Origin of the sequence: uncultured Planococcus sp., from assembly GCF_947501725.1 — a bacterium.
GTDB classification, from domain to species: domain Bacteria; phylum Bacillota; class Bacilli; order Bacillales_A; family Planococcaceae; genus Planococcus; species Planococcus donghaensis_C.
This window is the reverse complement of record NZ_CANMXD010000008.1, coordinates 115,343-216,938: the sequence shown is the minus strand read 5'-3', so window position 1 is coordinate 216,938 and position 101,596 is coordinate 115,343. Positions and strand designations below refer to the sequence as shown.

Below are 101,596 nucleotides of genomic sequence, written 5' to 3'. Positions count from 1 at the left end.
AACATGACCTGTTCACGCCGATCTTTGCGGTTTCCCGCACATCCGGCTGGCTGGCTCACATCCTTGAGCAGTATGCGGACAACCGCCTGATCCGCCCGCGCGCGGAATACATCGGGCCTGGCATGCAGACGTATGTGCCAGTTGAAGAAAGATAAGAAGCGTTTTATCATCATGAAGAAAAAAATATAACTCATAGGGCTTGCACTCTGTGCAGCCCTATGACTTTGACCACAGGAGGAAATTAAACATGACTAACGGCGAAAAAATTTCAGTAGAAAACGGTGTCTTGAACGTTCCCAACAATGCAGTAATCCCATATATTATCGGTGACGGAACAGGACCTGACATCTGGCATGCAGCATCACGCGTTTTAGAAGAAGCGGTAACAAAAGCATTCAACGGTGAAAAATCAATTGTCTGGAAAGAAGTTCTTGCAGGACAAAAAGCATTCGACGAAACTGGTGAATGGCTTCCTGAAGAAACTCTTGACGTGATCCGCGAGTACCTGATCGCCATCAAAGGACCTTTAACGACGCCAATCGGCGGCGGTATCCGTTCATTGAACGTAGCACTTCGCCAGGAACTTGATTTGTACACTTGCCTGCGTCCAGTCCGTTACTTCGAAGGCGTACCTTCACCGGTTAAACGTCCTGAAGATACAGATATGGTTATTTTCCGTGAAAATACTGAAGATATCTATGCTGGTATTGAATATTCCAACGGTTCGGATGAAGTGAAGAAATTGATTTCATTCCTACAAGACGAAATGGGCGTTAAAAACATCCGTTTCCCTGAGTCTTCAGGTATCGGTATCAAACCGATTTCAGAAGAGGGAACAAAACGCTTAGTGCGCGCTGCAATCAACTATGCAATTACTGAAGGCCGTGAGTCATTGACGCTTGTTCATAAAGGGAACATCATGAAGTTCACTGAAGGAGCTTTCAAAAACTGGGGCTATGAAGTGGCGGAGCAGGAATTCGGCGATAAAGTATTCACGTGGAACGAATACGATGCTATCAAAGATGAAAAAGGTACAGACGCTGCGAACAAAGCACAGGAAGAAGCTCTTGCTTCAGGCAAAATCCTTATCAAGGATTCAATCGCTGATATCTTCCTACAACAGATCCTTACACGTCCAAGCGAGTTCGATGTTGTTGCAACAATGAACTTGAACGGCGATTATATTTCTGATGCTTTGGCTGCTCAAGTAGGCGGAATTGGTATCGCTCCTGGAGCGAACATCAACTACGATACTGGACATGCGATTTTCGAAGCAACTCACGGAACAGCGCCTAAATACGCTGGCCTTGATAAAGTAAACCCTTCATCTCTAATCCTTTCAGGCGTCTTGATGCTTGAGCACCTAGGATGGGGAGAAGCTGCTAAAATGATCACAAACTCTATGGAGAAAACAATTGCTTCTAAAGTTGTAACTTATGACTTTGCACGTCTAATGGACGGCGCTACAGAAGTGAAATGCTCTGAGTTTGCTGATGAATTGATCAAAAACCTATAAGAGTTAAAGAAAAGGAGGGGGATTCCCCTCCTTTTTTTGTATCGACTTTCTCTTAGTGCATGATGGTGCTCCTTTGGGAACCTCCACTGTTTTGGTCCATTTCCTTTAGGGTAAAGAAAGTAAACATGCATCTTACTAATCAACTGTTTTTAGCGCCGCTTGCGCAGGAGCAATTGTCTTCGCTTTATTCCGAAGCGGGCTAAGCGACTATAGAAAGTAGATGCTATACTTCAACTCAACTACTGTTAAAGGAGAGATAGTTCATGACATTCAAACGTAAAAAGATTTCAGTGATCGGTTCAGGATTTACAGGGGCAACGACGGCATTCCTGTTGGCTCAAAAAGAATTGGGCGATGTTGTTTTAGTGGATATTCCGCCCATGGAAAATCCGGCAAAAGGCAAAGCGTTGGATATGGCCGAAGCTGGTCCAGTTCAAGGGTTTGATGCCCGTGTATCGGGTACATCGAATTACGAGGATACCAAAGACTCGGACCTGGTCATCATCACTGCAGGAATTGCGCGTAAGCCGGGCATGAGCCGTGATGATCTGGTCCAAACCAATCAGAAAGTAATGAAAGCTGTTACAGCGGATATTGTAAAATATTCTCCGGAGACGACTATCATTGTCCTGACGAATCCGGTTGATGCAATGACCTATACGGTTTTCCAAGCATCGGGTTTCCCGAAAGAACGTGTAATCGGACAATCTGGCGTACTTGACTCTGCCCGTTTCCGGACATTTGTCGCAGAAGAATTGAACGTGTCGGTTAAAGACGTCACAGGATTCGTATTGGGTGGTCACGGGGACGATATGGTGCCGCTCGTCCGTTATTCCTACGCAGGCGGAATTCCATTGGAGACGATGATCGCCAAAGAGCGTTTGGATGAAATTGTGGAACGCACAAGAAAAGGCGGGGCGGAAATCGTCAACCTTCTTGGAAACGGTTCGGCATATTATGCACCGGCAGCTTCATTGGTTGAAATGGCGGAAGCAATCATCAAAGATCAGCGCCGCATCCTGCCATCCATTGCTTATTTGGAAGGCGAGTATGGATTGGATGGCATTTACCTGGGTGTACCGACAATTTTAGGAGCAGCCGGTATTGAGAAAATCATTGAAATCGATTTGAACGAAGAAGAAAAAGCGTTGTTGAACCAATCAGCGGATTCAGTGAAAGCGGTAATGAAAGTATTGGCATAATCCTTAAAGACGGACAGGGAATTTTCCTGTCCGTTTTTTTGATTGCAGGCTTTCTTTTTCCGCTTTTCATTTATGCACATCCTATTCCTGCTACCTTAGGCGCTTGCACTTTCATTGGCTAAATTGATACTATAGGGGTATCAAGAAAATGGAGGGATGTTGTTTGTTGCTTGGGAAAAAGCGAAAACTAGGCCGGCGAGTGGAAGATATCAAAATCGGCGAGAAATTGAAACTCACAGAAAAGATTGAGGACAAAGATCTACTTCTTTATCTGGGATTGACAAATGACAGCAATCCGCTGTATATTCAACACGATTTTGCGGCGCAGACCGCTTTCGAAAAGCCAGTGGTGCCGAATATCATGCTGACGGGCATCCTGACTTCTGCGGTCTCCAAATATATACCGGGTCCCGGTTCTTATATTACCGGCCAGCAGCTGAAGTTTTTGAAACCTGTCCATCATTATGCGACAATCGATTTTCTGTTGGAAGTTGTCGAAGTGGATATCAAACACAATGAGATAATTGTCCAAGTTGAAGGGATCGATGAAAATGGCGATATCGCGATACAAGGACAAATTACTGCCAATCCACCGCAAGTAGTGGAGCAATTGACGACTCCTGCAACAGGCAATATCTAACGCGGTTTGAGATGGGGGTTTCAAACTGAGTGTGGAGGATGTAAAATGCTGAAGAAAATATTGATAATCGAAGATGAACATTCAATTGCGACCTTACTTTCCTATAACCTTGTTCAGGCGGGTTTTGAAACCATTATCGCCAATGACGGAAAACAGGGATATGAACTGGCTCTAAGCGAAAATCCTTCATTGATTGTTCTGGATCTTATGCTGCCGTCGATGGACGGGGTGGAAGTCTGCAAATCGCTGCGCCAGCAAAAAGTCAATATACCGATTATCATGCTGACGGCTAAAGGCGATGAATTTGATAAAGTATTGGGCTTGGAACTGGGAGCGGATGATTATATGACCAAACCTTTCAGCCCAAGGGAAGTAGTGGCACGCATCAAAGCGGTTTTGAGAAGAGCCAATAACGTTCCGACGCCACAACAGGATTCCTCGGCACCGATTTCTCTTGGGAAGTTGGATGTTTATCCTGATCGATTTGAAGTTTTCCTCAATAAAGAACAATTGGAATTTACACCGAAGGAATTTGAGTTGCTGGTGTATTTAATGGAAAACAAAAATCGGGTATTGACGCGTGATCAACTGCTGAGTGCTGTGTGGAAATACGATTTTGCGGGAGATACGCGCATCGTCGATGTCCATATCAGCCATTTGCGCGATAAAATAGAGGAAAACAGCCGAAAACCGACTTTCATTAAGACGATTCGAGGGCTGGGCTATAAGTTCGAGGAGCCGAAAAGTTCATGAAATCCTTTCGGCATCGTCTGCTGGCCACCTTGCTGGTATGGATCGGAATGATGTTGGCCGGGTTGTTCATCGTCATGCTTCAAGTGCTACCTATTTATGAAAGCGCCGAAGACAAGACCGATATTTGGATGATCCTATTTTTGACATTTGCAGTTGCTTTATTTTTTTCAGCTATTGTCGGAAGCCGGATCATCGAAGTGAACATTCAGCCGATTGAAAATGCCACTGAGACCGCCATGGAGTTGGTCAAAGGCAATTACCGGGCGCGGGCCTCGGAGTCCAATGCACTGGGCAGTGTCGAATTGAGCCGAACCATCAATGTGCTGGCCCGGAATCTTCAGGAAATCACAGCAATGCGGGGCATGGAGCAGGAGCGCCTAAAAACACTGATTGAAAATATGGGCAGTGCATTGATTATGATCGACAAGCAAGGAGCCGTTTCTCTTGTCAATAAGCCCTTCCTGGATGAATTTGGTTTATCTACTGAAAATACTTTGGGGAAATTCTACAAAGAAATCCATGTCCCTTCTGAACTGGAGGATTTCATCGAGAATGTCTTCATGATGGAAACTCATTCCCGGGCTCAGATAGAATTTTTGTCAGGGCTTAAATTGAAGAACCTGAATGTCTACGGAGCCCCTGTTATTGGAGAGCACGAGCGCTGGCTGGGGATTGTCATCGTCTTTCATGATATTACGGAATTGAAGAGGCTGGAGCAGATCCGCAAAGACTTCGTGGCAAACGTTTCCCATGAACTTCGGACACCCGTAACATCCATTAAAGGATTTTCCGAAACCCTGCTGGATGGTGCTTATCAGGATACTGAGACTTTGTTGTCGTTTCTGGAGATCGTCCATTCGGAAAGCAATCGTTTGGAGATGCTCATCAATGATCTGCTCGATTTATCCAATGTAGAACAGAGCGGTTTTGAAGTAAATGCGCAGCCAACCGACATGAAGGCTGCGATAAACCGGGCGGTGGAAATGATTCAGCCGAAGCTCGACGAAAAGTCCATTCGGCTGAACCTGGAAGTGAAACCCGTGACTGTTTTAGGGGATGCAAACCGGTTAATCCAAGTGGTTATGAATCTTTTGATCAATGCAGTTACATATTCAAGCAATCATACCGAAATCACCATCCGGCTTTTCATCAAAGACGAGCAAGCCGTCATTCAAGTGGAAGACCAAGGAATCGGAATAGAAAGTTCAGAAATCGGACGTTTATTTGAGCGCTTTTACCGCGTCGATCGAGCCCGCAGCCGAAATTCAGGCGGCACGGGCCTTGGGCTGTCCATTGTCAAACACTTAATCGAGGCACATCATGGAAAAGTGGAAGTCGACAGCCAAGTTGGGGTCGGCACCACATTTACTATCTATTTGCCTTTGGCTAGTTAATTTAGGAGGAAAGTATGGAAACTAAACACCCATTTTTACCGATTATCGTCGGAACAGACATGAACGCTTATAATATGGCCATTTCGTTTCACGAAGCATATGGCATCAAGCCGATTTTGATCGGTAAAGAACATTTATCATTTACCTCATTGAGCACTATTACCGAAACGATTGACCTGCATCCCGGATTGGCAGACGATTCCCAGTTCGCCGATATCCTGATCGATGTTGCGGATAAGTACAGGGCTCCCGGCAAAACCCTTTTGCTGATTGGAACAAACGATCTTTATGTACGCTTAATCATTGAAAATGCAAAAATTCTGCGCGAGCATTATGTCTTTAATTATATTAATGAAGATTTGATGAATCAGCTGCAGGTCAAAGCGAATTTCTATGATCTTTGCAAAGAGCATGGCATTGAGACACCGACAACGTTCTTCTATGACTGCAATTCGAAAGTCCCATTTGAAGAAGAAATGATGTTCCCGGTCATCATCAAGCCGAGCAATGGCATCGAGTACAGCAGAAACAAGTTTGAGGGCCAGCAGAAAGTCTATAAAGTCGAAAGCCCGAAAGAAATGCACGAAGTGATCCAGCAGATCAAAGCAGGCGGGTACCGCGATGAATTGATCATCCAGGATTATATTCCTGGGGATGATACCTACATGTGGGATTCAGTCATCTATGCGAATTCCAAAGGGAAGACGCAGTTGGTGACTTTTGCGCAGGTGGTCTTACAAGAGCATACAGTTACGGCCATCGGGAATTACACAGCGCTGATCACCCGTTTTGACAAAGACATGATGGTCAAGCTACAGAATTTCCTGGAAGCCGTCGGTTACAATGGCTTTGCGAACTTCGATTTGAAATACGATGCACGCGATAACAAATTCAAAGTGTTCGAAGTGAATATTCGCCAAGGGCGCTCAAGCTATTACGTAACAGCGCTCGGACACAATATGGCTGAGTATTTTGTCGACGATTTAATTTATCAGACGGATAAACCCGTAACGTATTTGAATGAAGACTTCTTGTTCACTGTCGTACCGAAAGCGGTTCTGCGCAATTTCGTCGACAACAAAGCAGTTCAGAAAGACATTAAGCGTCTGATCAAAAAAGGCCAATATGGCAATCCGCTCTTCTATAAAAAAGATAAGCATTTGAAGCGTAAAGTCTATCTTCTAGCGCGCCAGGTGAATTATTACAAGAAGTATAAGAACAATCAATGGTAAGTTTACAGAAGCTTAACACCAGCTTCACAGTCGGGTGGTAAGGTTTAATAGAACCCCCTTCAACCGCATGATTTGAAAAAGAGTCCCTTCCCCGGGCTCTTTTTCTTTTTTTATGAAACTATTTCCATATCATTCCGTATTAATGGGTAACAAGAAAAAGGGGGACCCATCATGACGACAAAAAAATTGCTGGCGGTGATTGGTTTGTCTATTGCCGGAATTCTTCTGCTGATCGCAGTTTTCACTTCCTGGTATACAGTAGATGAATCGGAACAGGCGGTCATCATAACGTTTGGTGTAGCCAATGAAACCGTCACCGAAGCAGGATTGCATTTCAAGATGCCTTGGCCGATCCAAAAAGCAGAGATCCTGTCAAAAGAAACCTATAGCCTGCAATTCGGCTATAACCAAAACGAAGAAGGCGAGATCGTCGCTTTCGATAAAGAAACCAAGATGATCACAGGAGACGAAAATATTGTCCTGACGGATTTGGTGGTCCAATGGAAAATCACCGATCCGAAAAAATACCTGTTCAATGCAGAAGCGCCTCAGGACATTCTCCATGACGCAACATCTGCCTCGATCCGCTCCATCATCGGCAGCTCGCTGATCGATGATGCACTGACATCCGGTAAAGCGGAAATCGAAGCGGAAACACGCGATCTGCTTGCTTCATTAATTGAGAAATACGATATCGGCATTACGGTCCTGGCGGTCAAACTTCAAGACGTGGAGCTGCCGAACGAAGAAGTACGCGCAGCGTTCACCAATGTAACGGATGCCCGGGAAACGATGAACACAAAAATCAATGAAGCAAGAAAATACGAAAACCAGAAACGCAATGAAGCACTCGGTGAAAAAGCGGCCATCAATTCACGTGCAGAAGGACAGAAAGTCTCACGGATTCAGCAGGCGACTGGAGACGTAGCGCTTTTCGATAAACTGTTCGTGGAGTATGAAAGCAATCCGGAAGTCACCAAACAACGGATCATCATGGAAACATTGGAGTCGGTCCTGCCGAACGCTAAATTGTACATCATGAACGATGAAGGCGGCACGATGAAATACTTGCCGCTTGATGGACTCCAGACCGCCGTCCCACCAGCGGCTGAGACAGAAGAAGAAGGGGGCGGCAACTGATGGAACCGAACAAACCCTTAACTGAAGTAAAGAAATACAATCCATATGAGAAACCAAAAAAGAAAAAAGAACCGAAAGATCCGATTGACTTCAAGAAATACTGGAAATTGATTGTCGGGCTGGTTGTAGCATTCTCTCTTCTTCTCATCGTCCTGACGAATGTGTACATCGTAAAGGAAAATGAATACCGGGTCGTGCGCCAGTTTGGAGAAGTCGTGAAAATCCAGGAAGAACCGGGCATCAAAATGAAAGTCCCATTTATCCAAAGTGTCACAACCTTGCCGAACTACCAAATGACCTATGACGTTTCGGAAGCGGAAATCAATACGAAAGACAAAAAGCGCATCATCATCGACAATTATGCGGTATGGCATGTGGTGAATCCGCTTGAGTTGATTTCGAATGCCGGAACAATTGTCAATGCTGAAAGCCGGATGGAGGAATTCATTTATTCTGTGGTCCGGACAGAGCTTGGACAATTGAATTACGATGAAATCATCAACGATGAAAATTCTTCCCGCGGCAGTTTGAACGATAATGTTACAGCGAAAGTCAATGAATTGCTGGAAAAAGACCAATACGGTATCCGGGTGATGGATGTTCGCATCAAACGGACGGATTTGCCGGAAGAAAACGAGCAATCGGTTTACACGCGGATGATCTCAGAACGTGATTCCACAGCTCAGGATTACTTATCCCAGGGAGATGCGAAAAAACGTGAAATCGAAGCACAGGCTGACCGTGAAGCGCAGGAAGTGATTGCGACTGCACGCAAGGAAGCCGCGCTGATCCAGTCGGAAGGTGAATCGGAAGCTGCTAAAATCTACAACGCATCCTTTTCGAAAGATCCGGAATTCTATGAACTCTACCGTTCATTGGAATCCTATAAGAAAACAATCGGTGACGATACGGTGATTATTCTGCCGTCGGATTCACCATACGCGGATATCCTATCCGGTAATTTCGAATAAGGCTGCGGCCGTCATTTCTCTTCTATTTGCCCGCGTGGTAAAATAAAGGGAATGACGGCTTTTTTTATGGAAAGGGGTAATTTTGTGGCAAAGAAAATACTTTTATTAGATGGGAACAGTTTGGCATATCGTGCGTTTTTCGCCTTGCCGCTGTTGACCAATGAAAGCGGCATTCACACGAATGCGGTATATGGATTTACGATGATGCTCCAAAGAGTATTGGAGGAAGAAAAGCCGACGCACATGATCGTGGCTTTCGACGCGGGGAAAACGACTTTCCGCCACAAGACCTTCAGTGAATACAAAGGGGGACGGCAAAAAACGCCGCCTGAGCTGTCGGAACAATTTCCTTATTTGAAGAAGTTGATCGACGCTTACCGGATCAAGCGCTACGAATTGGAAAATTACGAGGCGGACGATATCATCGGTACCTTGAGCCTGGAAGCGGAGCGGGAAGGCGACGAGGTGGTGGTCATTTCAGGAGACAAAGATTTGACGCAATTGGCTTCACCTTCCACAACGGTTTACATAACGCGGAAAGGCATCACCGATATCGAGAAGTACACGGTTGAGCATATCAAAGAGAAATACGGCCTTACGCCTAACCAAATTATTGATATGAAGGGCCTGATGGGCGATGCGTCCGACAATATCCCCGGTGTCCCGGGTGTGGGCGAAAAAACAGCGCTGAAACTATTGGCAGCACATGGCTCGGTTGAAGGGGTATACGAAGCCATTGATCAACAAAAAGGCAAGATGAAAGAAAAATTGGTCGCCAATGAAGACCTTGCCTACATCAGTAAACAACTGGCGACAATCGAACGCAATGCACCGATCGACATCAAAATCGAGGAATTGAGCTATGCAGGGCCTGATCAAGACGAATTGGTGAAGGTTTGGAATGAACTGGCGTTTAAATCTTTATTGGAAAAAATGGAATACACGGCAGAAGAGACCGTCAAAGAAGAGCTGGAATTCGAGGTGCTGGCGAGCATCGATCCGGAAATCTTGAAAGATGAGATGGCGGTACATCTGGAGCTGTACGACGAGCATTACCATAGTTGCGACCTGCTTGGGGTTTCGTTGTCCACAGAATCGGAAACCTATGTGATTCCGATGGATGTCGTTGACCAGTCGGAGGAATTCCGTGCCTGGTTCAAAGACCCGTCGAAGAAAAAATTCATGGCGGATTCCAAAGCAGCGACGGCAGCGTTTCTGCGCTGCGGCATTGAATTGAAGGGCGTCGATTTCGACTTGATGTTGGGTGCTTATATTGTTAATCCATCGTTGACCTACACCGATATGGCGAGCATCGTCCAGGAATATGGCTATGCCGATGTCTCGACTAATGAACAGATTTATGGAAAAGGTGCAAAGAAGAAAGTGCCTGAAGCATCGATCCTCAACGAGCACATTGCCAGAAAAGCGCGCACCATCTGGAAAGTGCGTCCGCTGGTCATGGAAAAACTCGAAGACAACGAGCAATTCGATCTATACGATAAATTGGAGCTTCCACTTGCGACGGTTTTGGGCCAAATGGAATCGCTCGGCGTTATGGTCGACCGCAACCAATTATCCGAAATGGGCAAGGAGTTGTCCCATAAGCTGGAGAAAATCGAGTCGGATATCTACAGCTTGGCCGGACAGCAATTCAACATCAATTCCCCGAAACAATTGGGTGTGGTGCTGTTTGAAAACCTGGGATTGCCGCCATTGAAAAAAACCAAGACAGGCTACTCGACAGCAGCCGATGTTCTGGAAAAACTGGAAGGCCAGCATGAAATCATTTCGCATATCCTGCTGTACCGCCAATTAGGCAAACTGCTCTCTACTTATATAGAAGGTTTATTGAAGGAAATCCATAAGGACGGCAAAGTCCATACGCGTTTCCAGCAGGCACTGACGACAACAGGCCGACTCAGTTCGACCAATCCGAACCTGCAGAACATCCCTGTGCGCCTTGAAGAAGGCCGCAAGATCCGTAAAGCTTTTGTACCTTCCGAACCGGGCTGGGTGATGGTTGCGGCCGATTATTCGCAGATCGAATTGCGTGTCCTTGCAGATATGTCGGAAGACGAACGTTTGGTCCAGGCCTTTAAAGATGACCGCGATATCCATACGACAACCGCCAGTGATGTTTTCCATGTCCCTGAAGAAGAAGTGACCGGAGACATGCGGCGCGCAGCAAAAGCCGTCAATTTCGGGATTGTCTATGGCATCAGTGATTATGGCTTGTCCCAAAACCTGAATATCACCCGCAAAGAAGCAGCGGCATTCATCGAACGTTATTTCGCCAGCTTCCCAGGCGTCAAAAGCTATATGACCAATATAGTGTCGGATGCCAAGCGTGACGGGTTTGTCACGACCTTGATGAATCGCCGGCGTTATTTGCCGGACATCACCAGCTCGAATTTCAACTTGCGCAGTTTTGCAGAGCGCACCGCCATGAATACGCCGATACAAGGTAGTGCAGCGGACATCATCAAAAAAGCGATGATCGATATGGATGCCGCGTTGGAGCGCGAAGACATGCAGACGCGCATGCTGCTGCAGGTGCACGATGAATTGATTTTCGAAGCGCCGCCGGAAGAACTGGACAAGTTGATGGAATTGGTTCCTCAAGTGATGGAGAACGCAGTGAAGCTGAGCGTTCCATTGAAAGTGGACATCGCGCATGGCGATACTTGGTACGATACTAAATGACAGGAGGGCAACGATATGCCTGAACTTCCGGAAGTGGAAGGTGTCGTTCGGCAGATCCGCCCTGTTTCCATTGGGAAAAAAATAGAGGCAGTAAGCGTTTCAGAGACCATCCGTGTTTCCAAAACGAATGGCAAAGAAGCGATCATCAAACGGATGGAAGCTGATCGTTTCATCGAAAGCCTGGTCGGGGCGCAAATCATCCGTGTCGAACGACGGAGTAAGTATATTTATTTTACCTTAAGAAATGAAAACGAATTTTTATTGGTCAACCATTTAGGGATGTCCGGAGCCTGGTTCTATGTCGACCAGCTCCAGTCCATCCCAGAGGATAAATTCCGGCGCCATGTCCATGTGGTGCTGACCTTGAGCGATGGAAACCTTCTGGCTTTTTCTGATATCCGCCGTTTCGGGGAAATGAGGGTATTGCAGGAAGAGGGAGATTTCCCGCCTTTGCTGCTGATGGCGCCGGAGCCTTTTGAAGCCGTAGCGCTTGATCATTTCCTGATCATGGCAGAAAGTCCGAAGTATAAGAACAAAGCGATCAAGGAAGTCATCATGGATGGACAGGTCATTTCGGGCTGCGGCAATATTTATGCTACTGAAGCACTTTTCAAGATGAAGATTCATCCGAAGCGTTCAGCCGGCCGCATCAGCAAGAAACGAAAAGTAGCGTTATTTGAAGCGATTGTCGCCATTTTGCTGGAAAGCATTGAAGCAGGGGGCAGTACGATATCAGATTACCGGAATATCAATGGTGAATCGGGCAGTATGCAAAACCGTTTCGCTATGTACGGAAAAAAACAGTGCATGGTTTGCGGTACGATGACGAAGACCTTAAAAATTGGAGGACGGGCGTCAGTCTATTGCCCGGCATGCCAGAAATGAGGATGGATGATGATCATAGGATTGACAGGCAGTATTGCCAGTGGGAAAAGTACCGTATCAGACATGCTGAAAAATGCAGGCTATCCGATCATTGATGCTGATATGGTCGCCCGTCTGGTTGTAGAACCGGGCTCCGAGACCCTGGCGCAGATAGCCCAGGCGTTCGGCCCCGACGTGATACAAGCAGACGGGACAATGGACAGGGCAAAAGTAGGCGAAATCATCTTCAACGATCCGGCCAGCCGGAAAATATTGAATGAACTTATCCATCCGGCAATCCGTCAGGAAATGCACCGGCAGCGCCAAGAATTTCTGGCGCAAGGCTTCAAGACAATCGTTATGGACATTCCTTTACTGTTCGAAAGCCGCCTGCAGCACCTGGTAGACAAAATTCTGGTCGTCAGCGTGACGGAAGAAAACCAGTTCAGCCGACTAATGGAGCGGAATGGCTTTTCAGAAAAAGAGGCACGGGCACGCATCAGTTCCCAGTTGCCCATGTCAGTAAAAGAAGATGGAGCCGATGCCGTCATCTATAACAACGGATCACTGGATGAAACGAAATGGCAATTAAACAGAATTTTGGAGAATTGGCAGGCAAGCCCTGAAAAAGAATAAAAGATCTGTTGTTTTAAGGTTCTCTAAATAGTTAATTGTGTTATACTATATAAGAAATTAAAAACATGAGTATAACTTAATTATAAACGGAGGACTCCTACATGACAGTTTCTATTGCAATTAACGGATTTGGCCGTATTGGCCGTATGGTTTTCAGACAGGCGATAATGATGGATGATGTCACGATTACGGCAGTCAACGCCACTTATCCCGCTGAGACCCTTGCGCATTTAATTAAGTATGACACAAATCACGGCACCTTCGCTGGTGACGTATCTTCAGAGGAAGATGCATTAATTGTTAACGGGAAACGAGTTCAATTGGTAAGTGAACGCGACCCATTGAATCTGCCATGGAAAGAAATGGGCATTGATATCGTCATCGAAGCAACCGGAAAGTTCAACGCTCGTGAAAAAGCTGCGCTTCATTTGGAGGCAGGAGCTAAAAAAGTGATTCTGACGGCTCCCGGGAAAAAAGAGGACATCACGATTGTCATGGGAGTCAATGACGACAAATTGGATATCGATAAGCATGACATCATTTCCAATGCGAGCTGCACGACCAACTGCCTGGCACCGGTCGTAAAAGTGCTCCATGACAAATTTGGTATTGAAAACGGCTTGATGACCACCATCCATTCCTATACGAATGACCAGCAGAACCTGGACAATCCCCACAAAGATCTTCGACGTGCACGTGCATGCGCGCAATCGATCATCCCTACTTCTACGGGTGCTGCGAAAGCGCTGTCACTGGTGATGCCGGAACTGCAGGGCAAACTGCATGGTATGGCGTTGCGGGTACCGACTCCGAATGTCTCCCTGGTTGACCTGGTTGTCGACCTGGAGACAGATGTGACGATCGAGGAAATCAATCAGGCGTTTGAAGAAGCCTCAGAAAATGGGTTGGAAGGAATCTTGAGTTTGACGATGGAGCCATTGGTTTCAGTGGATTTCAACAGCAATCCGAAATCGGCGATTGTTGATGGATTGTCTACGATGGTCATCGGAAGCCGTAAAGTGAAAGTTTTGGCTTGGTATGACAATGAATGGGGATATTCCGCACGTGTCATCGATTTGACGAAAAAAGTCGCAAAGGCTTTGGTGTTGGTTTCTAAATAAGGTTATTCACCCCGGTACTCCGGTTTTATCTGGAGAACCGGGGTTTTTTATGGAAAATTTATTGAAAAAAATTCAGGATTAATAAGATATTATTATTGCATTTACAATAAATCCGTTTTATACTATGAATCGTAGTTGAAAAACGGCTACCACTTCTGAATTTCCATCATGCATCTCGGAATTAGGAGCGTAAGATTTTTTATTCACATGACTGCTTAAAGGGTTAGGACCTCTTTGGACTAACTTTCCCCCGTGGTAGTCAACTTTGAATATTTTGCGCAAAAACCAAAATGATATCAAAGGGGGAAAACGAACCATGGAAACAATGGGACGTCACGTAATTGCAGAACTTTGGCAGTGTGATTTTGACAAATTAAACGATATGGATTTTATCGAACAAACTTTTGTTGATGCAGCACTCAAATCTGGAGCTGAAGTAAGAGAGGTAGCTTTTCACAAATTCGCACCACAAGGTGTCAGCGGAGTTGTGATTATCTCTGAATCTCACTTAACCATCCACAGTTTCCCGGAACACGGCTACGCCAGTGTAGATGTTTACACTTGCGGTGACCTAGATCCTACAATTGCAGCAAAGTATATCGCAGAAGCGCTAGGGTCAACCTCAAGCGAGCTTGTCGAAATTCCGCGCGGTATGGGTCCAGTCAGTGTTGAGAAATCCAAAGTTTCAGTAACTGTATAATCCATTTAGCAAAAAAAAGTAAGCAGGGGATAAATTCCTCTGCTTTTTCTATTTTCCCGAAGAATTTTTGTTATACTAGATACACTAGATAGAGAATTTAGGGAGATGTCAAAATGAAATGTCCAGCTTGCCAACATAACGGCACACGTGTTGTCGATTCACGGCCAATAGATGAAATGAAGTCAATCAGAAGGCGCAGGGAATGTGAATCATGCGGATATCGCTTCACCACTTTTGAGAAAGTGGAAGAGATGCCGCTGATTGTCGTCAAAAAAGACGGCTCGCGTGAAGAGTTCAGCCGTGAAAAAGTCCTGCGTGGGTTAATTCGCGCATGTGAAAAGCGGCCTGTATCTCTGGAAGTATTGGAAGAAGTGGTCTTTACGATTGAGAAAGACCTTCGCCGGGCGGGCAATCCGGAAGTGAAATCCGAAGAGGTCGGGGAGTTGGTCATGAACCGGCTGGCAGCAATTGACGAGGTGGCTTACGTGCGCTTTGCTTCTGTGTATCGCCAATTCAAAGACATCACTGTTTTTATCGACGAACTGAAGGATTTGCTGAATAAAAGTCCGGAAGACAAGAAAATCGACTAGGCGGTGACTTATGACTGCATTTTATAAAGAACTCCAGCCTGCCGATCCGTATCGCATCCGGTTGCCGTATCCGTTTTCGAATTATGACCGGCAGCTGCTGACTTTGCTGTATCAGCCCATGGTCGGGGCAGAAGCTATTGCCTTCTACTTGACGCTTTGGGCTGAAGGGGAAGCGTCCAAGGATGAAACCACCCATTATACATTGATGAACACATTGGGAAATCCCATTTCAAAAATCTTTGAAGCAAGAATTCAGCTGGAAGCGATCGGATTGCTGAAAACCTACCGGAAAGACACTGGCGACCGCTGCTTCATCTATGAATTATGTCCGCCGCTCGATCCGAAAACCTTTTTTATGGATCCTCTCTTATCGATGTTCCTGTTCAGTAAAATTGGCGAAACGTCTTACCGGCGGGTACGGGACCGTTTTGTGGTGCACAATGAAATTCCTTCTGATTTTAAAGAAGTGTCACGGACCTTTACGGATATTTTCCAGCCGGTTCATGCGAAAGCAGGCTATCCGGCTGAAAAGCAGGATCTGCAGAGACGGGAAAAAGGCGGCTACGAAGCCGATTCCGATTTTGATTTCGGACTTCTCCGGCAAGGGTTATCGGAGCAGCTTGTTCCGAAAAGAGTACTGACTGCAACTATCAGAGATTTCATCCCCAAATTGGCTTACTTGTATGGATGGGGACCATTGGAGATGCAGAAGGTCATCTTGTTGGCCATTGAAGACGATTATACGTTGACGGTGGAAGGCCTGAAGAAATCGGCATCCGAATATTATAAGCTGACGGTTTCGACCACTGCACCACAACTTGTACAAGTCCATAAAGAAGCGCCGAAGCTGACAGAAGGAACACCGAAAACAAAACAGGACGAATTGCTTGTTTACTTGGAGACAGCACCGCCAATCCAAGTCCTGCGCGATATTGCTGATGGCAGTGAACCGCTGCCTGCTGATGTCCAGCTTGCCAATCAATTGGTCGTCACCCATGGCATGGAGCCGGCTGTCGTCAATGTCTTGCTTCAATATGTCCTGCTGCGCACCGATATGAAACTGACCAAGGCCTATGTGGAAAAAATCGCTTCTCATTGGCTGCGGAAGAACGTCACCACTGCTAAAGAAGCAATCGAGCTTGCGCGAGTTGAGCATACGCAGTATATGAAATGGAAGTCGGAAGGTTCGCCCACAACAGTGGCCAAACCGTTTACCAGCAATGGCAACCGAAAACCGGTGCGTGAAGAAAAGCTGCCGGAATGGTTCCATAAAAAAGATGAGGCGCCAGCCGCCAAGACAGAGCCTAGAAACGAAAGCCTGGAAGTGGAGAAGCAAAAACTTCTTGCGAAACTTGCGCTTAAGAAAGGAAAAGGTGGTTAAATGGAACCGATTCGCGAAACGTTAAAACGTGTGGTCAATGCGCCTGCTTTCTCTGAGCGTTATAGTGAAATGCGCAAGGAAGTACTGGAACACCCAGGTGTCCAAAAATTCCTGGAAGACCATGCTGAGGAAATTGACACAGCTACCATCGATAAAGGACTGGGGAAGCTATACGAGTATATCGACCAGTCCCATGATTGCAATAAATGCCCAAGCTTGGGCGCTTGCATCAACCATCTAAAAGGCTTCGAACCGAACCTGGTGTTGGAACGGGGAAATATCGGCATCTCCTATACCAAATGCCGCTTGAAAGACGTCAACGACAATAAACGCCATGCTTCTTCTTTGATCCACAGCATGTATATGCCGAAAGAAGTCATGCAGGCGACGCTATCCGGATTTGATTTGGACGATAGCCGCATGGAAGCATTCCGCGCAGTCGGTGATTTCCTGGATCAGGCGACTGGCCCTGACAACCTGCCTGAAAAAGGATTATACCTTTATGGGCAATTCGGTATCGGCAAATCGTATTTACTCAGTGCAGTAGCTAATGAACTGGCGGAGATCAATGTTAAATCCGTACTGGTCTTCGTTCCTGAATTCATGCGTGAAATGAAACAGGCGATCGGTGACCAGACCTTGCAGGAAAAAGTCGACTACGTCAAAAAAGCGGATGTCCTGATGCTTGATGATATCGGAGCGGAAGCGATGTCGAGCTGGACCCGTGATGAAGTTCTGGGGACGATCCTTCATTACCGGATGTCCGAAAAACTGCCGACTTTCATGTCGTCGAATTTCAGCTATTCCGAACTGGAATACCATCTGACCTATTCACAGCGCGGCGAAAAAGAAGATTTGAAAGCTGCGCGCATCATGGAGCGGATCCGTGCGTTGACCACACCGGTTAAGCTCGACGGCCGCAACCGACGAAATTAAGCTCCGGAACTATTGCGTTTTACGGCGTTTCGGTTTATAGTAAAAACAATCGAACCAAGATTTTACATGCCTAGACAAGGACATGAGCGGATTTGTACGACTTTCAGAGAGAGAAGCCCTGGCTGCAAGCTTCTTAAGTACCGGCAATCCCGCTTACCCCCTTCGAGCAGCAGCTGTGAACAGTCTCCTCAGTAACAGCTGACGGAACCGGCCCGTTAGCCGATGCAGAGCTTCATTCCGAACGGATCTGTCCGTTTTGAATAGAAGAAGGGTGGAACCGCGAGCTAAAGCTTCGTCCCTTTTGGGATGGGGCTTTTTTGTGTGGAGAAAAAAGAAAAGCGGAAGCGGCCGTCAAGGTTCGACAGGCGTAAGACAGACCGGCTATGTGGCGTTCTTTGCCACATAGTTGGGTTGGCTTATGACCCGAGAACCTGGCCGCTGCAGCTGGACAATGAAAAGCGGAAATGGCCGCTTTGCTCTGACAGGCATAAGATGGACTTCCGAAGCGGCGCTTTTGCCGCATAGGAAGGACAGCTTATGACCCGAGGAGCAGGCCGCTGAAGCTGGACAAAGAAAAGCGGAAGCGGCTGTTCAGAACCGACAGGCTTAAGGTGAGCTGCCGAAGCGGTTTTGCCGCACAGGCTAAAAAGTGAAAGTGCCTGTCCAGCTCTGACAGGTGTAAGAGGGTCTGGCGAAGTGGCATGTGTTCAGCCGCACAGCCAGAGTGGCTTACATCCCGAAGAGCTAGGCACTGTAACTGGATTCAGATTAACTTAAGACCCCGAGGTTCTAGCCGCTGGAGCTGGACAACGAAAAACGGAAATGCCCGGCCAGACCCTGTGGCAGAGGCATTTCCAACAGATCTAATTAAAAGGAGAGATTGGCATGGCAGACATGATTCAACTGAAATTCCCTGATGGGGCAGTAAAAGAGTTTGAACAAGGCACAACTACTGAAGAAATCGCACAATCCATCAGTCCGGGATTGCGCAAAAAAGCATTGGCCGGAAAAGTTGGCGGCAATTTGGTCGACTTGCGTGCACCATTGAAGGAAGATGGGGAAATCGCCATCATCACACCTGAATCAGATGAGGCGCTGGAAGTTCTGCGCCACAGCACTGCGCATCTATTGGCACAGGCAATCAAGCGGATGTATCCGGATGCGAAGCTGGGTGTCGGTCCAGTTATCGAAAATGGCTTCTATTATGATATCGATACTGAGACAGCGATCACTTCAGAAGATTTGCCGTTGATTGAAAAAGAAATGAAGAAAATCATCAATGAAAATGTCGAAATCATCCGCCATGACGTGACTCGTGCAGAAGCACAAAAACGATTCGCGGCTATTGAGGATCCGTATAAATTGGAACTTCTTGAAGCGATTCCCGAAGATGACCAAGTGTCCATCTATGAACAGGGCGACTTTTTCGACCTTTGCCGAGGCATTCATGTGCCATCAACAGGCAAATTGAAAGAGTTTAAATTATTGAGCGTTGCTGGTGCCTATTGGAGAGGGAACAGCGACAACAAAATGCTTCAGCGCATCTACGGAACTGCCTTTTTCAAAAAAGAAGATTTGAAAGCTCATCTTGAAATGCTGGAGGAAGCGAAAGAGCGCGACCACCGCAAAATCGGGAAAGAACTGAATTTATTCATGAACTCTCAAAAAGTCGGACAAGGTTTGCCGATGTGGCTACCAAAAGGCGCGACAATCCGCCGCATCATCGAACGTTATATTGTCGATAAAGAAGAGCGTTTGGGCTATGACCACGTCTACACTCCAGTAATGGGCAGCGTGGAATTGTATAAAACAAGCGGACATTGGGATCATTACCAGGACGATATGTTCCCAGTCATGAAAATGGATAATGAGGAATTGGTGCTGCGCCCGATGAACTGCCCGCATCACATGATGATTTTCAAACAAGGCATCCATTCATATCGCCAGATGCCGGTCCGTATTGCGGAACTGGGATTGATGCACCGCTATGAAATGTCGGGTGCTTTGTCCGGATTGCAGCGCGTCCGCGGAATGACATTGAATGATGCTCACATCTTTGTCCGTCCAGACCAGATCAAGGAAGAATTCAAACGCGTCGTCAATCTGGTGGTTGACGTCTACAAGGATTTTGACATCAAAGATTATTCATTCCGTTTGTCTTACCGTGATCCAGCGGATAAAGAAAAATACTTTGACGATGATGCAATGTGGAACCGTGCACAAGCCATGCTGAAGGAAGCGATGGATGAGTTGGAAATCGATTATACAGAAGTTGAAGGCGAAGCCGCGTTCTACGGACCGAAAGTGGATGTTCAAGTGAAGACAGCTCTTGGCAAAGAAGAAACGTTGTCGACTGTCCAGCTTGATTTCCTTCTGCCGGAACGTTTTGACCTGTCGTATATCGGCGAGGACGGCAAACAGCATCGTCCGGTCGTTATCCACCGTGGAGTCGTTTCAACAATGGAGCGTTTTGTCGCATTCCTGATCGAAGAATACAAAGGAGCATTCCCGACATGGCTTGCACCGGTTCAGGTGGAGATGATTCCAGTATCGCTCGATGCACACAGTGCTTATACAAAAGAGCTGCAGGAAAAACTGCAGAACCACAAAATTCGCGTGGATATCGACGAGCGTGACGAAAAGCTCGGCTATAAGATCCGTGAAGCACAGATGCAGAAAGTGCCTTATATGCTTGTCATCGGCGATAAAGAACTGGAAGATGGTTCTGTAAATGTCCGTAAATACGGCGAACAGAAATCCGAAAGCATGGCTTTTGATGACTTTGTAAAACTGGTTCAAAGCGAACTTCGCTAGAATGGTTGACAGGTCCTGAGGCACGTGATACTATGAATAAGGTTATAGAATACTTATATGTGCAAGCAGGAGCACCCGCTTCTCACCTGATCGACCGATTGTTGGCAGGTATACACGATTGACTTTTACACGCAGAAAGAAGCGTGTTGTCATATTTGCGGGTGGACCTCTGTGGTCCATCCGCTTTTGTTTTGATCGGAACCCTGTAAACCGGTTCGGCCGGTTCACACATTTAAGCTATTCGCGACACTATCCGGAGGTGGATTACTATTAGCAAAGACATTAATGTAAATGACGGTATTCGTGCACGTGAGTTGCGAGTTATTGATCAAAACGGTGAACAACTTGGCATCAAAACACGTAACGAAGCACTTGAAATTGCAGCTCGTGTCAACTTGGATCTTGTTCTTGTGGCTCCTCAAGCTAAGCCGCCGGTTGCTCGTATCATGGACCATGGTAAATTCAAGTTTGAGCAGCAGAAGAAAGATCGTGAAATCCGTAAAAATCAGAAAGTGATAGTCGTCAAAGAAGTACGCTTAAGCCCTTCAATTGACGATCACGATTTCAACACGAAACTTCGCAACGCGATCAAGTTCCTTGAAAAAGGCGACAAAGTGAAAGCTTCTATTCGTTTTAAAGGCCGTGCGATTACGCACAAAGAAATCGGACAACGTGTACTTGAACGTTTCGCAGAAGCGTGCAAAGAAGTTGCTACGGTTGAACAGCGCCCTAAAATGGATGGTCGCAGCATGTTCTTGATGCTTGCACCAGTCAACGAAAAAGAATAAGAGATCATTGTTTAGGAGGAATTCGAAATGCCGAAAATGAAAAGCCACAGCGGTGCGTCAAAACGTTTCAAAAAAACGGGTACTGGTAAAGTAAGACGCAACAGCTCACATACTAGCCACTTATTTGCAAACAAATCAACTAAGCAAAAGCGTAAACTTCGCAAAGGGAAATTAGTTTCTTCAGGCGACTTGAAGCGCATCAAATCATTAATCTATAACATGAAGTAAAAACGAAAAGCGAAAACGGCCGTTCAGCTCCGGCAGACTTAAGATGAACTTCCGAAGCGGCGTTTTTGCCGCACAGGAAGGGCAGCTTAAGACCGAGGAGTTGGCCCGTTGGAGTCTGGACAAGACCGAACAAAAATCGAATTTTATATATTCAGCAGGAGGTAATGTGATATGCCACGCGTAAAAGGTGGAACAGTGACGCGCCAGCGTCGTAAAAAGGTCATTAAATTAGCAAAAGGTTATTATGGTGCAAAGCACATCCTTTTCAAAGTAGCAAACCAACAGGTAATGAAGTCAGGTAACTATGCTTACCGTGACCGTCGCAACAAAAAACGTGATTTCCGTAAATTATGGATTACACGTATCAACGCAGCAGCTCGCATGAACGACATTTCATACAGCCGTCTTATGCACGGATTGAAAGTTGCGGGCATCGACATCAACCGCAAAATGCTAGCTGAAATCGCTGTATCTGATGCAGCTGCATTCACAGCATTGGTTGACCAAGCGAAGCAAGCAGTAGCTAAGTAATAAAAGCGTAAGCGCCTGTCCAGGCCCGACAGGCTTAAGGCGGACCATCGAAGCGGCGTTTTTTGCCGCATAGATGGGCTGACTTAAGACCCCGAGGGGCTAGGCGCTGAAGCTAAATCGTAATAAAAGCTGAAATGACCGTTATGCTCCGACAGGCATAAGATGAACTTCCGAAGCGGCGCTTTTTGCCGCATAGGAAGGGCAACTTATGACCCGAGGAGCAGGTCATTGAAGCTAGATCGTAATAAAAGCGTAAGCGCATGTCCAGAACAGCCCATAGACCATCACACAACTAGAAAGCTGCAATGCTCAGGCGTTTAGCGAAACAATAAAAAAGACTGACGAATCTTCGTCAGTCTTTTCTTATGGAGGAAAACACGATGTTTTTTATTATCTTCGGCTATTTTGCAATTTTAACGGTGATGGCCTTTGCGATGATGAAGGTCGACAAACACCAGGCCCAACGCCGCGGTCAGCGGATTCCGGAAAAAAATCTATGGGCTGTGGCGATTTTCGGCGGCGGTATCGGCGCCTATTTGGGCATGATGGCGTTTCGGCATAAAACCAAGCACACCAACTTCCGAATCGGCTTTTTAGTATTGGCGATGCTGGATATTGCCATTCTCATCTGGAGCTACCAGAACTTTTATACTGGGTGAGTGCCCGGCTCATTCTTCTTGCTTCATTAAACGTTCAATCGGATTTTTCCAGTTGATGCGGGCTTCCGGATAGTTCATCAAGATTTCCTTTTCGAGAAATTGGAAATCTTCTTTTGTGAAGCCCTGTAATTTATCGGGATTTTCCACCCATACAAAAATGGAAACCACTTCGAATGAATTTTCAGTAGTGCCCAAGTATTTTTCACCTTCGAACAGCACGCCGCGAAGCGCAATGAAAAAGTTTTTCTGCACATTTTTCACGTCATCCAGAAAATAATAGGTTCCTGATTCAAGAGCGGCATCCAATTTCCTTTTAGGATCTACGATATAACGGATCAATCGGTAAAATAAGTAGATGATCAATGCCAGTACAATGAGGCGTATGAGAAAAGCCATTTGAATTACCTCCTAGGTTACATAGTCCTACTAGTTATTATACGAGTGAAAAGTAGTTTGGTTTCAAGATTTATTCTATTAAAAGGAGAGATTTTTATGAAATTGCAGGAATTATTCAACATGCAGGAAGAACTGGATCGCTTTATCCAATCAAACCAGGAAATCAATGAAGATGTTTTTCGCAAAAAGGGCTTGGCTTTATTAGTGGAATTGGCGGAACTGGCGAATGAAACACGTTGCTTCAAGTTTTGGAGCACGAAAGGCCCTTCTGAGCGATCTGTCATTTTGGAGGAATACGTCGATTCAATCCACTTCCTTTTGTCGCTTGGGATCGAAAAAGATTTGAACTCGCTGGAGATTTGGCCGGACCCAGTGGCAGAAAAAGATTTGACGGAGTTGTTCCTGCTGACGCAAAAAGCCATACAGGAATTTCTGGAGAATTATTCGATGACCAATTTTATGGAGATCTGGAGTTGCTACGGGGGATTGGCGTTGGCGCTGGAATTCACTTATGACGAAGTGCTTGAAGCTTATATCCAAAAGAACAAAACCAATTATGACCGCCAGCGTAACGGTTATTGATAGAATGAATGTTTTGATAACTGTTCAGAATTGCACTATAATAGGTAAGCAATGAATTACTTAGGAGGTCGAAATAATGTCTAATTTGGATGAAACACAATTGATGTTAAAAGAATTGACGGATGCGAACGCCATTCCCGGAAATGAGCGCCAATCGCGTGAAGTCATGAAAAAATACATAGCGCCATTTGCCGACTCGATTGAAACAGATGGTTTGGGAAGTTTGATTGCGAAAAAAGAAGGACTGGCTGACGGACCCAAAATTATGGTCGCTGGCCATCTAGATGAAGTCGGATTCATGATTACTCAAATCGATGAAAAAGGCTTTTTGAAATTCCAACCGGTAGGCGGCTGGTGGTCACAGGTGATGCTGGCGCAGCGCGTGACCATCACTACTCGCAAAGGCAAGGAAATCACGGGTGTAATCGGTTCGAAACCGCCGCATATCCTATCGCCGGAAGCGCGTAAGAAACCTGTCGAGATCAAAGATATGTTCATTGACATCGGTGCATCGACACGCGAAGAAGCGAAGGAATGGGGAGTCACTCCAGGAGACATGGTCACACCGTATTTTGAATTCACGGTGATGAACAATGAAAAACTGCTGATGGCGAAAGCCTGGGATAACCGTATCGGCTGTGCGATTGCGATTGATGTCCTAAAAGGATTGAAAGGCGTCGACCATCCGAACGTCGTTTACGGAGTGGGTACGGTCCAGGAAGAAATCGGTTTGCGCGGCGCTAAAACGGCGACCGCTCAAATCCAGCCGGATATCGGATTCGCAGTAGACGTAGGCATTGCCGGCGATACACCGGGAATCACCAGCAAGGAATCCAACAGCAAAATGGGCGATGGTCCGCAATTATTGTTGTTCGACGCCTCAATGGTCTCCCATCGCGGTTTGCGCGAACTGGTTGTGGATACTGCCGAAGAAGCCGGCATCCCGTATCAGTTCGAAACGATTGCGGGCGGCGGAACAGATGCCGGATCGATCCATTTGACGGCAAACGGCGTACCCGCTTTGGCGATCGGCGTAGCGACACGCTATATCCACTCGCACGCAGGCATCCTGCACCGCGACGATTACGAAAACGCAGTGAAGCTGATCATCGAAGTGATCAAAAAGCTTGATAAAGAAACAGTAGCCCGTATTACATTCGAATAAATAAGTGGAACCCCTTCGCGTCGGTGAAGGGGTTTTTTTGTTGGTTGCGGCTATTCTGCAAACAAACTATCGGATTGCGCAAACAATATCCGGTATACCGCAAACAACTCGCAACTTAGCGCAAACAAACGCCTTTATTCCGCAAACAAACAAATATCAGAAGCGTCATACCGCAAAAAATGTACACTATACTTGACTAAATGTTAAGTATAGTGTACATTTTGTACTATATACCGAACATTTCATTGGAAAGGATGAAGCGGATGCTTAAGAACCGCGTAAAAGAACTACGGGCTCGATACGGTTTCACGCAAAGTGATCTTGGCAAACAAGTCGACGTCACCCGTCAGACGATTGCGTTTATTGAGAAAGGGGAATTTTCCCCGTCGATCACACTGTCGTTGAAGCTGGCAAAGGCGCTTCAAACAAACGTCAATGAATTATTTTGGCTGGAGGAGGATAGCAATGAAAAATGATTTTCGTATGCAGTATCCGTTGTGGATGATGGGTTTTATTGTGGTGCTGGGGATGTTCGCCTATGGCGTCAGTTCGCCGGCGACAGAAATAGTCAATACAGAAACGGTGCAGAGCATTTCAATAGAGCTTGGACCCATCGCCGGATTTTTCGCTGTGGGGGCAGCCGCACTTTACATTTTATTGCTGGCAGGTTTCATCTTCCAGCTGACACGCCATAACAGAAAGAATCCGACGCAGAAAGTCTCTGCCTTCTCAATCCGGCCTCCTGAATACCTGGAACAGGACGAGGGAATGACGTATATTACACGAAAAGCGTCTCAGAAAGTCTACACGTTCATGTCCTGGAGCCTGCCGATGCTAGCGGTGTTTGCCATATTTTCTCCATTGCCGAACCTGTTTACCGTTTGGGGAATTCTGCTGATTGCCCTAATCCAATACCTAATCTACTATCTGGAAATCCGTAAGCATTTTAAGGAGGAAACCGAATGATTTATGAATATCTGCTGGTCTTTTTGGGAGCCGCGATTCCCTGGTTCGAAATCGCTCTAGTAATTCCACTTGGCATCATCTGGGGCTTGTCGCCGTTTTGGGTGATGGTAGTGGCGTTTGTGGGCAATATGCTGACGGTGTTGGCATTGATCATCGGTTTCGACCGCTTCCAGATCTGGTACAACAAACGCCAGGAAGCGAAAGGAAAAGCCAGTACGAAAAAAAGTGAACGCGCGAAACAAATTTGGAATCGGTACGGCTTGCCTGGCCTAGCCATGCTCGGACCTATTCTGATCGGTACCCATATCGCAGCATTCATCGGGATGACGCTGGGGGCAACGAAAAAGAACACAACCGTTTGGCTGACCATCAGCATTGCGGTTTGGACATTGGCGTTCGGCATTTTGACTGCTCTCGGCTTTGATTTCTTCACGAGGGAAATCTAAGCTGTGTCCAGACTCCAGCGCCCAGCCCCCAGCCCCTCGAGTCGCTTCAGCCTTTCCAGCAATGGAAAAGGACGCCATTACCGTAAAGGCTTCCAGCGCTTGTCGGGGCTAGATGGGCGCTTCCGCTTTTCTGTATGCTATACTTGAACTACTCTGAAATAAAGGCGTGATCCTGTAATGAAAAGAATCGAATCGAACCAAAACTCACTCGTCAAGCATTGGAAAAAGCTTGGGACGACCCGGAAAGAGCGTGATAAATTTGCGGAATTCCTGGTGGAAGGCTTTCATTTGACGGAAGAGGCATTGAAGAAAAAAGAACTTGTTAAAGCATTGATTGTCCGTGAAGGTGTAGACATTCCAGCGGATTGGGATATTGAAGGCGTTGCACATTACTCCGTGACAGCTGCTGTAGCGAAGGAAATATCGGAAACCGAGCATACGCAAGGAATTTTCGCGCATTGTGCGCAGCCTGAGTTTACGGAAGACGAACAGAAATCCTGGACCAAGCTCCTGATGATCGATGCTGTCCAGGACCCGGGCAACATCGGCACGATGATCCGCACCGCATCGGCGAGCGGCATTGATGCTGTGATTCTTGGAAAAGGCTGTGCAGATCCATTTAATCCGAAGACCGTCCGTTCGGCGCAAGGATCGCATTTCCAGATTCCCGTCGTCAAAGGGGAATTGATCGATTGGACCGCACAGGCCAAAACAAACGGCATCAAAATCTTCGGGACGGCGCTGCAAAATTCAACGCCGGTACATGAAGCGGAAACGCATGAACAGTTCGCGTTGATCGTCGGCAATGAAGGCAGCGGCGTCGATCAAGTATTGCTGCAGCAGACAGACCAGAATTTGATGGTGCCGCTTTACGGCAGCGCAGAATCCCTGAATGTTGCAGTTGCTACAGGCATTCTTTTGTACAGCCTGGTGCCGAAAAACTAAGTTTGATAAAAATCGTGAACTTTCGTATAATGAAAGAGTAAATAGAAGTAAAAGCGAAGAACGGGAAAAGTACGTTGCGCCCTTACATCCCAGAGATTCTGCACCTTGACTGGAAGTGTGGATATGTAAACGCCTCAGAAGTTCACCCCGCGAGCTGCCCGACGGGACCAGTAGAGATGCTGTAAAGATGGGCCGGTGAAGAGCCGTTATGTAAATGAGTGATTGCTGTATGGCGATAACTAGGGTGGTACCGCGAATAATGCCTCGTCCCTTTTCTGGGACGGGGCTTTTTACTGTCTAAGGAGGAGAAAAGAATGGAAGCACAATTGCAGGAATTGAAAACACAGGCACTCGAAAAGATCGCCGAAGCTTCAAACGTTAAAGAATTAAATGACGTCCGTGTGGCGTATCTCGGGAAAAAAGGGCCGATTACAGATTTATTGAAAGGCATGGGGAAACTCCCAGCTGAAGAACGTCCAAAAATGGGCGCATTGGTCAATGTGGTTCGCGAAGAAGTGACAACTCAGCTAGAGGGCCGTATGGTCATTCTGGAAGAGGAAGCGATCAACCAGAAGCTGCAAAGCGAAACGATCGACATCACGTTGCCGGGACGTCCTGTCAAAACAGGTAACTCGCATCCGTTGACGCGTGTTGTGGAAGAAATTGAAGACCTGTTCATCTCCATGGGCTATGAAGTTGCAGAAGGCCCGGAAGTGGAAAAAGACTATTACAATTTTGAAGCTTTGAACTTGCCGAAAGGCCATCCGGCACGTGATATGCAGGATTCCTTCTATATAACAGAAGATATTTTACTGCGTACACACACATCACCGGTACAGGCGCGGACGATGGAAGCAAAAGGCGGCGAGCCGATCAAAATTATCTGTCCGGGTAAAGTCTACCGCCGCGACAGCGATGATGCGACGCATTCGCATCAGTTCACGCAAATCGAAGGATTGGTCATCGGGGAAGATATCCGCATGAGCGACCTGAAAGGGACGCTTTCCGTATTCGCCAAGAAAATGTTCGGAGACGACCGTGAAATCCGTCTTCGCCCGAGCTTCTTCCCGTTCACGGAGCCTTCCGTAGAAATGGATATTTCCTGCTTCAAATGCGGCGGCAGCGGCTGCAACGTTTGCAAGAAAACAGGCTGGATCGAAATTCTGGGCGCTGGAATGGTGCATCCGAATGTTCTTGAAATGGCCGGCTATGACTCGAAACGCCTGACTGGATTCGCTTTCGGCATGGGCCCTGAGCGTATTGCCATGTTGAAATACGGCGTCGAGGATATCCGTCATTTCTATACGAACGATGTCCGCTTTTTATCCCAATTCCAACGTACAGAACTTTAAGGAGGAAATAAACCATGCTCGTATCCATTAACTGGTTAAAAGACTATGTAAATACACAACAATTGCCACCCGCTGAACTGGGTGAAAAAATAACGCGTTCCGGCATCGAAGTGGACGCAGTCATCGACCGTTCGCACGGCATGACAAATATCGTCGTCGGCTATGTGGAGTCGTGCGTCAAACATCCGGAAGCGGATAAACTATCGATCTGCCAAGTCAACGTTGGCGAAGAAACAACTCAAATCATCTGTGGTGCACCGAATATCGCTGCTGGCCAAAAAGTCATCGTTGCACGACCTGGAGCGAAACTTCCTGGCGATATCAAAATCAAAAAAGCGAAGCTTCGCGGAGAAGAATCGCATGGTATGATCTGTTCGCTGCAGGAGCTGGGTATTGAAGGCAAGCTGGTGCCGAAAGCATACGCTGAAGGCATTTACGTATTGCCGGAAGACGCAGAAACCGGTTCTGACGTCATCACCAATTTCGATTTGGATGACACGGTGCTGGAACTAGGCTTGACGCCGAACCGCGCAGACGCGATGAGCATGCTTGGAGTCGCTTATGAAGTGGGTGCAATTCTTTCTGAAGAAGTGCAGCTTCCTGAAATCAGCTACAAAGAAGCATCCGACACAGCAGCGTCCATACTGACATTGAATGTCGATGCACCTGAAGCCAATCCGCTCTACGTAGCGAAAGTGGTCCGCAACATCAAAGTGCAGGAATCGCCGATGTGGCTGCAGCAGCGTTTGATGGCAGCGGGCGTCCGTCCGCATAATAACGTGGTCGACGTCACCAACTATATTTTGATGGAATACGGCCAGCCGCTTCACGCATTCGATTACGATGCATTGGACAGCGGCAATATAACCGTTCGCCACGCCAAAGAAGGCGAAATGATAACGACGTTGGACGATGCTGAACGTAAATTGTCCGGCCATCACTTGGTCATCACCAATGGCGAAAAACCAGTGGCGATTGCCGGCGTCATGGGTGGTGCCAATTCGGAAGTCAGCGAAACGACGACAACTGTTGTCATCGAATCCGCTTATTTCGCATCGGCTTCTGTCCGTCAAACTTCGAAAGACCACGGACTTCGCAGTGATGCAAGCTCGCGCTATGAAAAAGGTGTGGATCCGAACCGCGTCATTCCGGCCGCAGAACGTGCAGCGCAATTGCTGTCCGAACTTGCCGGCGGGGAAGTGCTCGCTGGGTCAGTGGTATTCGACGAGTTGAATAAAGAAGAGAAAATCGTTAAAGTTTCACCGGATTTCATTAACAGCCGTCTGGGTATGAAAATTGCTTTTGAAGACATGCTGGATATTTTGAACCGCCTGAAATTCAACACAGCCGCAGCAAACGGCCAATTGGTCATTTCCGTGCCGACACGCCGCCAGGACATCCAGATTCCTGAAGATGTCGTGGAAGAAATCGCCCGCCTGTATGGCTACGATGAAATTCCTGCAACGTTGCCGGAAGCGGAAACCACGCCGGGCGGATTGACGCCTTACCAGGCCAAACGCCGCATTGTCCGCAATTTGATGGAAGGCGCCGGTTTGCTGCAGGCGACGACGTATTCACTGACTTCCGAGAAGTCGGCGAAGCAATTTGCTTTGGAAGAAACGGAAACGACGCGCCTGTTGATGCCGATGAGCGAAGAGCGCAGCATCCTGCGCCAAAGTTTGCTTCCGCATCTTTTGGAATCCGTCACGTACAACACCGCTAGAAGAATGGATTCTGTGGCTTTGTATGAAACCGGTTCGGTCTTCTTGAAAGGCAGCGACGAATTATTGAACGAGCAGGAGCATCTGGCGGTTGCCATGACCGGTCTTTGGCTCGACAACAGCTGGCAGGGTGAGAAAAAGCCCGTCGACTTTTTCGTCCTGAAAGGGATCGTAGAAAGTCTTGGCAATAAACTCGGTGTCCAATTAACATTCGAACGTGGCCAAATGGATGATCTGCATCCAGGCAGAACGGCATTCATCATGCTGGACGGCCAACGCATCGGCGTTATGGGCCAATTGCATCCATCCGAACAAAAAGCGCGCGACTTGAAAACGACAGTTGTCATGGAATTGAACCTGGCAGCGCTGTTGAATCTTGAAACAGAAGCATTGGTCTACACGCCAGTGCCGCGCTACCCGTCCATGTCACGTGATGTGGCATTGGTCCTTTCCAAAATCGTCGAAGCGGGAACGATTGAAACCGTCATCCGCAACGCAGGAGGCAAGCTATTGAAAGATGTCCGCGTATTCGACCTTTACGAAGGCGATAAAATGGAAGAAGGCAAAAAATCAGTCGCTTTCTCCTTGACCTACTTCGATCCTGAGAAGACGTTGACGGACGAAGAAGTCATCAATGCACATGAAAAAGTAATGGCAGCCTTGACGGAAGTCGGCGCTGAGCTTAGAAACTAAAATGATTCGATAGTAACGAGTTAAAAGGATGGACCCACAAGGTTCATCCTTTTTTCTTTATTTAGTAAGTAAACTGATTCATTTAATTTACTATTTATAGGTCTTTTTAATTTAAAACCGGATAAATTGTGGTAGTATTTAACTATCTTAGTTAATGGAGGTTCTCTTGTGAAGAGGCTGATGCAAAATGAAAAAGGGTTGACGTTAGTTGAAATATTGGCAGCTTTAGTGATTCTGGGAATTGTTCTTGTCAGTGTAATGAGTTTCTTTACCCAGTCGGCGAAGTTTACAGCGCATAATAATGAGAAGTTGACGAATGTACAAGTTGCGGAAGAAGTGATTGCTGAAGTACGAGAAGGTGCATATTTGAGTAGTGAAAGTTTTACGAGAGAAGATGAATACTTTGTTGAAATTATCATACAACCGGGTCCAAGTGATTTAAATCTTGCAACTGTTACAGTAAGGTCGCCATCTGGAGCTGGAATCGATGATCCCGAATTTACTACACAAATGTACTTTGAGGCGTCATTATGAAAAGTGAAAAAGGTATTACTTTAGTCGAACTGCTGGCCGCCTTGGCTATACTGGGCATAATTGTGGTCGCAATTATGTCTGTCTTTTCTACCGGTGCAAATTCTTCTGAACGGACTGCTAGCCGTCAGCAACTTCAGCAAGAGGCAAATTTGATTGTGGAACAAATTCGGACAAGCTATTTAGAAAATGAAAAATCTGAGTTAATTCCAGATAAGTTTAAGGTGAAAATCGTTGGTGATGAATTGAAGATTACAACAATAGATAATGTGATGACGAAAACTTTATCTACTGACTATCAATATAAATTAGCCGAGGCTCCAGGAACAGCAGAGAGAATTTTGGATAGAACTAAAGCAACGCAATTTTATTTAGAAATTTGTTCAAATGATCAATGTCATGAATTACAAACGTCTTTCAGTAAGTTAAATTAGGGGGAAAAAGGATGGACCGGCACCAGAATGAAAAAGGCTATGCTCTATTACTAGTTATGCTGATGGTTGTTCTCTTTACGATCATGGGAATGGGCTTACTGGCGATGAATATGAACGCAGCGAAGCAATTTAATACAAAAGAAGAACAGGTTCAGGCTAGGCATCAGGCAGAGATGGGTGTTTTACATTATAAGGCCGAAATAGAAAAAAACTTTCATCCAGTAATAGAGGATAAATCTATTTTTTGCGATTCGCTTGAAGATTTGAAGCAACAGGTTACAGGAGAACACTACTCAATATCTTCAAGTGAATGCGAAATAGATAATGAGAAGATAACCTTTTCTTTTAATAGCAAAGGAACAACAGGTACTTCTAAAGAAAAAATAGTAGAGGCAAGCATTTTCTTTGAGAAAAAAACTTCAGGACAAGGAAATGAAGTGGGTTCAGGAAATGATAATAGCAGTATACTCCCAACTATGCCAATTAATTCTGTTAGAGAAGAACTGAACGGCTTATATGTTGAAAACGGCACATTTCCTCTTGGAAAAGAAAACCTCTATATTCTAGGAGATCTTACTGTAGAACCCGGTTTTAATAAGGGTGGATCTCAAATTGAGATACCAAATGATTTGTATATTAATGGAGCTATGGATTTACATAATCAAGGCTGTGCAGTGGTAAGAAATGATTTGACTGTATTAGAAAAAATAAATTTTGGTAATAAAATATACCTCTTTGTTTATGGAGATGCAAATTTACCTGGCGATATTCAAAATCATCACAATAGTAAAATATTCATTTCAGGAGATGTCTATATAAATGGAATTAAACAGAATCCAAAACCTACTGAGTATGCTGCCGTTCCACCTGGCAATATATATTATGGACAAGGTAATATAAGTTGCCGGTTACCTGGTCCGAGTATTAGACAAAATCAGGAGCTATGGGATTTAAACGGAAAAATTGAGGCCGTATATAAATAGAAATAAAAAAGTAACTTCATTTTCGAACTGAAGTTACTTTTTTATTATCTGCGCAGTTTCCCAGCCAACACCTTCATCAAGCTCTTCAAAGATTCCACGCCATGCTACAGCAAAATCCACGCCGCAGCTTCATCGACAATTTTCCTAGCGCAGCATTCTGGGAACTGGAAGACGATCCTTTGATTGATTATAAATAAAATCACGAGTTTTAATATTTTTTACCTAAAGAGGTATTTGCATGCACCTTTATATTTTCTTTCTTTATTCGGGGAACATTCTAGGTTGAAGAAATCAATATCCTATAAAAATTATCAACTTTGTCTTGAGTAATAACAGCTATACGAATCTTATGAATCATTGAGTTATCTTTGTGGAGTAGAATCTAATCGATTCTGCTCTTTTTTTGATAGATTCATAAATATAGTATAAAATATTTACTTTTAATAGAAATTATATACATTATTATACAAATCATGTGATAATATTAAAATGAAGTAGCCGATATTATTAAAATCAGTATGAAATATAAGCGGAGGCTTAAACTATGAAAATATATAGTCAAAAAGAAGAAGGATTGACCTTAGTGGAAATTTTGGCGGCTTTGGTGATTTTAGGTATTGTGCTAGTGAGTTTTATGAGTTTTTTTACACAATCAGCGAAGTTCACTACCTTCAATAATGAAAAGTTAACTGCAGTACAAGTTACCGAAGATGTAGTAGCAAGTGTTAGAGAAAATAATCTGGATTATAAAGATCTTTATCCTGAATATAAGGTTGATGTAGTGAGATCTGACGGGCCAACTAAAAAATTAAAGCATGCCAAAATCACGGTGAGAGCAGTTGCTGGAACGAGAACAAATGAGCCAGGATTTACTACGGAAATGTATTATGAGATGGAATAGCCAAGAAGGCATTACATTAGTCGAGCTATTGGCAGTTCTAGCGATTATGGGAATTATTGTAGTTGGAATTATATCCGTCTTATCAACGGGGACGAGTTCTGCAGATCGGACTTCCTCACGTCAGGAACTTCAACAGGAAGGCAATCTGATTGCAGAACGAATTCGTGGTCATTATTTGGAAAATCCTTCTCTCGTATCGACAGTACCTGCCATTAAATGCGGACCCGATCAACAGATTAAAATCACAGTAGCATCTAATAAAGCTCAATTAAAGATGGATGGTGTCATTATTTCAGAAGGCTATGAGTATGAGTTAACTGAAGGAGCGACGTTGTGTCGGGATAAAAGGTCTCCATTAAAATTAACGATTAAAAAAGCCGATCAGAAGTTTGTTCTCCAAACGGCATTCAGTAAGTTGAATTAGGGGTGTAAGATGCAACGGTTAAATAATGAAAAAGGCTATGCTTTATTGTTTGTAATGCTCCTCGTTGTACTTTTTACAATTTTAGGTCTGGGTTTATTGTTGATGAATGCCAATGCTTCAAAACAATTTTCGTTAAAAGAAGATCAGGTACAGGCTCGTCATTATGCAGAAATGGGCTTGCTTCACTATCAGGCATTGGTTGAAGAAACTGTAGAACTTTATAAATTTACGGCCACGCAAACAGGAGCAACTACAGCATTATCCAAAAGTCGTCAAGAGCTGTGCACAAAAATCAAAAATATCGGCAGCATTCAAAAGAGTGGAGATGGAAGTACTTATAAAGTGCCGTTGGCGGGGCTTACTGGATGTTCCACGGGCGATTCCGGAAAGATTACCGTAACCATGAAGAGTACTGGAATAGCAGAAAGTGGCACCACAAAATTAGTGGAGGGAAGTATGGAAGTGACACCTCCTACAATTGTGGTAACTGAGGCGAATCCTGCAACAGGACCCGCTATTCCTGCTAAACCGATTAACACCACTGGTCAGGCACCGATTACTTCATATCCTCCATCTGGAGATGTGAAAGGGTTTGTGGAAATAGATGGTCCTTTTCCAATTCAAAGAACCTCCTATCATTTTGAATCATTCATTATTAATTCTTTGCCATCTAATAATGCTTTACTTGCCGGAGGAGGAAATAGCGGGGATACTCTAAAGATTGAAAAAGACTTATATATAGGAGGCGGTGTCTATTCGAATAACTTTATTTGTATTTATGTTCAAGGTAACCTGACCATTTTAGGGAATGTTAACTTAGGACCTTATAGCCTAATCCTTGTATACGGGGATGCTTATATTAAAGGGTCCATAACAACTAATCCGAACGCTAAAATTCATGTAATCGGCAACACATATATCGGTGCTTCTAAAACATTGACTACGGCCTATAAAAGCTTTCCGGGGTATACCAAAAACTGCGAAAGCATCGTCACTTGGCCAGACCCCGTTGAAGTCGCACAAACCGGTAAAGTATACAATTGGTCACTGAACAACAAGCTCAATACAATTTATCATTAAAATAACCCCTTGGAGAAATTTTCTCCAAGGGGTTATTCGTCTATCCGCGCCGCTTCCCAGCCAACACCTTCGCCTTCCCTGTATTCGCAAAATGCACTTTCGTCAAACTCTTCAAATATTCTTCGCCATGCTTCAGCAAAATCTTCGCTGCTGCTTCGTCGACGATTTTTCCGGCACCTTTTGGCAAGGTGACGCCGGCTTCAGCACTCATGCGATCCATTTCTTCGAGAAAGGCGACACGCGCGATGATGGAAGCACAGGCGACTGAAACGTGGAGACCTTCTGCTTTGGTGGAGAACAGGACGTTCTCGCGGATGATTTCAGGTTCTTCTTTGATGTGTTTGTAGTAAATGCCGCGCTCCGCAAATTGGTCGATCAGGATGGCGTCCGGTTTTTCCGGCGCGATCTTGCTCAGTACGTGTTTGAGAGCCTGGTTATGGAGCAATGCTTTTATTTTTCCTTGTGACCAACCTTGGCCTTGTACTTTATTGTATTTATCGTTTTTCAAGGTCAGCACTTTATGGGCAAAGGCTTCTCTTAGGTCGGGTGCCACTTGGCGCATCCACGCATCGGTGAGCTGTTTGGAATCTTTGACGCCGAGTTCATGGGCGAGCTCTACTTTGTCTGCGGGTACGTAACAGGCGGCCACTGTGATCGGGCCGAAGAAATCGCCGGTGCCGGTTTCGTCGGATCCGAGAACGGATAATTTGGCAAAGCCATCGGGCAGTTTATCGCCTTTAGTGGAAACGGTCTTTTCGGCCGCCGGCACTGCCGCACCCCATTTTGCCGCTTCGCGGTCGGCACCATTTCCCTGGAACATGACTTTTCCGGAAGTGTAGACGGTCACGACCGTATCCGGCAGTTTGGCACTGAACCTGGCGTATGGGTTCTTGGTCTGGATGTTGTTTTTCTGGTAATGCGAAATCACTTGGAGAATACTTTCCTCCGGGAGTTTCAGAACTGTATTTGACATGGACGAGTCACCTTTCTTTGATTCACAATCGGCTTGTTTTCATGGTATGATGGTCTATAGAATTCCAAAGGGGGATATTGCATTGTCAGAGCAACATAAAATTCATACGGTCGTTGACATCTATGGCAACACCTATAAAATGGTCGGTACTGAAACTTCAGGACACATGCGTCTCGTTGCGTCGATCGTCGACAGCAAAATGCGCGAGATCAATGCCCTGAATCCATCACTGGACCAGGCGAAGCTTGCCGTTTTGACTGCATCGAATGCGGTACATGACTATCTTAAACTGAAAGAGCAAGTTGAACAATTAGAAAATGAATTGAAAAAACTGAAGGGTTGACGTGAATGCTTGATATACTCTTAATTATCTTACTGATCGGTGGCATCATCGTGGGCGCCAAAAGAGGATTTGTTGTCCAGCTGATCCATATGGTCGGATTTGTTATTGCCTTGGTCGTGGCTTATAAATATTATAAACCCTTGTCAGAATACTTCGTGCTGTGGATTCCTTACCCAGCAATAAATGAAAATTCCCAGTTTACGCTTGTCGTAGACCAGTTGGACTTGGATCAGACTTTTTATCAATTATTGGCATTCGCTATAATTTTCTTTGTGGTGAAGTTTGCTTTGCAGTTGCTGGCATCCATGTTCGATTTTCTGAAGTTTTTGCCGGTTCTTGGCTTTTTCAGCAAGATTCTGGGTGCGGTTTTAGGATTTGTTGAAGTTTACATACTGCTCTTTATTTTCATCTATGTGTTTGCGCTGCTTCCTGTGGATGTCGTGCAGAACCAGTTGGAGAATTCAGGGATCGCCCAGTCTATGATTGAGCATACGCCTTATTTCTCTGAGAAAGTAAAAGAATGGTGGTATATTTATATGTAGTAGGAACTTCTCTCTTACGAGGGAAGTTTTTTTAATCGAAATGAGGAGGGCTCTTGGTGAATAAGAAGATTATCATCAGAACGCTTGAGAAAATTGCGTTATACATGGAACTCAAAGGGGAAAACCCGTTTAAAGTATCGGCTTTCCGAAAAGCCGCACAAGCGCTCGAACTGGACCAGCGCAGTCTGAACGAAATCGAAGATGTCACCAAGCTGAAAGGCATCGGCAAAGGAACTGGAGACGTTATTCTGGAACTGATCAACGATGGCAAGTCCACCGTGCTGGAAGAACTTCAGGAAGAAGTACCGAAAGGCCTTGTGCCGATGATGAAGCTTCAGGGAATGGGCGGCAAGAAGATTGCCAAGCTTTACAAGGAACTGGGCATCGATTCGATGGAAGCCTTAAAGGCAGCTTGTTTGAATGGAGAAATCCAGAAACTCCCGGGATTTGGCCCGAAATCCGAAGAGAAGATCCTGAAAGAATTGAATGATTTCGAAACCAAGCCGGACCGCCAGCCAATCTGGAAAACAGAAGAAACGGTGGCGTTCATCGAAGATGTTCTGATTACGATTGCAGAAGTCACCGAGTTTTCTGTTGCCGGAAGTTTCCGCCGCACAAAAGAAACCAGTAAAGATCTGGACTTCATCATCGCGACAGCTGAACCCGCACGCGTAAAAGAGCAATTGCTGGCAGCTTTGCCGGTACAGGAAACGATTGCGTCGGGAGACACGAAAGTTTCAGTAACCGTAGATGTGCTGGAGCCGATTGACGTCGATTTCCGTTTGGTGGCACCTGAAGAATTCGTCACCGCGCTGCATCATTTCACAGGGTCGAAGGATCATAACGTGAGAATGCGGCAGCTGGCGAAATCGCAGAACAAGAAAATTTCCGAGTACGGCGTCGAGCAGGAAGACGGTACGGTCACAACATTTACATCCGAACCCGATTTCTTCGCACATTTCGGCCTGCCTTTCATTCCGCCATCGGTGCGTGAAGACGGACGGGAACTTGACCGATTGGAAGAATTGCCTGACCTTGTGACGATTGAAGACATCAAAGGCGATCTGCATATGCATACAACCTGGTCGGATGGAGCCAATTCATTGAAGGAAATGGTTGAAGCTTGCGTAGCGAAATCCTATCAATTTATGGTCATCACCGACCATTCACACTATTTGAAGGTTGCAAACGGCCTGACGCCGGAACGGTTGACCGAGCAGCATGGACTGATCCGTGAAATCAATGGGCAATACCCGGCAATCGAAGTGTTGTCAGGTACTGAAATGGATATCTTGCCGGATGCCACATTGGATTTTGATGATGACATGCTGAAGCAGTTGGACTTTGTCATTGCCAGCATCCATTCAAGTTTCCAGCAGCCGCAGGAACAAATTATGGAACGCATTTTGACGGCCATGAAAAATCCACACGTCCACATGATTGCTCATCCGACCGGCAGAATCGTAGGCCAGCGTGAAGGCTATGATCCGGATGTCGAGCAGATTCTGGATTGGGCAAAGGAATACGGCAAAATTGTCGAATTGAATGCCAGTCCGTACCGCCTCGACCTCGCTGTACCGTATTTGATCATGGCACAGGAAAAAGGTGTACCAGTCGCAATCAATACGGATGCCCATGCCATCGAAGGCCTGGAAGTCATGGAAACCGGTGTCAAACATGCCCAAAAAGCCTGGCTGAAAAAAGACACCATCGTCAATACATGGTCGCTGGAAAAATTCAAAGCATTTTTGAATAAGAAAAAATAAAAATATATAAGTTGGACTAATAATTTAAATAGAATCGTTTCTGTTTTGGATATTCCATAAACCAGCTCCGCTTTCGGGCCCGCAGGATGCGGGTCATGCAGCTGGCGCGACAGGACGTCGCGATGCCAGCTGCCAAGGGCTTGCGCCGAACTAACTCGGGCTAAATGCCCGAGTGGATTTCTTGTATGTCGTTGCACTGCTCCCGCGGGAGTCTCCGCTGGTTTGCTCCATATCCTGTTGATCAGTTAGTGAAGACGATTAGAAGAAAGAGCGCAAGGCGGTGACTCCTGCGGAAAAACGGAGTGATGAGACCCCGCAGGAGCTTGCGACGAGGAGGCTCAGCGCTTCGTCCGCGGAAAGCATCCGCCTGGAGCGATTTCTTCTTTAATTCACTCTTATTAAGTTAAAAAGAAAATTCATAACTTCAACTTATATCGCTTCGTCTAATTGAAGCAGAGTTATCTTTTGCAATATCATCATCAATTCATCTGAAACGTTAGGAGGTTCTTCAATGATCGCAGAGCGCGCATTAAGAACACTTGAATTTTATAAAATCCGCGATGAAGTGGCGCGTTATTGTACTTCATCACTCGGAAAAGCCCATGTGGATAAGCTTTTGCCATCCACAGACATCAATGAAGTCAATCGGCTGCTCGAAGAGATGGACGAAGGCGCCCAAGTATTGCGTGTCAAAAACAATGTGCCGATGGGCGGGATCTTCGATATCCGTCTGCATGCACGAAGAGCACAAATCGGCGGAAGCCTAAGCCCAATGGAATTGATGGAAGTTTCATCGACCATCCGAGCGAGCCGCATCCTGCGCCAGTTTTTCGAAACCATCCAGGAAGAAGCGGTGATTCAGATTCCGCATTTTCTGGAGAAGAAGGAATCGATGCCGATTCTGACAGCTCTTGAACACGCCATCAATGTCTGTATTGATGACAATGGTGGGGTCTTGGACAGCGCCAGTTCAGAACTGCGCTCGATCCGTCAGCAATTGCGGACACAGGAGAGCCGCGTACGGGAACGCCTGGAAAGTCTGGTGCGTGGAAAAAATGCATCGAAAATGTTGTCGGATTCGATTGTTACGATACGCAATGACCGTTTCGTCATCCCGGTTAAACAGGAATACCGCAACCATTACGGCGGTATCGTGCATGACCAATCTTCTTCAGGGCAGACCTTGTTCATCGAACCGGATGCAGTGGTACAGGCAAACAATGAAGTGCGCCGCCTGAAGATGAAGGAAAAAGAAGAGATCGACCGGATCCTGCTCATGCTTTCTGCACAAGTACAGGAAGTGGCCCATGAATTATTCGATTTGGTAGAAGTGCTGGGTGAAATCGATTTGATCCTGGCTAAAGCAAAATACGGTGCAGCCCATAGAGGTACGAAGCCGACGATGAACACTGAAGGCTATATCAACTTGCGGAAAGCCCGCCATCCATTGATTCCGAAAGATGAAGTGGTGCCGAATGACATCGAATTCGGTGGAGATATTACTGCAATCGTCATTACGGGGCCGAATACAGGCGGGAAGACGGTAACTTTGAAGACTGTCGGACTGTCGACATTGATGGCTCAATCCGGACTTCCGGTTCCAGCGCTCGACGGCTCGGAACTGGCGGTATTCGATCAGATTTTCGCGGATATCGGAGATGAACAGTCAATCGAGCAAAGCCTCAGTACTTTTTCTTCCCATATGGTCAACATCGTTGACATCCTGACCAAATTTGATGAGAATTCACTGGTTATCTTCGATGAACTGGGAGCGGGAACGGATCCGCAGGAAGGTGCAGCGCTGGCCATTTCGTTACTGGATGAAGTCCATGGCAGAGGCGCACGCGTCATTGCGACGACGCATTATCCTGAATTGAAGGCATATGGCTTTAACCGGCCGGGCGTGGCAAATGCCAGCGTGGAATTTGATGTGGAGACATTGAGCCCGACCTATCGTCTATTGATCGGCGTTCCTGGCCGAAGCAATGCGTTCGAAATTTCTAAACGCCTCGGTTTGCCGGAGCATATCATCAAACATGCCAAGAGCTTTACGGGAACCGACAGCAAAGCGGTCGATTCGATGATCGCCTCGCTCGAGAAGAGCCGCCGTGAAGCAGAGCAGGACGCCGAGCGGACCAAAGAGGTGCTATCCCAATCGGAACAGCTGAAAAAAGAGCTGGCTCAGCAATCAGAAGAATATGAGCAGCAAAAAGAACGGCTGGAAGAAAAAGCGAAGGAGAAGGCGCGTAAAATTGTCGAAGAAGCCAGAGCAGAAGCAGAAGCCGTCATCTCGGATCTGCGTAAAATGCAGCTCAATCAAAGTTCTTCTGTAAAAGAACATGAGTTGATCGACGCGAAGAAACGCCTTGAAAACGCCATGCCGGAAAACCGCATCCTGAAAAAAGCGGCGAAAGACAATGCGGTGAAGCCCTTGAAAGCAAATGACGAAGTCAAAGTGATTTCATTTGGCCAAAAAGGGACCTTGGTCGAAAAAGTTTCCAAAAATGAGTGGATTGTTCAAATCGGCATTTTGAAGATGAAATTGCCTGAATCCGACTTGTCCTATACTAAACCGGAAAAGCAGAAGGAAACGCGTACCATGGCGACATTGAAAGACCGGGACAGCCATGTGAAGATGGAACTCGATTTGCGCGGTGAACGGTATGAAGATGCACTTGCACGTGTTGAAAAATACCTTGATGATGCGTTATTATCAAACTACCATCAAGTTTCGATCATTCATGGAAAAGGGACGGGTGCACTGCGCCAAGGCGTCCAGCAGTATTTGAAGAAACATCCGCGAGTGAAAAATTATCGGTTTGGTGAAGCAGGTGAAGGCGGCTCGGGTGTGACCGTCGCCGAATTAAAGTAAGTTTCCGCAGAGGAGCATAAGAAATGACAGAGACTGGATTTTGGACACACCCGCTGGTGGAGTCAGCCGGCTATTTCAGTGTGGTGGTATTGTGCTTGATCGTCGCCATGGTGATTTTTGAAATGGTGACAAAATATAATAACTGGGAACAAATCAAAAAAGGGAATCTTGCAGTGGCGATGGCGACAGGCGGAAAGATTTTTGGCGTGACCAACATCTTCCGGTTTTCCATCGAACAGCATAACTCTTTGTTTGAAATGATCGGGTGGGGATTATTCGGTTTTACCTTACTGATTTTCGCTTATATTCTGTTTGAGTTCCTGACACCTAAATTTAAAGTGGATGATGAAATTGAACAGGATAACCGTTCTGTCGGTTTTATCTCAATGACCATCTCTGTCGGTTTGTCGTTTGTCATCGGAGCCAGTATTCAATAGGAGTTGGATGTCGTGGAAAACCTTATTAAGATTCTTTTCGTCTTTTGTGCAATCTTTTTGATTGTGGGAGTCATCTTTCTGTTCATTTTCTAATGGACAGAGCCAGCCTTTGAGCTGGCTTTTTTGTTGGGCTAAATTTATATTCTTATCCACCGCCACAAAATGAAAAGGAAAGTTCTTGAATTTAAGACGCATACAACCCACCTTTAAAGTTTATATTCAACTTATAAAAATAAAGTTTGAAAGCGGTATCATTTAACTCTATAATTAAAAATAGGAATATTCGCACGATTATAAAAAATAGTAGGAGGTCTAAAGAATGACAGAAAAGCCTTGGCTTGCACATTATCCACCGGAAGTTCCGCATACACTCGAATACCCAAGTATGCCTGTACAGGAATATTTAACAAAGGCTTATGAAAAGTTCCCACAAAAAGTGGCGATCCATTTTATGGGGAAGGAACTTTCATATGAAGAACTTTATCAATCTTCCATGAAGTTCGCCAACTACCTTCAAAAACTTGGCATTAAGAAAGGCGATAGGGTTTCGATCATGTTGCCGAACTGTCCTCAGGCAGTTATCAGCTTTTATGGAATCCTTTATGCGGGAGGCGTTGTCGTCATGACAAACCCGTTATATACGGAGCGGGAGATCGCCTACCAGATGAAGGATTCAGGTGCAAAAGCTATTATCGGCTTGGACATTCTATTCCCTCGGATTTCGAAGGTATTGAAGGAAACGGATCTTGAGAATGTCATCGTTACGGGCATCAAGGATTACCTGACATTCCCGAAAAATCTGGTCTATCCATTCATTCAGAAGAAACAGTATGGCATGACCGTAAAAGTCGAGCACAGAGGCATTAATCACCTGTTCACTGAAATCATGAAAACCGCTCAACCGACTGTTCAGGAAACTCCATTTGACTTCGAAGAAGATTTGGCTTTGCTGCAATATACAGGAGGCACCACGGGCTCGCCGAAAGGCGTTATGCTGACGCATAAGAACATCATTTCAAATGCGACGATGTGCGACAGCTGGCTATATAAAACCACAGACGGCGAAGAAACCATCATCGGAATCATCCCGTTATTCCATGTCTACGGTTTAACGACGGTGTTGATCCTATCCGTCATGCAAGGCAATAAGATGGTGCTGTTGCCGAAGTTCGATCCGGAAACGGCCTTGAAGACCATCAACAAACAAAAGCCGACTCTTTTCCCAGGTGCCCCTACTTTGTATATTGGATTGATGAATCATCCCGATATCGCCAAATACGACTTGTCTTCTATTGAAGCGTGCCTAAGCGGTTCAGCACCTCTTCCAGCGGAAGTACAGGAGAAATTCGAGAAGCTGACCGGCGGAAAACTGGTGGAAGGCTATGGATTGACGGAAACGTCTCCCGTCACCCATTCAAATTTGGTATGGGGAGAGCGGACGAAAGGTTCGATCGGCTTACCGTATCCGGATACCGACTGCAAGATTTTCCAGACAGGTACGACCAATCCGGTGCCGAACGGTGAAATCGGTGAAATTGCCATCAAAGGACCTCAAGTGATGAAAGGCTATTGGAATAAACCCGAAGAAACCGCTGCTACAATTGTAGATGGCTGGTTGTTGACTGGTGACCTTGGCTATATGGATGATGAAGGCCATTTCTTTATCGTCGACCGCAAAAAAGACATGATCATCGCAGGTGGTTTCAATATTTATCCGCGCGAAATCGAAGAAGTGTTGTATGAGCACGAAGCCGTGCAGGAATGTGTAGTTGCCGGTATCCCAGATCCGTATCGCGGTGAAACAGTAAAAGCATACATTGTGCTGAAAGAAGGCTATAATGTAACAGAAGAAGAATTCAATACGTATTGCCGGGAGCACTTAGCTTCATTCAAAGTACCGCGTATTTATGAGTTCCGCAAAGAACTGCCGAAAACTGCAGTCGGAAAAATTCTGCGCCGTTCGCTGGTGGATGAAGAGATCGCAAAGCAAGACGAAGCAATTACATCGTAATCGGATAAAAACTTGACACTTTATCGAATAAACTATAATATGAAAATATGAATGAATCGCCATTCATATTTTCATATTTTTTTGGGTGGTGACAACTTGGTAAAAAAAGATAAGCCGAAATATAAGCAAATCATTGATGCGGCAGTTATTGTCATCGCTGAAAATGGCTATCATCAGGCGCAGGTCTCGAAAATAGCCAAACAGGCAGGTGTGGCCGACGGAACGATCTATTTGTATTTCAAAAACAAAGAAGACATCCTGATTTCTGTGTTTCAGGAAAAGATGGGCGTGTTCGTCAGTAAGCTGGAACAAATCATCTCCCGCGACCTGGATGCATCGACCAAGCTTGGCCTTATGATTGAAAGCCACTTTGAGTTATTGGCCAGTGACATCCATCTGGCGATCGTCACACAGCTTGAATTACGGCAGTCAAATTACGAAATTCGTATGAAGATCAATAATGTGCTGCGTGAATATTTGAAGTTGATGGACAAAATTCTGGTCAAAGGCATGGAAGATGGCGAATTCGATGAGGCAATGGATATTCGTTTAGCCAGACAGATGGTTTTTGGTACAATGGATGAGACCATCACTACATGGGTCATGAATGATCATAAATACGATTTAGTCGAACTCGCACCACAAGTTCAGCGTTTGCTGCTGAAAGGCATGCAGGCTTAAGGGAAGGGGCTCATTGGATGGAATTTATCAGTTGGAAAAAAGAAGATGGAGTAGCTGTCGCGACGATTAATCGCCCGCCGGCAAATGCACTGTCGCGTTCACTCATTTTGGAAGTCGATGAATTGTTGAACCAAGTGGAGAATGATGAAGAGGTTCGCGTCATCGTCCTGCACGGAGAAGGAAGGTTCTTTTCTGCAGGGGCTGACATCAAGGAGTTTACGCAAGTATCTTCAGGAGAAGAATTTTCAAAATTATCAGCGAGTGGCCAGGAAGTATTTGAACGTGTCGAAACTTTCCATAAGCCAGTCATTGCAGCGATCCACGGAGCGGCTTTAGGCGGCGGATTGGAATTGGCAATGAGTTGCCACATGCGATTTGTTACTGAAAATGCTAAACTGGGATTACCGGAGCTTCAACTAGGGTTGATTCCCGGTTTTGCTGGAACACAGCGCCTGCCGAGATATGTAGGGGCAGCGAAGGCAGCAGAAATGTTGTTGACGAGCGATCCGATCTCCGGAACGGAAGCTGCGCAATATGGTTTGGCTAACCGTGCTTATGCAGAAGAAGACCTACTTTCGGAAACGCTTTCAATCGCCCGCAAGATTGCGAAGAAAAGTCCAGTTTCTGTGAAGGCGGCTATTCAGATGCTGCAGTACACAAAGCCTGCGTCCTATCATGAAGGCGTAGATGCTGAAGCTGCATCTTTTGGAACTGTTTTTGTTTCGGAAGATGCAAAAGAAGGAATCCAGGCATTTCTGGAAAAACGTGAAGCACAATTTAAAGGGAAATAATACTTGGGAGGTTTACGTTCATGAACATTTATGTATTGGTAAAACGTACGTTTGACACAGAAGAGAAAATCGTCGTTTCAGGTGGACAAATCCAGGAAGACGGCGCGGAATTCATCATCAATCCATACGATGAATACGCAATTGAAGAAGCAATCACAGTCCGTGATGCACACGGCGGCGAAGTGACAGTGGTCACAATCGGCAGCGACGAGGCTGAGAAGCAGCTTCGCACAGCTCTTGCAATGGGCGCTGACAAAGCGGTCTTGATCAACACGGAAGACGATATAGAAGAAATGGACCAGTTTACTTCTGCGTACATACTGGCTGAATATTTAAAAGACAAAGAAGCTGATTTGATTTTAGCGGGTAACGTAGCAATCGACGGCGGATCCGGACAAGTCGGACCACGTGTTGCTGATTTGCTTGGCATCAACTATGTAACAACGATCACCAGCCTGAGCATCGAAGGCGAAACGGTTACCATCGTCCGCGATATCGAAGGGGATGCGGAAGAATTGGAAACATCATTGCCGCTTCTTGTAACTGCTCAGCAGGGCTTGAACGAGCCGCGTTATCCATCACTTCCAGGAATCATGAAAGCGAAGAAAAAACCGCTTGAAGAATTGGAACTGGATGATTTGGATATCGAAGAAGACGATGTAGAAGCGAAAACGGAAACAATCGAAATCTACCTGCCACCGAAAAAAGCGGCTGGCCGTATTCTGGAAGGCGACATCCCGAACCAGGTAACAGAACTGGTCGGCCTGTTGCGCAACGAAGCGAAGGTTATATAAAGAAAAGCGGAAGTGCCTGTTCAGCTCTGACAGGGGTAAGACGATCTGGCGAAGCGGCGCTCTTTGCCGCACAGCTCTGACAGCTTGAGAGTGGGAAACTTCCATTTAACTAACGGCAATTAAACATTCCATCTATTTTCACATCTACTTAGGGGGTAAACGGACTATGGCGAAAAAAGTATTGGTTTTAGGAGAAACGCGCGAAGGCGCTTTGCGTAATGTCTCATTTGAAGCAATTGCAGCTGCTAAGAAAATTTCTGGCGGCGGAGAAGTGGTAAGTGTTCTGATCGGTGATTCGGTTGCAGATTTCGGCGCTGAACTGATTGCATACGGCGCAGACCGCGTCGTAACGGTTGAACATCCACATTTGAAATCGTATACATCGGACGGCTACGGCCAAGCATTCATGGCAGTCGTTGAACAGGAAAATCCGGAAGGTCTTGTCTTTGGCCATACAGCAGTCGGCAAAGATTTGGCTCCGAAAATCGCTTCCAAATTACAGTCCGGATTGATTTCGGATGTAACGGACATTGAAGGCGAAGGCGATGATGCCGTATTCATCCGTCCGATCTTCTCTGGTAAAGCATTTGAAAAAGTGAAGCTGAAGGAAGGCATCGTTTTCATCACCGTGCGTTCGAACAACATTGCACCGCTTGAAAGACAGGAACGTTCAGGCGATGTCAGTTCGTTGTCGGTTGATATTACAAACCTTCGCACAATCATCAAAAACGTAGTGCGCAAATCATCTGAAGGCGTCGATCTTTCGGAAGCGAAAGTCATCGTAGCTGGAGGGCGTGGCGTTAAGAGTGCTGATGGATTTGAGCCGTTGCAGGAATTGGCGAATCTTCTTGGCGGCGCAGTTGGGGCATCACGCGGAGCTTGTGACGCGGATTATTGTGATTACTCGCTTCAAATCGGTCAGACAGGCAAAGTGGTGACACCTGACCTGTATATCGCAGCTGGTATTTCTGGCGCCATCCAACACATGGCTGGTATGTCCAACTCGAAAGTGATCGTGGCGATCAACAAAGATCCCGAAGCGAACATTTTCAAAGTAGCGGATTACGGCATTGTCGGAGACTTGTTCGAAGTCATCCCGATGCTGACAGAAGAATTCAAGAAGGTAATGTAATTTTGAATGGCGGCGGGTCCACTGGGCCAGCCGCCTTTTTCTGTTTAACGCCATCAGATGCGGGGTATTGGAAGAGTAGGCAAAAAAATAGCTAGTGTTTTTAGCACATGCTATACTCTGTATATAGTTTGGTTCAATCATAAGGAGGAATTATTCATGGCAATCGTACACGGAACAGATCAGAACTTTTCACAAGAAGTATCAGAAGGACTCGTTTTAGTAGATTTTTGGGCAACTTGGTGCGGACCATGTAAAATGATCGCTCCAGTGCTGGAAGAATTAGACGCTGAAATGAGCGATAAAGTTAAAATCGTAAAAGTTGATGTGGATCAAAACCAGGAAACAGCTGGAAACTACGGCATCATGTCAATTCCGACTTTGCTGTTGATGAAAGACGGAGAAACAGTTGACAAAGTGGTTGGTTTCAGACCGAAAGAAGCTTTAGCTGAATTGGTTGAAAAACACGCATAATTCTTAACCGGGTCCAGCGATGGTGCCCGGTTTTTTAATAGGGTGAGATAAAAGATGGCTAACGAATTGATTCAGCATAAATTGGCAGTATTGCCTGGCCAACCAGGCTGCTATTTGATGAAGGATCGCCAGAATACCGTCATTTATGTCGGCAAGGCGAAAGTTCTTAAAAACCGCGTGCGCTCGTATTTCACGGGCAGCCACGATGCAAAAACACAGCGTCTGGTCAATGAAATCGAGGATTTCGAATATATCGTCACTTCTTCTGATAAAGAAGCGCTGATTCTCGAATTGAATTTGATCAAAAAATATGACCCTAAATACAATATCATGCTGAAGGATGACAAAAGCTATCCGTACTTGAAAATCACTGGAGAGCGCCATCCGAAGCTGATTACAACCAGACAGGTGAAGAAAGACAAAGGAAAGTACTTTGGCCCTTACCCGAATGCTTATGCGGCAGCGGAAACGAAAAAGCTGTTGGATCGTCTGTATCCATTGCGGAAATGCCATACCATGCCGGATCGGGTTTGTTTGTACTATCATTTAGGGCAATGTTTGGCTCCTTGCGTCAAGCCTGTCGAAAAGGAAACCTATCAGGAAATGATCGACGGCATCACCAGGTTCCTGAACGGCGGATTCCGGGAAGTGAAGCAGCAATTGGTCGAGAAGATGTCCGAAGCTTCGGAGAACCTGGAATTTGAGCGTGCCAAGGAATACCGCGACCAAATTTCCATGATTGAAACCGTGATGGAAAAACAGAAGATGGCGATGAACGATTTCACCAATCGCGACGTCTTTGCCTATGCAGTCGATAAGGGCTGGATGTGCGTACAAGTCTTTTTTGTGCGTCAAGGCAAACTGATTGAACGCGACGTTTCGCTGTTTCCGCTCTATCGGGATCCAGAAGAAGAGTTTTTGACGTTTCTGGGCCAATTTTATGAAAAGGCCAACCACGTCAAGCCGAGTGAAATTCTGTTGCCGGAAGCGGATGATCCTGAGATGTTGAAAGAATGGCTTGGAGTCCGTGTACTGGTTCCCCAGCGCGGCAAGAAAAAAGATTTGGTGGCGCTGGCTAAGAAAAATGCCGAAATTGCCATTAAAGAGAAATTCCAGCTGCTCGAGCGCCAGGAAGAACGGACAATCGGTGCCTGCGTAGATCTGGGAGAAGCAATGAACATCGAAACGCCTTTGCGCATCGAAGCATTCGACAACTCCCACATTCAAGGAGCCGATGCGGTATCTGCGATGATTACATTCATCGACGGCAAGCCTTCCAAAAAGGATTACCGGAAATACAAAACACGCAATGCTTCCAAGCCCGATGATTATGCGGCCATGCGCGAAGTTATCCGCCGCCGCTATTCACGGGTCCTGAAAGACGGTCTGCCTTTGCCGGATCTGATCGTCATCGATGGAGGGAAAGGCCAGATGGAGTCGGCGCGCGAAATCCTGGAGGACGAACTCGGTTTATCGATACCGATTGCGGGACTGGCGAAAGATGCAAAGCACCAAACTTCCCAATTGCTGTATGGGTCGCCTGCTGAAGTTGTGCCGCTCAAGCGGACCAGTGAAGCTTTCTATCTGATGCAGCGGATTCAAGATGAGGTCCACCGTTTTGTCATTACTTTCCACCGTCAGCTGCGCGGCAAGAATTCGATCCAGTCGGCGCTCGACGGTCTTGAAGGAGTCGGACCGAAACGCAAACAGCAGCTGCTGAAGCATTTTGGATCTGTCAAGAAACTCAAAGAAGCCTCTGTGGAAGAAATCAAAGAGGCCGGAATGCCGGAAGCGCTGGCGTTGTCCATCAGTCAGCATTTTGGGGAAGACACATTGCCAAGTGAATCTTAACGTGTTATCGTAATAGAATAATTGAATCACTTGGAAAAGTGATGATAGAGGCGCGAACGTCAATAGTAAGCATTCGGAGATTTGCAGAATCTGAGATGAATGGTGAAAGGGGCGGTCGCCGAAGTTTGCGTGTTACTGCTGTTGCGCATGCTGGTTCTGCATTTAAGAAATGCAGAGCTGTCAGAGTCAATCTCTGGAGGGCTATCTCACATGGACGTTTTTCGTACATGATGAAAGAGGTAGTTTACCGTGGTTGCGGTGAACTGCCTTTTTTTGTGGCCGGCTTTGCTGCCGGTCATAGTGAGGGCCACATACTAAATGTGGGAGTGGATGAAATGGAAACGATCGTCATGAAATTTGGAGGGACGTCTGTCGCAACTCCGGAAAAGATCATCGGAGTGGCTGAACGGGCCATCCGTGAAAAAGAAAAAGGCAAACGGGTTGTCATTGTCGTTTCGGCTATGGGTAAGACGACCGATACGCTGCTGGGGCTGGCCGGGGAAATTTCTTCTGAACCGCCAAAGCGGGAAATGGATATGCTGCTGGCCACTGGTGAGCAGATCACCATTTCGCTCTTGGCAATGGCTTTCAAAAAGCTGGGACATGAAGCCTTATCTTTTACCGGTTGGCAGGCGGGTATCGAAACAGAATCCGTGCCCCGCAATGCACGCATTGAACAAATCCATACAGATCGTCTTGAACGTGTATTGGAAAATGGCTATTTTTGTGTGGTGGCCGGTTTTCAGGGAGTCGATAAAATCGGCAATATCACCACTCTCGGCCGAGGTGGATCTGATACGACGGCTGTTGCACTGGCCGCAGCTTTAAAAGCGGAGAAATGCGAAATTTATACAGATGTCAACGGTGTCTATACATCGGATCCCCGGTTTGTCACAGGTGCACGCAAGCTGGAACAGATTTCCTATGACGAAATGCTGGAACTCGCCAATTTGGGGGCAGGAGTCCTGCATCCGCGCGCAGTCGAGTTCGCAAAAAACAATCATGTACCATTATCCGTCAGAGCAAGTTATTCAAATGAGCCTGGCACAATCATACAAGAGGTGATCACTGTGGAGAAAAACTTAATCGTCAGAGGTGTTGCATTTGAACCGGGAATCGCGCGTGTGACCGTCACTTATAAAAAACCATTCAACGGTTCCCTAGCCAATATATTTACAAAACTTGCTGAAAATCAGATTGATGTGGACATCATCGTCCAAAGCATCAGTGATGAATTTCCGCCATCGGTTTCATTTTCCATCCCTCAGGAAAGCCTGGAAGAAACGCGCCGCGTCCTCACAGACGCAAAAGATGAAATCGGCTTCCTGTCGCTGAACGTCGAGGTCGGTTTGTCGAAAGTGTCGATTGTGGGGTCGGGAATGGTATCCAATCCGGGCGTAGCTGCACGGATGTTCGATATTTTAAGAAGCCAGGAGATTCCAGTGAAAATGGTCAGCACATCCGAAATCAAAATTTCAGTAGTGGTGCCGGAATCAGATATGAGAAAATCGGCGAATGCTTTACATGATGCCTATGGCCTGTCTGAAGTCCAGTCTTCTTAATGCGCAGCTGTTCGAGTAAAATGCCACACCCTCCAAATAATAATAGTAAGTGATAAAATTCACAATTTGTTCAAATTCTCAATAGCAATAGTGCAATAATGCTGTTATCACTACAATACGGTGAATTAGGGTCAAAAAGCGATTCTCAATTAGAGAATCGCTTTTTGTCAGAATTCTATTAAAACGGTTACATTCCAAGCTGTTTTATTGCAGATAGGGCGTAATTCACCAATAAAATACTTAGTAACTATCTGTTCAAAAGAGTTTCGGTGCCTTGACGCTCCCAAAGGGGGAGAGTACAATAAATATGTCATATTAATGTATCATGATGGTGTGCGGCTTCAGGTGCTTTCGTAATATATCGTTAGCGTTGAACGTTGCCAATCAATGTTTTGAGGGGGGTAAAATTTTGGATAACAATCGTGAATTTTTAATGCGCAGGCTGCACTCATTGTTGGGGATCATTCCTATCGGTTTATTCTTAACGCAGCACTTAATCGTCAACCATTTTGCTACACAAGGGGTAGAGGCATTCAATAATGCATCTCACTTCATGGCAAATCTTCCATTCGTTATTTTCCTGGAGATATTTGTCATTTATTTACCGCTCATGTATCACGCATTCTACGGTCTATACATAGCGTTTACTTCGAAGAACAATCCTGGGCACTATAGCTACATGCGCAACATTTTGTTTGTCGCACAACGTTATACAGGGGTCTTCCTGGTAGTCTTCATCGCTTGGCACGTCTTTGAAACAAGATTCCAAGTCGCGATCGGAGCAGCAGCAGAAGCTGATTTCAATATGATGGAAAACATTTTAAGCAATCCATTCATGTTGGCATTCTACATCGTCGGTGTGTTGGCAGCAGTTTTCCATTTCTCGAACGGAATTTGGTCATTCCTTGTTACTTGGGGAATTACACAGTCCGAAGCATCACAGCGAAACGCAACTTATTTCACGCTTCTAGTATTTATTGTATTATCGATCATTGGTATCAGAGCATTGTTTGCATTCGTTTAAGAATGTTTCAATCATTGGTGAACTAAAAGAGGAGTGAATACTAACATGGCGAAGGGCAAAATTTCTATCGTCGGTGGTGGCCTTGCCGGCTTGATGGCAGCAATTAAAGTTGCAGAGGCAGGTTCTCCCGTCGATTTATTTTCAATCGTTCCCGTTAAACGGTCCCACTCAGTATGTGCACAAGGCGGGATCAACGGAGCGGTAAATACAAAAGGTGAAGGGGATTCCCCGGATATTCACTTTGATGATACCGTTTACGGAGGCGACTTCCTTGCGAATCAGCGTCCCGTAAAAGCAATGGCGGATGCAGCACCCGGAATTATCCGCATGTTCGACCGCATGGGCGTAATGTTCAACCGTACACCGGAAGGCCTTTTGGATTTCCGTCGTTTCGGTGGAACAATGTACCATAGAACAGCGTTTGCCGGCGCTACAACTGGCCAGCAATTACTGTATGCATTGGACGAGCAGGTTCGCCGCTATGAAGTGAGCGGACTGATCACAAAATACGAAGGGTGGGAATTCCTGGGTCTTGTTCTTGACGAGCAGGGCGTCGGTAAAGGAATCACGGCTCAAAATATGACGACAATGGAAATCAATTCGTTCCGTGCGGATGCTGTCATCATGGCAACCGGCGGACCGGGAATCATTTTCGGGAAATCGACGAACTCTGTCATCAACACAGGTTCAGCAGCTTCCATCGTCTATCAACAAGGTGCTTACTACGCAAACGGAGAATTTATACAAATTCACCCGACAGCGATTCCAGGAGACGATAAACTGCGCTTAATGTCAGAATCGGCTCGTGGGGAAGGCGGACGTATTTGGACTTACAAAGACGGCAAGCCTTGGTATTTCCTTGAAGAAAAATATCCGGCATACGGAAACCTGGTTCCACGTGATATCGCAACACGTGAAATTTTCGATGTCTGCGTTAACCAGAAGCTCGGCATCAATGGCGAGAACATGGTTTACTTGGATCTTTCACACAAAGATCCAAAAGAACTGGATATCAAATTAGGTGGAATCATCGAAATCTACGAGAAATTCACAGGTGATGACCCTCGTAAAGTTCCGATGAAAATCTTCCCTGCTGTCCATTATTCAATGGGTGGATTGTGGGTCGATGACCACCAAATGACAAGCATCCCTGGCGTTTTGGCAGCGGGTGAATGTGATTACTCTCAGCACGGTGGTAACCGTCTGGGTGCGAACTCATTGCTTTCAGCGATTTACGGCGGTATGGTCGCAGGACCGAACGCACTTGAATACGTTAAAGGCCTTGAAGTATTGGCGGAAGATCTTCCTTCAGCTATTTTCGACAAAGCTGAAGCGGAAGAGCAACGCAAATGGGAAGAAATTCTGGCATTGGACGGCACAGAAAACGCTTACGTTCTCCACAAAGAATTGGGCGAATGGATGACGGACAATGTAACAGTGGTACGCTATAACGATCGTTTGCAGAAGACGGATGAAAAACTCCAGGAACTGCTTGAACGCTTCAACCATATCAGCATCACCGATACTCAACTTTGGAGCAACCAAGGCGCAATGTTCACACGTCAATTGCGGAATATGCTACATTTAGCACGAGTGATCACAATCGGGGCACTTAACCGTAACGAAAGCCGCGGCGCTCATTACAAACCGGATTTCCCGGAACGTAATGATGAAGAGTTCTTGAAAACAACGATGGCGAAATTCAATGGCTTTGATGCACCTATCTTCCATTATGAAGAAGTCGACACATCGTTGATTCCGCCGCGTAAACGTGATTATTCAGCAAAAGCATAATATAGAAGGGAGCTAATTTACCATGGGTGAAGCAGCAAAAACGGTACTATTTGAAATCGAACGCAGAAACTCTACGGATGAAGATTCGTATTGGGAAAAGTTCGAATTGCCATATAAGGCGAATATGAATGTCATTTCGGCATTGATGGAAATTCGCCGTAACCCTGTCAACATGGAAGGGAAGAAAACCACTCCTGTAAACTGGGACATGAACTGTCTGGAAGAGGTTTGTGGCGCATGTTCAATGGTCATCAACGGCAAAGCGCGTCAATCGTGTACTGCTCTCGTCGATCAATTGGAACAGCCGATCCGTCTTCAGCCGATGAAAACATTCCCTGTAGTCCGTGACCTTGTCATTGACCGCAGCCGTATGTTCGACTCGTTGAAGAAAGTTAAAGCATGGGTGCCGATCGATGGTACACATGACCTTGGAGATGGACCACGTATGCCTGAGCGTAAACGCCAATGGGCTTACGAACTATCTAAATGTATGACTTGCGGCGTATGTCTTGAAGCATGCCCGAACGTCAACGATAAATCCGATTTCATCGGAGCTGCACCACTTTCACAGGTTCGTTTGATGAACGCTCATCCGACTGGTTCTATGAACCGCGATGCACGTTTGAACGCGATTATGGGTGAAGGCGGATTAGCTAGCTGCGGTAACTCTCAAAACTGTGTGGAATCTTGTCCTAAGGGAATTCCTTTGACAACTTCAATTGCAGCGTTGAACCGCGACACAACTGTTCAAATGTTCCGTAACTTCTTCGGAAGCGACAGAATGGTTGACTAGTATTTATTGGAAACCCCGCTGCGGCGGGGTTTTTATTTTTGCTCATTGATAGTGAATTGAAGAAGCAGCATTGGAAAGCATACATAATTTCCTGCCCTTTCCTGAAGTTTTTGATATACTAAGAAAATGAAGAGTTTGAATTAGTGGAGGTTTCCTATGAAAGCGAGTTATATTGAGGATTTTGATCAATGGAAGCGGGAATTTACTTTTTCTGCTCCAGTTCAGGTGCGTTTCTCTGAAACGGATATGTTCGGGCATGTCAACAACACGGTACCCATCGCTTATTTTGAGTTTGCTCGGATCGAGTTCATGAAAGAGATGGGCTTGATGCAACGCTGGCTTGAAGAGGGGAACGAATTGTTTCCTGTCGTAGCCGATATGCAGGTGGATTTTGTCCAGCAGGTATTTTTTGATGAAAAACTGGATGTCCATGTCAAAATTGCGCGCGTCGGCACGTCCTCGGTTGATATTCATTACTGGACGGTCAATGAAAAAGGGGAAACCTGCTTTACCGGAAGAGGAGCGATTGTCCAGATCTCAAAACAGACCGGCAAAGGTCATCCGTGGACAGAACAGGACATTGAAATGCTCCGGGCAGAGCAATTGGCTGCTGCAAAAAAGTAAGGGAGCTCTTGCTATATCAATAAAAAACCTTCACTATAGAAAGAAGAAGGTTTTTCAAGGAGTGGTAACTGGAAATGAATGATGACAAGCAAGGCATCAGCCATGAATTAGAACGCATAGCCTTTATGGAAAAGGAACTGCGGTATATTTCTGGAATCATCAAGCAAAAAGGCCGGGAAATTTTGAATTCCTATACGATAACACCGCCTCAATTCATCGCGCTGCAATGGCTGTTCGAACATGGCGACATGACCATCGGTGATCTGTCGAATAAAATGTATCTGGCGTTCAGCACTACAACCGATCTGGTTGACCGCATGGAGAAAAATGAATTGGTTGTGCGGATCCGTGAAGAACAGGACCGCCGCGTCGTCCGGATTAAATTATTAAAAGAAGGCGAACGGGTTATTGAAGAAGTTATCCAAAAACGCCAGGAATACCTGCAGACCGTTTTAGCGGATTTTACGAAAGAAGAAGCGGAACAACTTGCAGCTTTACTTGAAAAATTGCACAAAAACATGAAATAGGATAGAGGCGATGACGTTGAATGCGCCAATTGGAGTAATTGATTCAGGAGTCGGTGGACTTACCGTCGCAAAAGAAATTATGAAACTATTGCCGAATGAGCAGATTTACTATATCGGTGATAATGCTAGATGCCCTTATGGACCGCGCCCGCTTTCGGAAGTGCGGACCTATACATGGCAAATGGCCGATGCATTGATGAAGAAGAATATTAAAATGCTGGTCATCGCCTGCAATACCGCAACAGCCGCAGCACTATACTCCCTGCAGAGAAATCTGCCGATCCCAGTGATCGGGGTTATTTTTCCAGGGGCACGGGCTGCGATCAAATCTTCAGCGACGAAAAAAATCGCCGTATTGGGCACATTGGGAACAGTGGAGAGTGGAGCTTACGAAAAAGCCATCCTGTCATTGGTTTCTTCATCGCACGTCGTGCAGTTGGCATGCCCGCGCTTTGTCCCTTTGGTCGAGAGTGATGAATATGAAGGCGAGTTCGCTCACCGGATCGTTCAGGATACGCTTGCGACGATTGCCCATGAGGATTTCGATACGGCGATTCTGGGCTGTACACATTACCCATTGCTGCAGGGCTTCATCGAAGAAGTTTTAGGCGGCACAGTACATGTGCTGTCATCGGCAGAAGAAACGGCAAAGGATGTAGAGCGTTACTTGAGCTATAAAAAACAATTCGCAGAATGGAAGCAGCCGCCGGTGCATCATTTCTATACATCGGGGTCAACGCAGATTTTCGGCTCCATCATCCACAAATGGCTGGGGATCGATGAACCGATCATCCATTCGATTCGATTTCCAAAAACCTGATGGCTCACAGCCCTCAGGTTTTTGTCGTTATCGCTGAAATATGGTAAGCTATTTGAGCATATACAAGGAGGAAATTTTATGACACGCATAGATAATAGACAAACGAACGAACTGCGTCCCGTATCAGTGGACGTCGATTATTTAATTCACCCGGAAGGCTCGGTATTGATCACGGTAGGACAGACGAAAGTCATCTGTACGGCTACCATTGAAGATAAAGTTCCAGGATTCCTTAGAGGGCAGGGCAAAGGCTGGATCACCGCAGAATATTCCATGTTGCCGCGTGCCACCAACAGCCGGAACCGCCGCGAGGCATCTGCAGGTAAAATCGGAGGACGCACAATGGAGATCCAGCGTTTGATCGGCCGTGCATTGCGTGCTGTGGTTGACCTGGAGAAGCTCGGTGAGCGTACTTTATGGATCGACTGCGACGTTATCCAGGCGGACGGCGGAACACGTACAGCATCGATTACAGGTGCATTCATCGCCATGACGATGGCTATCGGCAAATTAGATCTTCCGGCATTCCCGGTAACGGATTTTCTTGCGGCGACAAGTGTCGGTGTATCTGCTGAGCACGGACCGATCCTGGACTTGAATTATGTCGAAGATTCAAGTGCGGAAGTGGATATGAACCTGGTCATGACCGGGGCAGGCCATTTTGTGGAACTGCAGGGAACAGGGGAAGAGTCGACTTTTACACGCGCTCAGCTTAATGAATTGCTGGACCTTGGGGAAGCAGGGATCAGCCAATTGATCGACATGCAGCGCGATGCTTTAGGCGATATTGCTGCGCGTGTTGGTGAAAAGGTGCCTGCACAACTATGAAAAGAATAGTAATCGCAACTCAAAACAAAGGTAAAGCCAAGGATTTCGAAACCCTGCTTTCACCTCTGGGCTATGAAGTGCTGACTCTTTTGGATGTGGCAGAGGACATGGACGTGGAAGAAACAGGTGTAACGTTTGAAGAAAACGCCATACTGAAAGCGGAAGCGGTCTCCAAAGCACTCGGCATTCCAGTCATCTCGGATGACAGCGGGTTGGAAATCGATGCCTTGAACGGCGAACCGGGTGTCTACTCAGCACGCTATGCAGGCGCCGCTAAGAGTGACGACGCCAATATCGATAAAGCACTTGAGAAATTGAGCGGGGTGCCTGACAGCGAACGTACAGCGCGTTTCCGCTGCGTGCTGGCAGTAGCAGCTCCGGGACAGAAAACCGAAACCTTTTCTGGTTCATGCGAAGGGACGATTCTTCATGAGCGCCGGGGCGACAATGGTTTTGGGTATGATCCGATTTTCTACGTGCCGGCTCTGGGCAAAGCAATGGCCGAACTCCAGCCCCACGAAAAAGCGGCAATCTCACACCGGGGGAATGCATTGCGCCAGTTGAAAGTAAGCATGCCTGACTGGCTGAACGAACAGAAATAAAGCACAAGAAATTAATTTTAATGTTTTTTTAAAATAGCATTGACTTTTCTTTAAATCATTTCTATAATTAAAATTGTCTTTCGTTAGAAAAGCAAAGCCGTCCGCAACAGCAGGCGCCACAGTCTGGACTACAAGAAAGCTTTGGTCTCAGTAGCTCAGCTGGATAGAGCAACGCCCTTCTAAGGCGTCGGTCGGGGGTTCGAATCCCTCCTGGGACATTATAGGAATGTACATAGTACAAAGAGAACCCTCTCCATCGTTCAGTGAACGGCGGGGAGGGTTCTTTTTTCTTTTTACGAATAGAAGTGGATATTCGGGAGCAACTTGCTTCTTCATCCAAATTGGTTGGGAAGAAGTAATTCCGCTTTAAATAAATGCAATTTACAGAAAATAAAGCAGAAAATTATAAATATGATACCATTATATCTATGTGTTTATAAAAGGCAAGGAGTTGCAGAATTACATGGAAACTAAAAGGCGTATCCGACCCGAACTGGAAGGCTTGCGTACAATCGCAGCGATATTAGTGGCAATTTATCATATATGGTTTAATCGGGTATCGGGCGGAGTGGATGTTTTCTTCGTGGTATCAGGCTTTTTAATCACTACATCGTTACTGTCGATGTATCGGAAAAACGGGAAGGTCTTGTACTTTTCCTATATTGTAAAGTTGTTGAAGCGGCTTTTGCCAACGGCTTGGCTGATCGGTATAACGGTTTTAATCGCCAGTCTATACATAATGCCGGCTTTCACAAAACAGCAAAACTTGAATGAGTTTTTAGCTTCTGTATTTTATTTTCAGAACTGGCGGCTTGCGGTCGATTCGGTCGATTATTTGGCACAGAACAATACGGCCTCACCGTATCAGCATTTTTGGGCATTGAGTATTCAATTCCAGTTTTATTTAGTTTGGCTGTTGGTCTTTTTTGTGGCCATCAACTTATTGCGGATTTTCTCAGGTACTCACATAAAACGTATGCTGATCCTGGTGATTTCGGTAATTGCGGTCGTATCCTTCGGCTATTCAGTTTATCTGACCACGGTCAATCAGCCATTCGCTTACTATCATACCTTTACACGGGTATGGGAATTCGGGATTGGCGGTATTTTGGCATTGACGATCCATAGGCTAGTGATTTCCCCACGGCTTGCCTGGATTTTCGGCTGGCTTGGGTTGATTGGACTGATCAGCTGTGCCATTATCCTTCAGGTATCCCAGCTGTTCCCGGGCTACGCGGCGCTATGGCCGGTATTATCCGCTGTCCTGATCATTGTGGCAGGGAATTACTCCACGAACTTCAGCGCTTTCAATTTGCTCAGCTGGAAGCCTTTAGTAAAATTCGGAAGCATCTCCTATGCGTTTTATCTATGGCATTGGCCGCTCCTAATTTTCTATTACGCTTTGTTTGAAGCAGAAACGGTTTCGCTAGCTCACGGCTTGCTGATCATGCTGGTCGCATCGATTTTTGCTTACCTGACAATTTACGGCTTCGAGTTGCCGATTCGAAAGATCCAGTTGTCCGTTTGGAAGACAGCCAGCATCATCGTCGTTTTTTCGGGCCTTATCTGGATTACAGCCACTATGTACGAAGAGCAGGCTTTGGCGCTGCCGGAAATCAATTCAGAGCTGTTGGGTGAAAGTGCTGACACGCATCCAGGGGCAGCCACTTATATGCAGGATGGCCACTTGACACCTCTTTCAGAATTTGATGAGCCGTACCTTCCGAGCTTAGAGGTAGCGGAAATAGACAGATCAGTGATTTATGAAGAACGCTGCATGGTGGGGAAAGTGACCACTAAGGCGAAGGTTTGTGAATACGGCAGCCTGACGGATTATGATTATACGGTGGCACTTGTCGGCGGATCCCATTCTGCCCACTGGCAGCCGATGCTTGATGAACTAGGGAAAACGCATAATTTGAAAATCGTCACTTACCTGAAGAGCAGCTGCCGCTTTACGGAGGAAGTGGATCCGGATTTCCCTGAATGTGAGGAATGGTTCGCAAACATGAAGGCCGAAATAGCGGAAAATAAACCCGATCTATTGTTTACTGTAGGGAATGTCGGAAGCCAACAGGAAGAATTTGATGAAGTATCTGATGGATTCATTGAAGCTTGGAAGTATTTTGAAGACCAGGACATTCCGTTATTTATTGTGCGGGATACGCCCTGGTATAAACAGCACGTTTTGACGTGCCTTAGTGAAAACGAAAACGAACCGGAAAATTGCAAAGCGAAACAAGAAGAGATCATGCGAGAGGTAAACCCGATATCCGAGGTGGACTATATGCCGGAAAACGCCACAACGATGGATGTGACGAAATATTTCTGTGATGGGGAATACTGTCATTATGTAGTCGGTAATGTCGTCACGCATTTTGACGCCAATCATATGACCGCTACATTTTCCCGGAGTTTTGCCCCCGTGTTCGAAAAGCCGATTCTCGAGGCTCTGGAAAAAATAGAATAGCTATTTAAGCTGAGCCGATAACCTGGAAGGGTTATTTGGCTCAGCCTTTTTTAATTAAATGTGAAGCCTATGCCAGAGGCAGTTTCAACAACTATAATTTTCATCTTACATAACCGATCAGATCCTTGTTTCAAAGAACGTTGAAACTAAACTCTGCTCAATACGTACTACACCTAAGGAGGCGTTTCTATGCCAATATGCAAAAGCTGCGGAAGACGGTGGACACATAAACAATCATTCAAGGCCTCGTGGAAAATTAGAGGGTCGATGCGCTGCCCCCATTGTGGAAGCGATCAATACGCTACTGCAAAATCAAGGCAGCGCCTGACTCTCTTGAACTGGATCATTTTATTGCCGTTGCCGTTCGCTGCAATCTTCGACCTTCCCATGGTTTACACAATCGGAATGATTCTTGTGCTGTTTGTTGCGGCAATGGCGCTCATCCCAAAATCCTTGGAGCTGAGCAACGAACATAAACCCATGTGGTGAGCGGAAACATTATTCCAGCAATAAGGTTTTTATTTTAGGTCAAAAGGGAATATGTTATGATTATGAGATACAAAAGAGGTGGTAGGATGCGAAAGAAATACAGGGATTTGAAACGCAAGGGGAATGTGATTGTCTTTCCGACGACGGTGAATCGGTTGCTGGCTGAAGGAATGACTTTTCTGAAAGAAGAAAAGTACGAGGACGCGCGGGATAGCCTGTATCAGGTGCTGTCGTATGAACCTGAGCACGCAGCTGCTTTAGGCGGCTACACTTATTGTCTGTATGAACTTGGGGAATTTGAAGAAGCCCTGGAAGTATGCAGGGAGTTATTGAAGGTCGGTCCGATCCATTACCTGGAGACGATGGAGCTATACATAAGTATTTTAATGCAAGTCCGCGAATTTGAAGAAGCGGAAAAGATGATCGAGGTATTAATAGAAGAAAAAGTATTGCCGGAAGAGCGGCTTGAGCAGTTCCAGCAATTGCGTGACTTGAACGAGCGCATCGCAGCGAATGCATCATCCGAGAAGGTGGATGCATCCCTTTATGCCATTGATACGTTTCTGGCGCTGCACCCGGCTGAACAGGAGCAGTTGATCCTGGATCTGCCAACGACTTCCTATCAAGCTTTAAAGAAGAGGCTTCTGGCGATCATCGAGCATCCGGAAGCCGATTTGTTGACGAAGACATACATATTATTCATGCTGTTTCAGGAAAAGATTGAAGCGGAAGTTAAGGTTCAGAAATTCCATTACACCGGCACGTTCAACATCAGTAAACTGCCGGATCCTGTCAATAACGTCCGCATCCGAAAAATAACGGCTATTATTGAAGATGCATTGGCGAAAGATCCGACGCGCCTGGAACTGGTGAAGGAATTATTCGAACGCCATATTTACTTGCTCTATCCGTTCATTTGGGATGATTACAGTGAAGCGGAAGTGGCACAGGGCTACATGGATTACACGGAAGGCCTGTTCAGTGGATTGACTTCATTTCATGAAGAAGAAAAGCTGCTGGAGTTGATCCAGCAGGCTGAACTATGGTTTGAAATGCGCAATGGGTAGAAATAGTTGAACCTGTGGACATGTGTGCTATAATATTGAAGTTGTCAAAATTCGTATAAAACGTAAAATGACTTTGTAGAAAATGTTTGGAGGGCTTATAATATGTCAGCAAAATGGGAAAAACAAGAAGGTAACACAGGGATTCTTACAATCGAAGTTCCTGCAGAAGAAGTAAACGCCGGTCTTGATAAAGCGTTTAAGAAAGTCGTTAAAGAAATCAACGTACCAGGATTCCGTAAAGGGAAAATGCCTCGTCAAATGTTCGAAAAACGTTTTGGCGTTGAATCACTTTACCAGGACGCTTTAGACTTCATCCTGCCTGACGCTTATGCGAATGCAGTTGAAGAAGCAGGGATCAACCCAGTTGACCGCCCTGAAATCGACATCGAAACAATCGAAAAAAATCAGCCGCTTGTATTTACAGCGAAAGTGATCGTAAAACCTGAAGTTGAGCTTGGCGAATACAAAGGTCTTGAAGCATCAAAACCTGATACTGAGGTATCTGATGAAGATATCGAAAACCAGTTGAAAGAGCAGCAGGAACGTTTGGCTGAGTTGACTGTAAAAGAAGACGAAGCAATCGTTGAAGGCGATACAGCTGTTATCGATTTCGAAGGATTTGTAGATGGAGAAGCATTTGAAGGCGGACAAGGCAGTGACTACTCTCTTGAAATCGGTTCAAACTCATTCATCCCAGGATTCGAAGAACAATTGGTCGGCGTGAAATCTGGAGAAGAAAAAGACGTAGAAGTGACTTTCCCGGAAGAATACCACGCTGCTGAACTTGCAGGTAAAGCTGCAACGTTCAAAGTGAAAGTAAACGAAGTTAAAGGCAAGGAACTTCCAGAGTTGAACGACGAGTTGGCTAAAGAAATCGACCCTGAAGTTGAAAGCCTGGAAGCACTTCGCACGAAGATGAAAGATAGCCTGATTGCTGAGAAGAAATCTGCTGCTGACGCAACACTTCGCGACGAATTAGTACAAAAAGCTGCTGAAAACGCAACAATCGACATTCCTCATGCAATGATCCATTCAGAAATGGACCGTATGATGAGCGATTTCGAACAGCGTTTGACTCAACAAGGGATGAACCTTGAATTGTACTTCCAGTTCTCTGGACAAGACGAAGCTGCACTTCGTGAGCAAATGCACGGTGATGCTGAAACACGCGTACGCGTTTCATTGACACTTGAAGCAATTGCTGAAGCTGAAAACATGCAAGTCACTTCAGAAGACATCGACAAAGAGCTTGAAAAAATGGCTGGTCAATTCAACATGGACATTGAACAGATCAAAACAGCTTTAGGTGGAACTGAAATGCTTGAAAATGATATCCGCATGCAGAACACAGTCGAATTCCTAGTGGAAAACGCTAAAATCTCTGAATAACACATAAGCAATATCATAACAAATAAGAAAACAAGGTGCGGAAACGCACCTTGTTTTCCACTACATAGAACATAGATTTTGGACCTACATTGCCGAAGAATTGACGGTGAATCTAATTAGTTGCTACAATTACGATAATCTTGTAAGATAATGGCTTGAATAGGGGTGAATACATTGTTCAAATTCAATGACGAGAAAGAGCATTTAAAATGTTCGTTTTGTGGCAAACCACAAGAGCAGGTTCGTAAACTGGTCGCAGGACCGGGTGTTTATATTTGTGACGAATGTATTGAGCTTTGTACGGAAATCGTAGAAGAAGAGCTTGGTACGGACGAAGAAGTAGAATTTAAAGAAGTGCCTAAGCCAAAAGAAATTCTGGACATTCTGAACGGTTATGTAATCGGTCAGGAAAAAGCCAAAAAATCATTGGCTGTAGCAGTTTATAACCACTACAAACGCGTCAACTCAAACAGCAAGATCGATGATGTTGAGTTGTCGAAATCCAATATCGTCCTAATCGGACCAACAGGAAGCGGTAAAACGTTACTTGCTCAAACTTTGGCCCGTATTCTGAACGTACCGTTTGCCATTGCAGACGCAACTTCATTGACGGAGGCCGGCTATGTCGGTGAAGACGTGGAGAACATCCTATTGAAGCTGATCCAAGCTGCAGATTATGATGTGGAGCGCGCAGAAAAAGGAATTATCTATATTGATGAAATCGATAAAGTGGCTCGTAAATCCGAGAATCCATCGATTACACGTGATGTTTCCGGTGAAGGCGTACAGCAGGCCCTTCTGAAGATTTTGGAAGGCACTACTGCAAGCGTACCACCTCAGGGCGGACGCAAGCATCCTCATCAGGAATTCATCCAAATCGATACGACGAACGTTTTGTTCATCGTAGGTGGAGCTTTCGATGGAGTGGACCAAATCATTAAGCGCCGTCTCGGCAATAAAATCATCGGTTTTGGTGCAGATCCGAACAAAGAAGAATTGGACGACAAATCATTGCTTAGCCAATTGATTCCGGAAGATCTTCTGAAATTCGGTTTGATTCCAGAGTTCATCGGCCGTTTGCCTGTATTGGCAAGCCTTGAGCAATTGGATGAAAAGGCATTAGTCGAAATTTTGACTGAACCTAAAAATGCATTGATCAAGCAATACCAGAAGATGATGGAGCTTGATGGCGTCAAATTGACTTTCGAACCTGAGGCATTGGTTGAGATTGCAAAACTGGCAATCGAACGCAAAACTGGTGCCCGCGGGCTGCGGTCAATCATCGAGAACACGATGCTAGAAGTCATGTTTGACTTGCCGTCACGTGAAGATATTGTTGAATGTGTCATTACAAAAGAAACCGTTGCGGATAGCGTGCAGCCGAAATTGATCTTAGAAGATGGCTCAGAATACGTTAAAGGCAATAATGAGAAAACATCCGCGTAAATGAGTGGAACTTCACCCAGTGGAAAAAATCTCACTGAGTGGCAGTTGAACCAATCAAAAGGATGATACGGGCTGACTCTGATCGTGCGCATCCGCGCGTTCTGGAGTTGGTCCGTTTTTATTAGAAAAGCGGAAGCGGCCGTTTAGCTCCGACAAGCGCTGGAAGCCTTGCCGGTAATGGCGTTTTTCAGCCATTGCTGGAAAGGCTGAAGCGACTCGAGGAGCTGGCCGCTGCAGCTGGACAAAAAGAAAAGCGGAAGCGGCCGTTTAGCTCCGACAGGTGTAAGACGATCTGGCGAAGCGGCGTGTTTTCAGCCGCATAGCCGGAGTGGCTTACATCCCGAGGAGCTGGCCGCTGCAGCTGGACAAAAAGAAAAGCGAAAGCGCCTGTTTAGAACCGACGGGCTTAAGGCAGTTTGCCGAAGTGGCATGTTTTCAGCCGCACAGGCAAGCGGACTTAAGACCCCGAGGTTCTAGGCGCTGCAGCTGGACAAAGAAAAGCGGAAGCACCTGTCAAGGCTCGACAATTCAAGTGCGGAAGCGAAAAAAGCAGTGCTTAAGGTTATATACATAGCTGGGCGCTGCAGATTCATGTTGAAAATATTCCCGGAGGTGACTTCCATATGGCTAAGAAAAAAGTAACTAAAAATGTACCTTTATTACCGTTGAGAGGGCTTCTTGTATTTCCGACGATGGTGTTGCATATAGATGTCGGCCGTGAACGGTCCATCGCAGCGCTGGAACAGGCGTTGCTGGAAGACAATATTATCTTTTTGGCAACTCAAAAAGACATGAGCACAGAACAGCCGGAAAAAGGAGATCTCCATAAAATCGGTACCTTGGCCTACGTCAAACAGATGCTGAAATTGCCGAACGGCACAATCCGTGTACTGGTTGAAGGTTTGGAACGCGGACAAATGAACAATTATGAGGAAGCCGAAAACTTTACCGTTGTTGAAGTGACTTCATTCCCGGATGAAACAGAAAGAGACGCAGAACAGGATGCCCTGATGCGTCTATTGCTGGAGCATTTTGAGAATTATGGCAAGAGTTCGAAAAAAGTCAGCACGGAAACCTATAATACGGTGGCGGATATTGAAGAACCGGGCCGCTTGGCGGATATGGTCGCTTCCCATCTTTCCATGAAAGTGGCTGCCAAACAGGAAGTATTGGAAACTTTTGATATCAGCAAACGCTTAGAATTGCTGATTACGCGCCTACACAGTGAACAGGAAGTAGTGGATCTGGAAAAACGGATCAACCAGCGTGTCAAAAAAGCAATGGAACAAACTCAAAAAGAATTTTATTTGCGCGAGCAGATGAAGGCGATTCAAACTGAACTTGGCGACAAAGACGGCAAATCAGCTGAAGTAGTCGATCTGAAAAAACGGATTGAAGATGCGAAAATGCCGGAGTCCACCCAAAAAGTGGCGTTCAAGGAATTGGAGCGTTACGAAAAATTGCCTTCGGCAGCTGCGGAAAGCGGCATTATCCGTAACTACATCGAGTGGCTAGTGACGATTCCGTGGTCAGAAGCGACAGAAGACCGCCTTGATATCAAATACGCTGAAGAAGTGTTGGACCGGGACCATGATGGACTGGAAAGCGTCAAAGAACGCGTGTTGGAATATCTGGCTGTTCAGCAGATGACCAACTCCCTGCGTGGACCGATTCTTTGCCTTGTCGGACCTCCTGGTGTGGGTAAAACCTCTCTGGCGAAATCGATTGCTGAATCATTGGACCGCAATTTCGTCCGTGTTTCACTCGGCGGCGTCCGTGATGAATCGGAAATCCGCGGCCATCGCCGGACGTATGTCGGTGCGATGCCGGGCCGGATCATTCAAGGGATGAAAAAAGCGGGTACTGTGAATCCAGTTTTCCTGCTGGATGAAATCGACAAGATGTCGAATGATTTCCGCGGCGATCCATCTTCTGCGATGCTGGAAGTGTTGGACCCGGAACAGAATAATTCGTTCAGTGACCATTACATTGAAGAAACCTACGATCTCTCCAATGTGCTTTTCATCGCGACTGCCAATGATCTTGGGTCCATTCCAGGACCATTGCGCGACCGCATGGAAGTCATTTCGATTGCCGGCTATACCGAAGTCGAAAAACAGATGATCGCAAAAAATCATTTAGCACCGAAACAATTGAAAGAACATGGATTAACGGACGAGCAGCTGCAGTTCAACGACGAAGCTTTGCTTAATATCGTCCGTTACTACACGCGTGAAGCCGGTGTCCGTGGCCTTGAACGCCAAATCGCTTCCATCTGCCGCAAAGTGACCAAGCAGATCATCTCGAAAGAGAAAGAGCAGGTTCATGTCGGTGCAGCGGAAGTGGAAGAATATCTTGGCAAACGCAAATTCCGTTACGGCATGGCTGAAACGGAAAACCAGATCGGCGTCGCAACAGGACTCGCCTATACAACGGTCGGGGGAGATACGCTTCAAATCGAAGTGTCTTTATCAGCTGGTAAAGGCAAACTGCAATTGACCGGTAAATTGGGCGATGTCATGAAGGAATCTGCGCAGACGGCTTTATCGTTTGTCCGCGCCCGTGCCGAATCTCTTGGAATCGATCCGAATTTCCATGAGTCGCACGATATTCACATCCATGTCCCTGAAGGCGCAGTTCCAAAAGACGGCCCTTCAGCGGGGATCACCATTGCTACAGCGCTGGTATCTGCCTTGACGAAACGCCCGATCCGCCGCGAAGTCGGCATGACCGGTGAAATTACGCTGCGCGGACGCGTTCTGCCAATCGGGGGAATTAAAGAAAAAACCTTGAGTGCCCACCGTGCAGGCCTCAAGACCATCATCCTGCCGCTTGATAACGAGCGTGACCTGGAAGATATCCCAGAAACAATCCGCGAAGAGTTGACCTTTAAACTGGTCTCTCAAGCAGATGAGGCATTGGAAATTGCCTTAGAAGGAGAAATTGAATGAAGGTTAACAATGTAGAACTAGTAATCAGTGCCGTCCGTCCGGATCAATATCCGGAAGACGGCCTGCCGGAATTCGCTTTAGCCGGACGCTCGAACGTCGGTAAATCGTCTTTCATCAACAAAATGATCGGCCGTAAAAGCATGGCCCGCATTTCATCCAAACCCGGCAAGACACAGACCTTGAACTTCTATAAAATCGAAGAAAAGCTGTTCTATGTCGATGTTCCAGGATACGGCTATGCCAAAGTATCTAAAAGTGAACGTGAAGCATGGGGCAAGATGATCGAACGCTACATTACAGACCGCGAACCCTTGCGTGCTGTCATCCAAATCGTCGACTTGCGTCACCCGCCAAGCAGAGACGATATCGCCATGTATGATTTCATGAAGCATTTTGAAATCCCGTGCATCATCATCGCCACCAAAGCGGATAAAATTCCTAAAGGCAAGTGGGACAAGCACAAGAGAATTGTCCGTACTGCGCTTGATATGGACAAATCCGATCCATTGATCATCTTCTCATCCGAAACCGGACTGGGCAAAGACGAAGCATGGAAAGAAATCGAAAGCAGAATGTAACGAAACAAAGCGCAGCCTCCGGGCTGCGCTTTTTTGTAAGATATATTAATTTGATATGATATACTCCGCAAACTAACTTTTGAAAACCATATTTGTTCATCAATGCATTAGCTTCGTGAAGTGGCTGTTGGAGATTGCCATGCTGCTTTTGCGGGAGTCTCCGCTGATTTGCTCCAGATGCTTAGCGTACCAACGAGAAAGAGATTGGCTAATGATAGAAAAGCGTCCGCCTGGAGCGAATTTTTACCGCTAAACAAAAGAATTCCCCATCATTAATCCTCTGAGTTAACAGGTAATTCCGACTAAGAGCGTTATACTTGTAGACAACAAAAGCCTTTGCTACTATTAGTTTATAATAATTATAAATAAGATCTATATTCATGCCTTGTTCACAATTTCAAAAGCATAATAAACAAAATAAGTGGTATACTAAATTTATAGGAAATATTGAACGTGAAAGGTGTTTTGTACCCATGCATACATTAGTAGTCGGGGTGAATTATCGCTCTGCACCCGTGGAGATCCGCGAAAAGCTTTCATTCATAGAACATGAGCTGCCACAGGCGATGCAGGCGTTAAAAGAACAAAAAAGCATATTGGAGAACGTGATCGTTTCCACCTGTAACCGGACGGAAATCTATGCGGTCGTGGACCAGCTTCACACAGGAAAGTATTATGTGAAGCAATTTCTTGCTGATTATTTTGGCCTGCCCCAAGAAGCCATTTCTCAGTATTTATTTGTCTATGAACAGGACGAAGCGGTTGAACATTTGTTCCGTGTAACGGCTGGCATCGACTCAATGGTATTGGGCGAAACGCAGATTCTTGGGCAAGTGAAAAGCAGTTTCCTTGCTGGCCAGGAATATGGCACGACAGGAACCGTGTTTAACCAACTGTTCAAACAGGCCGTAACGTTGGCGAAAAAAGCGCATTCTGAGACAGCCATTGGCGAAAATGCAGTTTCTGTATCTTACGCGGCGGTTGAACTCGGCAAGAAGATTTTTGGCACGCTTAAAAACAAACATGTTGTTATTTTAGGCGCCGGAAAAATGGGCGAATTGGCCATCAAGAACCTTCAGGGAAGCGGGGCTGACCGCGTAACGGTCATCAACCGGACATTCGAGAAGGCAGAATTGCTTGCCGGCAAATTCGGCGGCAAAGCGAAGCCCTTGAACCAATTGCAATGTGCCTTGCTTGAAGCGGATATCCTGATTTCCTCAACGGGATCAGCAGACTTTGTCATCGACCTTGAGTTGATGCAGTTTGTAGAGAAGCTTCGCAAAGGCAAACCGTTATTCATGGTGGATATCGCAGTTCCACGTGATATGGATCCCCGCATCGGCGAATTGCCGAATGTGTTCCTGTATGATATCGATGACATGCAGGGGATTGTGGAAGCGAATCTGGCAGAGCGTGAACGCGCAGCTGGCCAAATAATGACCATGATCGATCAGGAAGCTCTTCAGTTCAATGACTGGCTGACAACGCTTGGCGTCGTACCGGTAATTTCTGCGCTTCGTCAAAAAGCACTTGGCATACAGGCTGAGACAATGGCGAGCATTGAAAACAAAATGCCGGATTTGACTGACCGTGAAAAGAAAATTCTCAACAAACATACCAAATCGATCATCAATCAGTTGTTGAAAGATCCGATTCTGCAGGCGAAGGAAATGGGTGGAGCGCCTAAATCACGTGAGCAATTGGAATTATTCATGCAAATTTTCGGTATTGAAGATGAAGTTGAGCAAGAGATAGAAAAACAATCGAAAGCACCACAAAAGAAAACGGATAAAGCCGTTCTTCAAACCCAGCAATCAACAACTGAAACTCCCAAATATTCATTTTAAGCTTTCTAAAAGAGGCGTTTTCGGATCTATATGTTAAAATGTAGAGACGGAACGCCTTTAACTATGGAAACGAAGGGGAATGGGATGGCTGATATAACAATGGCAAGGCTGCACGAAGCTATGGTTATACTATATGCTGTCAGCCTTGTTTTTTATTTTATAGACTACTTATATAAAGAGAAGAGAGCCAGCCGGATCGCCATGAGCTTGCTCGGCATTGTCTGGGTACTGCAAACGATCTTCCTGGGCTTGTATATCTTCGAGACCCAGCGATTCCCGATATTGACTTTGTTTGAAGGTATTTACTTTTATGCCTGGCTCTTAGTGACGCTGTCGCTCGTTCTGAGGATTTTCTACCGCTTTGATTTTGCTGTATTTTTCATCAATATCATCGGGTTCATCTTCATGACGATCCATACGTTCGCACCGGTCCAGATTGAACGGTCGCCTGTAGGGGAAGCATTGGTATCGGAATTATTGTTCATCCACATCAGCTTCGCGATTCTTTCCTATGTGGCTTTCTCCCTGTCGTTCGTTTTTTCGGCGCTTCACATGATTCTCTATAGAATGCTGAAGCAGAAAAAATGGACCAAGCAATGGGCAAATTTGCCATCACTTGGCCAAACGCAGCAATTCATGACGATTTCAATCCTCGTCGGAATTTCGCTGCTGTTCGTGTCGTTGGTGCTGGGGCTGCAATGGGCATTTATTTCGCTTGCTACGTTCTCCATATTCGACATGAAGATCGTTGGATCATTCATCTTGCTGGTGGTCTACAGCTTCGTGCTGTGGTGGCACCGCAAAGGTTCATTGAATGGGATGAATTACGCTCTGGCCCATACGTATGCATTTTTACTGCTGCTGATCAATTTCTTTTTAGGCAGCCGATTATCTGAATTTCATTTTTGGTATTAAAGAAGGGTAGGATTCATTTGAGAAAAATTATTGTAGGTTCAAGAAGAAGCAAGCTGGCGTTGACACAAACCAACCAGTTTATCGATAAGTTAAAAGCGGCGGGATCGCCATTTGAATTTGAAATCAAGGAAATCGTCACGAAAGGCGATCGCATTGTTGATGTTATGCTGTCAAAAGTCGGCGGCAAAGGTCTTTTCGTCAAAGAAATTGAACAGGCACTGTTCAATAAAGAAATCGATTTTGCTGTCCACAGCATGAAAGATATGCCTTCTGTATTGCCGGAAACGCTAACGATAGGATGTATTCCAGAACGCGAAGATCCGCGCGACGCGTACATCGCCAACGACCATGTGAAATTATTGGACCTTCCGATTGGAGCAGTTGTCGGAACAAGCAGCCTGCGCCGCAGTTCACAGCTTTTGCTGTTGCGTCCGGACCTTGATATCCAATGGATCCGCGGCAACATTGATACACGTCTTGCAAAATTGAAGGCGGGCGATTTTGACGCCATCATTTTAGCAGCAGCCGGTTTGAAGCGGATGGGCTGGAAAGATGATTTAGTGACGGAATTCCTGGAAGTCGACGAGTGCCTGCCAGCTATTGGTCAAGGCGCGTTAGGGATTGAATGCCGCGAAGACGACAAAGAACTGTTGGCGGAACTTGCTAAACTCAATCATGAAGAAACAGCTTTGGCGGTCAATGCAGAACGCAAATTCCTGCGTGACATGGATGGCAGCTGCCAAGTGCCGATTGCTGGATATGGAACGGTGAAAGATGGAGAAATTACATTTACAGGATTGATTTCTTCACCCGAAGCGGATCAGGTGTTCAAGGAAACAGCGATCAGCCGGGACCCGATCGAAGCCGGCCGTGAAGTGGCTGAGAAAATCAGTGCACAAGGCGGCTACGATTTGATTCAACGCGTTAAAGCTGAGAGCAATGTCTGAGAAAGCTCTTTTGCTTCAAGGCGAAATCATCGTTTTCACCGGCTCCAGAGAACCGGAGGAAGCGGTTCACCTTGCACAATCACTGGGAGCGGAGACGCTTTATGTACCACTCGTCACCACTGAAGTCCGCCAGTTGGACAAGCCGGACCTCAGTGGCTACGATTGGTTGATTTTCACGAGCCGGACCAGTGCACAGGCATTTTGCCAGCTCGATGAAAACGTGACGGCAAAAATTGCGGCTGTCGGGGACCAGACGGCTGCCGTACTGCAGCAACATGGCTACACCGTTGACTTTATACCACGGGTTTTTAGTGCCGACCATTTCATCCAGGAGTTTCCGGTTGTGTCCGGTAAAGTCAACTGCCTGTTCATCAAAGGCAATTTAGCGAAAAACACCATTGCTTCGATGCACATGCAAGTGGATGAGTGGACGGTTTACGATACCGTGCTGGATTTGAACAATGCAAAAAAACTGGCGAACCTGAAAAATGTCACCATCCTATTTGCCAGTCCCTCTGCTGTGTCGGCATACCGGCAGGCAGGAGGAGACTGGTCGGATATCCGCACCGCTGCCATTGGACACGTCACAAAACAAGCCATTGAGGCAAACGGCGGAACTGTGGATTTCACACCTAAAAAATATACCTATTTGGAAGTCATCAATGAAATAGCGAAAGGAAGTTTACCGAAATGAAAGAATTGAATTTTAACCGTCACCGCCGTTTACGCGGTTCTGCCAATATCCGGTCGATGGTCCGCGAAACGAGCTTACATAAAGAGGATTTCATTTATCCGATTTTTGTCGTTGAAGGCGAGAACATCAAACATGAGATTTCATCAATGCCAGGTGTTTACCATTATTCATTGGATAAATTGGGTGAAGAACTGGATGAAGTCGTGGATCTTGGAATTCCTTCTGTCATTCTTTTCGGCGTACCGAACGAAAAAGACGCAGTCGGCACACAAGCTTATCACGATCACGGCATCACGCAGGAAGCGATCCGTTTTGCAAAAAATCGCCATCCGGAACTTGTGGTCATCGCTGATACGTGCCTATGCCAATACACCGATCACGGCCATTGCGGCGTCATCGAAAACGGCGTTATCCTAAACGACGAATCTTTGGATCTGTTGGCGCGTACTGCAGTCTCTCAGGCAAAAGCAGGAGCCGACATCATCGCCCCGTCGAATATGATGGACGGGTTTGTTGCAGCGATCCGCTACGGCTTGGACCAGGCAGGCTTTGAAAATACGCCGATTATGTCTTATGGCGTCAAATATTCTTCCGCTTATTACGGACCTTTCCGTGAAGCGGCTCATTCAACGCCTCAATTCGGCGACCGCAAAACCTACCAGATGGATCCGGCAAACCGCATGGAAGCATTGCGTGAAGCAACTTCTGACGTTCAAGAAGGCGCAGATTTCATGATCGTCAAACCGGCATTGTCTTATTTGGACATCATCCGCGAAGTCCGCGATAATTTCGATATTCCGATTGTCGCTTATAATGTTTCAGGCGAATATGCCATGGTCAAAGCGGCAGCGGCGAACGGCTGGATCGATGAAGAGAAAATCGTTTTGGAAACCTTATTGAGCATGAAGCGCGCAGGAGCGGATATCGTAATGACCTATCACGCAAAAGATGCAGCACGCTGGTTGGAGGGAACTAAATGACATACGAAAAATCATTGGCAGCATTCACAGAAGCGAAGAAACTAATGCCGGGCGGCGTCAACAGCCCGGTCCGTGCGTTTAAATCGGTCAATATGGATCCGATCTTCATGCAATCCGGCAGCGGAGCGACCATCACGGACATCGATGGCAATACGTATATCGATTACGTCCTGTCATGGGGGCCGCTGATTCTGGGCCATGCCCATCCGGAAGTCGTCAAAGCGATTCAGGAAACGGCAGCGCTTGGAACATCATTCGGCGCACCGACTGAACTTGAAAACACCATGGCGAAATTGGTCATGGAACGCGTTCCTTCGATTGAAATGGTCCGCATGGTATCTTCCGGTACGGAAGCGACGATGAGCGCATTGCGCGTAGCACGTGGCTATACCGGCCGCGATAAGATTTTGAAATTTGAAGGCTGCTACCACGGCCACGGCGACAGCTTGCTGATCAAAGCAGGTTCAGGCGTCGCGACGTTGGGCTTGCCGGATTCACCGGGTGTTCCAGCGTCGATCGCTAAAAACACCATCACGGTTCCATACAACGACCTTGAAAGTGTCCGTTTAGCTTTCCAGGAATACGGCGACGATTTGGCTGCCGTTATTGTAGAACCGGTTGCCGGCAATATGGGCGTTGTGCCGCCAAATGAAGGCTTCTTGACGGAGCTTCGCAATTTGACGCACGAAAACGGCACGATTTTGATTTTTGATGAAGTCATGACCGGTTTCCGTGTCGGCTTCAATTGCGCACAAGGCTATTTCGGCGTAACGCCGGACATGACTTGCCTCGGCAAAGTCATCGGCGGCGGATTGCCGGTCGGTGCGTTCGGCGGCAAACGTGAAATCATGCAGCAGGTTGCACCAAGCGGATCGATCTATCAGGCTGGCACCTTGTCAGGTAACCCATTGGCGATGCGTGCAGGCTTTGAAACCTTGTCCCGTCTGACGGAAGAAAGTTACGACGTGTTCATCGAACGCGGTAACCAGCTTGAAAAAGGGTTCCGTGAAGCGGCGACGAAATACAATATCCCGCATACCGTCAACCGTGCAGGTTCGATGATCGGGTTCTTCTTCACAAACGAAGAGGTAGTCGATTTCGAAACAGCAAAAACTTCGGACACCGAGTTGTTCGCGGACTATTACCGCTTGATGGCGGAAGAAGGCATTTTCCTGCCGCCGTCCCAGTTTGAAGGCATGTTCCTTTCGACTGCCCACACGGAAGAGCATATTGCAAAAACCGTGGAAGCATTCCATACCGTATTTGCTAAGTTGGCACGTTAAGCAACAAGAGAGCGCTGAAGCGTCTGGTTCATCCAGATGCTCCAGCGCTTTTTTTTCGGTTAATGATTAATAGAAAGACTGCGGGTGGATAACATCTACTGCCCACGAATGGAGGTCTTTCGTGTAACATAGAAAGAACTAACAGCGCTTGGAAAAAGGAGGGATGATGGTGAGGGCATTTGGAGTGACCGCGCTCATAGCGGCGGCAGCGGGAGCGGTGTTTGAAGCGGTCGGGATGTTTCTGCCTTGGCTGCTTGGGCCGATGTTCGCGTTGCTGTTGGTCAATCAATTTACGAAAATTCCTTTATACTGGCCAAAAATTCTGCGGACAGTGGGGCTGGTGATGCTCGGCGTGCAGATCGGTTCCTCGTTTACGCGGGATGCAGTGCTGTTGATGGTGGTGGATTTGCCGTACATGGCGTTCATGACGGTATCGGTCGTGGCGCTGTCGATTGGGCTCGGCTTGTTGTTCAAGCGCATGGTCCATGAAAGCCTGGCGACCAGTTTGCTTGGATCGATCCCCGGCGGCTTGGCACAAATGGTGGTTATTGCGGAAGACGTCAAGTCAGCGAACATCACCGTCGTGACGATGATGCAAACGATCCGGATTTTCATGGTAGTGACCATTGTGCCGTTCCTGACGATTTTTCTGAACGGCAGAGGCGCAGGAGAAATGGAGCAGCGGCTTTTTGCGTTTTCCCCGCTGTTATTCGTTATGGCGTTCGTTGTCGGATGGGCGCTTTACGCCGGCATGAAAAAAATCGGCTTTCCGGCTGCTGAACTGCTGGCGCCTATACTGACCCTGGCCGCCGTACAGACTGTTTCAGGCGATGTCCTGATCGATATGCCGTACTGGTTGATTGCGAGCGCACAAGTGTGTATCGGAGCGAATCTCGGCTTGCAGATGGAAGGGATCGGCGATAAGCTGACGTTCCGTTTGGGTGCTGCGATTGTTTTGAATAATATCCTGCTGATCGGCTTTACTGTCTTGATAGCCTTCGTGTTAACGGCTTGGCTGCCGGAATACATATTCCTCGACTTCTTCTTAAGTGCAGCACCCGGCGGCATCGCGGAAATGGCGATCACGGCGCTCGCCGTTGGAGGAGATGTGGCACTCATCACCGGCTTCCAGCTGTTTCGTTTGTTCTTCATCCTGCTGGTGGCGGCGCCGCTTGTGTCATTCATTGTAAAAAAACTTGACGCTAAAAGCGGATATTGAGTACAATAAGGGTAATTAGATAATCATGCGTTGAAGAGGATAGTAGAATGTGCGTGCATTTCAGAGAGAAGGCTGATTGGTGAGAGGCTTTCATGGACACATATTTGAATGTCACCTTGGAGCAGTTGCCGTGAACAGAGTAGCGGGAACCGGACTTAACATCCGTTATGAAACTTGAGAGCCAGGTCTGAAAATGGACCTGTGTATAAAGGTGGTACCGCGAAAAACTCCTTCGTCCTTTACAGACGACAGGAGTTTTTTGCGTTGTGCCAGAAATTAGAGGAGGAATTCCAATGACTGAACAGATGTCGACCAAGTACGATCCGCAATCGATTGAAAAAGGGCGTTACGATTGGTGGGTCAACAACAAATTCTTCGAAGCGAAACCGGAAAGCGGCAAAACGCCGTATACCATTGTGATTCCCCCGCCGAACGTTACTGGCAAGCTGCATTTAGGGCATGCCTGGGATACAACTTTGCAGGACATCATGACACGCATGAAACGCATGCAGGGCTTTGACGCACTTTGGCTTCCAGGAATGGACCATGCCGGCATCGCGACGCAGGCGAAAGTGGAAGGCAAACTGAAAGAAGAAGGGCGTTCACGCTACGATTTGGGCCGCGAAGCATTTCTTGAAGAATCATGGAAATGGAAAGACCAGTACGCTGGCCATATCCGTGAGCAATGGTCAAAATTGGGCCTAGGCCTCGATTATTCCCGTGAGCGTTTCACGTTGGATGATGGATTGTCAAAAGCGGTTCGTGAAGTTTTTGTAAAATTATACGAGAAAAAACTGATCTACCGCGGCAAGTACATCATCAACTGGGATCCGGCGACGAAAACCGCCATTTCCGATATTGAAGTTATCTACAAAGACGTACAAGGTGCGTTCTATCATATGCGTTATCCGCTAGCAGACGGCAGCGGCCACATTGAAATCGCGACTACCCGTCCGGAAACGATGCTTGGCGATACAGCCGTAGCGGTTCACCCGAAAGACGAGCGCTACCAGCATTTGATCGGCAAAAAAGTCATCCTCCCGATCATCGGCCGTGAAATGGAAATTGTTGCGGACGACTATGTGGATATGGAATTCGGAAGCGGCGCTGTTAAAATCACACCTGCCCATGACCCGAATGACTTTGAAATCGGCAATCGCCATAACCTTGAACGCGTCCTGATCATGCACGAAGACGGTTCGATGAACGAAAACGCCGGCAAATACGAGGGGCTTGACCGCTTCGAATGCCGCAAGCAGATCATCAAAGACCTGCAGGACATGGATGTTCTATTCAAAATCGAAGAGCACCTGCATTCCGTTGGCCATTCAGAACGCAGCGGGGCAGTTGTTGAGCCTTACCTGTCGACACAATGGTTCGTTGACATGAAGCCTTTAGCTGCGGCTTCGGTGGAAGCGCAGAAAACAGATGCGGGCGTCAACTTCGTACCGGATCGCTTCGAGAAGACGTACCTGCACTGGATGGAAAACATCCGCGACTGGTGTATTTCGCGCCAACTTTGGTGGGGACATCAGATTCCAGCCTGGTACCATAACGAAACAGGCGAAATCTACGTAGGTCATGAAGCACCGGCTGACGCTGAAAACTGGACGCAGGATGAAGACGTTCTGGATACGTGGTTCTCATCTGCCCTATGGCCGTTCTCGACACTCGGCTGGCCGGAAGAAAACGATGATTTGAGCCGCTACTATCCGACCGATGCTTTGGTTACGGGTTACGATATCATCAATTTCTGGGTATCCCGCATGATTTTCCAGGCGCTTGAATTCACTGGTGAAAAACCGTTTAAAGACGTGTTGATCCATGGTCTTGTACGTGACGCGGAAGGACGTAAAATGTCCAAATCGCTCGGCAACGGCGTCGATCCGATGGATGTCATTTCGGAATACGGAGCGGATTCGCTGCGCTACTTCCTGGCGACCGCCTCATCACCTGGCCAGGATCTCCGCTATTCGAACGACAAAGTCGAGTCCGTTTGGAACTTTGCCAATAAAATCTGGAACGCTTCCCGTTTCGCGTTGATGAATATGGAAGGCATGACGTACGACCAAATCGATTTGTCCGGCAAGAAATCCGTAGCGGATTCATGGATCCTGACCCGTTTGAATGAAACCATCGAACAGGTGACGGAACTTGCAGAACGCTATGAATTCGGTGAAGTGGGACGCTCGCTCTACAACTTCATCTGGGACGATTTCTGTGACTGGTACATCGAAATGTCAAAATTGCCATTATACGGCGAAGACGAAGAAGCGAAGAAAATGACGCGTTCGGTTCTTGCCTATGTACTGGATAACACGATGCGCCTATTGCATCCGTTCATGCCGTTCATCACGGAAGAAATCTGGCAGAACCTGCCGCATCAAGGCGAATCGATCACAATCGCCGCATGGCCGACAGTGGATGATTCCCTGACGGACCAAAGCCAGTCTTCAAGCATGAAGCTGTTGATGGATGTCATCCGTTCCGTACGGACCATCCGTGCGGAAGTGCAGTCGCCGATGAGCAAGAAAGTGCCATTGACGATTTCAGCGAAAGACGCGAATACGCATGCCGTACTTGAAGCGAACGCAGCGTACATCGAACGTTTCTGCAACCCGGAAACATTGACGATCGGCCAAAACATCGAAGCTCCTGAAAAGTCGATGTCAGCTGTCGTGTCCGGTGCTGAGTTGTTCATGCCGCTTGAAGGCTTGATCGATATCGATGCAGAGCTTGCGCGTCTGAACAAGGAACTGGAAAAATGGGCGAAAGAAGTGAAACTCGTCAGCGGTAAGTTGTCGAATGAACGCTTTGTTTCCAAAGCACCTGAAGCCGTTGTTGCAGAAGAACGTGCGAAGCAAGCCGATTACGTGGAAAAACACGCAACGGTTGAAAAACGCATTGTAGAATTGCAGAACCTGTAAGAATAAGAAAAACCGCTTTCCCGGATGGGAGAGCGGTTTTTGTGTTTTATAGGGATGTTCCGCAAACCAGCTCCGCTTTCCTATGGGCTTGCGCCGAACTAACTTGGGCTTAGCGCCCAAGTGGATTTCATATATATCGCTGCGCTGCTCCCACGGGAGTCTCCGCTAGTTTGCTCCATATCCTATTATTTAAGAAGAATAATATAAATTTTTATTTGTTAACAGCTAAAGAATTCTTAGAAGAAAGAACATAATGAATAAAAAAGTCATTCTGCAGTTAAACTTACATAGCTCTAAATTTGGTATATAGACGTGGAAACTAAATACGCACTTCGAATTCGCTTATTCTCTTAGCTTCGAAGCTAGCGAAGCGATGCAGAAGCAGGAGTTTTATAACTCTTACTTTAGGAACTCGGCCCTATGCGACCAAAGCGATTTTATGATTTCTGACTACCTACTTCGGCCGATCTTCCTGACGATATGGTGCATGTTTTTCAAGTTTCCGCATATGCTCAACTAATAGCTCGGCGATGTTTTCTTCATGCGTCTCGTAAAAGGAGCGGGCGCCGACGGGATCTTCGATTTCATTGAACACGTGCCTTCCGTCTTCGAGCAGCAGAAAGTCGATGCCGATATAGTCGCTGTTCAAGGCGCGGGCGATTCTCAGGACGTCTTTTTCCTGCGCAGCGCTAAGTACGTACTTCTCAATGTTTCCACCGAGCGAGTAATTGGCCTTGAAGGAATCCTTAGAACTGCGTTTGACGGCACCGACGAGTTCTGTGCCGATGACGTAGGCGCGGACATCTGACTGGTGTTCGACCACCGGCTGAAAAACAAGTGGGGAAGCGGCGGTTGGAATGTCTTTAGCCTTATCAACGAGCCATACCTCCGAACCGCCATGGCCGTCAGCCGTTTTGGCGATGCACGGAAATTCCATCGCTTCCCGGTAGGTCGGGATTGCTTGTACACCGATCAGCAGGAACAACTGGTAGCTTTGCCATTTATCATTGGCGATGCGATTGACCTCGGCCCGGTTCACCAGATGGATTCCGTGGTCTTCCAAAAAACGGGCAGCTTCAGGTCGACGTGCGCGGAACAGGACAGTTTCACCCTGCAACTTATCCACAAGCATTGCTTGGCCATTTTCGCTCCAGTCATCCCATTTGATCAGCTCGAACTCGCCAAAGCGCTGCAATTCTTCGATAAATCCATAGTTGCGTTCGGCATCATCCGTTTCGTAGAGAAGTTTCATGTTAAGTCCTCCAATATATAAGCGATCATGGCATCTGCGACATTGACTCCCGTGACATTCAAGATGTTGCGGATATGGGCAGCGGCATTCACTTCACAAACCAGTGGTTCTTCGTTTTCACCGAACAGCAAATCGACTCCGGCGAAAGTTGCACCGACTGCCTGAGCGGCTGCGAGTGCGAGTTCCTGCTGGGCTGCGGTCAGTTCGATGGGTGAAGCTACGCCGCCATTGGTGATGTTGGCGCGGAAATCGGTGTCCGAATGGCGGTACATGGCAGCGACAATCTTTCCGCCGACAATATTGACGCGGATGTCACGGCCGCGGCTCGTAGCGATGAACTCCTGAAATACAAAATCGATGCCTCGAAGACTGTCGACTTTTTCGTAGAACTGCTCTTCGGTTTCGATCAAGTAGACCTTCATGCCGAATGAGCCATGGCCTTCCTTGATGATCATCGGCAGCTTCAGCCGGTCGATGATCTCTTCGAAATAACCGGAATCCATAATGGAGAAATTCGGGTAGACTTTCGGCGCGACAATCGTTCGTGGCATCGGCAAGCCTTCTGCAGCCAGCTGGACGTATTGTGTGGCTTTATTATCACATAAATCGATGACGGAAGGGTCGTTATAGACCGGTACGCCTCGACTCTTCAAAAAATATCCAAGCAAGATATCTTTATCCAATAATATTGCAAAATCAGGTATACTGAAGTTAACTGATAAATCCATCACGGTTTCGTAGTTTTTCTTGATCGTTACGGCGATGCCGGCTCTTTCTGCAGCTTCAGCGACAAGCCTGGCTTGGTCTGCAAACTTATCGGAAACCAGGCTTCCGTTGTAAATAACCCAACAACTCGTCATATCCATTCCACCTTCGTGCTATAATCATACTCAAAAAGTGTATCATGTTTACCGCGGAAAAGAGGCTTCTTATGATAATTGGACTTGAACAATACAAAAGCAAATGGAATATACATACAGATTCATCCATCCATCCGGGACTGGAGGCCATAACGGCTGCACTGGAAGAGCTGGGGAATCCTCATCAAAGCGGCAGGTTCATTCATTTAGCAGGAACCAATGGCAAAGGATCAACAGCTGCGTTCCTGTCAGCAATCCTCCAAGCGCATGGTTATCGCGTGGGAAATTTCTATTCGCCCTGCATTGAAGATCTTCACGATCAAATCCAGATCAACGGGGAGCCCGTCAGTCCGGCTGAACTTAGCCAAGTAATGGAACGCTTGAGCCGCTTAAAAACACCTTTGACTGATTTTGAGCTTTTGACGGCTGCGGCATTCGTCGTTTTCCAGGAACAATCGCCCGATTTTGCCATCATCGAAGCAGGCATGGGAGGAGCGCTCGACAGCACCAATGTCATCGATTCCGAAATTGCCATCATTCCATCGATCGCCATCGACCATACTCATTTCCTAGGGAATACAATAGAAGAAATTGCCCGCCACAAGGCCGGCATCATAAAGAAATGGAAGCCTATCGTCATCGGCGAGCTGCCGAATCCGGCTATGAAAATCGTTCTGGAAACGGCTGACCGTCTTCACGCCGAAGTGATATGCCCTAACCAGGATATTGATGTTCCATTGAAGTTAAAAGGGCCGCATCAGCAAAAAAATGCCTCATTGGCAATAGAAGCTGCGAAAGAACTTCTTAGGTTGGATTTCAATGAAGACAAAGCGCTGCTCGGCCTTGAATCCGCAACGCTTGCGTACCGGTTTGAAGAAGTCTATCCAGGAGTCATTTTTGACGGCGCCCATAACGAAGCGAGCATTGATGCATTGGTTGCGACGATAAATGAAACATTTCCGGAGCGGCCGGTCCACATCGTCATGGGGATATTCAAAGACAAGGATTATGTAAGTGCCCTGCGTAAGCTGGAAACGGTCAGCGATCATTTCACCTTTGTTGATTTTGACAATGAACGTGCATTGCCAGCCAAAATATTATATGAAGAAAGTAAAAGCAAAAGAAAGACAATTACAAATTTATGTGATATATTACCTGTATATAAAGAAGAAGAAGAGACTATAGTCACAGGTTCTCTGCATCTTCTCGTTTTATTGCGAAATACCGCAAAATCCTTTTTTCAGCATTATCAAGCATAGTAGTTGAATAGCGTGAACATCATTTAATTTGTTTCAGAAAGGGGAGATGGTATGGGGAGTAATTTTACACGTAAAAAAATTCTTTGGTGCCTATGGGCTTTAATTGTTCCGGCAGGCCTGGTTATTGTTTATCATTTCTTCCCGCCATCTGTAGCCGACCCGTGGAATTTACTGGCGTATGTGCTGTTTTTTGTATTGATGAGCTTGATGCCGATGAACATCAACGGCGCTTCGACTTTTTTGGTGCAATGGGTGACGGTGGCCTTGTTCCTGAAGTATGGCCTTTTTATCGAAATGCTGGTTTCCCAAGCCTCCATGTTGATTGTGCTGTACCGAATCCGGACGAATGAAGAACAATCGCTGCGGATTCCATTCAACTCACTGATGTTTTTCCTGGTTTCCTTGATTGCCGGACTGGCTTACATAGGTGCCGGAGGCCAGATCGGATCATTGGAGCTGACGCATGTCATCGTTTACGGATTGGTTTTTCAGGTAGTATCTGTTCTCAGCAACCAAGTCATCTATAAGTTATATGATTATACGACCGGCAATCGCAGCAAATTCTTTTCCATCGATGCCATTTGGGACTTTGTATTGATGTTGGTGATCTTCCCATTTGCCATTGCCTTGTACATGTTCGAATCGTATATCGGGATTCCGGCACTCGTTTTACTGGGCGTTCCATTTTTCATCATGGCCGCTGTCATGAAGAAGTTCACCAGCTCGGAACAGGTGAACATTGACTTGAAAAGAGCTGGAGCCATTGGCCATCAGCTTGCAGATCGTTTGGAGACCAATGAAGTGCTCGATCAATTTGTCGTGCAGGTCGCCAAGATGTTCAAAGTCGAATATGCCTATGTCATCGATTACCGGGATGGCCAACAACAGATGCTGCGGATTTACGAAAACAATCAACTGCAGCCGCGTGAAATTGCATCGATTCCTTATAATAGAGGAATTGCAGGAAAAGTGATCGTCACCAACGACTCTTACATCTATGATGAAAAAAGCCAGTGGCAGGACCTGATCACGGGAAATCTTCCAAAAGATACAGAAAGTCTGATGGCTACGCCGATTGCCCGCAATAACAAAACAGAAGGCGTCCTGGTGCTGGCGTCGAAAAAGAGATACGCTTTCGCTAAACACCAGCTGCAGATCTTAGAAATCCTCAGTACCTATTTTGCCGTATCGCTGGAAAAAACCAGCTATATGCAAAAAGTCATCGCGAAAAGCGAACGTTGTGGACTGACCAAATTATACAATTACCGCTATTTGGATGAAAGTCTGGAAAGCTGCATCGCAGAAATGCATAAAGGCAAGCTGGAGCAGCTGTCGCTGATCATGATGGACATCGATCATTTCAAGAGCATCAATGACCGTTACGGCCACCAAAGCGGCAATGATATTTTGGTTCAACTGGCTGCTATCCTTACAGAGGAAATTGGTGAAGAAGGAACCATCGCTCGTTATGGCGGTGAAGAATTTGTAGTATTGCTCACGGACTACAGCAAAGACTTGGCCATGCTGCTCGCTGAAAACTTGCGCAGACGCATCGAAAAACATGAATTCCTCATTAAGAGCGATCTGGGAGACGACCGTGGACAACAGATTGTCCACATCACCTTGAGCATCGGGGTATCCACGGCGCCGGATGACAGCGATGAAGGGATGGCATTGATCCGGAATGCGGACCGCGCGTTGTATATCGGAGCAAAACAAGCTGGGCGGAATAAAGTCGCAGCATACTCAAAATAAGGCTACAGCAGGGATTACTCCCTGCTGTAGTCTTTTTTCCTATTTTGAAAAGAGTTTTATTGTTATTTTTAACAATAAATTTTGAAGTTCATGATAAAACACTGTTCAACGGGGCGGAAAGAATGTAATAATGTAGCTAAGTTAATGTTTAGATAAAAAGTTTCTTTTAATAGGAATAAAAAGGGATATATTCATGTATGTTTGAGGAGGCGAAGCCGATGAGTATGAATGATAAAGGATTAACCTTAGTCGAAGTATTGGCAGCGGTAGTCATATTAGGCATCCTGTTCGTCGGCATTATGTCCATCTTCCCTCAAATGACCTTATTTAATGCAAAAACAGAAACCAAACTGGATACCATGAACCTGGCAAGGCAGGAGATGGCTAGTATAGTCGGAGCAGCAGAGTGGCAAGGAGAACGTGACCTGGCCGATCCTTCTATATATGAAGATTTCAAAGCAGTACTAAGTGTCAAAATGCCCGCAGCCGGCTATGCTGAAATTGCTCCGAACCCTGATTTTATTCGTTATGTAAAAGTGGATGATTATCGCTATGAAGCTGACATTTACCTCAGCTGTCAGCCCTTTCTGGAAGAAGATGAAAATAGTTTGAAATGTCATGATCCGAGCTTGGCGCAACTGCATAAAATCCATCTGAAGGTTTATGAAGGCAGCCGCGTCAGCAGCGAAACTTATTCATATATTAAATTTGTCATCGAAAAGAAGGCTGATTGATATGAAAAAAAACGAAAAAGGAATAACCTTGGTCGAACTTCTTGCAGCGCTCGTTCTGGTTTCCCTCATCGCTGGCGTTGCGTGGACGGCAATGTCGATTGGCTTTAAGCATAGTGTAGTTGAAACTTCAAAAACCCAAATCCAACAGGATGCTAATTTGATTATCGCGAAACTAGCATCTGCCCATAGAAAAAGTGATAGTTACTCGCTTGGTTTTGAAAATGGACAGCTTGTATTGAAAACCTGCTTTGATGATGAAGGTTGCGGTTCTTTCGAAAGAGTCCTGGATAAAACCTATAACTATGAAGAAACAGCCATCAATGGGTCCGTTTATACGGGAGCACCTTTTACCGAAGTTATCATCTTGCCAAAAGAACAGAATACTGCAATCAACTTAAAGCTCATTTCAGGAAAAACAACGATCTCTATCGATACAGTCTTGACTAGAATCATTACTGGCATGTATAAGAGGGGGCTGGAAAATGAAGCATCTTAAACATCAGCAAGGCTACGCTTTATTGATCGTGTTATTGGTTGTAGTTTTATTTATGGGCATATCCGCAACTTTTATCGCCGGGTCTATGAACCATGCAAGACAGGAACAGACAATCGATGTTACCAATCAAGCAGTGGCAGCTGCGGAAATGGGAACACTTTACTTCACTTCGGATTTTGAGCGGGAGCTCAAAATGCTTAAGCAAGAAATGAGTGATCAGACGCAACTTAAGCTGAATTCGTTGATTGAGTGTATTAAATATCCTCTTGGCACGGCTTGTGATACGGAATTCGAACGAGACCAATGGGAAAGTAATATTGATGATGAAATGAAAACATTATACATTGAGCGCATCCTAGCTAAAGTAAAAGAGCTTCATGACCGAATAGGAGTTAAAACAGTTCCTTTTTCTGCTGAGGAAATCGATTATTCGGTGTCTGATGTGACTGCGACAAAGTTGAACGCTGACTTAGCTGATGTCGAATCAGCCTCTCCAGACAAAAAAGAAGTAGCATCCATCAAGATTGATATGGTGGTCGAAGGCTCTACCGATATTACGTCCCAAGGCTCTTCAGATAAAGTTTTAAAGCATTTGACTGCAAAATTTTATGTGAAAATACCTGAGAGTTTTCTAAATGCCGAAGAATCCATCAAAGTGGATACAATTCTAGTTACAAAAGATGAAGATTTGACTTATGAAAAAATATTTACATTGATTCCACCGACTCGTTCCTGCGCTGATCTTCTGCAGAGCGTTGTTGATAAGACAGCTACAGCTCCTTATGAATGTGCAGCAGCATCCGGAGAGAAATTAAATATTTTTATTCAAAAAATCAAGGCATTAAATTTCGATCCTGCCGATTTTCGGGTTTATACCAATGATTTCGGTAATTATGTTTGTAATAATAACTGCAATAACTTAAATTTCGAAGGCATCAATTTGGTGGTTCAGGAAAATGATGCTGCCGCATCCAACAATATGAATAACCTTATTAATGCCAACCTTATCATCAATGGTAAGTTGGATGCCGGAAATAACCTGATTAATCTGGGGAAAAATGGAGTTAAACAAACAATCATCGTCAAAGAGCTGACAGTGGATGTCAATATCAAAAATATGTACTATACCAATTTTCTCATCCTTGGGTATGACACGATTAATGGAACATCGAAAATAGCAAATATAGATTGGAAAAACCATATTGAAATTTCCAACTATTCAAGGCTTTGCCTGGATATCGACCGGATTGACAGTGATGACCTGAAGCGACTGGCACAGGAAATCGAGTTTTCGGAAAGTGGGGCTCTATCTTATTTTTCAACAGATAAAGACAAGTTTTTTGAATTGAAAACTGTGAATAATGTAGATCGAACCGTTACAATCGACAAAGTTACACATAAGATGACCGATCTTTTTGTTCAACGTGAAGACACGTACTCAACTTTTTTGGAAAATTGCGGCGTAACTCTCAAAAACACGAGCACACAACCATTAGACGTCTCGGTACCGAATCCGATTGATACTGAAATTGAGATGGAGATCAAATATTAAAAGATAGTTTACCAAACAGGAGGATCTACATGATACGCATACTGATTTTCATCATTCTGGCGGCAGTGGTTTTGCCGCTTACTTATCTACTTTTCAAACAGGTTCCGCTCGCTAAGCGGATGACCATTGCCGGAGGCGGACTTGCCGCTGCCGGGATTGCGATACTGATGCAGGGAGCTTATGCCTGGTACATAGTGGCTTTGGCATTGCTGGGTGTGTCGTTTCTGGCCGCTTTCATCTTCATGAAGCTGGTCGAAAAAGAGCAAAACGAAAAGCAGCGCCTGATGGAAGAGCGCCGCGAGCAGAAGCAGAAAAACACCAAAACCTATTTGGCGACAACAGAAGAAACGCCTGTTGCTGCAGAACCAGCCCAAAAGCCGAAACCGTTCGGTATGCAGTCGATTGATGCCGATCGAGAGGAGATTACCCGTGGACAATAAATTATTTGGATTGACTTTTGCAGCCGTTTTCGGCTTAGCGCTATTCGTATTCGGAGCGACCAATGCGGGCGCTTATGCTGTGGATAACTGGCTGTTTCCGACAGAGGAATTCGGCGACAACACGTATATCGGCACGACCGATGTTTCCAATATGGAAGTGGCCTCAGCGAAAATGCTGTTTGCCGGCCAGTCAGAAACTTGGCGCGCAGATGCTGAACTGCATGTCACTTACCAGGATGCAACAGAACAGTACCCACTGGAAAATGCGCAGATTTTACTCGATGAAACAGTGGGCAGTGCAGAGACCGGTTCGCAGAACGGCTTTGTTTTCCAGCTGTCGCCGGATACAACCGGGGCGTTCTTAGCCGAGCATTTCCCCGTCGCCGCTTTTTCGGGAGCAGACGTAGAAGCTATCAATGAGAAGCTGGAAACAGCACTCCAGGTAGGGCAGACAAAAACGAATGTAGCGATCAGCGATGACAGCCTCAGCTTATCCCGTGAAAAAGTGTCGGATGTGGTATTTCCAGCAAGTTTCTCAAGCCTCGACAGTTCAACGGTCATCGATGCCTTAGACGGCATCCAATTAGCGCCGGGAACACAGTTTTCATTTCTTGAATTTATTGCGGAGCTTCCGCTGACAGATATCAGTGATGGGGAGCTGACGCAAATCGCTTCAGCCATCTATGGCGCTTTGCTGCAGACCAATTTCCAAATAGATGAACGCAGCATCGGTTCACAGGTTCCCGCTTCGATTCCGCTTGGACAGGAAGCGGCGATCAACCGCCAGCTTGCAATCGACTTTGTCTTCACCAATCCGAATGACAGTTCGTTCACGTTGAATCTGTCGAAATCCAGCGATTCAGTGAACGCATCCATCAGCGGTTATCCGTTCGTCTATTCCTACGCGATCGGCATTACGGAAGAAACGGATATCCAGCCGCGCTTGATCAAGCAATACAGTGCATTTGTCACGAGTGGCAATAAAGTCGAAGAAACAGGATTGTCCGGCAAGCGGCTGAATGTCATCCGGACGATTCTGGAAGATGATGAACCATTGGAAGTGGAGACGGTATCGAATGATTTCTATCCGCCAGTCCATCGTGTGGAAGTCTATCCACTCACGCAGCCTGCAGCGCCGGAAGCTACAGTGCCCGTCGCCGGTGAACCTGGATTCATCGATGCCAATGGAGACGGCATCCATGACGGAACCACCACGACGCCTATAGCGGGACAACCGGGCTTTGTTGATGCGGATGGCGATGGGATCCATGATGGTCCGACAACACCGCCGACTTCCGGACAACCGGGCTTTGTCGATGCCGATGGGGACGGCGTCCATGACGGAACAACCGCAATGCCGACCGTTCCAACAGTCGGCCAACCAGGCTTTATTGATGCGAATGGCGATGGTGTCCACGACGGCACAGTTACTCCGGAAGTTCCGACAACCGGCCAGCCGGGCTTTATCGATAAGGACGGAGACGGCGAACACGATGTGCCGGCACCAACTGGCCCGGCAAAAGATCCGGATAAAGCCGATGAAAAACCGGTCTATGATAAAGGCGGCAAGATCGTAACAGAGTAAGTGCAAGGAAGGAGAGATCGAAATGGCGATTGTCAGAAGAAGGTTAGGCGACATCTTAGTCGAACAAGGGTTATTGACACAAGCGGATTTACAGGAAACGCTGAACGGCAAACAGAACGATCAGAAGTTGGGTGATGCCTTACTCCAGCGCGGCATCATCACCGAGCAGCAATTGATCGAAACACTGGAAGTGCAGCTCGGCATTCCACATGTCTCGCTGTTCCGCTATCCGTTCGATCCGATGCTGTTCAATGTGGTGCCGAAAGAGTTCGCCAAGCGCAAACTGCTGGTGCCGCTTAAAACCGAAGGCGACCGGCTGTTTATTGCCATGAATGACCCGACAGATTTCATCACCATTGATGATCTTCGGCTGACGACCGGCTTCCAGATCGAACCGACGATCGCTTCAAAAGAAGACATCGTCAAAACCATTGCGAAATACTACGATGAAGAATCGTATGATGAGTTGTTGGAAGAATTGCCGCAGATGGCAGAAGAGCAGCAAAGTGAATTGAACGACCTGGATGCGCCGATTGTCCGGCTGGTCAACCAGATCCTGTCGAACGCCGTTTCGCAAAAAGCCAGCGACGTCCATTTTGACCCGCAGGAAAACCGCATCCTGGTGCGTTACCGGATCGACGGCACCCTCCGCACTGAGCGGATCCTGCCGAAGACCATGCAGCAGATGATCACGGCACGCATCAAGATTTTGGCGAACCTGGACATCACGGAAAACCGCATTCCGCAGGATGGCCGGATCAAGACCACGGTCGATTTCCGTGCCATTGATCTGCGTGTATCGTCTCTCCCGACCGTGTTCGGCGAAAAGATCGTCATGCGGATTTTGGACTTGAGCCAAAACCTCACCGACATCTCGAAACTTGGTTTTAACGACGTCAATATGGAACGCTTTATGCGCGAAATCGACAAACCGAATGGCATCATCCTCATTTCCGGGCCGACGGGTTCAGGGAAATCGTCGACATTGTATGCGGCGCTGAACAAGCTGAATTCCGAGGAAGTCAACATCATCACCGTCGAAGACCCCGTCGAGTACCAGCTGGAAGGCATCAACCAGATCCAGGTGAACGCCAATGTCGGCTTGACGTTTGCGGCCGGATTACGGTCGATCTTGCGCCAAGATCCCGACATCGTCATGGTCGGGGAAATCCGCGACAAGGAAACAGCCGACATTTCCATACGGGCTTCACTAACTGGGCATTTGGTGCTGAGCACGATCCACACCAACGATTCGATCGCGTCGATCACCCGCCTGATGGATATGGGCATCGAGCCCTTCCTCGTGACGGCTTCCTTGAACGCCGTTGTGGCACAGCGTCTCATACGGCGCGTCTGCCGTGACTGCCGTGAAACACAGGGGGCGACCATCCGTGAAAAAGAGATTTTCGCCAAGCGCGGCATCCAGATCGACACCATCGCACGCGGCAAAGGCTGTCCGCAATGCAATATGAGCGGCTATAAAGGCCGTATGGCAATCCATGAAGTGCTGGTGGTGGACGAAGCCATCAAAGACGTCATCAATCGCGGCGGCACCGCAGCGGAAATCCGTGAAATCGCGATAAGAAATAAAACCATCTTCCTCATCGACGACGGTTTATTAAAAGTAAAGGAGGGCATGACAACGACGGAAGAAGTACTTCGCGTTGCCATGACAGACTAACCTATGCCTACGACAACTTTCATCGACCATGTATTGACTGAAGCCAAAGAGCGGAATGTCTCCGATATCCATATGACCACCGGCATTCCTCCGATTTTCCGGATGAACGGCACCTTGATCCAGTTCGGCGACAAAAAACTAATGCCCGACGATACCATGGCGATCGCCAAAGCGTTGATGCCGGAATCCTTATGGGACACCTTCCTGGAAAAAGGCGAGATGGATTATTCCTACTCCATCGCCGGAGTGGCGCGTTACCGCGTCAACTCATTCCATCAGCGCGGTTCCATTTCCCATGCGTTCCGGACCATCCCTTCCCGGATTCCGACCATCGACGACCTGCAAATGCCGGATACGTTGAAAAAACTGGCCGATACGCATCAAGGTTTGATTCTCGTGACCGGTCCGACGGGTTCCGGTAAATCGACGACACTCGCCGCCATGATCCGCTACATGAATGAACACATGACCAAGCACATCATCACGTTGGAAGATCCGATCGAGTATATGCACAAACACGGCACTTCGGTCATCGACCAGCGCGAAGTCGGCTTTGATACGAATTCATTCGCCAATGGACTTCGTGCTGCACTCCGGCAAGATCCCGATGTCATCCTGGTCGGTGAGATGCGCGACCTGGAAACGATCACGACGGCCATCACCGCAGCTGAAACCGGCCATTTGGTCATGGGGACGCTGCATACGTCGAGTGCCGCATCGACCATCGAACGGATCATCGACGTTTTTCCGCACGAACAGCATGCACAGATCCGTACCCAGCTCGGCGGCATCATCAAAGCGGTCATTTCCCAGCGCCTGCTGCCTACTTCTGACGGCAAAGGACGCGTCGCCGCAACCGAGATCATGATTTCCAATCCGGCCATCGCCAACTTGATCCGCTCCGAGAAAGTCCACCAGATTCCGAACGTCATCCTGACGAACCGGGCGTCCGGCATGCACATGATGGAAACGTCTGTCCAGGAGCTGTTGAAAAAAGGCAAAATCACGCGGGAAATCGCCCAGCCATACTTGAAGGGAGCGGAATAACGTGGCCCGTTACAAATACGAAGGCCGCGACCGCAAGAAAATCCGCACGGGCATCGCTGTCGCCAACAGCCGGAAAGAAGCCGTCGCGAAACTGCGCGACGAAGGCATCCGCGTCATCGAAATCCGCGAAATGCCGGCAACCACCTTGCAAAAAGACATCGTCATCGGCAATCCGGTCAAACGCGATCAGTTCATCATGTTCCTGCGCCAATTCTCGACTTTGATGCGCGCAGGGGTGACCATCGTCGATTCCATCCATATCCTGTCCCAGCAAGTCGAATCCAAAGCGCTGCGAAAAGCCCTATCGGAAATCGCGGAAGAGCTGCGCAAAGGAAATTCCTTGTCCGACTCGCTGGCAAAATACCCGAAAATCTTCGAACCGCTGACGATCAACTTGGTCAAAGCGGGGGAGATGTCCGGGAATATCGATGATTCCCTGGAAAGTCTGGCAACGCATTACGACAAAGCCTACCAGACGAAACAAAAAGTCGTTTCGGCGATGTCCTATCCGGTCGTCGTGGGCATCCTGGCGATCGGCGTTGTTATTTTCCTCTTATCATCTATTGTTCCGATGTTTGCCGATATGTTTGAAGGCTTCGGGGGCGAGCTGCCGATGATCACGCAAATCGTCATGGGCGCGTCTGACTTTGTCATGGGCTATTGGTATTTGCTGCTGCTTGGTGCATTTGGGATTGCGGCAGTGATCTGGCTGATGCGCAAGGATCCGAGAGGCAATATGATTCTCGATACGATGCTGTTGAAGATCCCGATCTTCGGCAGAATCCTGCAGAAGTCGGCATTAGCGCGTTTGACCAGAACCTTGAGTTCACTGTTCTCCAGTTCCGTGCCGATCCTGCAATGCTTGACCATGACCGAAAAAGTCGTCGGCAACGCCGTCATGTCGAAAGTCATCTTGTCTTCGCGTGATTCGCTCGAACGCGGCGGCTCCTTGACTGAACCTATGCGCAAGCACTGGGCATTCCCGCCGCTTATCCCGCATATGATCGCCATCGGGGAACAGACCGGTTCACTCGATCATATGCTCAGCAAAGTAGCCGAGTTCTACGAGAAAGAAGTAGATGCTGAAACCGATCGCCTGAAAGCATTGATTGAGCCGTTGATGATTGTATTCCTTGCCGCATTAGTCGGGACTATAGTCTTGGCTATTATGATGCCGATGTTTGAAATGTTCCAGAACGTAGACAATTTGTAGGTTATTTATGTCTTTCCGATTTAAAATATTTTGTAAATAAACAAGAAAAGGCTATTGCTATAATTGGTACTATTGTTATAATTGAGCTGTACTCAAAGTAGTATATAAAAGTAAAAAAATAGGGGGAAAAGAAATGAAAAAATATTTGCAGAAGAAATTGAACAACGAAAAGGGTATGACATTAATCGAGCTTTTGGCAGTTATCGTTATCATTGCAATTATTGCAGCGATTGCGATTCCGGCGATTGGGAATATTATTGATAACAGTCGTGTTGGGGCTTCAAAATCTGACGCTTTAAATGCTTTTGCTGCAGCTGAGTTATATTTAGCTGAAAACGAGGATGCGTTTACTGCTGCTGGAGCAGGTAGTATTACTGCAGATGAATTGACTGGTGGCGGTTATATTAAAGATTTTGGAAGTTTCACAGGAACTGGAGCCACTAAACCTACGTTTGAACTTGTTAGTGGTAATTTGGTGATTTCTGCAACAGCTGTAAACGGTGGAGTTACTGTTGGCTTTACTAAAACCACAAAAGCTAATGTTCAAGCATTAGATAATAGTGATAATACTGCTGCTGCGGTTGGATCTGACGAAGTTCCACCAGCTACTGTTACTGTTACCAGATGATAATATAATTAATATTTAGGAGCTGAAAAAATGGCCTTATCGTTTTTATCGAGAAAAGCACGCGTCGTCACCATTACAATTGAAGAAGACGCGATCCGTCATGTCGACTTGAAGTCCTCTTTGCCGATGGAGCTGAATTGTGCGGAAGAACATCTTCTTCCTGCAGGCATCATCGAAGAGGGGAAGATCGTCGACGCGGAGGCGCTGGCCTCGGTACTCGATAAGGCTGTCAATCAGTGGGGTCTCTCTAAGAAGTCAGTCCGCTTCCTCGCCCCTGACGAATTCGTTATCATCCGCAAAGTACCTTACCCCGACGATGTCGAAGCCGATGAACTGAAAGGCCATTTCTTCATCGAAATCGGTTCGACGCTTTACCTGCCCTTTGAAGATCCCGTCTTTGATGTGGTGCCGTACCACCCGGAAGAAGAAGAGCCGGAAGCGATCATCATCGCTTCCAAGGAATCGGTCATGCAGTCCTATGAAGATGTTTTTGATCAGGTGAAATTAAAAGCGGTGGTTGCTGATATCACGCCACTTGCTCTTTACCGCTTGGGCTATCTGCAGCATGATTTCCAGGAAGACGAGCACATCATGCTCATCGACCTGCAGTCGAAAAAAATGACGGTGTCGATTTTCCACGAACATTTTCCGATGTTCATGCGTCCGGTCGATTTGGAAGTGGAAGATCCGTATTCGGCCGACCGTACCGCTGTGATGGAGACGATTGAAATCGAAGCCGAAAAACTGGCGAATTTCTACCGCTACAATATGAACAGCGGCGAAATCGGCATTTCAAAAATCATCTGCAACGGGGAATTCTACGATTGGGAATCTTTCCAGCAAAGTCTGGAAATGCGGTTTCAGATTCCTGTCCTGCCGCTCGTCATCGACGTCATTCCGTGCGGCGACGAAAAAGATGTTCCAAGACGCTTTAACCGGGCCATCGGTCTCGCGCTGAAAGAGGTGTAAGAGTTTATGTTGGTTGATATTAACCTATTGCCGCAAAAGGAACGGGACCGTCCCGCTTTTCTGATTGCGGCGATTTCGATTTTATTCGCAGCCGTCATCGTTTGGGCGGTCTTGGCATTTCTGGCCGGCTCCCATGAACGGGAACAGGCAGTCCTCGCTGCGCAATCCGTGCAGGTCGCTTCTGAACAAGCGGCGATCCGCACCCAATTGGAAGCGGCGCAGGGGATGAATGAAGAACAGCAATTGAAAGCGACCGTCGACTGGGCGGAGGGCTATCAATTTGATACGGTTCCATTGTTACAGGAATTGGTGTCCATCCTGCCGGCTCGCGGCTTTTTTGAAAGCTTTTCCTATACCGGACTGGATCAGGCGATTTTGTCAGTCCAGTTTGATACCGCACGCGAAGCCGCTTATTATCTGGCGCAGCTGAAAGCGTCGGAACTGATCGAGTCAGCGACTTTGGACAGTGTCGCGCAAAATGAAATTGACACGGCTGAAACAACTGAAGAAGGCGTAGTCATCGAAAAAGCGATTATTGAAGAAATGCCACGTTATGTTGCAAGCTATACATTGATCTTTGTCGACGAACGCATTCCGACAGACGATACGGCTGTTCCGGTCGAAGGCGAAACCGCGGTCGAAGAACCGGCAGAAGAAGTAGTAGAAGAACCTGCCGAAGACGTGGATGTCGACGTTGAAGTCAATACCGAAACGGAAGCACCCGCCGACACAGTCGAACCGGCTGAAACCGCTCCAGCAGAAACAGGAGGGGATGGCCAATGAGCAGTTTATCGAAAAGTCAAAAAGAAAAGGGCCTGATCGTCTTATCCATCATCTTCCTGTTGGCGCTCGCAGCGTATTCCTACTTCACCTTGTACGCACCAGCCAAGGAATCAAGGCTGCAGGCGGAACAGACATTGAGCTCAGAACGCGACGTCTTGATTGCGCTGCAGACCCAGCTGAAGGAATTGCCGGAAGGCGAGAAGATCAGCACCAGCGACCTGCAGCAAAAAGTGTCCGTCGAATCCTTGACTGAGCAAATCGTCCTTCAGATCGAGCAGGCTGAATTGATTTCCGGGACTTTGATCGACAACATCGGCATAACTGAAGGTCTGGTTTCATTGCCGGTTCCGGTTGAAGGGCTTGAGAATCTTCAGGAAGTCTTGACGACTGTCACCATCAAAGCGGATGACTATAAAGAAATCACCACGTTTATCACAGAAGTCGAAGCGATGGAGCGCATCATGATCGTCGAAGCCGTCGATTTCGGCTCCAACGAAGAAGTCACTTCGGCCGACCAAGTGGGCGAACCCCTTGATGTCAACCTGACCTTCTCGGCGTATTTCCGCCCGGACTTGATCGCACTCGCAGACACCGTGCCGAAAGTCGACGCCCCGGCGCCGGCAGACAAAGTCAATCCGTTGCCGCAAAATGACGGCACGGCTCTGGCTGAAGAGGAAGAATCCGAAGAAGATGCAGACGTCGACGTGGATGTTGAAGTCAATGTCGATGAAAACGCGGCAGCTTCAGACGAGGAATAGAAGGAAGAGAGAAATCACTGCGATTTCTCTCTTTTTGATAGAATTTGGCCGTTCTGCAAACAAACTAGTTTATAGCGCAAACAAACTCAGCATTCCGCAAACAAACTCGAGTATTCCGCAAATAAAACCGTTATACCGCAAACAAAAGCTCTGTCCTCCGCTTTTCGCTTGCGAAAAGCATCCGTTCAGTTCTGTTTCTTCGGCACTGTGTCGGGGTTGGAGGCGCCGACGTAGAGATAGTCGTATAACTTGAACAATAGTAGAGTTTTTCAGCTATCGCCTAAGAAATAATTTTTCCCACTACATAAAAAAGAACAGAAGATGCCGAAAACCGTCAGCTCCTGCGTCGCGAAGAGATGGACCAAACTGCGTTTGGCCCGTCTCTTGAAAAGCATCTATTCAGTCCTGGTTCCCAGCATTGCGTCGTGGGTTGGACGCGGTGGCGCTACGATAATTGTTTATATTAAGTCTGAGTTTTTATTTCCAGGTTATTCGTTAAGATATGGAGTAAAACAACGGAGACTCCAGCGGGATAGTGAAGTGCCGAAATCCACTCGGACAGTAAGTCCGAGTTAGTTCGGCGCAAGCCCGCAGGAAAGCGGAGTTGTTTTACGGAATATCAACAACAAACTATCCCACAAAAAACTATAGCAAAGAGGGTTTCTATGGTACTTACTTATTCTTTCTTCTTCTCGCTGTTCGGGCTCGTTTTCGGCTCATTCTTCAACGTCGTCGGCTTGCGCGTACCGAAAAAGGAATCCATCGCGTATCCGCCTTCGCATTGCACCAATTGTCAGCGGCGCTTGACCGCGCTCGACCTGGTGCCGGTGTTCTCTTACTTGTTCCTGAAAGGCGAATGCCGGACATGCGGCTCGAAAATCCATTGGGTCTATCCGCTGATGGAGGCGATCACTGCGGTTTTATTCGTGGCATCGTATTTGGTGTTCGGCTTTACGCCCGAGCTGATCGTCGCGATCTTGTTCGTTTCAATGCTGGTCATCATCACCGTATCGGACATCGCCTATATGCTGATTCCCGACAAAGTGCTCCTGCCGTTTGCGGTGGTGCTGCTCGGTTTGCGCATCGCGATCCCGCTTGACCCGTGGTGGGACAGTTTGCTCGGCGCAGCGGTCGGATTTTCCTTATTGTTCCTGATCGCCGTCGTCTCCAAAGGCGGCATGGGCGGGGGCGACATCAAACTGTTTTTCGTCATCGGACTGGTGCTCGGCACAGCCGGTACCTTGATGACCCTGTTCTTTGCGTCGTTCATCGGTGCCATCGTCGGCATCATTCAACTGCGCGTCACAAAAAAAGGCCGCAAGACGCCGATTCCGTTCGGTCCGTCAATCGCGGCCGCAGCCGTCATCGTCTATTTCTGGGGAGACGGTATGCTCGCTTGGTATATGAATTTTCTGGGGTGAAGCTGAGGCTTCATCTTTTTTTATTGTAAAATCCGCAACTTGTAAATGCGAAAGCACAGCTGTATTCGAAATGCCGACCTGAACTATTGCAAATTAGAATTCCGAACAGCGCTGCGCAGCGCTTTGCAGGGACCGGAGCCACCAAATCTCATTTTTCGATCCCTCAAACCTTAGCAAAAATCATTTATTGCCATTTGTTAACGACTTTCTGCAAATGGTATGATTCTTGAAAAAGGAGAGATTCCATCTATGAAATTCAAATCCGATTTCCCCATCATTCTAGCTTCACAGTCGCCGCGCCGCCAGGAACTGCTTGGCATGCTTGGCGTCGGCTTCCAAGTCATCCCGAGCACCACGGATGAACCCGCTCCAGAGAAGTTTGGGACAGCACTCGGCTATGTGCTGGCATGCGCCGCACAAAAAGCGCAGGAAGTGGCGGCTGGACAGAAAGAAGCTGTCGTCATCGGCTCCGATACCATCGTCGTTTTGGATGGCGAGGTTTTGCTTAAGCCTAAAAATAAAAAGCAGGCCAAAAACTATCTGCAGAAACTGTCGGGCAACACGCACGAAGTGATCACTGCGGTGACCGTTGTGCAGGGCAACAGTGAGTTGTCGTTTCACGAAGCAGTCAAAGTGACGTTCTATGAGTTGCCGGAAGCGTGGATCGATGCCTATGTCGAGACGGAAGATCCGTATGACAAAGCAGGTGCTTACGGAATCCAGACGGTATCGGGACTATTCGTCAAAGAGATCCAGGGCGATTACAACGCGGTGGTCGGCTTGCCGGTTGCGGCTTTAACGCAAAAACTTGCGGCTGCCGGTTTTATTTCCTTGGAAGGGAGCGGTGTCCGATGCTGAACGAAACGCCGTTGATGATTCGTGACGTCCATATTGCCGACCGCCCCCGTGAACGCCTGATCAACCAGGGGGCTGCGGCTTTGTCCAACCAGGAGCTGATTGCGATCCTGCTGCGGACCGGCAGCCGGCAGGAATCGGTGCTGCATTTGGCGAACCGCGTGCTGACCCATTTCGAGCAAATTCAGGAAATGAAGAATGCCACCATCGAAGAGATGGTGGCGATCAATGGCATCGGCCAGGCAAAAGCGGTTCAGCTGCTTGCGGCGGTCGAACTCGGCCGCCGGTTGTCCTCGAAACAGACCGATGCGAAATTCACCATCCGTTCCCCGAAAGACGCGGCTTCCTATTTAATGGCCGATATGACTTCCCTCAAGCAGGAGCATTTTGTGGTGCTGTTCCTCAATATCAAAAATCAGGTGATGCACCGGCAGACCATTTTTGTCGGCAGCCTGAATGCTTCCATCGTCCATCCCCGTGAGATTTTCCGTGAAGCTGTGCGGCGTTCTTCCGCTTCGATCGTCTGTGCCCATAATCATCCGTCAGGCAACCCGGCACCTTCGCCAGAAGACATTGATGTCACGAAACGGCTTGTGGAAGCAGGCAGCATCATCGGCATCGAACTGCTCGACCATGTCATCATCGGAGACCACCAATTCATTTCCCTGAAAGAAAAGGGGTTCATGTAGCACTGTTTATTTTTTTTCTTTTCGTCTATAATGAGTGGTATTGTGTCAACGCAATTGCCGAAATACCGGCTTGTTACAGAAAGGAAGAAAACCTGTGCTTGGATTTGGTTCGAAAGATGTAGGAATTGACTTAGGTACTGCGAATACATTGGTGTATATCAAAGGCAAAGGGATCGTTCTTCGCGAGCCTTCCGTTGTCGTTAAAAATAAAAAGACCGGCGAAATCGTCGCAGTCGGCAGCCAGGCCAAGAACATGATGGGCCGCACGGCAGCGTCGATCGTCGCCATCCGTCCGATGCGTGACGGCGTCATCGCCGATTACGACACGACCCTTACGATGATCCGCCATTATCTTGTCGAGGCATCAAAAGCAGTCGGCAGCAAATGGAAAACCGGCAACGTCATGATCTGCGTCCCTTATGGCATCACTTCCGTCGAACAGCGGGCCGTTCTGGACGCTGCCCGCGGAGCCGGAGCACGTGAAGCATTCACGATCGAAGAGCCTTTCGCGGCGGCGATCGGAGCAGATTTGCCGGTTTGGGAACCTATGGGAAGTATGGTCGTCGATATTGGTGGCGGAACGACTGAAGTCGCCGTGATTTCACTGGGTGGCATCGTTTCAAGCGAATCGATCCGCGTCGCTGGTGACGCACTGGATCTGGAAATCACCCAGTATATCCGCAAAACCTATAATGTGTTAATTGGCGAACGGACAGCTGAAGCCTTGAAAGTCGGAGTCGGATCAGCCCGTATTATGGAAGAATCCGAAAGAGACGTCTCCATGGAAATCCGCGGGCGCGATCTTTTGACGGGCTTCCCGAAAACCTTGCAGGTCACTGCCGGCGAAATTGCAGAAGCCTTGAGTGAATCGGTCGAAGCCATTGTCGCAGGCGTCAAAGCGACCCTGGAAAAGACGCCGCCTGAATTAAGTGCGGATGTCATGGAAAATGGCATCGTTTTGACCGGTGGAGGCGCTTTGCTGAAGAACCTCGACCGCGTCATTTCAGCTGAAACGTCCATGCCGGTGTTCATCGCCGAAAATCCATTGGACTGTGTCGCAATCGGCACGGGCAAGGCTTTGGAGAATATGGACCAATTCCGCCGCCAGTTATCAATAAAATAAGGAGGATGGCGATATGCCACAGCTTTTAACGAACAAGCGGCTGATTTTGCTGCTGTTGGGAGTCATCCTGCTCGTTGCCTTAATTTCTTTTTCGCTCCGTGACCGCGGCAATGTGTCGCTGCCGGAACAAATCATAAAAGATGCAGTTGGAGCCGGGCAGTCGGTATTTTCACGCCCTGCTCATTTTGTCACTGGAATTTTTGATAATGTCGATTCGTTATTGAACACATTTGAGGAAAACCAGCATCTGAAAACGCGCTTAGAAGAATTTGCGGGCGTGCAGGCTGAAGTCAAGGACTTGCGTTCTGAAAACACAGAACTGAAACAAATCGTCGGGAAAGAAGAAGACCTGCGCGATTACAATCCGATCCAGGCGACCGTCATTGCACGGAATCCGGATCAATGGGAAGAAAAAATCATTTTGAACCGCGGCTCCAATGAGGGAGTGGCGGAGAACATGGCAGTCATGACCGCCAGCGGCCTGATCGGCAAAGTCACATTGACGACGCCGACCACATCCACGGTGGAATTGATTTCCACGCTCAACCCCAATTACCGTGTTTCAGCGATGGTCGTCGGCGGTGCGAAGGATGTCTACGGCCTGATCGAAGGCTATGATGCCGAGCGGCGTGAGCTGC

General features: G+C 46.8%; 95 protein-coding genes, 1 tRNA gene, 1 riboswitch and 3 other annotated features (1 of these 100 only partly in view). Of the genes, 92 read left to right on the top strand and 4 right to left on the bottom strand.

All coding sequences use genetic code 11. The features are described 5' to 3' along the window. From Q0785_RS13470 to Q0785_RS13365, 22 genes are all read left to right on the top strand, one after another. The coding region (locus Q0785_RS13470; RefSeq protein ID WP_298830563.1) for a citrate/2-methylcitrate synthase at positions 1-155 on the top strand (155 nt) is incomplete at its 5' end. Positions 156-247: 92 nt separating this feature from the next. Next, positions 248-1,516, top strand: coding sequence for an NADP-dependent isocitrate dehydrogenase (gene icd / locus Q0785_RS13465; protein WP_298830548.1), 1,269 nt, complete (start codon positions 248-250; stop codon positions 1,514-1,516). Between the two features lie 263 nt (positions 1,517-1,779). Then, positions 1,780-2,718: a malate dehydrogenase gene (gene mdh / locus Q0785_RS13460; protein ID WP_298830546.1), complete on the top strand. Its 939-nt coding sequence runs from the start codon at positions 1,780-1,782 to the stop codon at positions 2,716-2,718. Positions 2,719-2,881: 163 nt separating this feature from the next. Beyond that, positions 2,882-3,358: a MaoC/PaaZ C-terminal domain-containing protein gene (locus tag Q0785_RS13455; RefSeq protein ID WP_298830561.1), complete on the top strand. Its 477-nt coding sequence runs from the start codon at positions 2,882-2,884 to the stop codon at positions 3,356-3,358. Between the two features lie 45 nt (positions 3,359-3,403). Further along, a complete protein-coding gene (locus Q0785_RS13450; RefSeq protein ID WP_298830544.1) occupies positions 3,404-4,111 on the top strand; it encodes a response regulator transcription factor in 708 nt (235 codons plus the stop codon). After that, the gene (gene pnpS / locus Q0785_RS13445) at positions 4,108-5,505 is read left to right on the top strand and encodes a two-component system histidine kinase PnpS (protein WP_298830542.1); all 1,398 of its coding nucleotides are present in this window, start codon (positions 4,108-4,110) and stop codon (positions 5,503-5,505) included. Before Q0785_RS13450 ends, pnpS begins: the two co-directional genes overlap by 4 nt. Positions 5,506-5,519: 14 nt before the next feature. Then, positions 5,520-6,737 (top strand): carboxylate--amine ligase, encoded by a 1,218-nt coding sequence (locus Q0785_RS13440; RefSeq protein ID WP_298830540.1) that lies wholly within the window; start codon positions 5,520-5,522, stop codon positions 6,735-6,737. A gap of 171 nt (positions 6,738-6,908) precedes the next feature. Continuing rightward, positions 6,909-7,877 (top strand): FtsH protease activity modulator HflK, encoded by a 969-nt coding sequence (gene hflK / locus Q0785_RS13435; protein WP_298830538.1) that lies wholly within the window; start codon positions 6,909-6,911, stop codon positions 7,875-7,877. Continuing rightward, on the top strand, positions 7,877-8,848 hold the full coding sequence (locus Q0785_RS13430; RefSeq protein ID WP_298830536.1) for a protease modulator HflC: 972 nt from the start codon (positions 7,877-7,879) through the stop codon (positions 8,846-8,848). The genes hflK and Q0785_RS13430 overlap by 1 nt, the downstream gene beginning before the upstream one ends. Before the next feature lie 66 nt (positions 8,849-8,914). After that, entirely contained in the window at positions 8,915-11,551 is a 2,637-nt protein-coding gene (polA, locus tag Q0785_RS13425) for a DNA polymerase I (protein ID WP_298830533.1), read from the top strand. A gap of 15 nt (positions 11,552-11,566) precedes the next feature. Further along, complete coding sequence (gene mutM, locus Q0785_RS13420; protein ID WP_298830531.1) at positions 11,567-12,436, top strand: bifunctional DNA-formamidopyrimidine glycosylase/DNA-(apurinic or apyrimidinic site) lyase; 870 nt, start codon at positions 11,567-11,569, stop codon at positions 12,434-12,436. Between the two features lie 9 nt (positions 12,437-12,445). Continuing rightward, the gene (gene coaE, locus Q0785_RS13415) at positions 12,446-13,051 is read left to right on the top strand and encodes a dephospho-CoA kinase (RefSeq protein WP_298830529.1); all 606 of its coding nucleotides are present in this window, start codon (positions 12,446-12,448) and stop codon (positions 13,049-13,051) included. Between the two features lie 101 nt (positions 13,052-13,152). After that, positions 13,153-14,172: a glyceraldehyde-3-phosphate dehydrogenase gene (locus tag Q0785_RS13410; RefSeq protein WP_298830527.1), complete on the top strand. Its 1,020-nt coding sequence runs from the start codon at positions 13,153-13,155 to the stop codon at positions 14,170-14,172. A 316-nt stretch (positions 14,173-14,488) separates the two neighbouring features. Then, complete coding sequence (gene speD, locus Q0785_RS13405; protein ID WP_191716028.1) at positions 14,489-14,872, top strand: adenosylmethionine decarboxylase; 384 nt, start codon at positions 14,489-14,491, stop codon at positions 14,870-14,872. Between the two features lie 113 nt (positions 14,873-14,985). After that, positions 14,986-15,462, top strand: coding sequence for a transcriptional regulator NrdR (gene nrdR / locus Q0785_RS13400; protein ID WP_215098881.1), 477 nt, complete (start codon positions 14,986-14,988; stop codon positions 15,460-15,462). 10 nt (positions 15,463-15,472) lie between these two features. Beyond that, positions 15,473-16,843 (top strand): DnaD domain protein, encoded by a 1,371-nt coding sequence (locus Q0785_RS13395; protein WP_298830523.1) that lies wholly within the window; start codon positions 15,473-15,475, stop codon positions 16,841-16,843. Next, positions 16,844-17,779: a primosomal protein DnaI gene (dnaI, locus tag Q0785_RS13390; RefSeq protein ID WP_223638428.1), complete on the top strand. Its 936-nt coding sequence runs from the start codon at positions 16,844-16,846 to the stop codon at positions 17,777-17,779. Positions 17,780-18,664: 885 nt separating this feature from the next. Next, on the top strand, positions 18,665-20,593 hold the full coding sequence (thrS, locus tag Q0785_RS13385) for a threonine--tRNA ligase (RefSeq protein ID WP_298830520.1): 1,929 nt from the start codon (positions 18,665-18,667) through the stop codon (positions 20,591-20,593). Positions 20,594-20,650: 57 nt separating this feature from the next. Continuing rightward, positions 20,651-20,791, top strand: a sequence feature (ribosomal protein L20 leader region). An 83-nt stretch (positions 20,792-20,874) separates the two neighbouring features. Next, positions 20,875-21,381 (top strand): translation initiation factor IF-3, encoded by a 507-nt coding sequence (gene infC, locus Q0785_RS13380; RefSeq protein ID WP_191716076.1) that lies wholly within the window; start codon positions 20,875-20,877, stop codon positions 21,379-21,381. Positions 21,382-21,408: 27 nt separating this feature from the next. Beyond that, on the top strand, positions 21,409-21,609 hold the full coding sequence (rpmI, locus tag Q0785_RS13375; protein ID WP_006831131.1) for a 50S ribosomal protein L35: 201 nt from the start codon (positions 21,409-21,411) through the stop codon (positions 21,607-21,609). Between the two features lie 171 nt (positions 21,610-21,780). After that, on the top strand, positions 21,781-22,140 hold the full coding sequence (gene rplT / locus Q0785_RS13370; RefSeq protein ID WP_146557605.1) for a 50S ribosomal protein L20: 360 nt from the start codon (positions 21,781-21,783) through the stop codon (positions 22,138-22,140). A gap of 380 nt (positions 22,141-22,520) precedes the next feature. Then, complete coding sequence (locus Q0785_RS13365) at positions 22,521-22,799, top strand: DUF1294 domain-containing protein (RefSeq protein WP_298830513.1); 279 nt, start codon at positions 22,521-22,523, stop codon at positions 22,797-22,799. Between the two features lie 9 nt (positions 22,800-22,808). Here Q0785_RS13365 and Q0785_RS13360 read toward each other — a convergent pair whose 3' ends face one another. Further along, positions 22,809-23,195, bottom strand: a complete 387-nt coding sequence (locus Q0785_RS13360; RefSeq protein ID WP_223638419.1) for a sigma-w pathway protein ysdB — start codon at positions 23,193-23,195, stop codon at positions 22,809-22,811. Between the two features lie 96 nt (positions 23,196-23,291). Between Q0785_RS13360 and Q0785_RS13355 the strand changes: the two genes are divergently transcribed. From Q0785_RS13355 to Q0785_RS13290, 14 genes are all read left to right on the top strand, one after another. Then, positions 23,292-23,777, top strand: coding sequence for a dUTP diphosphatase (locus tag Q0785_RS13355; protein WP_298830511.1), 486 nt, complete (start codon positions 23,292-23,294; stop codon positions 23,775-23,777). Between the two features lie 76 nt (positions 23,778-23,853). After that, positions 23,854-24,942 (top strand): M42 family metallopeptidase, encoded by a 1,089-nt coding sequence (locus Q0785_RS13350; protein WP_298830509.1) that lies wholly within the window; start codon positions 23,854-23,856, stop codon positions 24,940-24,942. 263 nt (positions 24,943-25,205) lie between these two features. After that, complete coding sequence (locus Q0785_RS13345) at positions 25,206-25,418, top strand: helix-turn-helix transcriptional regulator (RefSeq protein WP_223638410.1); 213 nt, start codon at positions 25,206-25,208, stop codon at positions 25,416-25,418. Next, entirely contained in the window at positions 25,408-25,908 is a 501-nt protein-coding gene (locus Q0785_RS13340) for a hypothetical protein (RefSeq protein WP_223638408.1), read from the top strand. Before Q0785_RS13345 ends, Q0785_RS13340 begins: the two co-directional genes overlap by 11 nt. Beyond that, entirely contained in the window at positions 25,905-26,354 is a 450-nt protein-coding gene (locus Q0785_RS13335; RefSeq protein WP_298830507.1) for a small multi-drug export protein, read from the top strand. Before Q0785_RS13340 ends, Q0785_RS13335 begins: the two co-directional genes overlap by 4 nt. A 177-nt stretch (positions 26,355-26,531) precedes the next feature. After that, positions 26,532-27,299: an RNA methyltransferase gene (locus tag Q0785_RS13330; RefSeq protein ID WP_298830505.1), complete on the top strand. Its 768-nt coding sequence runs from the start codon at positions 26,532-26,534 to the stop codon at positions 27,297-27,299. 47 nt (positions 27,300-27,346) lie between these two features. Further along, positions 27,347-27,574, top strand: a binding site (T-box leader). A gap of 39 nt (positions 27,575-27,613) precedes the next feature. Beyond that, on the top strand, positions 27,614-28,651 hold the full coding sequence (pheS, locus tag Q0785_RS13325; RefSeq protein ID WP_223638402.1) for a phenylalanine--tRNA ligase subunit alpha: 1,038 nt from the start codon (positions 27,614-27,616) through the stop codon (positions 28,649-28,651). 14 nt (positions 28,652-28,665) lie between these two features. Further along, complete coding sequence (pheT, locus tag Q0785_RS13320; protein WP_298830502.1) at positions 28,666-31,065, top strand: phenylalanine--tRNA ligase subunit beta; 2,400 nt, start codon at positions 28,666-28,668, stop codon at positions 31,063-31,065. A 168-nt stretch (positions 31,066-31,233) separates the two neighbouring features. Then, the gene (locus Q0785_RS13315) at positions 31,234-31,599 is read left to right on the top strand and encodes a type II secretion system protein (protein WP_298830500.1); all 366 of its coding nucleotides are present in this window, start codon (positions 31,234-31,236) and stop codon (positions 31,597-31,599) included. After that, the gene (locus Q0785_RS13310; RefSeq protein WP_298830498.1) at positions 31,596-32,030 is read left to right on the top strand and encodes a type II secretion system protein; all 435 of its coding nucleotides are present in this window, start codon (positions 31,596-31,598) and stop codon (positions 32,028-32,030) included. Before Q0785_RS13315 ends, Q0785_RS13310 begins: the two co-directional genes overlap by 4 nt. A gap of 11 nt (positions 32,031-32,041) precedes the next feature. Continuing rightward, entirely contained in the window at positions 32,042-33,013 is a 972-nt protein-coding gene (locus Q0785_RS13305; RefSeq protein ID WP_298830496.1) for a hypothetical protein, read from the top strand. Between the two features lie 544 nt (positions 33,014-33,557). Then, positions 33,558-33,914 carry a type II secretion system protein gene (locus Q0785_RS13300; RefSeq protein ID WP_298830494.1) on the top strand — a complete coding sequence of 119 codons (357 nt, stop codon included), beginning with the start codon at positions 33,558-33,560 and terminating at the stop codon, positions 33,912-33,914. Beyond that, complete coding sequence (locus Q0785_RS13295) at positions 33,901-34,338, top strand: prepilin-type N-terminal cleavage/methylation domain-containing protein (RefSeq protein ID WP_298830492.1); 438 nt, start codon at positions 33,901-33,903, stop codon at positions 34,336-34,338. Before Q0785_RS13300 ends, Q0785_RS13295 begins: the two co-directional genes overlap by 14 nt. A 9-nt stretch (positions 34,339-34,347) precedes the next feature. Continuing rightward, entirely contained in the window at positions 34,348-35,418 is a 1,071-nt protein-coding gene (locus Q0785_RS13290; protein WP_298830490.1) for a hypothetical protein, read from the top strand. 40 nt (positions 35,419-35,458) lie between these two features. Here Q0785_RS13290 and rnhC read toward each other — a convergent pair whose 3' ends face one another. After that, a complete protein-coding gene (gene rnhC / locus Q0785_RS13285; RefSeq protein WP_298830488.1) occupies positions 35,459-36,391 on the bottom strand; it encodes a ribonuclease HIII in 933 nt (310 codons plus the stop codon). Positions 36,392-36,473: 82 nt separating this feature from the next. On the opposite strand from rnhC, the gene zapA reads away from it, so the two are divergent. The 37 genes from zapA (at position 36,474) to Q0785_RS13100 (ending at position 79,858) form a co-directional block, all read left to right on the top strand. Further along, a complete protein-coding gene (zapA, locus tag Q0785_RS13280; RefSeq protein WP_065537053.1) occupies positions 36,474-36,734 on the top strand; it encodes a cell division protein ZapA in 261 nt (86 codons plus the stop codon). A gap of 5 nt (positions 36,735-36,739) precedes the next feature. After that, on the top strand, positions 36,740-37,276 hold the full coding sequence (locus Q0785_RS13275; protein ID WP_298830481.1) for a CvpA family protein: 537 nt from the start codon (positions 36,740-36,742) through the stop codon (positions 37,274-37,276). 56 nt (positions 37,277-37,332) lie between these two features. Next, on the top strand, positions 37,333-39,042 hold the full coding sequence (polX, locus tag Q0785_RS13270; RefSeq protein WP_298830479.1) for a DNA polymerase/3'-5' exonuclease PolX: 1,710 nt from the start codon (positions 37,333-37,335) through the stop codon (positions 39,040-39,042). A gap of 511 nt (positions 39,043-39,553) precedes the next feature. Then, complete coding sequence (locus tag Q0785_RS13265) at positions 39,554-41,914, top strand: endonuclease MutS2 (RefSeq protein WP_298830477.1); 2,361 nt, start codon at positions 39,554-39,556, stop codon at positions 41,912-41,914. 23 nt (positions 41,915-41,937) lie between these two features. Beyond that, complete coding sequence (locus Q0785_RS13260) at positions 41,938-42,351, top strand: DUF350 domain-containing protein (protein ID WP_223638360.1); 414 nt, start codon at positions 41,938-41,940, stop codon at positions 42,349-42,351. A gap of 319 nt (positions 42,352-42,670) precedes the next feature. After that, on the top strand, positions 42,671-44,362 hold the full coding sequence (locus Q0785_RS13255; RefSeq protein ID WP_298830475.1) for an AMP-binding protein: 1,692 nt from the start codon (positions 42,671-42,673) through the stop codon (positions 44,360-44,362). A 96-nt stretch (positions 44,363-44,458) separates the two neighbouring features. Then, on the top strand, positions 44,459-45,043 hold the full coding sequence (locus tag Q0785_RS13250; protein WP_298830473.1) for a TetR/AcrR family transcriptional regulator: 585 nt from the start codon (positions 44,459-44,461) through the stop codon (positions 45,041-45,043). Between the two features lie 17 nt (positions 45,044-45,060). Next, positions 45,061-45,834, top strand: coding sequence for an enoyl-CoA hydratase (locus tag Q0785_RS13245; RefSeq protein ID WP_223638351.1), 774 nt, complete (start codon positions 45,061-45,063; stop codon positions 45,832-45,834). A 20-nt stretch (positions 45,835-45,854) separates the two neighbouring features. Further along, on the top strand, positions 45,855-46,628 hold the full coding sequence (locus Q0785_RS13240) for an electron transfer flavoprotein subunit beta/FixA family protein (protein ID WP_298830472.1): 774 nt from the start codon (positions 45,855-45,857) through the stop codon (positions 46,626-46,628). Between the two features lie 166 nt (positions 46,629-46,794). Next, the gene (locus Q0785_RS13235) at positions 46,795-47,760 is read left to right on the top strand and encodes an electron transfer flavoprotein subunit alpha/FixB family protein (RefSeq protein ID WP_298830471.1); all 966 of its coding nucleotides are present in this window, start codon (positions 46,795-46,797) and stop codon (positions 47,758-47,760) included. A gap of 156 nt (positions 47,761-47,916) precedes the next feature. Further along, entirely contained in the window at positions 47,917-48,231 is a 315-nt protein-coding gene (trxA, locus tag Q0785_RS13230; RefSeq protein ID WP_008431421.1) for a thioredoxin, read from the top strand. Between the two features lie 54 nt (positions 48,232-48,285). Next, positions 48,286-50,082 (top strand): excinuclease ABC subunit UvrC, encoded by a 1,797-nt coding sequence (uvrC, locus tag Q0785_RS13225; protein ID WP_223638337.1) that lies wholly within the window; start codon positions 48,286-48,288, stop codon positions 50,080-50,082. 37 nt (positions 50,083-50,119) lie between these two features. Then, positions 50,120-50,294: riboswitch (Lysine riboswitch) on the top strand. Between the two features lie 123 nt (positions 50,295-50,417). Next, on the top strand, positions 50,418-51,644 hold the full coding sequence (locus Q0785_RS13220) for an aspartate kinase (protein WP_298830557.1): 1,227 nt from the start codon (positions 50,418-50,420) through the stop codon (positions 51,642-51,644). A gap of 409 nt (positions 51,645-52,053) precedes the next feature. Beyond that, complete coding sequence (locus Q0785_RS13215) at positions 52,054-52,668, top strand: succinate dehydrogenase cytochrome b558 subunit (RefSeq protein ID WP_223638332.1); 615 nt, start codon at positions 52,054-52,056, stop codon at positions 52,666-52,668. A 45-nt stretch (positions 52,669-52,713) separates the two neighbouring features. Continuing rightward, positions 52,714-54,462: a succinate dehydrogenase flavoprotein subunit gene (sdhA, locus tag Q0785_RS13210; RefSeq protein WP_223638329.1), complete on the top strand. Its 1,749-nt coding sequence runs from the start codon at positions 52,714-52,716 to the stop codon at positions 54,460-54,462. A 22-nt stretch (positions 54,463-54,484) separates the two neighbouring features. Further along, positions 54,485-55,255 (top strand): succinate dehydrogenase iron-sulfur subunit, encoded by a 771-nt coding sequence (sdhB, locus tag Q0785_RS13205; protein ID WP_223638326.1) that lies wholly within the window; start codon positions 54,485-54,487, stop codon positions 55,253-55,255. Positions 55,256-55,411: 156 nt separating this feature from the next. Then, positions 55,412-55,879, top strand: coding sequence for an acyl-CoA thioesterase (locus Q0785_RS13200; RefSeq protein WP_298830464.1), 468 nt, complete (start codon positions 55,412-55,414; stop codon positions 55,877-55,879). 74 nt (positions 55,880-55,953) lie between these two features. Continuing rightward, positions 55,954-56,406: a MarR family transcriptional regulator gene (locus Q0785_RS13195; RefSeq protein ID WP_298830463.1), complete on the top strand. Its 453-nt coding sequence runs from the start codon at positions 55,954-55,956 to the stop codon at positions 56,404-56,406. A gap of 16 nt (positions 56,407-56,422) precedes the next feature. Beyond that, complete coding sequence (racE, locus tag Q0785_RS13190) at positions 56,423-57,226, top strand: glutamate racemase (protein WP_298830555.1); 804 nt, start codon at positions 56,423-56,425, stop codon at positions 57,224-57,226. A 78-nt stretch (positions 57,227-57,304) separates the two neighbouring features. Next, complete coding sequence (gene rph, locus Q0785_RS13185; RefSeq protein WP_298830461.1) at positions 57,305-58,054, top strand: ribonuclease PH; 750 nt, start codon at positions 57,305-57,307, stop codon at positions 58,052-58,054. Next, the gene (locus Q0785_RS13180) at positions 58,051-58,656 is read left to right on the top strand and encodes an XTP/dITP diphosphatase (protein WP_298830459.1); all 606 of its coding nucleotides are present in this window, start codon (positions 58,051-58,053) and stop codon (positions 58,654-58,656) included. Before rph ends, Q0785_RS13180 begins: the two co-directional genes overlap by 4 nt. 144 nt (positions 58,657-58,800) lie before the next feature. After that, positions 58,801-58,874, top strand: a tRNA-Arg gene (locus tag Q0785_RS13175). Positions 58,875-59,119: 245 nt separating this feature from the next. Then, positions 59,120-61,126 carry an acyltransferase family protein gene (locus Q0785_RS13170; RefSeq protein ID WP_298830457.1) on the top strand — a complete coding sequence of 669 codons (2,007 nt, stop codon included), beginning with the start codon at positions 59,120-59,122 and terminating at the stop codon, positions 61,124-61,126. A 189-nt stretch (positions 61,127-61,315) separates the two neighbouring features. Next, the gene (locus tag Q0785_RS13165; protein ID WP_298830455.1) at positions 61,316-61,615 is read left to right on the top strand and encodes a TIGR04104 family putative zinc finger protein; all 300 of its coding nucleotides are present in this window, start codon (positions 61,316-61,318) and stop codon (positions 61,613-61,615) included. Between the two features lie 86 nt (positions 61,616-61,701). Then, complete coding sequence (locus tag Q0785_RS13160; protein WP_298830453.1) at positions 61,702-62,682, top strand: tetratricopeptide repeat protein; 981 nt, start codon at positions 61,702-61,704, stop codon at positions 62,680-62,682. Positions 62,683-62,784: 102 nt separating this feature from the next. Continuing rightward, a complete protein-coding gene (gene tig / locus Q0785_RS13155; protein ID WP_298830451.1) occupies positions 62,785-64,071 on the top strand; it encodes a trigger factor in 1,287 nt (428 codons plus the stop codon). A gap of 174 nt (positions 64,072-64,245) precedes the next feature. Further along, on the top strand, positions 64,246-65,517 hold the full coding sequence (gene clpX, locus Q0785_RS13150) for an ATP-dependent protease ATP-binding subunit ClpX (protein ID WP_223638300.1): 1,272 nt from the start codon (positions 64,246-64,248) through the stop codon (positions 65,515-65,517). A 623-nt stretch (positions 65,518-66,140) separates the two neighbouring features. After that, positions 66,141-68,468 (top strand): endopeptidase La, encoded by a 2,328-nt coding sequence (gene lon / locus Q0785_RS13145; RefSeq protein ID WP_223638297.1) that lies wholly within the window; start codon positions 66,141-66,143, stop codon positions 68,466-68,468. Further along, positions 68,465-69,046, top strand: a complete 582-nt coding sequence (yihA, locus tag Q0785_RS13140) for a ribosome biogenesis GTP-binding protein YihA/YsxC (RefSeq protein WP_298830448.1) — start codon at positions 68,465-68,467, stop codon at positions 69,044-69,046. The genes lon and yihA overlap by 4 nt, the downstream gene beginning before the upstream one ends. A 473-nt stretch (positions 69,047-69,519) precedes the next feature. Further along, positions 69,520-70,893 carry a glutamyl-tRNA reductase gene (hemA, locus tag Q0785_RS13135; RefSeq protein WP_223638292.1) on the top strand — a complete coding sequence of 458 codons (1,374 nt, stop codon included), beginning with the start codon at positions 69,520-69,522 and terminating at the stop codon, positions 70,891-70,893. An 84-nt stretch (positions 70,894-70,977) separates the two neighbouring features. Beyond that, positions 70,978-71,808, top strand: coding sequence for a cytochrome c biogenesis protein CcsA (ccsA, locus tag Q0785_RS13130; RefSeq protein WP_223638290.1), 831 nt, complete (start codon positions 70,978-70,980; stop codon positions 71,806-71,808). A gap of 17 nt (positions 71,809-71,825) precedes the next feature. Then, entirely contained in the window at positions 71,826-72,755 is a 930-nt protein-coding gene (gene hemC, locus Q0785_RS13125) for a hydroxymethylbilane synthase (RefSeq protein WP_298830444.1), read from the top strand. Then, positions 72,748-73,449, top strand: coding sequence for a uroporphyrinogen-III synthase (locus tag Q0785_RS13120; RefSeq protein WP_298830442.1), 702 nt, complete (start codon positions 72,748-72,750; stop codon positions 73,447-73,449). The genes hemC and Q0785_RS13120 overlap by 8 nt, the downstream gene beginning before the upstream one ends. Beyond that, positions 73,446-74,429, top strand: a complete 984-nt coding sequence (gene hemB / locus Q0785_RS13115) for a porphobilinogen synthase (protein ID WP_223638280.1) — start codon at positions 73,446-73,448, stop codon at positions 74,427-74,429. The genes Q0785_RS13120 and hemB overlap by 4 nt, the downstream gene beginning before the upstream one ends. Next, on the top strand, positions 74,426-75,712 hold the full coding sequence (gene hemL, locus Q0785_RS13110; RefSeq protein WP_298830440.1) for a glutamate-1-semialdehyde 2,1-aminomutase: 1,287 nt from the start codon (positions 74,426-74,428) through the stop codon (positions 75,710-75,712). Before hemB ends, hemL begins: the two co-directional genes overlap by 4 nt. A gap of 166 nt (positions 75,713-75,878) precedes the next feature. Beyond that, the gene (locus tag Q0785_RS13105) at positions 75,879-76,931 is read left to right on the top strand and encodes an AbrB family transcriptional regulator (protein ID WP_298830437.1); all 1,053 of its coding nucleotides are present in this window, start codon (positions 75,879-75,881) and stop codon (positions 76,929-76,931) included. A 21-nt stretch (positions 76,932-76,952) separates the two neighbouring features. Continuing rightward, positions 76,953-77,174 (top strand) — a binding site (T-box leader). Between the two features lie 50 nt (positions 77,175-77,224). Beyond that, entirely contained in the window at positions 77,225-79,858 is a 2,634-nt protein-coding gene (locus tag Q0785_RS13100; protein WP_298830435.1) for a valine--tRNA ligase, read from the top strand. 454 nt (positions 79,859-80,312) lie between these two features. On the opposite strand, the gene Q0785_RS13095 is transcribed toward Q0785_RS13100, so the two are convergent. Both Q0785_RS13095 and Q0785_RS13090 read right to left on the bottom strand, forming a co-directional pair. After that, the gene (locus Q0785_RS13095) at positions 80,313-81,110 is read right to left on the bottom strand and encodes an alpha-L-glutamate ligase (protein ID WP_298830433.1); all 798 of its coding nucleotides are present in this window, start codon (positions 81,108-81,110) and stop codon (positions 80,313-80,315) included. Next, positions 81,107-81,970: a RimK family alpha-L-glutamate ligase gene (locus Q0785_RS13090; RefSeq protein WP_298830431.1), complete on the bottom strand. Its 864-nt coding sequence runs from the start codon at positions 81,968-81,970 to the stop codon at positions 81,107-81,109. Before Q0785_RS13090 ends, Q0785_RS13095 begins: the two co-directional genes overlap by 4 nt. A 71-nt stretch (positions 81,971-82,041) precedes the next feature. On the opposite strand from Q0785_RS13090, the gene Q0785_RS13085 reads away from it, so the two are divergent. The 19 genes from Q0785_RS13085 to mreC all read left to right on the top strand — a co-directional run. Further along, the gene (locus Q0785_RS13085) at positions 82,042-83,229 is read left to right on the top strand and encodes a folylpolyglutamate synthase/dihydrofolate synthase family protein (protein ID WP_298830429.1); all 1,188 of its coding nucleotides are present in this window, start codon (positions 82,042-82,044) and stop codon (positions 83,227-83,229) included. Between the two features lie 51 nt (positions 83,230-83,280). After that, positions 83,281-84,984, top strand: coding sequence for a sensor domain-containing diguanylate cyclase (locus Q0785_RS13080; RefSeq protein ID WP_298830427.1), 1,704 nt, complete (start codon positions 83,281-83,283; stop codon positions 84,982-84,984). A gap of 218 nt (positions 84,985-85,202) precedes the next feature. Beyond that, positions 85,203-85,718: a type II secretion system protein gene (locus Q0785_RS13075; RefSeq protein ID WP_298830425.1), complete on the top strand. Its 516-nt coding sequence runs from the start codon at positions 85,203-85,205 to the stop codon at positions 85,716-85,718. Between the two features lies 1 nt (position 85,719). Then, complete coding sequence (locus Q0785_RS13070; protein ID WP_298830424.1) at positions 85,720-86,214, top strand: prepilin-type N-terminal cleavage/methylation domain-containing protein; 495 nt, start codon at positions 85,720-85,722, stop codon at positions 86,212-86,214. Continuing rightward, positions 86,201-87,766, top strand: coding sequence for a hypothetical protein (locus Q0785_RS13065; RefSeq protein ID WP_298830422.1), 1,566 nt, complete (start codon positions 86,201-86,203; stop codon positions 87,764-87,766). The genes Q0785_RS13070 and Q0785_RS13065 overlap by 14 nt, the downstream gene beginning before the upstream one ends. Before the next feature lie 29 nt (positions 87,767-87,795). Then, the gene (locus Q0785_RS13060) at positions 87,796-88,206 is read left to right on the top strand and encodes a hypothetical protein (protein ID WP_298830420.1); all 411 of its coding nucleotides are present in this window, start codon (positions 87,796-87,798) and stop codon (positions 88,204-88,206) included. After that, positions 88,196-89,791, top strand: a complete 1,596-nt coding sequence (locus Q0785_RS13055; RefSeq protein WP_298830418.1) for a VanW family protein — start codon at positions 88,196-88,198, stop codon at positions 89,789-89,791. The genes Q0785_RS13060 and Q0785_RS13055 overlap by 11 nt, the downstream gene beginning before the upstream one ends. A gap of 22 nt (positions 89,792-89,813) precedes the next feature. Beyond that, entirely contained in the window at positions 89,814-91,472 is a 1,659-nt protein-coding gene (locus Q0785_RS13050; RefSeq protein ID WP_298830416.1) for an ATPase, T2SS/T4P/T4SS family, read from the top strand. Between the two features lie 3 nt (positions 91,473-91,475). Then, a complete protein-coding gene (locus Q0785_RS13045) occupies positions 91,476-92,519 on the top strand; it encodes a type IV pilus twitching motility protein PilT (protein WP_298830414.1) in 1,044 nt (347 codons plus the stop codon). Position 92,520: 1 nt separating this feature from the next. Then, positions 92,521-93,732, top strand: coding sequence for a type II secretion system F family protein (locus Q0785_RS13040; RefSeq protein WP_298830411.1), 1,212 nt, complete (start codon positions 92,521-92,523; stop codon positions 93,730-93,732). Between the two features lie 133 nt (positions 93,733-93,865). After that, positions 93,866-94,360 (top strand): prepilin-type N-terminal cleavage/methylation domain-containing protein, encoded by a 495-nt coding sequence (locus tag Q0785_RS13035; RefSeq protein ID WP_298830409.1) that lies wholly within the window; start codon positions 93,866-93,868, stop codon positions 94,358-94,360. Positions 94,361-94,390: 30 nt separating this feature from the next. Then, positions 94,391-95,329 carry a pilus assembly protein PilM gene (gene pilM / locus Q0785_RS13030; protein WP_298830407.1) on the top strand — a complete coding sequence of 313 codons (939 nt, stop codon included), beginning with the start codon at positions 94,391-94,393 and terminating at the stop codon, positions 95,327-95,329. Positions 95,330-95,335: 6 nt separating this feature from the next. Continuing rightward, on the top strand, positions 95,336-96,112 hold the full coding sequence (locus Q0785_RS13025) for a fimbrial assembly protein (RefSeq protein WP_298830405.1): 777 nt from the start codon (positions 95,336-95,338) through the stop codon (positions 96,110-96,112). Next, positions 96,109-96,870 (top strand): pilus assembly protein PilO, encoded by a 762-nt coding sequence (locus tag Q0785_RS13020; RefSeq protein ID WP_298830403.1) that lies wholly within the window; start codon positions 96,109-96,111, stop codon positions 96,868-96,870. The genes Q0785_RS13025 and Q0785_RS13020 overlap by 4 nt, the downstream gene beginning before the upstream one ends. Positions 96,871-97,535: 665 nt before the next feature. Further along, on the top strand, positions 97,536-98,291 hold the full coding sequence (locus Q0785_RS13015) for an A24 family peptidase (protein ID WP_298830401.1): 756 nt from the start codon (positions 97,536-97,538) through the stop codon (positions 98,289-98,291). Positions 98,292-98,540: 249 nt separating this feature from the next. Further along, a complete protein-coding gene (locus Q0785_RS13010; protein ID WP_298830399.1) occupies positions 98,541-99,149 on the top strand; it encodes a Maf family protein in 609 nt (202 codons plus the stop codon). Continuing rightward, positions 99,143-99,835, top strand: a complete 693-nt coding sequence (radC, locus tag Q0785_RS13005; protein ID WP_298830398.1) for a DNA repair protein RadC — start codon at positions 99,143-99,145, stop codon at positions 99,833-99,835. The genes Q0785_RS13010 and radC overlap by 7 nt, the downstream gene beginning before the upstream one ends. A gap of 94 nt (positions 99,836-99,929) precedes the next feature. After that, positions 99,930-100,958, top strand: coding sequence for a rod shape-determining protein (locus tag Q0785_RS13000; protein WP_298830396.1), 1,029 nt, complete (start codon positions 99,930-99,932; stop codon positions 100,956-100,958). Between the two features lie 13 nt (positions 100,959-100,971). Next, positions 100,972-101,596 carry the 5' portion of a rod shape-determining protein MreC gene (gene mreC / locus Q0785_RS12995; RefSeq protein WP_223638216.1) on the top strand. It continues 260 nt past the right edge of the window, so only the first 625 of its 885 coding nucleotides appear in the window; it begins with the start codon at positions 100,972-100,974; the stop codon falls past the right edge of the window.

Excerpts from the sequence above, each read along its gene's own strand:
- icd (WP_298830548.1), top strand. The coding sequence starts at position 248 with ATGACTAACGGCGAAAAAATTTCAGTAGAAAACGGTGTCTTGAACGTT.
- mdh (WP_298830546.1), top strand. The coding sequence starts at position 1,780 with ATGACATTCAAACGTAAAAAGATTTCAGTGATCGGTTCAGGATTTACA.
- Q0785_RS13450 (WP_298830544.1), top strand. The coding sequence starts at position 3,404 with ATGCTGAAGAAAATATTGATAATCGAAGATGAACATTCAATTGCGACC.
- pnpS (WP_298830542.1), top strand. The coding sequence starts at position 4,108 with ATGAAATCCTTTCGGCATCGTCTGCTGGCCACCTTGCTGGTATGGATC.
- Q0785_RS13440 (WP_298830540.1), top strand. The coding sequence starts at position 5,520 with ATGGAAACTAAACACCCATTTTTACCGATTATCGTCGGAACAGACATG.
- hflK (WP_298830538.1), top strand. The coding sequence starts at position 6,909 with ATGACGACAAAAAAATTGCTGGCGGTGATTGGTTTGTCTATTGCCGGA.
- Q0785_RS13430 (WP_298830536.1), top strand. The coding sequence starts at position 7,877 with ATGGAACCGAACAAACCCTTAACTGAAGTAAAGAAATACAATCCATAT.
- polA (WP_298830533.1), top strand. The coding sequence starts at position 8,915 with ATGGAAAGGGGTAATTTTGTGGCAAAGAAAATACTTTTATTAGATGGG.
- mutM (WP_298830531.1), top strand. The coding sequence starts at position 11,567 with ATGCCTGAACTTCCGGAAGTGGAAGGTGTCGTTCGGCAGATCCGCCCT.
- coaE (WP_298830529.1), top strand. The coding sequence starts at position 12,446 with ATGATCATAGGATTGACAGGCAGTATTGCCAGTGGGAAAAGTACCGTA.
- Q0785_RS13410 (WP_298830527.1), top strand. The coding sequence starts at position 13,153 with ATGACAGTTTCTATTGCAATTAACGGATTTGGCCGTATTGGCCGTATG.
- speD (WP_191716028.1), top strand. The coding sequence starts at position 14,489 with ATGGAAACAATGGGACGTCACGTAATTGCAGAACTTTGGCAGTGTGAT.
- nrdR (WP_215098881.1), top strand. The coding sequence starts at position 14,986 with ATGAAATGTCCAGCTTGCCAACATAACGGCACACGTGTTGTCGATTCA.
- Q0785_RS13395 (WP_298830523.1), top strand. The coding sequence starts at position 15,473 with ATGACTGCATTTTATAAAGAACTCCAGCCTGCCGATCCGTATCGCATC.
- dnaI (WP_223638428.1), top strand. The coding sequence starts at position 16,844 with ATGGAACCGATTCGCGAAACGTTAAAACGTGTGGTCAATGCGCCTGCT.
- thrS (WP_298830520.1), top strand. The coding sequence starts at position 18,665 with ATGGCAGACATGATTCAACTGAAATTCCCTGATGGGGCAGTAAAAGAG.
- rpmI (WP_006831131.1), top strand. The coding sequence starts at position 21,409 with ATGCCGAAAATGAAAAGCCACAGCGGTGCGTCAAAACGTTTCAAAAAA.
- rplT (WP_146557605.1), top strand. The coding sequence starts at position 21,781 with ATGCCACGCGTAAAAGGTGGAACAGTGACGCGCCAGCGTCGTAAAAAG.
- Q0785_RS13365 (WP_298830513.1), top strand. The coding sequence starts at position 22,521 with ATGTTTTTTATTATCTTCGGCTATTTTGCAATTTTAACGGTGATGGCC.
- Q0785_RS13360 (WP_223638419.1), bottom strand. The coding sequence starts at position 23,195 with ATGGCTTTTCTCATACGCCTCATTGTACTGGCATTGATCATCTACTTA.
- Q0785_RS13355 (WP_298830511.1), top strand. The coding sequence starts at position 23,292 with ATGAAATTGCAGGAATTATTCAACATGCAGGAAGAACTGGATCGCTTT.
- Q0785_RS13350 (WP_298830509.1), top strand. The coding sequence starts at position 23,854 with ATGTCTAATTTGGATGAAACACAATTGATGTTAAAAGAATTGACGGAT.
- Q0785_RS13345 (WP_223638410.1), top strand. The coding sequence starts at position 25,206 with ATGCTTAAGAACCGCGTAAAAGAACTACGGGCTCGATACGGTTTCACG.
- Q0785_RS13340 (WP_223638408.1), top strand. The coding sequence starts at position 25,408 with ATGAAAAATGATTTTCGTATGCAGTATCCGTTGTGGATGATGGGTTTT.
- Q0785_RS13335 (WP_298830507.1), top strand. The coding sequence starts at position 25,905 with ATGATTTATGAATATCTGCTGGTCTTTTTGGGAGCCGCGATTCCCTGG.
- Q0785_RS13330 (WP_298830505.1), top strand. The coding sequence starts at position 26,532 with ATGAAAAGAATCGAATCGAACCAAAACTCACTCGTCAAGCATTGGAAA.
- pheS (WP_223638402.1), top strand. The coding sequence starts at position 27,614 with ATGGAAGCACAATTGCAGGAATTGAAAACACAGGCACTCGAAAAGATC.
- pheT (WP_298830502.1), top strand. The coding sequence starts at position 28,666 with ATGCTCGTATCCATTAACTGGTTAAAAGACTATGTAAATACACAACAA.
- Q0785_RS13310 (WP_298830498.1), top strand. The coding sequence starts at position 31,596 with ATGAAAAGTGAAAAAGGTATTACTTTAGTCGAACTGCTGGCCGCCTTG.
- Q0785_RS13305 (WP_298830496.1), top strand. The coding sequence starts at position 32,042 with ATGGACCGGCACCAGAATGAAAAAGGCTATGCTCTATTACTAGTTATG.
- Q0785_RS13300 (WP_298830494.1), top strand. The coding sequence starts at position 33,558 with ATGAAAATATATAGTCAAAAAGAAGAAGGATTGACCTTAGTGGAAATT.
- Q0785_RS13295 (WP_298830492.1), top strand. The coding sequence starts at position 33,901 with ATGAGATGGAATAGCCAAGAAGGCATTACATTAGTCGAGCTATTGGCA.
- Q0785_RS13290 (WP_298830490.1), top strand. The coding sequence starts at position 34,348 with ATGCAACGGTTAAATAATGAAAAAGGCTATGCTTTATTGTTTGTAATG.
- rnhC (WP_298830488.1), bottom strand. The coding sequence starts at position 36,391 with ATGTCAAATACAGTTCTGAAACTCCCGGAGGAAAGTATTCTCCAAGTG.
- Q0785_RS13275 (WP_298830481.1), top strand. The coding sequence starts at position 36,740 with ATGCTTGATATACTCTTAATTATCTTACTGATCGGTGGCATCATCGTG.
- Q0785_RS13265 (WP_298830477.1), top strand. The coding sequence starts at position 39,554 with ATGATCGCAGAGCGCGCATTAAGAACACTTGAATTTTATAAAATCCGC.
- Q0785_RS13260 (WP_223638360.1), top strand. The coding sequence starts at position 41,938 with ATGACAGAGACTGGATTTTGGACACACCCGCTGGTGGAGTCAGCCGGC.
- Q0785_RS13255 (WP_298830475.1), top strand. The coding sequence starts at position 42,671 with ATGACAGAAAAGCCTTGGCTTGCACATTATCCACCGGAAGTTCCGCAT.
- Q0785_RS13245 (WP_223638351.1), top strand. The coding sequence starts at position 45,061 with ATGGAATTTATCAGTTGGAAAAAAGAAGATGGAGTAGCTGTCGCGACG.
- Q0785_RS13240 (WP_298830472.1), top strand. The coding sequence starts at position 45,855 with ATGAACATTTATGTATTGGTAAAACGTACGTTTGACACAGAAGAGAAA.
- Q0785_RS13235 (WP_298830471.1), top strand. The coding sequence starts at position 46,795 with ATGGCGAAAAAAGTATTGGTTTTAGGAGAAACGCGCGAAGGCGCTTTG.
- trxA (WP_008431421.1), top strand. The coding sequence starts at position 47,917 with ATGGCAATCGTACACGGAACAGATCAGAACTTTTCACAAGAAGTATCA.
- uvrC (WP_223638337.1), top strand. The coding sequence starts at position 48,286 with ATGGCTAACGAATTGATTCAGCATAAATTGGCAGTATTGCCTGGCCAA.
- Q0785_RS13220 (WP_298830557.1), top strand. The coding sequence starts at position 50,418 with ATGGAAACGATCGTCATGAAATTTGGAGGGACGTCTGTCGCAACTCCG.
- sdhA (WP_223638329.1), top strand. The coding sequence starts at position 52,714 with ATGGCGAAGGGCAAAATTTCTATCGTCGGTGGTGGCCTTGCCGGCTTG.
- sdhB (WP_223638326.1), top strand. The coding sequence starts at position 54,485 with ATGGGTGAAGCAGCAAAAACGGTACTATTTGAAATCGAACGCAGAAAC.
- Q0785_RS13200 (WP_298830464.1), top strand. The coding sequence starts at position 55,412 with ATGAAAGCGAGTTATATTGAGGATTTTGATCAATGGAAGCGGGAATTT.
- Q0785_RS13195 (WP_298830463.1), top strand. The coding sequence starts at position 55,954 with ATGAATGATGACAAGCAAGGCATCAGCCATGAATTAGAACGCATAGCC.
- rph (WP_298830461.1), top strand. The coding sequence starts at position 57,305 with ATGACACGCATAGATAATAGACAAACGAACGAACTGCGTCCCGTATCA.
- Q0785_RS13180 (WP_298830459.1), top strand. The coding sequence starts at position 58,051 with ATGAAAAGAATAGTAATCGCAACTCAAAACAAAGGTAAAGCCAAGGAT.
- Q0785_RS13170 (WP_298830457.1), top strand. The coding sequence starts at position 59,120 with ATGGAAACTAAAAGGCGTATCCGACCCGAACTGGAAGGCTTGCGTACA.
- Q0785_RS13165 (WP_298830455.1), top strand. The coding sequence starts at position 61,316 with ATGCCAATATGCAAAAGCTGCGGAAGACGGTGGACACATAAACAATCA.
- Q0785_RS13160 (WP_298830453.1), top strand. The coding sequence starts at position 61,702 with ATGCGAAAGAAATACAGGGATTTGAAACGCAAGGGGAATGTGATTGTC.
- tig (WP_298830451.1), top strand. The coding sequence starts at position 62,785 with ATGTCAGCAAAATGGGAAAAACAAGAAGGTAACACAGGGATTCTTACA.
- lon (WP_223638297.1), top strand. The coding sequence starts at position 66,141 with ATGGCTAAGAAAAAAGTAACTAAAAATGTACCTTTATTACCGTTGAGA.
- yihA (WP_298830448.1), top strand. The coding sequence starts at position 68,465 with ATGAAGGTTAACAATGTAGAACTAGTAATCAGTGCCGTCCGTCCGGAT.
- hemA (WP_223638292.1), top strand. The coding sequence starts at position 69,520 with ATGCATACATTAGTAGTCGGGGTGAATTATCGCTCTGCACCCGTGGAG.
- ccsA (WP_223638290.1), top strand. The coding sequence starts at position 70,978 with ATGGCTGATATAACAATGGCAAGGCTGCACGAAGCTATGGTTATACTA.
- Q0785_RS13120 (WP_298830442.1), top strand. The coding sequence starts at position 72,748 with ATGTCTGAGAAAGCTCTTTTGCTTCAAGGCGAAATCATCGTTTTCACC.
- hemB (WP_223638280.1), top strand. The coding sequence starts at position 73,446 with ATGAAAGAATTGAATTTTAACCGTCACCGCCGTTTACGCGGTTCTGCC.
- hemL (WP_298830440.1), top strand. The coding sequence starts at position 74,426 with ATGACATACGAAAAATCATTGGCAGCATTCACAGAAGCGAAGAAACTA.
- Q0785_RS13105 (WP_298830437.1), top strand. The coding sequence starts at position 75,879 with ATGGTGAGGGCATTTGGAGTGACCGCGCTCATAGCGGCGGCAGCGGGA.
- Q0785_RS13100 (WP_298830435.1), top strand. The coding sequence starts at position 77,225 with ATGACTGAACAGATGTCGACCAAGTACGATCCGCAATCGATTGAAAAA.
- Q0785_RS13095 (WP_298830433.1), bottom strand. The coding sequence starts at position 81,110 with ATGAAACTTCTCTACGAAACGGATGATGCCGAACGCAACTATGGATTT.
- Q0785_RS13090 (WP_298830431.1), bottom strand. The coding sequence starts at position 81,970 with ATGACGAGTTGTTGGGTTATTTACAACGGAAGCCTGGTTTCCGATAAG.
- Q0785_RS13085 (WP_298830429.1), top strand. The coding sequence starts at position 82,042 with ATGATAATTGGACTTGAACAATACAAAAGCAAATGGAATATACATACA.
- Q0785_RS13080 (WP_298830427.1), top strand. The coding sequence starts at position 83,281 with ATGGGGAGTAATTTTACACGTAAAAAAATTCTTTGGTGCCTATGGGCT.
- Q0785_RS13075 (WP_298830425.1), top strand. The coding sequence starts at position 85,203 with ATGAGTATGAATGATAAAGGATTAACCTTAGTCGAAGTATTGGCAGCG.
- Q0785_RS13070 (WP_298830424.1), top strand. The coding sequence starts at position 85,720 with ATGAAAAAAAACGAAAAAGGAATAACCTTGGTCGAACTTCTTGCAGCG.
- Q0785_RS13065 (WP_298830422.1), top strand. The coding sequence starts at position 86,201 with ATGAAGCATCTTAAACATCAGCAAGGCTACGCTTTATTGATCGTGTTA.
- Q0785_RS13060 (WP_298830420.1), top strand. The coding sequence starts at position 87,796 with ATGATACGCATACTGATTTTCATCATTCTGGCGGCAGTGGTTTTGCCG.
- Q0785_RS13050 (WP_298830416.1), top strand. The coding sequence starts at position 89,814 with ATGGCGATTGTCAGAAGAAGGTTAGGCGACATCTTAGTCGAACAAGGG.
- Q0785_RS13045 (WP_298830414.1), top strand. The coding sequence starts at position 91,476 with ATGCCTACGACAACTTTCATCGACCATGTATTGACTGAAGCCAAAGAG.
- Q0785_RS13035 (WP_298830409.1), top strand. The coding sequence starts at position 93,866 with ATGAAAAAATATTTGCAGAAGAAATTGAACAACGAAAAGGGTATGACA.
- pilM (WP_298830407.1), top strand. The coding sequence starts at position 94,391 with ATGGCCTTATCGTTTTTATCGAGAAAAGCACGCGTCGTCACCATTACA.
- Q0785_RS13025 (WP_298830405.1), top strand. The coding sequence starts at position 95,336 with ATGTTGGTTGATATTAACCTATTGCCGCAAAAGGAACGGGACCGTCCC.
- Q0785_RS13020 (WP_298830403.1), top strand. The coding sequence starts at position 96,109 with ATGAGCAGTTTATCGAAAAGTCAAAAAGAAAAGGGCCTGATCGTCTTA.
- Q0785_RS13015 (WP_298830401.1), top strand. The coding sequence starts at position 97,536 with ATGGTACTTACTTATTCTTTCTTCTTCTCGCTGTTCGGGCTCGTTTTC.
- Q0785_RS13010 (WP_298830399.1), top strand. The coding sequence starts at position 98,541 with ATGAAATTCAAATCCGATTTCCCCATCATTCTAGCTTCACAGTCGCCG.
- radC (WP_298830398.1), top strand. The coding sequence starts at position 99,143 with ATGCTGAACGAAACGCCGTTGATGATTCGTGACGTCCATATTGCCGAC.